Raw genomic sequence first — 88737 nt, 5'->3', positions numbered from 1 at the left:
GTGAGAGTAGGTCATCGTCAAGATTAAATTCCGAAACCCCTATCTGCACATGCAGGTAGGGGTTTTGTCTTTGTGGCTTTGAAAAGTTGCCGGTTTTTGCGGGCAAAAAAAACCACCCATCACGGGTGGTTTGCTGTTCGCTACGTGCGATTTAGTCGCCGTAATACTCGCAGCCGCTGGTGCAGGTTTCATGAATGCGGACCTTGGAAAGCTCCGGCAGCAACGGCTTGACCTGGTCCCAGATCCACTTGGCAATCACCTCGCTGGTAGGATTCTCCAGGCCAGGGATGTCGTTCAGGTAATTGTGATCGAGCTGTTCATAGAGCGGCTTGAAGATCGCCTTGATCTCGGAAAAGTCGCGGATCCAGCCTGTATGAGGATCGAGAGGGCCGGTCAGGTGCAGTGCGACCTTGAACGAGTGGCCATGCAGGCGCCCGCACTTATGCCCGTCGGGTACGTGCGGCAGGCGGTGGGCGGATTCGAACGTGAATTCTTTGAAAATTTCCACGGTGTCTATAACTCTTAGAAGCGATGCTGGTGAGCAGTTTAACAGCAAGGCTAGTGCAGTGGTTGCAGACGCTCATGTAGCTTGCCGGTTTCTACCCATTCAAGAAACTCGTCACCCAGACGTTGGCTTTCAGCCATTGCCTTGTGCCAGTAGCGTTGTCGCGCAGTCGCATCACCGATGAAACGTTTGAAATCGCTGCGATCGGGTAATTTGCCGTATGGCAGGCTGGCCAGGTACTGCGCTGAAGGTGCCACTAACAGCACATTTTTCAGATGCTCGGCATTGCCTCGCCGCCAAGGCAGGGCTTTGTCGAACCAGCCAGGTACAACCTTATCAGTGAAGTGCGGGTACAGGACTATGTCGTCACCGTTGTAGGGTAAGTCGAGGTGGTAGTCGAGTAGGCCACCATCGCGAAAGGTCCCGCGGCCGACACCTGGTATGTCGCGTACACCTTCCATCACCATCGGAATCGAGCCAGAAGCCAGCAGGGCTTGGCGTAGATTGGTGGTACTCAGCGGCAGCAACCGTGACGGAAAGTCGTTCAGTGGCTGTAGAGGGGGAGTAAGGCGGGCATCATGGAGGATGATCCGTTCAAAATGCCGAGCCAAGCGCGAGCGCCCGAGTAGATTGTCGGCAATCACAGCGGATAGCCCTGCGCCCAATCGAGCGCGCTGATCGTGTGCGAGCAAGCCATGGCTCTTGACCAGCATGATATTCAGTCGATAGAGCGGATTGTCGAGGATCTGTGCATCGCGTCCTTCAAGCAGCGCATCAAGCATTCGATGACAACTCAGGCTGACGTCCTCCTGGGTTACACCTTTTGGAAAGTCCAGGGCTGTGTACAGCGCCCCTAGACGGCGTAGCGCTTGCGCAGGCTGGGGGAGGCAGGCACTGGCGAAGCGCCAGGAGCCAATAGAGGCGCCGATCAATGACCGTTCACGCGGGGCTGAAGGTAGCCATTGCCCGAACAATGCCAGATCAAGGCCCTGAATACCGAGTGCTTTTGGGCCACCCGCAGCGCCGGGCACGATGCCCACATCCGCTGCCTGCAAGGGGCGCTGACGTAACCTGGCAAAGGCTTGCGTGCCTGCTTTGAAGGTTAGCGCCGGATACTTGATATGGATCGCACTCATACGGACCTCGCAGTCAGAGGCGCTGATTATAGAGAACGCCAGGCATTAGCGGGGTAGTGCTGCGCTATCATGGGGCCAGCCATTTTCAGTTTGAATTAAGTCCAGTTCGTTATTCTGCTCCCCGTGGACAAGATTAACCTTTATGGAGATGCACTATGAAAACGTTGACTGCCCTGTTCGCCACCGCTGCCCTTGCCCTGACCGCCAACATTGCCATGGCGAAAGACCTGGGGCCGGACCAAGCGATGAAGCTGGTTCAGGAGAACAAGATTCAGTCCTTCGAGAAGCTCAACGCTGCCGCCTTGGCCAAGCACCCAGGTGCAACGGTGACGGACACTGAACTGGAAGACGCCTACGGCCGTTACATCTATAAGGTCGAACTGCGTGATGCCCAGAACGTAGAGTGGGATGTGGATCTGGATGCAACTACCGGTGCAGTCCTCAAGGACCATCAGGACAAGTGATGAAACACGTTTCTCGAACGGGCTTGGCGCTGCTGCTCATACTTTCAGCGTACTGTGCGCAAGTGCTGGCCCGTGACCTTGATCAGGATGAAGCTCTGCATTTACGTCAGCAGGGCGTCATCCTGCCGCTCGAGCAGTTGATGCAACAAGCCCTGGGCCGACATCCCGGGGCGAGGCTGTTGGAGGCCGAGCTGGAGGAGAAACACAACCAGTATGTCTATGAAGTGGAATTGCTGACCACCGAAGGTGTCGTGCGTGAAATCAAACTCGATGCGGCCTCCGGTGCGCTGCTCAAAGATGAGGAAGACGACTGATGCGTTTGCTACTGGTCGAGGACAATGTTCCGCTGGCCGATGAGCTGACTGCGGGTCTACAGCGTCAGGGCTACGCAGTCGATTGGCTAGCTGACGGGCGTGATGCGGTGTATCAAGGCGCGAGCGAGCCCTATGACGCAATCATTCTGGACCTTGGCCTACCCGGGCTGCCTGGGCTTGAGGTTCTGGCGCAGTGGCGTTCTGGCGGGCTGGCTACGCCTGTGCTGATCCTGACGGCCCGCGATTCCTGGGCTGAGCGTATTGAAGGGCTCAAGGCTGGAGCCGATGATTACCTGACCAAGCCTTTTCACCCCGAAGAACTGCAACTGCGCATTCAGTCGTTGTTGCGTCGTGCGCGTGGCCTGGCCAACCAGCCAAAGCTGGAGTCGGCGGGTTTGCACCTGGATGAAGGTCGCCAGTGCGTGACGCGCAATGGTGAAGACGTGCAACTGACGGCGGCTGAGTTTCGGTTGTTACGCTACTTTATGCTGCACCCTCAGCAGATCCTTTCGAAGAGCCACCTGGCTGAGCACCTCTACGATGGTGAAACCGAGCGCGACTCCAATGTTCTGGAGGTTCATGTCAATCACCTGCGTCGCAAGCTCGGTCGCAGTGTGATCGAAACCCGCCGTGGTCAAGGCTACCGCTTCGGTGGAGTGGGGCAGTGAAGTCGATTCAGGCGCGTTTGAGCCTCGGCCTGGTTGGCGTATTGGTCGTCGTGGGGTTGGTGCTGGCTCAGTTGAGTTTGTGGTTGTTCGAGGTCGGGCTGCAACGCTACCTGGAAACCGGGTTGCGCAAAGAGAGTGAGAACCTTCTGGTTGCATTGGGGCGCGGCCAGTCCGGCCTGGAGCTGGATGAGCGACGGGTATCCTCTGCATACAAACGGCCATTTTCCGGCTATTACTTCCGCGTTGATTTCGAGGGCGGCAGTTGGCGGTCCCGGTCCCTGTGGGACATGGACATGCCCATGCCGAAAACCCCAGGCTTGCACGCGGGGCTTCAGCTTGGCCCTGAGGGGCAGCAGCTGCTGGTACTGCGGGCAGACTATCGACGCCTGGGCCAACTGATTTCCATCAGCGTGGCGCAAGACTACACCCCCGTACGCGATGGCTTTCGGCGCATGCAGCAGATTGGCTTGGGAATGGGGCTGATAGCCCTGTTGCTGATCCTGATACTTCAGCGAATAACCGTTACCCGATCCCTGCGGCCTCTGGAGCGTACGCGCGAACAGATTGCCCAGCTCCAGCAGGGCAAGCGCTCTCAGCTCGATACGCAAGTGCCGACAGAGCTGGAGCCTCTGGTTGCGCAGATCAACCACCTTCTGGCCCACACTGAAGACAGCCTCAGGCGTTCACGAAATGCCTTGGGAAACCTTGGGCATGCGCTCAAGACGCCCCTCGCGGTGTTGCTCAGCCTGGCCTCCAGCGAGAAGCTCAACGATCACCCCGAAATCCGTGAACAGTTGCGTGAGCAACTTGAGCAGATTCAGCAACGGTTGGGGCGGGAACTGAACCGTGCGAGGTTGGCGGGTGATGCCTTGCCAGGGGCTCTGTTCGATTGTGATGCCGAAGTGCCGGGGCTGTTTTCTACCTTGAACATGATTCATGGCCAGGCGCTTATCCTCAACCATGTGTCGGCGCCGGGCCTGCTCTTGCCCTGGGACCGTGAAGACTTGTTGGAGCTCCTCGGCAACCTTCTGGATAACGCCTGCAAGTGGGCTTTCGCAGAGGTGTGCGTCACTATTCAGGAGTGTGCCGAGGGTTATGTGCTGTGGGTCGACGACGATGGCCCGGGTATCGCGGAACATTTGCGTGACGAGGTGTTAAACCGCGGTGCTCGGTTGGACGAGCAGGTCGATGGTCATGGCCTGGGGTTGGGCATTGTGCGCGATATCGTCGACGCCTGGGGCGGGCGCATGAGCTTGCAGGACAGTCCAATGGGCGGATTGCGTGTCAGTATTGAGTTGCCGCGCCAAGGCAAGCGGCAGGTCGCCCCGTAGCGGCTGGGCAGCCGCTACGGGGTAGGTTGTCACACCCGGAACTGATCCATCAGGCCTTGCTGCTGGTTGGCCAGGCTGTTGAGTGACTGGCTGACCCGTGCCGACTCATTGGCCTGACCGGCCAAAGATTCGGTAACGTCGCGAATGGTTGCGACGTTGTTGTTGATCTCTTCGGCTACCGCACTTTGCTCCTCGGCCGCGCTGGCAATCTGCAGGTTCATGTCGGTGATGACCGTGACGGCATCACCGATCTGGCGCAGGGCGATGACGGCTTGGCTGACGTGTTCGACGCTGCCCTGGGCCTGGCGGTGGCTGCTGTCCATCGCGCCCACCACGTCGTGCGTACCGGCCTGGAGCTGTTCGATGACCTGACGGGTTTCTTCGACCGACTCCTGAGTACGTCGCGCCAGGTTGCGCACTTCATCAGCGACAACGGCGAAGCCACGACCGGCTTCACCCGCCCGGGCCGCCTCGATGGCCGCGTTCAGGGCCAGCAGGTTGGTCTGCTCGGCGATCGAGCGAATCACTTCCAGCACCGAGCCAATCTTTTCACTGTTTTCGGCCAGGCCTTCGACTTGACGCATGGCGGAGCTCATATCGGCCGCCAGGGTGTCGATGCTGCTGGTTGTCAGGTCGATAACTGCCAGGCCCTGGCGGGTCGCCTGATCCGCCTCGCGGGCCGCTTGAGCGGCTTGTGCTGCGCTGCGAGCGACGTCCTGCGCGGTGGCACTCATCTCGTGGGAGGCGGTAGCCACCTGGTCGACCTGGCGGTACTGCTGTTCCATGCCGGCACTGGTCTGGCTGGCAATCGCCGAAGACTGGTCGGCAGTATTACGGGCTGCCTGAACCGACTGTTTGACCTCAGCAATGGTCGGCTGCAACTTGTCCAGGAAACGGTTGAACCAGCCGGCCAACTCACCCAGCTCATCACGTTTGTCGTAGTTCAGGCGGCGGGTCAGGTCGCCTTCGCCACTGGCAATGTCCTTGAGCATCGCTGCAACACCGAGGATAGGGCGGGTGACGCTGCGGGCCATCAACCAGACGAGTAGCAGGCCCACCAGTGCCGCCAGCAGGCCAAGCCCCAGCTCGATCAAGGTGCCGCTGGTGTTGCGTTGATCCAGCTCCGCTTTAAGTGCTTCGGCCGGGCCTGTCAGTGCGCTTTCAGGCACATCCAGTAATACGCCCCATGACTTGGCGCCTGGGATGGGGGCAAACGATGCCAGTACCTTCAAGCGGTTGTTGTGGTGGATGCTGTGCATGGCGCTGGTATCGGCCAGCAGGCGAACCAGTTCGGCGCCGTTGGCGCTGTCGACCTGTTCAAAGCGCTGGGCCAGTTTGCTCGCGTCAGGGCTGTAGCCTGCCAACAGGCCGACAGGGCTGAGGATCCCGACCTGGGTACGGCCTTCATACAGGCTGCGGCTGGCTTGCTGGCTGAGCCCTTGCAGGCTGTTGAGATTGATGTCGACTGAGAGAGAGGCAACGACCTTGTCGGCCACGATCAGCGGGTAGACGATGCTGGTCATCAGCACCTGTTGACCGTTGATCTCATAAAAGTACGGTTCAACCACGCACGGTTGGCGAGTGCTGCGTGGGCAGGCGAACCAGGTGTTGGCGGGTTCCCCGCTCGGGCCGACGCTGGTGTCGTTGATGTCATGTTCGGGCAATGCCATGGACACCAGATTGCCTGGTGTTGGCTGTGACCAGTACAGCGCAAAACGACCTGTTTCGTTACTGCCCAAGTCCTTCTGGCCAATGAACAGCGCGTCTTTGTTATCCAGTGCATTGGGGTCAAAGACGAGCGACAGGCCCAGCAGTTCGGGGTTTGCCTGCAATGCCGAGCGCACTTGGCGGGTCATGTCTTCACGCAGGTCGAACGCATCCAGGAAGCGCTTTTCGGACTGCTCGCGCAGGAACAGGACCTGGCGGGCGAAACCGGCACCGTACTGGTAGGCGTCCATGAATTGACGACGGATGCTTGAGGCCTGGACTTCGCCCTGAGACTCGATGCGAGCCTGGGCAGCTTCAGTCAGCATCTGCATGCTGCTGGCCTTGACCAGGTCGGAGTTGTGTTCCATGCGGTACAACGAAAGTCCTACCAGCAGGGTGACAATGCTCGCGAGGCAAAGTCCGGCCAGCAGGGTGATTTTCCATTGAATGGAAAGTTGTCTGAGCGACATGGCGAAGTCCTTTGAATCAAAAATGATTGAGGCTATCGACTGTAACGGCCGCCAATACTGTTTCTTTATTTAAACGCTCAATTGAAAAGCGTCATTTTCGGATGTTCAGGCGACCCCGTTCGGGGCCCCTGCTTTGACAAGGCGGGGTGTCTGCTTCAGAGTGTGCGCCCTCCATAAAAATACTAATTCGTTCGGCCGGGCCATCCCGTTGCCGAAGCGCACGCTTTTTGTCTGGTTTTCAAGAGGTCTCTGGAATGAATGCAGTAATTGCCGGGGTCGGCATCATGCTGATATTGAGCCTGTCCCGCGTGCATGTGGTGATTGCGCTGATCATCGGTGCCTTGGCCGGCGGGCTGGCAGGTGGTCTTGGTATCGAGGCCACCTTGAAGGCGTTCAACGGTGGCCTGGGCGGTGGTGCAACGGTAGCACTGTCCTATGCATTGCTCGGGGCCTTTGCCGTGGCCATTGCCAAGTCGGGGTTGGCGCACGCACTGGCAGACCGGGCGTTGGCAATGTTCGATCAACAGCGTGGCAATGAAGGCGGCAAGGTCAAATGGTTGCTGATTTCACTGCTACTGGTGGTGGCCATTTCTTCGCAGAACATTCTGCCGATCCATATCGCGTTCATTCCACTGTTGGTGCCGCCACTGTTGTATGTGCTGACCCGGTTGTCGATTGATCGTCGGTTGGTGGCCTGCGTCATGACCTTTGGCTTGATCACGCCCTACATGTTCCTGCCTGTTGGTTTCGGCAACATTTTCCTTAATGAAATTCTGTTGGCGAATGTCAGCCGCAGCGGTGTGGATGTGAGTGGCGTCAACGTGACCCATGCCATGGCCATTCCGGCGGCGGGCATGCTTTTTGGTCTGTTGCTGGCGGTGTTCTTCAGCTATCGAAAAAAACGCGCCTATGACCTGGAAAAGATCGAGCAGGTCGAGCAGGTCGCAGTACGTTACAACCCGCTGACACTGCTGGTAGCCGGCTGTGCCATCGCTGCTGCGTTCATTATCCAGCTATGGCTGGACTCAATGATCATCGGTGCCATGGCCGGTTTCCTGATTTTCTCGCTGTCGGGCATTGTCCGCTGGAAGGAGACTGACGGCCTGTTTACCGAAGGCATGAAAATGATGGCCATGATTGGTTTCATCATGATTGCGGCGTCGGGTTTTGCCGAGGTAATGAAGGCCACAGGCGAGGTGAAAACACTGGTCGAGGCATCGGCGGTCTGGATCGATCACAGCAAAGGGGTCGGTGCATTACTGATGTTGCTGGTTGGGCTGCTGGTCACCATGGGCATCGGCTCGTCGTTTTCCACCGTACCGATCCTGGCGGCGATCTTCGTACCCTTGTGCGTGCAGTTGGGCTTCGATCCTGTGGCTACCGTGTGCATTGTTGGCACCGCTGGCGCCCTGGGTGATGCCGGTTCGCCGGCGTCGGATTCGACCCTGGGGCCAACCTCCGGGTTGAACGTCGATGGTCAGCATCACCATATTTGGGACACGGTGGTTCCAACCTTTATTCACTACAATTTGCCGCTGCTGGCCTTTGGCTGGGTGGCAGCCATGGTGCTGTAGGTCGAACGCGACGGACCATCATTCTTGCGCGTGATACAGCGGGCAATCAAATGGACGTCTCTTTCAGACAAGACAACGGGGCCTTGGTACCTGCGCACCAAGGCCCCGTTGGTGGCCCGCCTTAGAACTGCTCGGCGGACAGCGTGTAGAGCGTCGTGCTGCCAGCGCGAATGCTGGCGTGCAACGAGAGCACGCGTGGCAGCAGGCGCTCAAAGTAGAACGCTGCGGTGGCGAGCTTGGCTTGATAGAAGGCCGGGTCCTGCGCACGGTTCTCGTGTGCGGTGGCTGCCATTCGCGACCACATGTAGGCGTAGGCCACATAGCCAAACATATGCAGGTATTCAACCGACGCAGCACCCACCGCATTCGGGTCCTTGACGGCCTGCTGGCAAAGCCACTGGCTGGTACTTTCAAGTTGGGCCAGGGCTTGCAGCAATGGCTCGCTGAACGGTGCCGCGGTCTCACAGAAGGTGCGAATTTCCCGGGCGAAGATCGCCAGCGACTGGCCGCCATCGGCAACTACCTTGCGACCGAGCAGGTCCAGTGCCTGGATGCCGTTGGTACCCTCGTAGATTTGTGCGATCCGTACATCACGTACCAGCTGTTCCTGGCCCCACTCGCGGATATAGCCGTGCCCACCAAACACTTGTTGGCCCAGCACGCAGCTTTCCAGGCCAGTGTCGGTGAAGAACGCCTTGGCTACGGGGGTCAGCAGTGCGACCAGGCGCTGTGCAGAATCACACTCGGCTGCGTCTTCACCGTATTTGCTGATGTCCAGTTGCTGGCCGACGTAGGTGGCGAAGGCGCGACCACCTTCGGTCAGTGCGCGCATGGTCAGCAGCATGCGCCGCACATCCGGGTGAACGATGATCGGGTCGGCAATCTTGTCTTTCGCCTGCGGGCCTCCGGCGGCGCGGCTTTGCAGGCGGTCGCGGGCGTAGGTGGCGGCATTCTGGTATGAGGCTTCGGCGCAGCCGATGCCCTGGATACCGATGGACAGACGCTCGTAGTTCATCATGGTGAACATGGCGGCCAGGCCACGGTTTTCTTCACCGACCAGGTAACCAATCGCGCCGTCGAAGTTCATGACGCAGGTCGCGGAGGCCTTGATGCCCATCTTGTGCTCTACCGAGCCACAACTGACGGCGTTGGTTGCACCCAGGCTGCCATCCGCGTTAACCATGCGTTTGGGCACCAGGAACAGTGAGATGCCTTTCGGCCCAGCCGGGGCATCGGGCAACTTGGCCAGTACCAGGTGAACGATATTCTCGGTCAGGTCCTGATCGCCACCGGTGATGAAGATCTTGGTACCGCTGATGGCGTAGCTGCCATCGGCCTGAGGTTCAGCCTTGCTGCGGATGATGCCCAGGTCAGTACCGGCATGAGGCTCGGTCAGGCACATGGTGCCAGCCCATTCGCCGCTGTAGAGCGGCGGCAGGTAGGTGGCTTTCAGTGCGTCGCTGGCGTGAGCGTCAATGGCCAGGCAGCAGCCGGCACTCAAGGCCGAGTAAAGGCTGAAACTGCAGTTGGCGGCATACAGCATTTCCTCAAACTGCACGGCCAGCATCTTCGGCATACCCATGCCGCCATACGCCGGGTTCCCGGCCAGGCCTACCCAGCCGCCGTTGCGGTAGGTCTGCCAGGCTTCCTTGAAGCCTTGCGGTGTGGTCACAGCGCCTGCTTCGAAGCCGACACCCTCTTCATCGCCACTGCGGTTGAGCGGGGCAATCAACTGGCCGGTAATCTTCGCCGCCTCCTCAAGGATCGCGTCGGCAGTCTCTGCATCGACCGCGCCGGCCAGTGCTGGCAGGCGGGCCCAGAGGGCAGGGCCCTGGAAAACCTCATGAAGGACGAAGCGCATGTCGCGCAGTGGTGCATTGAACTCAGGCATCGCGGGTCTCGCAGAAATCGGGTGGATAGGGATCAGAGCGCTTTTGCCCAGTCACGCAGCAAGTACTTTTGAATCTTGCCGGTTGAGGTCTTTGGCAGCTCACTGAAAATCACCGTCTTCGGCAATTTGAAACCGGCCAGGTGCTCGCGGCAGAAGGCGATGATCTCGTCTTCGGTGGTGTCCTGGCAGTGGCCTTTCAGGGTGATGTAGGCGCACGGGGTTTCACCCCATTTTTCATCGGGACGAGCGACCACCGCGGCTTCAAGTACCGAAGGGTGGCGGTACAGGGTGTCTTCAACTTCGATGGTCGAGATGTTCTCGCCGCCCGAGATAATGATGTCTTTCAACCGGTCCTTGATCTCGACATAGCCGTCCGGGTGCCAGACAGCAAGGTCGCCGGTGTGGAACCAGTCGCCACGGAACGCCTCGGCAGTGGCAGTCGGGTTTTTCAGGTAGCCTTTCATGACGGTGTTGCCGCGCATGAAGATCTCGCCGATGGTGTTGCCATCACGCGGTACAGGCTCCAGGGTTTGTGGGTCGGCGACCATCAGGCCTTCAAGCGTGACGTAGCGAACGCCCTGGCGTGACTTGATGCGGGCGCGCTCATACAGTGGCTTTTCGTCCCACTCGCTATGCCAGGCACATACGGTGACCGGGCCATACACTTCAGTCAGGCCGTAGACGTGGGTCACCTTGATGCCCATTTCCTCGACCGCGCCAATTACCTTGGCCGGTGGCGCTGCACCGGCAACCATGGCATTGACGGGGTTGTCAATGGCGGCTTTGGCCGTGTCGGGCATGTTGATCAGTGCGTTGAGCACAATGGGGGCACCGCACAGGTGAGTGACCTGATGCTCGCGAATCATGGTCAGGATTTTCTGTGGGTCTACCCGGCGCAGGAACACATGGGTACCGGCCAGGGCAGTGACGATCCATGGATAGCACCAACCGTTGCAGTGGAACATCGGCAGGGTCCAGAGGTAGACCGGGTGGTTGCCCATTGCCCAGGTGATCTGGTTGCCCAGCGAGTTCAGGTAGGCGCCCCGATGGTGGTAAACCACGCCCTTGGGGTTGCCGGTAGTACCGGATGTGTAGTTGAGCGAGATGGCCTGCCATTCGTCTTCCGGCCAGGTCCAGTCGTAGTCCGGGTCGCCTTCAGCGAGGAAGGCCTCGTAATCCAGCGTACTGACCGCACAGCCTTCGCCATACTCCGGGTCATCAACGTCAATGACCAGGGGTGGGTTCTTCAGCAGGGCCAGTGCTGCGGTGATCACCGAGTGGAACTCGCGGTCGGTGATCAGTACCTTGGCTTCGCCATGCTCAAGCATGAACGCGATGGCCTCGTAATCCAGGCGCACGTTAAGGGTGTTCAGTACGGCGCCGATCATTGGCACGCCGAAGTGTGCCTCCAGCATTGCCGGAATGTTGGGCAGCATGACGGCAACGGTGTCGCCTTTTCCGATGCCACGGCCGGCCAGAGCGCTGGCAAGGCGTCGGCACCGGGCATACGTGTCTTGCCAGTTACGGCGGATCGAGCCGTGGATGACGGCAGGATATTGCCCATAGACAGCGGCCGTGCGCTCGATGAAACTCAGGGGAGTAAGGGCAGTGTGATTGACAGAGGCGGGCGCGAGGCCTTGTTCGTAGATCGACATGACAGTGTCCTGTGCAGGAGGCAGCCGCGCTTGGCGAACTGAAACCCCCGTTGGCTGATTGTTAGCTCTGATCAGGTTTCTACAGCGAGATCGTGGCCCGCTGGGTGTCGCATTTTTTACTCGAAACGCCATAGTATATGGAAGCTAGACTATAGCAATATGGTACTTATACTATAAAAAACGGACCTATTCTTGACGCTATCGACGACTGCCTTGTTTGCCAAGGATCCGCAGCCTACGCTCATACTCGATGCAGCGGCGCGGCTGCTCAGCGCTAATCCGGCGTTTGAGGCGCTGGCCCTGGGGCGCTCCCCGGCGACGGTGCTGCCCTCCAACTACGCCGCCTTGATCCAGGCCTGCCTGTTTCAGGATCGGGCTATTGCCGAGGTAGAAGCGCAGGTTGGCGAGCGTATTCTGCTATGGACGCTGATCCCTTCAGATGATTGCCGTCAGGTGATCGCCCGCTGCCGTGACGCGACCGCCGAGCGCCAGAGTGTGCGCGATGCCAGCCAGGCTCGACGGCTCTATCGGCTGATTACCGAGAACACTACCGACCTGATTTCTCGGCACACGCCCGATGGGTGTTTCCTTGATGCGTCGCCGGCATCCTACCGTTTGCTCGGTTACTGGCCTGAAGAGCTGCGTGGTGTTGCCGTGCAGAGCCTGTTTCATCCTCATGACTGCTTGCAGTCGCTACCCCAGGCTGGCGAGGCACTGGAGCAGGATGGTTATCAGACCATGACCTGTCGTGTCCGCCACCGGGATGGCCATTACCGATGGTTTGAGATTGCCAGCCGGGCGATCCGGGAAACCTACACCGGCGCGGTGGTGGAAGTGATCAGTGTTTCCCGTGAGATTACCCTTCGGGTTGAGGCTCAGGAGAACTTGCGACGACTGGCCGAGGTGGTAGAAGCCAACACGGATCTGGTGTTGTTTACCGACCCGGCGGGGCAACTCACCTACCTTAATCGTTCGGCACGGCGTGCACTGGGGCTGGTTGAACAGCAGGCGGCACCGGGCCTTCGTGATGTGCTCGATGATGAGGCCGTGCAGCGCCTGGATGCTGAAGGTTGGCAACAGGCCGAACGCGAGGGCGTCTGGCAGTGCGAAGCGACCTTCAAGCCTTGCGGCGGCGGCAGCCTGTTTCCGGTGTCGCTGGTACTGTTGGCTCATCGTGCCAACGGCGGTGAGCGCTATTACTCGCTGGTGGCGCGGGACATGACGGAGCGCGAACTGCGCGAAGCTCAGCAGCGTCGACATCAGGACGAACTGGCGCATACTGCGCGCTTGGTCACCCTGGGTGAGCTGGCGTCGGGGATCGCCCATGAGATCAACCAGCCGCTGGCCGCCGTGGTGAATTACGCCAGTGCCAGTCAGCGCTATCTGCAGACACTGGAGCACGACCCCAAGGCTGTGCAGCGTGTAGCCCAGGGCTTGCAGCGGATCAATGAACAGGCCACTCATGCGGCTGAAGTGATCAAGCGCCTGCGTGCCTTTTTGCGCAAGGAGCCGCGCCGCCTGCAAGCCTTGCATATCGCCGAGGTTGCCCGTGAAGCCGTGCGCTTGTGTGCGTGGGAAGCCAATCAAGCACAGGTGACGATCGACCAGCGTATGGCGCACAATCTGCCGCCGGTTTACGCCGACCGCATCCTCCTTGAGCAGGTCTTGCTCAATCTGCTGCGCAATGCGTTCGAGGCTAACCGCGAGCAACAGCCCGGGCGGCCTTCTCGTGTGCTGCTGAGTGCTGTACTAGAGGCAGGGTGGTTGACGATCCGGGTGTGCGACCAGGGGCCGGGTGTGGCTGCGGAGCGGCTCGACGGCATCTTCACCCCGTTCAATACCAGCAAGCCGGAGGGGCTTGGCTTGGGTTTGAGCATGAGCCGCAGTATCGTCGAGGGTTTTGGTGGAACGCTGCAGGCCAGTCCGGGCGATGGCGGCGGATTGATTCTGTGTTGTCGGCTGGCGCCGGCAGCTACTGTCTGAACAAGAGGTCTTGATGCAGGAACCGAAGGTTTACGTGGTCGATGACGATCAGGGCATGCTCGATTCCACGGTCTGGCTGTTGGAGTCGGTGGGCCTTCAGGCATTGCCGTTCACCAGTGGCCAGGCCTTTCTGGATGCCTGTGACGCGTGTCTGCCAGCGTGTGTGCTGCTTGATGTGCGAATGCCAGGTATGGGCGGGCTAAGCGTGCAGGAAGCGTTGCGGGCGCGTGGGCTCGATTTGCCCATCATCTTTCTCAGCGGTCATGCCGATGTGCCGATCGTGGTACGAGCCTTCAAGGCCGGGGCCTGTGATTTCATCGAAAAGCCTTACAACGATCAGCTGTTGCTGGACAGCGTTCAAGATGCTCTGGGGCGTTCTCATCGTGCGCAGGCTGGCAGCAGCCAGCGTGATGCGGTGCAGGCACGCATTGACAGCCTTACCCCGCGTGAACGTGATGTGTTCCTGCCGTTGGTGCAAGGGTTTACCAACCGGGAAATTGCTGAGCAGTTGGCTGTCAGTGTGAAGACGGTCGACTTGTACCGCTCTCGGGTCATGAAGCGCATGCAGGCCGAACACCTGCCGGAGTTGGTGGGCATGGCGATTGCCTGTGCACAGGTCGACCCGCTGCAACTGCGCGGGCCCTGACGGTCGCGCAGTTGTTGCTTGCAGGCGTTAGCCGCGACGTCCCAGCAGCAGGCCGACGATCAGGCCGACCCCGGCCGAAATCGCTACGGTCTGCCAAGGGTGGCCACCGATGTAGGTTTCAGTCGCTTCGACGACCGGTTTCGCACGCTCACCGACAGCGTTCATCGCATGGCGCGCCTGCTTGAGTTTCTGGCCGACCTGGGTTCGCAAGGTCTCGGCCTCTTCGCCAACCAGCGTGGCGCTGTCTCTCAGCAGTTTTTCCGATTCTTCAATCAGCGCCTGCAACTCACTGAAGGCCTGATCCTTGATCTGCTCGGTATCGGCTTGCACAGTGATTTTCCTGGCCATGAACGCTTCCTCTATAGGGGTGAACATTGATCAATCGATGCTGGCGGCGCGTAAAGTTGCAGGGGTTTGGCCGACGCCAGCGGCTACAGTGTAAGATAACGCCCATTTTCAAGCGGTAGGAAGTCCTCATGAGTTTCAATCTGGCCAACAAGAGTTTTGCCGAACGGGCACAGATCGAAGACGAGAAGTCCCGGCTGTTCGAACTCTGGCAGACCAGCCTGGGCAAAGCCAAGGGCGAGGCTGCACGACTGATCGGCGAAAAGCCACGCCGCAAGGGCAAGTGGGCCGAGTGGGTGCGTACGGAGCTGGACGGCATGTCGCCGCCCGAATACGCCAACATGGTGCGCAGTGAAGTCAACAAGCTGATGGCTGCGTCACGCTGACGTTGGCGACAGCCGTATCTACAACCTTGCAAAGCCTGCGGCTACCAGACACTGCTTGTGGGTTCTGGCAGGTTCAGGCGCCCGCGGTTGGTAAAGCGCATGGTACCCTGTGGCCCGCTGGCCAGTTTGCCGCGTAACTCGTACGGCAGGCCATCGAGGCTGCGCGCCTGACCTAATCCATACGCCTGGCGCAGCATGGAAAAGGCGGTGATGCTTACCGGTACCACCAGTATGTCCTCGCTGTACCGAGCAACGCTGCCGCGCTGATTACTGACCCCGGCTGCCAGTGGTTGACCATTGACCTCAAGGTTCAGGGCGATGCCGTTGTAGTTGATAGGCGTTTCGTTGGGGTTCTGGATACGCAGCTTGACGGCCATGCGCAGTTCAAGCTCTTGTCCTGGTAGCGGTTCGATACCGATGACGCTGATGTTTACCGGGTCACGCCCCTGAAACAGCGCGCACGCGCTCAAGGCCAGGATCAGCAGCACGCTCAAGGTTTGACGCAAGGTACGGAACATGGGCAGTCCTCGGTAATAGGGCACAGGCTCAGTGTGGCAAATACACCGGGGTGGTGGTAGTCGATGTGAACAGCAAACCACAGGTTTGTCGCTGAACCTGTAGTGTTCCGAGCTATCCAACGATTGGGCGCAACGCGTTGTGGAGGTGATTCGATGAACACATCATGGCTAGGCGTGCAGGTGCTTGGCTTGAGTCTGTTGCTGGCGGCAACCGCGCAGGCGCAACCGGCTGCTCCGTTGTACCTGGCTGCGCAACCCGATAATCCTTATAACAGCCCGATCCGCAGAGCCAACCCGAACAGCCGACAAGGTAGCGTGCCGGCCACGCCGCCGGTCCCTGCACCGTCTACCCAGCCCAATCCGCGCCCGCCGACCCTGGAAAACCGGGGTATCGGTAATGGCGATAACCTGCGCCGGGAACAGCAGGTGCCGAATCTGGAGCCTTCGCGTCCGCCGCGCGACTCCATTCGTGCACCGTAACTGCACTGAGGGCAGGGGAAGGCTGGCGCTCAGGCACTGCACGGCGGTAGGCTTGGCGTTTTGCCTGAGACGCTCCTGATGTCTGGCTTCAGCGAAGCTTCACCGTTGCAGTTCTACCAACAGGCTGTCGCCTGTAACGGCTTTGTCGCCGATGCAGCCCAACTGCAGGCGGCGACAGCCCTGCAAGCCTGTTTCGACGCTGTAGAACAGGGTGCGTCAGCACGTGGCGTCTACCTGTGGGGGCCGGTGGGGCGTGGCAAAACCTGGCTGATGGACCAGTTTCATCGCAGCCTGAAGCAGCCGGCACGGCGCCAGCATTTTCACCACTTCATGCGTTGGGTGCACCAGCGTCTGTTCCAGCTCAACGGTACGGCTGATCCGCTACGGGCCTTGGCGCGCGCTTTGGCTGACGAGATCCGGGTGCTCTGCTTCGACGAGTTGTTCGTCAACGATATTGGTGATGCGATCATTCTGGGTGGACTGTTCCAGGTGCTGTTCGATGAGGGGGTGGTCATCGTTGCCACCTCTAACCAGCCACCGCAGCAGCTCTACCATGATGGCTTCAACCGTGAGCGCTTTCTGCCGGCCATCGCGGCGATCGAGCAGCATATGCAGGTCGTCGCTGTGGACGGCGGGCAGGATCACCGCCTGCACCCTGGGGTGGCCAAACAGCGCTATTGGGTGCGCCAGCCTGGCGAGAGCAGTGTACTGGGGGCGGTGTTTGCGAGCCTTTGTGGTGATGCCCAATGGTCAGCCGAACCCCTGCGCGTAGAGCACCGTAGCGTGCAGGTAGTGCAGCGCAGCGACCAGGTGCTCTGGTGTCGCTACGCCGACCTGTGCGAGCAGCCGATGGCCGCGCCGGAATTCATGGCCTTGTGCGACCGCTTCCAGGCGATTCTGCTTGGCGAGGTGCCTGCCCTCGGCGCGGCTCAGCGCCCGGCAAAAATTGCCCGGGGTACTGAGGACGGGGTTGAGCAGGTTGCTGCAGGTGACCGCGAGTTGCCACAGTTATCGGTACAGGATGATGGTGTGCGGCGTTTCATTGCATTGGTCGATGAATGTTACGACCGTCGGGTGGCGTTGTACCTGGAGGCGCAGGTACCGCTGGAAGCGCTCTACACTCAAGGGTATCTCGAGTTCCCGTTCCGGCGTACGTTGAGTCGCTTGCGGGAGATGCAACTGCAACGCTTCTGTTGAGGAGCCGATCATGGCCGAGCCACTGTCGCACCACCTGCTGACCATGGCCTACAACAATGCCTGGGCCAATCACCGCTTGTACAAAGCCTGTCAGCAATTGACTCAGGATGATTTCGTCGCGCCACGCTGCGGTTTTTTTCCATCGATCAAGGCAACGCTTGAGCACATTCTGCAGGTCGACACGTTCTACCTTCAGGCCTTGGAGCGTGAGCACCGTGGCGAGCCGCCGGACATCGAGGCAGAAGGGCTCTTCGAACCACTGGAGGCGTTTGAGAGCTGTGACCAATTGCAGCGCGAGCAGGCGCAGGTCGATCATCGGCTGATCGCCTACTGCAGCCAGTTGCACGATCATCAATTGCAGCGTGAAGTCAGTATCGTGCGGCCTGACCGTGTGCAGTGTGAGCAGCGCTTGCGTCTGCTGGCGCACCTGTTTCAGCACCAGATCCACCACCGTGGCCAGGTGCACGCCATGCTTGCCGAAACCGAAGTGCCGCCGCCGCAACTCGATGAGTTTTTCTGTGCGCAGGAGTCTGAGCTAAGGGCTCAGGACTTTGCCGAACTGGGCTGGACAGAGGAGCAGATCTGGGGCTAGTGCGGTGCCAGTATCAACGGTGTATCCAGCCAAGGGTGAGCAGCGCAAGTATCAGGTAGCGACCACCCTTGGCCACACTGACGAGTAACAGGAAGCGCCAGAACGGCTCACGCATTACCCCGGCAATCAGGGTTAGCGGGTCGCCGATCACCGGCATCCAGCTCAGCAACAGCGACCATTGACCGTAACGTTGGTAGCGCTGCTGGGCCTTGTCCAGTTGCTCGGGCTTGAACGGAAACCAGCGTTTGTCGCGTAGCTGTTCGATACCGCGGCCCAGCAACCAGTTGACGATCGAACCCAGCACATTACCGAGTGTGGCAATCAGTAGCAGGCTGAGCACCGCATTGGGCTCGCCAATCAGCAAACCCACCAATACGGCTTCGGACTGCATGGGCAGCAGCGTCGCTGCCGCAAAAGCACTGAGAAACAGCCCCCAGTGGCTGAGCATGAACACGCGATCAGTACGTAGCGACCACTTCGTCAGTGCCGTCCTTGGTCAGGCCGATGACCTGGTAGGCGTCTTTGTGGTCTCCCATTTCCATGCCGGGTGACCCCATTGGCATGCCTGGGACGGCCAGGCCTTTCAGGTCGGAGCGCTTGGCCAGCAGTTTGACCTGTTCGGCGGGTACGTGGCCCTCGACGAACTTGCCGTCGATCACACCGGTGTGGCATGAGGCCAGGCGGGGGGCAACGCCCAGGCGTTCCTTGACCGCGCTCATGTTCGGCTCGACATGGTCATTGACCGTGAAACCGTTGTCACGCAGGTGGCTGATCCATTCCTTGCAGCAACCGCAGTTGGGGTCGCGGTAGACATCAATGGTCTGGCCGGCTTGAGTCAGGGGGCTGAAGGCCAGCAGGCCAAACAGGGCGATTTTCTTGGTCAGCATGGTTAATCTCCAGATCCAGACGCTGGTGTGTCACGTGTGTTCGAGTGCCCAGCGGTTAGCCGGCAGAATAGCGGAATTGGCGTTCAGGTGCAGCGTGGCCTGTTGCCGCTGGCTCATCCCCCGGTGTGGCGAAGCGGGAGACAGCGATCACGCTGAGGGCTCGATTCTAGCCCGTTTGGCCTGTCAGAAAGCTGAGCGTTGGATTACAGGTTTGTAAGGTGTTGTCAGCGGCCTGATCGGGGCGTTAGCCTTAATTAAGCAAAGGTTATTTGGGCAAGGGGTTTTCATGCAGCAAGTCATCGTCATAACCGGCGCAAGCCGTGGCATCGGTGCCGCTACCGCACGTCTTGCGGCGCTTCAGGGCTATCGGGTTTGCATCAACTATCACGCCGACGATGAGGCGGCCGAGCGTGTGTTGGCTGAGGTCCGTGAGTTGGGTGCCGAGGCGATTGCCGTTCGCGCCGATGTCAGTGTCGAAGATGAAGTCATCCAGTTGTTTCATCGGGTCGACAGTGAGTTGGGGCGGGTGACGGCGCTGGTCAACAACGCCGGGACCATCGGGCACACCAGCCGGCTTGAGGACATGTCCGAGTTCCGTCTGCTCAAGCTGATGAAGACCAATGTGGTGGGGCCGATGCTTTGCGCCAAACACGCGCTGCAGCGTATGTCGACCCGCCATGGCGGGCTGGGGGGCAGTATCGTGAACGTATCTTCGGTGGCTGCCCGGCTCGGTTCGCCCAACGAGTATGTCGATTATGCCGCCTCCAAAGGTGCGCTCGACACGTTTACCGTGGGGCTGGCCAAGGAGGTCGCGAGTGAGGGTGTGCGGGTCAACGCCGTGCGTCCTGGCTACATTCACACCGATTTCCACGCGCTCAGTGGCGACCCGGACCGGGTCAGTACGCTGGAGGCCAGCCTCCCCATGGGGCGCGGCGGGCGGGCTGAAGAAGTGGCCGAGGCCATTATCTGGTTGCTGTCGGACAAGGCGTCCTATTCCACCGGCAGTTTTATCGAGTTGGGGGGTGGGCGCTGACGCGCCTGCAGATCAGAACGAGCGGACGATTCGCCCCAGTGTCTCCATGGCCTTTTCCGATTGCTCGGTCCAAGGGCTGCCGTAGTTCAATCGTATGCAGTTACGAAAGCGCTGAGTGGCTGAGAAAATCGGCCCCGGTGCAATGCTGATACCTTGTGCCAAGGCCATCTGAAAGAGCTTCAGAGAGTCCATCTGCTCTGGCAATTCCAGCCACAGGAAGTAGCCTCCATCCGGGTGGCTGACCCGCGTTTGTGCCGGGAAATGCCGGGCAATGGCCGCGAGCATGGCGCTCTGCTGTTCTTCCAGGGCATAGCGCAGTTTGCGCAGGTGGCGGTCATAGCCGCCGTGCTGCAGGTAGTCGGCAATGGCCGCCTGCGCCGGCATTGAGGCGCACAGCGAGGTCATCAGCTTGAGCCGTTCGATCTTCTGGGCGTAGCGTCCGGCGGCCACCCAGCCGATGCGATACCCCGGTGCCAGGCTTTTGGAGAAGGAACCGCAGTGCATCACCAGGCCATCGGTGTCGAACGCCTTGGCCGGTTTCGGTGCCTGTTGGGCATAGTAGAGTTCGGCGTAGACGTCATCCTCAATCAGCGGCACCTGATGCTGACGCAGCAGTTCCACCAACTGTTTCTTCTTCTCCTCCGGCATGCTGGCGCCCACCGGGTTCTGAAAATTGGTCATGCACCAGCAGGCTTTTACCGGATGCCGCTCCAGTGTCTGGGCGAGGACGCCAAGGTCGATGCCTTCGCGTGGGTGAACGGGAATTTCCACGGCCTTGAGTTTCAACCGTTCAAGAATCTGCAGGCAGGCGTAGAACGCCGGCGCCTCGATCGCTACCAGATCGCCGGGTTCGGTGACGGCTTGCAGGCACAGGTTCAGCGCCTCCAGGGCGCCGTTGGTGATCAGCAGCTCCTCCATCGGCAGCATCAAGCCGCCGACCATATAGCGCAGGGCTATCTGCCGCCGCAGTTGCGGGTTGCCTGGCGACAGGTCGGTGACCACCATGCGTGGGTCCATTTCCCGGCTGGCGCTGGCCAGCGAGCGGGCCAGGCGCGGCAGAGGGAACAGGTTCGGGCTGGGGAAGGCCGAGCCGAAGGCGACGGTTTGCGGGTCTTTGATCGAGTCGAGGATGGAGAACACCAGTTCGCTGACGTCAACTTCGGTGGACTCGGTGGCCTGCTCGATGATCTGCGGCTCATTGAACTGGCGTGGCGCGTGGGCATTAACGAAATAGCCGGAACGTGGTCGGGCGCGGATCAGCCCGCGACGCTCCAGCAGGTAGTACGCCTGGAACACCGTGGACGGGCTGACGCCGTGGGCCTGGCTGGCATAGCGCACCGACGGTACTCGCTGGCCAGGGCCGAGCACCCCGGAACGGATCAGTTCGGCAATATCGTCGGCGAATTTCTCGTAGCGTTTCATCATGGCTCGGCAGGTTCTGGGTACACGGAGTGTATGTGATCAGCGGTTCAAAGGCGCAACAAAGCGGCTGCGGGCCACGCTGCGTACGTTGGGTTCATCGCTGTCGACAACCTCGAAACTGATCTCCTGGGCGCTGCTGTCCGGACGGTCGGCGAGCATGGCCACCGAGACCGGCAAGTCGCTGATCTCGCCCGGTGCCAGGTTGAACTCGCTCTGGCCGTGGAGCACGAAGCCTTCGCTGTCGACCAGGCGCAGGCGGTAATGCTGGCGCTGCTGGGTTTTGTTGATGACCTTGAGGGTGTAGATGTTCTCGATCTGCCCCAGGTTGTTTTCCCGGAACAGGCCGCGGTCCTTGCTGACATCGAGCGAGACCATTGGGCGCTGGTTCAAGGCAATCACCAGGGCACCGATCATCACCACCAGTACGGTGCAGTAGCCGAGCAAGCGTGGGCGCAGCCAATGGGTTTTGCCCCCTTGCAGGGTGTGTTCGGACTTGTAGCCGATCAGGCCACGGTCATAGCCCATCTTGTCCATGATCGAGTCGCAGGCGTCGATGCAGGCCGCACAACCGATGCACTCCATTTGCAGGCCATCGCGGATGTCGATACCGGTGGGGCAAACCTGTACGCACATATGGCAGTCGATGCAGTCGCCCAGGCCCTTGGCCTTGTGGTCGACGTCTTTCTTGCGTGGGCCGCGTGATTCGCCGCGACGCGGGTCATAGGTGACGGTCAGGGTGTCTTTGTCGAACATCACGCTCTGGAAGCGTGCGTAGGGGCACATGTGCATGCAGACGGCTTCACGTAGCCAGCCAGCATTGATGTAGGTCGCCCCGGTGAAAAACAGCACCCAGAACAGGCTGACGCCGCCCAGTTGCAAGGTGAAAAGTTCTTCGGCCAATGGCCGAACCGGCGTGAAGTAGCCAACAAAGGTCAGCCCGGTCAGCAGGCTTATGGCCAGCCACAGGGTGTGCTTGGCTGAACGGCGGGCCAGCTTGTTCAGGCTCCAGGGCGCAGCATCCAGTTTGATTCGCTGGTTGCGCTCGCCTTCGGTGATCTTCTCGCACCACATGAAGATCCACGTCCAGGAGCTTTGCGGGCAGGTATAGCCGCACCAGATGCGCCCGGCAAACACGGTAATGGCGAACAGGCCAAAGGCGCAGATGATCAGCAATGCCGAGAGCAGGATGAAATCCTGCGGCCAGAACGTCGCACCGAAAATATGGAACTTGCTTTCAGCCAGGTCCCAGAGCACGGCCTGACGACCGCCCCAGTTCAACCAGACCGTGCCGAAAAACAGCAGGAAAAGAAAGCCGGCACCGCCGATGCGCAGGTTGCGGAACAGGCCGGTGAAGCTGCGGGTGTGGATGTGTCCGTCGCTGCTGGCGGCCTTCTTCTTGACGGGGGAGGGCTCGGCAATCTCAACGATCTGGACGGGGATTCTATCGCTCATGGTTCGTCGCTCATCAGGCCTCGATCAGGCCAGAGCACTATGGCGAGCGTTCTGTTTGCATAACAGGCTCAGGTATTGCGATAAAAACCGTATCAGATTCAGTCGGGTGGGTGCGCAGGCCGCAGATTGCCTGGCTCGGGCCGTTGTGCGCGACGTGCCTGCGACTATCCACCGCACCCGTTGCAGAGGCGTGGATCTGTGGGCGATTTTTGAGGATGCAGGAAGCACTGAGGGGAGCCTAGGCTCCCCTCAAAGATTGTTGCGTGCTCTTTTTATTATTGTGAGGGTGGCCTTTTGTTGTTTTTGTCGGCCACGACCTCTGTGTTGCGGGCGATCCCCATCCGGGATCAAGAGCAAACGTATTTTTTTGAGCGCTGATCTGCTTTCATCATTGCTGATACAACCTGACGGGCGCTACCTTGGGGTAGTTTTATTGTTCTCTGCCTGGTCGTGGGGCACGCCCCCGAAAAGCACATCATCTCCAAAAAAATCTGTTAGCTGCGTCTCTGCCGTGGTTGTTCTTGTTATGCCAGAGTCGTTACGTCTTATTTTTATTGGGTTGTCGCATTTTTTATTGTTGTTGTACCGAACATATAGCAGGTGGCGTGCCAACTTTTTAAAACCCAATAAAATCAATGGTTTAGAGATTTTGTTGAAAAGGTTGGCCGGGAGAATTTGTCGATTTGTTTCTGTGTTACCCGTTTTTTCCCTGAAAAATGTGGGGGCGGTAACACTGGCTGCGAGGCCGGCTGTTACCGCCACGGGATTACTGGGCGTTACGTGCACGCGCAACACGTGAACCGCTGGCGCGGCCCAGAACGTTGCTGATCCGCTGGCCGGCTGCAATCAGTGTGTCCAGGTCGATACCGGTCTTGATGCCCAGGCCCTGAAGCATGTACAGCACATCCTCACTGGCCACGTTACCGCTGGCGCCCTTGGCATAAGGGCAGCCACCCAGCCCTGCGACCGAGCTGTCGAACACGGCAATCCCTTCCAGCAGGCTGGCATAGACGTTGGCCAGTGCCTGGCCATAGGTGTCATGGAAGTGCCCGGCCAGTTGTGCTCGTGGGACCTGCGCACCAACCACCTCGAACATCCGGCGGGTTGCGCCTGGGGTGCCGGTACCGATGGTGTCACCCAGCGAGACTTCATAGCAGCCCATGTCGTAAAGCTCGCGGGCCACCGGGGCCACTTGCTCGGCGCTTACCGCACCTTCATAGGGGCAGCCCAGTACACACGACACATAGCCGCGTACGCGCACGCCGTGCTGTCGTGCGGCTTCCATGATCGGTACGAAGCGTTGCAGGCTCTCGCTGATCGAGCAGTTGATGTTGCGCTGCGAGAAGGCTTCAGAGGCCGCCGCGAATACCGCGACCTCCTTGACTCCGGCGGCCAGTGCGTCCTCGAAACCGCGCAGGTTCGGTGCCAGGGCGGCGTAGGTCACGCCGGCTTTTTGTTTGATGTGCGCGAACACATCGGCGGAACCCGCCATTTGCGGTACCCACTTCGGTGAGACAAAGCTGCCGACTTCAATGTAACCAAGCCCCGCAGCAGTCAGGTCATCGACCAGCTGTACCTTGTCTGCCACGCTGATCGGCTGGGCTTCGTTCTGCAGGCCGTCGCGTGGGCCGACTTCGACCAGGCGGACATTCTCGGGCATTGTCATTGGGAAGGTTCCTGTGAGGCCTCAACGGCGCTTTTCTGATTGTTCAGGGTGGTTGCCAGCGCCTGTATGCAGCGCTCTTCGGCGGTGTCCAGTTCCAGTTGCATCTGTTGGATGTCGAGTAACTGCTGCTCAAGCTGGGCGCGCCGCTCGGCAATCTTTGCCAACATGCTGTTGAGCTGCTTCTGGTTACCGCTGCTGGGGTCGTAGAGCTCGATCAGCTCGCGGCACTCTGCCAGCGAAAAGCCGATTCGCTTGCCACGCAGGATCAGCTTCAGGCTGACTTTGTCGCGGGCCGTATAGATACGCTCCAGGCCCCGGCGTTCGGGGCTGAGCAGTCCTTGCTCCTCATAAAAGCGAATGGCACGGGTGGTAATGTCCAGTTCGCGGGAAAGGTCGGAAATACTGTAGGTCTGGCTACTCATGGCAAGGCTCGACTAGGTGCATGCGCTAAACCTAAAGGCAGCTTTACGTATACGTCAAGCTGGATCGTGATTGTGCACGCGACAGGGTTTGAGTTCAGGCGTGTACGGGCTGCGTTTCTTGCGCAACGACCCGTTGGCACAACTCGATGATCTGCTCGCGCATCCAGCGGTTGGCGGGGTCCTGGTCCGTGCTCTCATGCCAGTACAGGTGGGTTTCCAGCGGCGGAACATCGTTGACCGGCAGTGGTGTGAAATTCAGGTGATGGAGGCGAGCAAAGCGTTCTGGCACGGTCATCACCATGTCGGTCTGCTGCAACACCTGCGAGGCCATCAGGTAATGTTGTGAACGCAGGGCGATCTTGCGTTGCAAGCCCATCTTGCCCAGTGCCAGGTCGACATAGCCCAGGCCGTTGCGGCGGCTGGAAATGTGGATGTGGGTCAGGCCCATGTATTCATCCAGGCTGAGTGTGTCTTTGGCCAGCGGGTGGCCCTCGCGCATAGCGCAGACGTACTGGTCTTGCATCAGTTTTACATGACGCACTTGCGGGTCTGTGTTGAGCGGCGCGTCGACGGCGAAGTCAAGGCGCCCGGCCGCCAGCTCCTTGGTGGTCTCTCGGCGTTTGCAGAGGAAACTTTCGATGGCCACGGCCGGGGCCAGACGCCGCAGGCGTTGGAACAAGGGGGGCAGAATCACCGCTTCGGTCAGGTCCGTCATGCTGATACGGAAGGTCTTGTTCGCCTGCAGGGGGGTGAAGATCCGGCTCTCCTGTACCGACACACGCAGCAACGACAGGGCGTTACGCACCGGGCCGATAATGTTCTGGGCCATGGGGGTAGGCACCATGCCCTGAGCGGTACGCACGAACAAGGGATCATTGAAGGTATCACGCAGCCGTGCCAGGGCGTTGGAGACCGCTGGCTGGGTAATGCCGACGATCTGCCCGGCGCGGGTCAGGTTGGCTTCGGTGTAGATCGCATCGAAGACGATAAACAGATTGAGATCGACCTTGTTCAGGTTCATGGGCGCTGCTCTTGTAGGTGTTATCTGCTGATCATATATCGCTTATGAATGTTTATACACGGCGAGAATAGGCTAGGTGGATTTTGGCCGGTGAACTACAGTCTGCTCAGCCCCCTTTTTTACGCAGAAGGTACTGCCGATGGATTTCGCCTATTCACCCAAGGTCCAGGCATTGCGCGAGCGCGTCACGGCGTTTATGGATGCCTATGTTTACCCGGCCGAAGCGGTCTTCGAGCGTCAGGTCGCCGAGGGTGATCGCTGGCAGCCGACTGCAATCATGGAGGAACTCAAGCGCAGGGCTCAGGCTGAAGGCCTGTGGAACCTGTTCTTGCCTGAGTCGGAACTGGGGGCGGGGCTGACCAACCTGGAATATGCGCCGTTGGCCGAAATCATGGGCCGCTCATTGCTGGGGCCGGAGCCATTCAACTGCTCTGCGCCGGACACCGGCAACATGGAAGTACTGGTGCGCTATGGCAGTGAGGCGCATAAGCAGCAGTGGCTGGCGCCCTTGTTGCGTGGCGAGATTCGTTCTGCGTTCGCCATGACCGAGCCGGACGTGGCATCTTCTGACGCCACTAATATGCAAGCCACGGCGGTGCGCGATGGCGACGAGTGGGTGATCAATGGGCGCAAATGGTGGACCTCCGGCGCCTGTGATCCGCGTTGCAAGGTCATGATCTTCATGGGCTTGAGCAACCCGCAAGGGCCTCGTCATCAACAGCATTCGATGATTTTGGTGCCTACCGATACCCCCGGGGTGAACATTGTCAGGCCGTTGCCGGTGTTCGGTTATGACGATGCGCCCCATGGTCATGCTGAAGTGCTCTTCGAGAATGTCCGCGTACCCTACGACAACGTGTTGCTGGGTGAGGGCCGGGGGTTTGAGATTGCCCAGGGCCGTCTCGGCCCAGGCCGCATTCACCACTGCATGCGTTCGATCGGTATGGCCGAGCGCGCCCTGGAACTGATGTGCAAGCGTTCAGTGGCGCGCAACGCCTTTGGCAAACCGCTGGCGCGGCTGGGCGGTAACATCGACAAGATCGCTGATTCGCGGATGGAGATCGACATGGCCCGACTGTTGACCCTCAAGGCGGCCTACATGATGGACACGGTGGGTAACAAGGTGGCCCGCAGCGAGATCGCCCAGATCAAGGTGGTGGCACCAAACGTTGCGTTGAAGGTGATCGATCGGGCCATTCAGATACATGGCGGGGCTGGTGTTTCCGGTGACTTCCCGCTGGCCTACATGTACGCCATGCAGCGCACGTTACGATTGGCCGATGGCCCGGATGAGGTCCACCGCGCCGCGATCGGCAAGTACGAGATCGGCAAGTACGTACCGCGCGAGCCACTTCGCAGCGAGCCTCAGTAAACCCAGACCTCGACCCGGCGGTTGCGGATTCGGCCTTCGTCCTGGTCGTTCGTCGCCACCGGCAGTTCGGCGCCCAGGCCAAGGATCTCCCGAGCGGTCACGCCTTGCCGGGCCAGCTCGCGGCGCACGGCCATGGCGCGCAACTTGGACAGCAGGGTGGCGCGCGCCGGGTCGCTCTTGGCATCGCCGAACCCCACCAGGCTGATCTTCTGGTCGAGCTTGCCGGTGCGCTTGAGGTACGCGACCACCCGTTGCAGATCGGCTTGCGCCTTGTTGTCCAGCGTGGCGCTGCCTTCGGCGAAACGAAAGTTCACCGAGAGCCGTTGTGCCTGTTCAAGCAGGCCTCGATAAGCCGCAGGCATCTCGGCATTGGCCCTTACCGGCATCGCCTGGATGGTCTGGGCAATGAAGCCGCTGGCGGTGACGATGGCCTGGCCGGGTTCGCTTTGTGCAAAGCGAATCAGCGCCTGGGCCCAGGGGTTGTGCTGGCCGGGTGGCAGGTAGAAATACAGCCGACGGGCCAGCGGATAATCTTCGCTGGCGATCAGCCCGGGTGTCGGCAACATCGCACTCGCCGCACCGTCGGCGATGGCCAGGACTTTGGCGCCATGCACTGAACTCAGGCTGCTGAAACCGATTGCCTGGCGATCACGACGGACTTCGGCGGCCAACTGCTCACCCGATTCAAACCGTGCGGTACCGGTTGCCAGCGTCAGATCATGGGGGTCGAGTACCAGGCTCTTGAACGTTTCGAACGTACCGGAGCGATCGTCGCGAGCGTACAAACGGATCGGCCCGCTGCCCAGACCTAGCGCGTCCCAGGTCGTAATGCGGCCTGCGAAAATTTTTGCCAACTGTTCGGTCGTCAATTGTGGCAAGGGATTGTCCGGGTGGACGATCACCGCCATGCCATCAAGGGCGATCACCTGCTCGGCCTCGGCACTTTTCAGATCGCCAAGCGCTTCTAGGTCGACCAGTTCGCTGTCTTTGATCGGGCGCGAGGCCGCCGCGAGGTCGGCGTCACCGTTTTTAAGCGCGGTAAAACCGGTGCTCGACCCGTGGGCCGCAATATTCACCTGGATCAACTCGCCCTGAGCAGTGTGGCCTTGTACCTGAACTTCGTTGGCAACCGTGCCGGGCAGTGTCTGGATGTCCTGCACGCCTTGCGCTTGCAGCATGCCGCGCACCAAGGCTGGCGCCAGCACACTGCCGATGGTGTTGGAGCCCTGCAGGCGCAGTACCGTTTGCCCGGCGTGCGCTGCGATGGGGAGGGCGGCTAACAGGCTGAGGAGCAGCCGAAAAACAAGGGGGAACATGCCAGTGGGTGCTCGCGGCTAGAGGTCGTGCCGGGAGATTAAGACAATACGATGACCGCAAGATGACGAAGGCTCAGAGGATTTTGGCTGAATGGTACGCCGGCAACATTGGTACTACCCTCTGAGAAACACGCATTTTGCGTGGTTCCCTGTGGCCAAACGCCTGACGTGAGGATCGACCGATGCTGCAACGGCTAAGCGTGACGTTACTGGTGTCTTCCTTTGCACTGCTTGCGGCGTGTGCGACGCACGTCGACAGTACCAGTGAGGCATCATTTTCTGCGTCGATGGTGGCCATGAGTCAGGGCTTGGACCTGGAGCAGAAAGCGGCGTTTGATCGGGCGCTGACAGTGGTCAGGGAAGCATACGGGCTTGACCGGGCGCGAATGGCCAAGGCACTGGATGGCAAGGACGCCGAGGATGTCCTGGACCTTGCTGCGGATATCCGTGAAAAACAGGATGAGGCGGCCCTGGCGCAAGCCGAAAAGGATCAGGCTGCTCATCTTGAGTCATCGAAGGCGAACCTTGCGCAGTACACGGAACACTGTGAAGCGCTTGAAGCCAAGCGCCTCGCCGAGGATCCGGACAGCCGCGGCCCCAGTCGCTTTGAGGCACACGTGTGTGCGTCCGCAGACAACTACGAACGGACGGTCGACAATCTTGAAGAGATGACGGCGCAGCAGTACAAGGACGCCGATAAAGACACGATCAGCCAGCTCAAGCTGGACTGAACATCGGCGTTGTCTGCCACCGGGTGTCGGTGGGGTGCCTTGGCGTTCGCGGTGTTTGCATCGCGGGCAAGCCCGCTCCCACATGTGGGATGCAGGCAAGCCAGGCGCGGGGCTTAGCTCAATTCCAGCCAGATCGGTGCGTGGTCCGAGGGCTTTTCCATGCCGCGCAGTTCGTAGTCGACGCCCGCATCCTTGAGCCGTGGCAGCAGCCCTTGAGAGGTCATGATCAGGTCGATGCGCAGGCCACGCTTGGGTTCATCCTCGAAACCACGGCTGCGGTAGTCAAACCAGCTGAAACGGTCGCAAACGTCAGGGTTCAGGTGGCGGAAGCTGTCGACCAGGCCCCAGTTTTTCAGCCGTGCCATCCACTCGCGCTCTTCCGGCAGGAAGCTGCATTTACCGGTCTTGAGCCAGCGCTTGGCGTTGTCCGGGCCGATACCAATGTCGCAGTCTTCCGGGGAGATGTTCACGTCGCCCATCACCACCAAGGGCTGCTGGTTCTGGAACTGGCTTTCAAGCAGGGTTTGCAGGTCGTTGTAGAAACGCTGTTTGGCCGGAAATTTGGTGGGGTGGTCGCGACTTTCACCCTGGGGGAAGTAGCCGTTCATGATGGTGATCGGTGTGCCATCGACGTCGGCGAAGGTGCCCCAGATGAAACGGCGCTGGGCGTCTTCCTCGTCGGTACTGAAGCCCTTGAACAGGCTCAATGGCGCTTGGCGCGAGAGCAGGGCGACGCCGTAGTGGCCCTTTTGACCATGGAAGTTCACGTGGTAGCCCAGCGCCTGAACTTCAGCCAGTGGGAATTGCTCGTCAGCCACTTTGGTTTCTTGCAGGCCGATCACGTCCGGTTGGTGCTTTTCGATCAACGCGGCCAACTGATGGGGCCGGGCGCGCAGGCCGTTGATGTTGAACGAGACGATCTTCATGGAAGCAACAATCCTGGTAAAAGTCAGGATGCTAGCTGACATCGTCGGCCACGACCAGCGTGGCGGCCCTGTCGATCGCCTGCTAACGTGCTTCACGAGGGCGCGCCAGCGTAGCGAGCACCTCGCTGGCAATGAATGCCCAGGCCTGGAGGTTCACGATGTCCGAATCGACTGCTGTTACGGCTGAAGTCCGCTTGCTCGATGGGGGCTACAGTCATGAAACCCGCTCGTTGCTTTACCATGCCTACCGCCGCGAGCCGACGTTTGCCTACCTTTTCGAAGCGGCGCGCCCTGGTTACGACCACCGCATCCGCGCCACGGTGCGAGAGCTGGTGCAGCAGCACTTCTATCAAGAACTGCCCGCGTTGGGGTTGCTGATCGGGGAGCGTTTGATTGGCGTTGCACTGATTGCACCACCACAACGTCGGCTCAGCGTCACGGAAAGCTGGGCCTGGCGTATGCGCATGTTGCTGAGCACCGGGTTCAACTGCACGCGCCGTTACCTGGATTACCAGGCGGCACTGATGGCCTGCCTACCCACTGACGCGGTTCACATGTTGCCGCTGCTGGGTGTCCATCCGCAGTTTCAGGGCCAGCACTTTGGTGAACAGTTACTGCAGGCGTTGCACGACTGGTGTGCCGAAGATGAGCACTCTCAAGGGATTGTTCTGGACACCGGCAATGAGCATTACCTGGCGTTTTATGCGCGGCAGGGCTATCAGGAGATTGGTGAAATTGCGGTAGGGCCTGTTCGTGAGCACGTTTTTTTTCACCCGAACCCCCAGCATTCCCGGCAAATCGGGGCGTAATCGAGCAATGAGCGATGGCCGCGGTCGCCCGGCTGCCGTAAAGCTCTGGTAGCATCGGTGCTTATGACGTATTTAGCACCTTTTACCTGTGGTTTGATTCTATGCATCGCCAGCTTCGCCGTCTGTGCACAAAGTGAACTGGTCGTTCGGATAAAGCCTGCCAACAGCGAGCTCAAGGACAATATCGAAGGTTACATTGGTAGCCTGGGTGACCGTGACGAAGAGGCTCTGATGCGCTTCAGTCGCGGTGCCATCGAGCAGGCCAGAAAAGCGGCCCAGGCCTTGGGCTACTACCAGCCTCATATCGAAACCGAGGTCAAACCCCCGGCCAAGGCGAACAAGGGACCACGCCTGGTGATGACCGTTGAGCCGGGTGAGCCAATCCGGATTCGCGACATCACGGTACGTATCGAAGGGCCGGCCAGCGAACTGAAAGCCTTTCGGATTCCCAACAGCCGTTACTTGCGCTCGGGCGAAGTGCTCAACCATGGGCATTATGAGGACGCCAAGCGGCTGATTCAGAACCAGGCTTCCCGCTATGGCTTCTTCAGTGGCCGGTTTCTCCGGCAACGTCTGACGGTCGATCCACTGGCTGGGGTCGCTGATATCGAACTGGTCTATGACAGTGGCCCGCGCTACGCCCTGGGTAAGGTCCAGTTTACCGGTGACAGCCCTTTCGATGAGGACCTGCTGCGCAGGATGGTGCCGTTCCAGGAAGGTGCGCCCTATGATTCCGAGCTGATCGCCGAGCTCAACAATGCGCTGCAGTCCAGTGGCTACTTCGAGGGGGTGCGTGTCGATGCGGCACCGACGGCAGCCGTCGGCCAGACAATCCCGGTGGCGGTGCAGTTGCAGACCCGCAAGCCTCGTACCATGGGCTTGGGCCTGGGTTTTTCGACGGACGTCGGGCCTCGTGCCAAGGCTAACTGGACGCGCCATTGGGTTAACCCTGAAGGTCATAGCTACGGTATCGAGACCGAGGTATCGGCCCCACGGCAGAACGTCGGGCTGTGGTACGACGTGCCTCTGGATCCTCCGCTGACCGACAAATTTCGTTTTGCCGGTGGCTACCAGAACGAAGAGATCGCCAATACCGACAGCCTCAGTAAACTGCTGACGGTAGGCCCGGAATGGCACAGCAAGTTGCCCAGTGGTTGGCAGCGGGTGATCTCGCTGAAATGGCAGCGTGAAGAGTATCGCCTGGGTGACGACTCCGGGTTGAGCAACCTGCTGATGCCCGGTGTCAGTTATGCCTACCTGCGCAGCGACAACCGCATTGATCCGCACAATGGCTACCGCCTGCAGTTCGACACGCAGGTCGCGAAGGAAGGCCTGCTCTCGGACACCAACCTGGTGCATGGCAATGTCCTGCTCAAGGGCTTGACCACACTTGGGCAGAACCACCGTTTCCTGGGCCGGGTACAGTTTGGCGGCAGCGCCACCAACGGCTACAAATCAATGCCGCCGTCTTTGCGTTTTTTCGCCGGTGGCGATCAGAGCGTGCGCGGTTACGACTACCAGACGCTGTCGCCGAAGAACTCGGACGGTGACCGTATCGGTGGCCGCTACCTGGTGGCCGGCAGTGTTGAGTACCAATACTCGATTGCCGAGAAGTGGCGCGTGGCGACCTTCGTCGATCAAGGCAACTCATTCAACAGTCTGGAACTGCCCAGCCTCAAGACCGGCGTCGGTCTTGGTGTGCGCTGGGTATCTCCGGTGGGCCCACTGCGCCTGGACCTCGCCCACGCGCTGGATGACGAGGGCGGTATTCGTTTGCACTTTTCCATGGGGCCGGAACTGTGAGTCGTGTGTTTAAAGGGATTGCCATCGGCCTGGTCGGCGTACTGCTGATTGTGGTCTTCGGTGTGGCCGCTGTATTGGGTACGCAGGCGGGCAGCCGTTGGGTACTGAACCGGGTGCCAGGGTTGCAACTGGACGACTTCCAAGGGCGGCTGGCAGGGCAGTGGCAGGCCAAGCGCCTGTTGTGGGAGCAGTCGGGTAACCGGGTCGAGTTGACGCAGCCGTTGCTGGCGTGGTCGCCCGCCTGCCTGTTGCGGATGACGTTATGCGTAACCCAGCTACGCGCCGAGCGGGTGGACCTGGCGTTTGCCCCCGGTGAGCCCTCGACAGACAGCGGCCCGCTGCAGTTGCCGGCCCTGGTATTGCCGCTGAACATCGAACTGGGTGAGCTACAGGTTGGTCGACTGACGTTGGATGGCAATGAACAGTTGAGTGAGTTGCAACTGGCGGCGCGTTGGAGCGTCGAGGGCCTGCGTATTGATCGCCTGCAGGTTCAGCGCGAGGATTTGCACCTGGCGCTGCAGGGGATGCTTAAGCCTGAAGGCGACTGGCCCATGCAGGCCAGCGGCCAACTGCAATTACCTGCAGTGGATGGGCAGCCGTGGCAATTGGCTGTGACGGTGGACGGTGACCTGCAGCAGACGTTGCGGGTGAGCGCGGACAGTACGGGCTATTTGCAGGGACGACTCGATGGGCAGTTGCAGCCGCTGGCGGCGAACCTGCCGGCCAAGGTGCGTATCAGCGCCGACGCCTTCAAGGCGAGCGCCGACCTGCCGGATACCCTGCAGCTCAATCACGTGTTGCTGACCGGTGAAGGCGACCTGAGCGCGGGTTACCGGCTCGCGGGCAATGCCAGCCTGCCGGCCTCGCAGGGCCCGATCGCCCTGGCCCTGCAAGGCCGGGTCGATGCCCGTGGTGCCGAACTGTCAGCGCTCGACCTGAACGCTTCCGCAGAACAGTACCTCAGGCTCAAGGCCACCGCCGACTGGCAACAGAGCATCAAGGCCAGCGCTCAGCTTGAGTGGCTGGACTTCCCCTGGTTGCGCCTTTACCCGCTGGATGACGCGCCGCAGGTCACCCTGCGTCGTTTCAATGGCCAGGTCCGTTACCAGGAAGGGCGTTACGAAGGGGATTTTGCCGGTGACCTGGACGGCCCGGCCGGTGCGTTCAAGATCAGCAGCCCGTTCAAGGGCGATCTCACGGCTATCGACTTGCCGCAGCTTGTTCTGAGTGCGGGGCAGGGTAAGGCCGCCGGTAACCTGCGGGTGCAGTTCGCTCAAGGCATTGCCTGGGATACGGCACTGGAGTTGTCCGCGCTCAATCCTGCGTATTGGCTGGCCGAGTTGCCCGGTACATTGGCTGGGCCGTTGCGCAGCACGGGCGAGTTCAAGGATGGCCACCTGCGGCTGGATGCCGACGTAAATCTCAAGGGCCGCCTGCGTGGCCAGCCGGCGCTGTTTCAGGCCAAGGCTGGCGGTGCAGGGGAACAGTGGACCTTGGGCACCCTGGAAATTCGGCTGGGGGACAACCGTATCAACGGTAGCGGCAGCCTTCAGCAGCGTCTGGCCGGCCAGCTCGACCTCGACATGCCCCGTTTAGGGCAGCTCTGGCCGCAACTGCAGGGGCGTTTGAAAGGGCGCCTGGACGTTGCGGGCACACTCAAGGCCCCACAAGGGCAATTGACCTTGCAAGGGCAGCAGTTGGCACAGGCCCAGAACCATCTGCAACGCCTGGATCTCAGCGCGCAGATGGACCAGGCACAACGTGTACGGATTGAGTTGGAGGCCGGTGCGATCCAGTTGGGTGAAACGGGATTGGGTACGCTTACTGCCAAGGGGCAGGGCGACAGGCGTCAACAGCAATTGCGCCTGGGCCTGAAGGGGCCGCAACTGGTGCTTGACCTCGAACTGGACGGTCAGTTGGACAAAGACAACTGGCGGGGGCGCCTGGCCAGTGGGCGTATCCAGGCCGGAGGCCAGGATTGGCAGTTGCAGGCCCCGGCCCGGCTACAGCGCCTGGCGAATGGCCAGATTGACTTCTTTGCTCATTGCTGGCGTTCGGGTGATGCCAGCCTGTGCGGCGAAGACCAGCGCCTGGCCCCCGAGCCCAAGCTGCGTTATCACCTCAAGCAGTTCCCGTTGCAGAGCCTGGCCCAATGGTTGCCGAAAGACTTTGCCTGGAACGGTCAACTCAATGCCGATATCAACCTTGACCTGCCGGCCAGCGGGCCCAAAGGACGGGTTCAGGTTGATGCCAGTGGTGGCACCCTGAGGCTGCGCGAGAAAGGCCAGTGGCTGGATTTCCCTTACCAGACCCTGCGCCTGGACAGCACCTTGGGCCCACGGCGGGTAGATTCCCGTTTGGCGTTTCGTGCCGAGCGACTGGGTGAGCTGACCTTGGACACGCGTCTTGATCCGCTGGCGAAAAACAAACCTGTCAGTGGTACGTTCAGTTTGAATGGCCTGGACCTTTCCATCGCCCGGCCTTTTGTTCCGATGGTCGAGCGCTTGGCCGGCCAGTTGAATGGCAGCGGCAGGTTGTCCGGCACGTTGCTGGCGCCACAGGTCAACGGTAGCCTGACCCTTTCGCAGGGCGAGGCCAGCGGTGCAGAACTGCCCATCAGCCTGCGTGAGCTGACCTTGCGTGCCGTGATCGCCGGTGAGCAGGTTCAGTTGCAGGGTGACTGGAAAAGTGGCGAGACTGGCCAGGGACAGTTGAGTGGTCAGATCGGCTGGGCGCGCGCGTTGGCGGTCGACCTGCGTGTTCATGGTCAGCGCTTGCCAGTCAACGTCGAGCCCTACGCCGTGCTGGAGGTAGCCCCGGACCTGAACATCGGCCTGCAAGGCGACAAGTTGGCAATCACAGGCAAAGTGCTGGTGCCCAAGGGCAAGATCAGCATCCGCGAGTTGCCGCCATCCACCGTCAAGGTATCCGATGATACGGTGATCGTCGGCCACCAGACCGAAGCGGGTCAGGCCCCCTTGGCGATGGCCATGGACGTCGACGTCGAGGTAGGGCAGGACAAGCTGTCGTTCAGAGGGTTTGGTTTGAGTGCCAACCTGCGGGGTGCCGTGCATATCGGCGACAACCTCGATACCCGTGGTGAGCTGAGCCTGGTTGATGGCCGTTATCGCGCCTATGGCCAGCGCTTGACCATCCGCCGCGCACGATTGCTGTTTGCAGGCCCTATCGATCAGCCGTATCTGGACATCGAGGCCGTACGCAAAACCGATGACGTGATCGCGGGTATTCGCCTCAGTGGCAGTGCTGAACAGCCGACCACCCAGGTGTTTTCCGAGCCGGCCATGAGCCAGGAGCAGGCCTTGTCGTATCTGGTATTGGGGCGGCCATTGGGCAGTACCGGTGAGGACAACAACATGCTTGCACAAGCGGCGCTGGGCTTGGGGCTGGCGGGCAGTTCGGACCTGACCGGTAGCCTGGCGAAAAGCCTCGGTATCGACGACTTCCAGCTCGACACTCAGGGGAGCGGCGCCAGCACCAGCGTGGTCGCCAGCGGCAACCTGACGGAACGCCTGAGCTTGCGTTATGGCGTGGGCGTATTCGAACCGGCCAACACCATTGCCTTGCGCTACCTGTTGAGTAAAAAGCTCTACCTGGAAGCCGCCAGTGGGATCGCCAGTTCGCTTGATCTGTTTTACAAACGCGACTTCTGAGTCAGCGAACGGTTGCAGCGGCGATGAACTCGTTGTCCGCGGATGGCGGTGCAGGATCGGGCTGGCGGCAGGGGGTAATCAGTTGGGTGTACTCTTCGATCAGACGATTCAATGCCTCGGGCGGTTCGCAGGCCTGAAACTGCATGCGAATCTGTACTTCGTCCGGGTCACGATGATCGCCTTGGCGCTTGTTCTGAGCGCCTACGGTGACCATGAACCGCTCGTGCTTGAGTGCGCTGTTTTCCAGTACATGGCTTGCATCGGCCAGTTCGGTGTTCTGGATCTTTACCGAGAGGTCGACTTGCATCCGCTCCAGGGCCAGGCCGCGTGGTGACACCAGCGTGATCAGGGGAATGCTCAAGGTATGTCGGTCATCCATGGCGACATCAACCATCTTGGCTTTCATCGGGGCGCCCAAGGCTTCGGCGTCATAGTCAAAAAACTGGTCAAACAGCTTGATGTACTGTTGTGCGATCAGGTTGTTCGCCGCCGCTGCGGCGTCCTGCAGACCTCGGGTAATGTCAGCCAGGTCGCAGGTGGCAAGGGGCTCTTTGTCGTTAGGACTGCGTTCCAAGAGGCTGGGCTCCTTTGGCGAGGGACGGGGAGGCTCCGCTCATCAGAGCGGAACCTGTTGTCGCGTGTCAGATAGTGGTTTGTTGTACCTGGTCTGGCATTGGCAGTTTGGATTCAGGCAAGGCGTCCTTGTTCTGCGCCTCGGTGTTGGGAAGCATGACCGGCTTGGTGGCGGCATCGGTCAGGAAGTCGATGACGCGCATCAAGGCTTCTGGCGGATCCTGGCGTTTGACGCGGGTGTTGAACGCGTAACGCGCGCGGGTGTCGGTCTTGCGGGTTTGTGTTGACTTGTGGCTGACCTGGCCTTTGACGCTCATCTTGAACGGGCCCCAGCCAATGGAGGCGCCAAACTCAGCGCTGCCACCGGTTTCAGAGCTGCTTTCGGCCTGCTGGCTGATGGTCAGCTCGAACTCGATGTTACCTTCTTCAATGGCGATGTTCGGGTGGGTGATGGCCGCCAGCAGAGGGATCTGCATTTTCTTGGCGACGGTACCCTGATAGACACCCTGTTCGTCCGTGAGGGTTTCTTCATAGTCGAATTGGATGGCGACAGCCTTGCCATCTTGAATACAGACGCCCATGAGGAAGTCTGCGTAGGATTTACTGGCGCTAACCTGCGCCTGAATCATGGCCTGCAGTGGCCCGGAGATCATCCGGTCCAGTGGCAGTGCGTTCATGACCGAGCCGATGAGGCTGTTATCGATAGTTGCCATGTTGAGATTTCCTTATCGTGAAGTGCGCGTGAGTGCGCGGTTACTGTTACGCGGTGTGGCGGGCGTGAGCTTCTTGACGCCGGATATTGCCGATCTGGCGCAGGCTCAGGCCGTATTTGTCGGCCAGCACGCTACGGGACAGGCCGTGCGAGCTTTCCTGTTGAATCTGTTGGTTGCGCAGTTGCCGGTTGAAGTGGTCGGGTTTGGGAATCTCCAGGGCCGTACCGGCATAGCGTTTGATCAAGGCCTCAAGCTGTTCATTGGGCAGTACGTCGGCCAGCGTGGTGCGGCCTGGGTGCTTGGGAATGTACTTGGGCCTGCCGCCGTAGATGCAGGTCAGGCGATACGCGCTTTCCAGCCCGACACACGCGATCAAGGCTTGCAGGGAATGAGGCAGTTGGGTGATGTCGATGCGGTTCAGGTCGCAGAGTTCCATGATCACTTCCTTGTCAATGAGCAAGCCATTTGGGCCTGCGGTAGGTGTTAGCCGTCAGCAATCAGCGTGATCAGCAGTGCCGTACCGGCTGGCTGCGTTGGTCGGCGTCATGGGTTGATTCTCGGGCACTGCGCGACAAAAGATCTAGGTAGCAAGCGGGTCTGTACCAGTAGCTGTTCCTGCTTATGTTCGGTGGGAAAAATGGCGAAGGGGTGTGGGTATTCCGCGGCGTAACAGGCGCAAAGCCCCGGTTTTCGGCCTGCCACCACAACGGCATAGCCGCTGCTTGGCGCTACCAGCGTCAGTCGCAAGGGTGGGTGACCAACAGGCTGACCTGAGCCATCAATGCGGTTTGGCGAGGCAGCGCATTGTCGGGGAAGGAACGCCAATCAACCCATAGGCAGACAGCGGTGAGTGGGGTGCCGCCGCGTGCGCCGACGACCTGAGGTGCGAAGTCGCGTCGGTACAACGCCTGGGTTTTTTTCAACCCTTGAACCCGTTCAGCCGAGGCCAGCGTGGCTTTTACCAGTGACGGTATTTCCTGCATGGGGATGGTGAAGGCTTCGCGTGTTTCCGGGCTACCCAGGTGCCCGGCCTGTCGAGAACGTTGCCACAATTGCTGCCATTGGCTGTTGCCTGCGCTGTTCGCCAGGCTGGTTCCGAGTGCTTTCAGGTGCGAGGGATCGAGGTCTATGGTTTGCAGTGCTTGAGCCTCAATACAGACCAGCAGGCCGACTGTACTGAGCAGGTGGGGTATGCGCATGAGGATGCTCCGCGAGGGACGTTAGTGCTTGAGCGCTCATGTTTGCAAGTTGGTCGGTAGGGCAGAACCGGGAAAATATCCTTGTGAGAGGATTGGACGTTGTATTATTCGCGTTTGATTTTTGTCTTCCACGCGTCAAGGAAACCCACATGACTCAAGGCCAACGCCTTAAATACTCCATCCTGTTGTCCCTGCTGGTGCTGGCAACCATGCTGGGGCTGTCCTACCTGCAGAAAGACGGTGTGATCAGCGAAAAGGTGTTCCAGTACATCGCCATCGGTGTGGCGGTCGTCGTGGTCATCGTCAACGGCATCATGCGCCGCAAGGTCAAACTCTGACTCCAGGTCGGCCAGCGCCAACGCTGGCCGACACCGGCGGTTACAGGGTCAGGTCACGCAGCAGGAGGCCGTACTCCAGGTTGACCTGCTCAGGAATCGGCAGGTAGACGGTATGGCCATCGCCAGGGGCAACCTCGATCGGTTGGCCCTGGCGATTGCGCAACTGATGCAGGTCAAAGTGGTAGTTGCCGCGTGGCGTCATCAGTTCAAGGTGATCGCCAAGGCCAAAGCGGTTTTTTACCTGCACTTCGGCCAGCCCATCGACCCGCTCACCGGTCAGCTCGCCAACGAACTGCTGGCGTTCAGACTGCGAGTTGCCACGTTGGTAGTTCTGGTACTCGTCATGCACATGGCGGCGCAGAAACCCCTCGGTGTAACCCCGTTGCGCCAGTGACTCCAGATTGAGCATCAACGAGCGGTCGAACTCGCGGCCTGCTACGGCGTCATCTATTGCCTGGCGGTAGGCCTGAGTGGTGCGTGCGCAATAGAAGTGCGATTTGGTGCGTCCCTCGATTTTCAGCGAGTGAACGCCCATCTTGGTCAAGCGCCCGACGTGCTGTACCGCCCGCAGGTCCTTGGCGTTCATGATGTAGGTGCCGTGCTCGTCTTCGAATGCCGGCATCTCTTCGCCAGGACGGTTGCTTTCTTCCAGCAGGAAGACTTCATCGGTCGGCGCGCCCAGGCCCAGTGTCGGCTCGACTTCGCGGACGATCTCACCGGTTACATTTTCCGTGGCCGGTGTGGCGCTGTACTTCCAGCGGCAGGCATTGGTGCATGAGCCCTGGTTGGCGTCACGCTTGTTGAGGTAGCCGGACAGCAGGCAGCGCCCGGAATACGCCATGCACAGCGCGCCGTGAACGAACACCTCCAGTTCCATTTCGGGAACCTGCTGGCGAATTTCCTCGATCTCCTCCAGCGACAACTCGCGGGACAGGATGACCCGGGTCAGGCCCAGCCCGCGCCAGAACTCCACGCTGGCCCAGTTCACCGTGTTGGCCTGTACGGAAAGATGAATCGGCATCTCGGGGAAATGCCGACGAACCAGCATGATCAGGCCGGGGTCGGACATGATCAGTGCATCCGGGCCCATGGCGATCACCGGCTCCAGGTCCTTGAGGAAGGTTTTCAGCTTGGCGTTATGCGGTGCGATGTTGACCACCACATAGAACTGCTTGCCCTGGGCCTGGGCTTCCTTTATGCCGATGGCCAGATTCTCATGGTCGAATTCGTTGTTGCGCACCCGCAGGCTATAGCGCGGTTGCCCGGCATAGACCGCGTCGGCGCCATAGGCGAAGGCATAGCGCATGTTCTTGAGGGTGCCGGCAGGGGCAAGTAATTCGGGTTTGGCGAGGCTGGTCATGGGAGATCGGGTCGCAGCTGAAAAAGGCGCAGAGGCTACCTCACTGCGCCGCTGCTTTTATTGATCTACAGCAATGCCCGGGTGCGGGGCCACAGGATCAGGTGGCCCCACTATGGGTAATGGTTCAGCGCAGGCTGTAGGACACGCCAACGTAGGCCCCGAAGCCCTCGCCGGGTGTCGAGCGGGCGATGTCATTGCCGTGGTCGTTGTAGCCCGGTGTCACGGTGGCGGCATACCGCTTGTTGGTCAGGTTGCGCAGGTCCAGCCAGGTTTGCCAGTCGTTTTTCGGCGCGTTGAAGCCAAATGTCGCCCCCAGCAGTGCATAGGCGTCGGCGGGGTAAGAGTTGGCGTAGTCGACCTGTACCTTGGAGGCCATCTGCGTATTGAGCCCGGCGTAGAAGCCCGTCGGATGATCGAAGCGCACTTCGGCCTGGTAGAAATGCATCGGAATGCCGGGCAAGCGGTTGTCACCGAAGGCGTCGTCATCACGGTAGTGGAAATCGCTGAAGGTGTAGGCCTGACGCAACGACACCTTGCCCACGGCAGCACGCTCCCAGAGCAGGCTGTTCAGGCCGGCTTCGATGCCCTGGTGGATCGTAGGGCTGGCGTTGATTTCGGCCCAGGTGTCGGGGCCAGTCTCTACTGTCAGCAACTCATGGCGTACCGCAGCGTAGTACCAGGCCAGATCCCAGCGCCCCAGTGCTGAGTCGCCACGGGCGCCAAGCTCAAGGGTGGTGGCGGTCTGATTCTGCAGTTCGACGGGGGTTTTCTGAAGTGTGGCGGCCGGGCCGCTGGTGAAGCGTTCGTTGGCACTCCAGATCAACGCCCATGGGTGTGGCGGCTCGACCGAGCGGCTGAGGTTGCCGTAGACCTCCAACTGCGGGTTGAAGGCGTAACGCAGACCGACGCGCGGGGCATAGTCCCAGTCGTGCTGGCTGACCTTGCCGCCATCGGCGGGATAGCTGACATCGCTTTCCCGGCGGGTGTAGATCAGCGCCAGGCCGGTGGTCAGCCACAGGTCCGGCACCAGTTCCAGCTCGTTGCTGGCGTGCAATACGTTGTCAGAGCCCTGATAGCTGAAGTCGCGGGTTTTGGTACCGATTGGGGTGTTGAGGTTAGTACCCTGTTGCACCCGTACATACTCGGATGCGCCGCTATTGGGCAGGTGCTTGGTCGACCGCCAGCCGATCGAGGTGTTGCTCTCGCGGTCGAACAGGGTGTCTCGACGGAAGTAGCTCAACGTACCACTGACATCGGTGTAGGCCACTTTCAGGCGGTTCAGGCCTTCACGCAGGTCCATCGGGTAGTCGTGATACACCAACCCGGCCTCCAGGCGTGAATCGTCATCCAGAAAGAAGGTGGTCTTGTTCGCCAGCCAGGTGCTGCCCGGCTGTGGGCGGCTGGCGTCACGGGAGAGGTAGGTCGGGTTGGCAGCCCGTGGATCATGCTTGATCTGTGCTTTGGTCAGGCGCCCGGCCAGGTCGTTCTCGGTTTCCCGATAACGCAGGTAGAAGCGGGTTTCCAGGTTCGGGTTGAAGCGGTAGCCGACGTTGGCGGCGATGCCTTTGCTGCTGCCGCTGCTGTGATCCTGATAACCGTCGTATGCCGAGTCGGTAGCCGCCACGTAGTAATCCAGGTCGCCCAGCACCTGGCCGGAACTGATCTGGCGTTTCATGTAGCCACGGCTGCCGGCTTCATAACGGACTTGCAGGGGCGCTGCGTCATACCCGGTGTGGGTGATGTAGTCTATGGCCCCGCCCAATGCCAGCGCGCCCTTGTCGAAGCCATTGGCCCCGCGCAGCACTTCGGCGCGGCTCAGCCACAGCGGTTCGAACAGTTCGTAAGGGGTACCACCGGGGCCAGTCAGTGGCAGGCCGTCGAACAGGGTGTACACCCCCGAACCGTGGCTGCCCGGTGCGCGGTTGATGCCCGAGCCTCGAATCGACAACTTGACCCCATCATTACCCGCGGACTGCGCAAATACACCGGGCTGGTAGGCCAGCACATCCTGGTTGCTGGCAACCCGGCCTTGCTCGACCTGCTGCATATCCACCAGATTGGTCCCGCCCGGCACCCGCTGCAGGCGCTCTTTGGCCGACGCCAGTTCGCTCTGTTCCTGCTCCTGAATCAGCACCTGACCCAGTTCGACAGCGTCGTCGGCCTGTACCGTGGTGGCGCAGACGAACAGCAGCGCCAGTGGAGAGCGGGGGAGGGTGGATCGCATTATCAAGAATTCCAGGTTATGAGGCGGCTATCTGACGCCGCAACTACAAGACGAAGCACAGTCGTTGCCCGGAAAACAAAACACCCCGCCGAGGCGGGGTGTCTGTTGTTACTGAAGCGATTGTTACCTGGGCGATCAACCGATCAGCTGAAACCCGGCGTGTTGGACCATGTCCAGCAGCGGCTGCGGGTACACGCCCAGCACGAAGGCCAGGATCGCGATGGCCAGCAGCATGACGCCGCCAGTGCGCTGTTCCCAGTTCAGCGGGGCATCGTGACGACGCAGGTTTGGTTCGATCAGGTACAGGGTAACCATGACACGCAGGTAGTAGAACACGCCGATGGCGCTGCCCAGTACCAGGGCGCCGACCAGCCACCACAGCTGCGATTCGACACCGGTCGCAATGATGTAGAACTTGCCGATGAAGCCTGCGGTCAGCGGGATACCTGCAAGCGACAGCATCATCACGGTCAGTACGGCGGTCAGGTACGGACGGCGCCAGAACAGGCCGCGATACTCGTACAGGGCGTCAGCGTCACGGCCGTTGTACGGCGACGACATCAGGGTGATCACACCGAAGGCACCGAGGCTGGTGATCACGTAGGTGACCAGGTACACGCCGATGGCTTCCATCGCCAGGCCCTTGCTGGCCACCAGGGCAATCAGCAGGTAACCGAAGTGGGCGATGGACGAGTAACCGAGCAGACGCTTGAGGTTGCTCTGGGTCAGCGCCAAGAGGTTACCGATCAGGATCGAGGCGACGGCGATTACCGACAGCACGGTGGTCAGTACGCCGCTGCTGGCCGCCGGCGAGATCAGGAACAGGCGTACGACCACGGCGAACACTGCAACCTTGCTGGCGGTGGCCAGGAACGCTGCGACCGGTGCTGGCGCACCTTCGTAAACGTCCGGGGTCCACAGGTGGAACGGTACCAGCGACAGTTTGAATGCCAGGCCAACCAGCATCATGCCCAGGCCCAGTTGAGCCAGCAGGCTTGGCATGCCAGTGGCTGCCAGTGCCTTACCAATACCGGTGAAGGTCAGGCTGCCAGCGTCAGCGTACAGCAGGGCCATACCGAACAGCAGGAAGGCCGAGCCTGCGGCCGACAGCACCATGTACTTGATGCCGCCTTCCAGCGAACGCTTGTTGAAGAACGCGTAAGCCACCAGGCCATAGACCGGTACCGAGAGCAGCTCCAGGCCGATGAACAGGCCGGCCAGGTGCTGTGCACAGACCAGTACCAGGCCGCCGAGGGCTGCCATCAGGATCAGCAGGTACAGTTCTTCACGGTTGCCCGGGTAGCCTTTACCGCTTTTGCCTTCACCCAGGTAGGCGTGGGCGAGGGTAACGCAAGCCAGGGTGGCGACCAGGATCAGCGCCATGTACAGGCAGGCGAAGTTGTCGACGGTCAGCAGCGGGGTAACCGCCAGGGGTGTGACTTTCAGGGTTGGAATAATCGACAGCAGGGCCAGGTTCAGGCCTACGGTCGACAGCAGGAAGGTTTGCGAGTGATTGCGGCGCCAGGCGATGGCCAGCATCACCACAACAATGGTGATACTGGTAATCAGCAGCGGCGCAAGCGCGATAAAGTGTTGAATCGTCAGGTCCATAGCGCTCTTACCGGGCCGAAGCGAGTTGAGTGAAAGCGGTGCCGAGCCACTGCTGCACACCACTCATGGTAGCGGCAGAGGTGTCGAGGAACGGCTGCGGGTAAACGCCCAGCAGGATCAGCAGGCCAGCCAGGCCCAGCACCATGATCATTTCGCGAGTGTCCATACCAGCCAGGACTTCATCGGATTTCGCCGGACCGAAGTAGGCACGGTGGATCATGATCAGCGAGTAGACCGAACCGAAGACCAGGCCGCTGGTAGCGATCACAGTCACCCATGGCGAGCTGACGAAGCTGCCGATCAGGATCAGGAATTCACCAACGAAGTTACCGGTACCTGGCAGGCCCAGCGACGCGGCGGCGAAGAACAGGCTGATGGCTGGCAGGTAAGCGATACGGTGCCACAGGCCGCCCATCTGACGCATGTCACGGGTGTGCAGGCGTTCGTACAGTTGGCCACTCAGGATAAAGAGTGCTGCAGCCGACAGACCGTGTGCGAGCATCTGGATCACAGCACCTTGCAGCGCTTGCTGGCTGCCGGAGTAGATACCGATCAGCACGAAGCCCATGTGCGAGACGCTGGAGAACGCGATCAGGCGCTTGATGTCGGTTTGGGCGAAGGCCAGGAATGCGCCGTAGAAAATCCCGATCAGACCGAGGGTCATGGCGATTGGCGCGAATTCCGCCGAGGCATTCGGGAACAGCGGCAGGGCGAAACGCAGCAGACCGTAGGCAGCGGTTTTCAGCAAAATACCCGCCAGGTCCACGGAACCTGCGGTAGGTGCCTGGGCGTGAGCGTCAGGCAGCCAGGAGTGGAACGGTACAACCGGCAGTTTCACCGCGAAGGCAATGAAGAAGCCCAGCATCAGCAGGTACTCGGTACCGGCTGGCAGTTCGGCCTTGAGCAGTGTGCTGTAGTCGAAGGTCAGTACGCCGGTGGTGTTGTAGTTCACCAGTACCAGGCCCAGGATCGCCACCAACATGATCAGGCCGCTGGCCTGGGTGTAGATGAAGAACTTGGTTGCTGCGTAGATCCGGGTCTTCTTGCCGTCTGCCGAGCTGTGACCCCAGAGCGCGATGAGGAAATACATCGGCACCAGCATCATTTCCCAGAAGAAGAAGAACAGGAACAGGTCCAGGGCCAGGAACACCCCGACCACGCCGCCCAGGATCCACATCAGGTTGAGGTGGAAGAAGCCGACGTGGCGCTGGATCTCTTTCCACGAGCAGAGGACCGAAAGCACACCGAGCAGGCCGGTGAGCAAGATCATCAGCAGCGACAGGCCGTCCAGGCCCAGGTGCAGGCTGATGCCGAAGCGCTCGATCCAGAGCACTTTGTATTCGACAGTCCAGGCAGGCTCGGTACCCGGTGCCGGGGCGAGGGTGTAGTCACCGTGTGCCCACAGCCAGAGGCCGATACCGAGCAACAGGGACATGGTCAGCAGCGCAATCCAGCGTGGCAGGGTGGCGCCGAAGCGCTCACCCAGCCAGCACAGCAGGCCGCCGATGAAGGGGATCAGGATCAGCCAAGGCAAAATCATGACGGGCTCAATTCCTTTCGCAAAGTCGCAAGGTTCATATCAGACCGCAGCCAACAACACAGCGCCGAGAACAATCACGGCACCTGCGGCGATCGAGGCGGTGTACCAGCGCAGCTGACCGGTTTCGGTACGGCTCATGGCAGCGTGGCCACCACGTGCCAGACGCGGCACCAGACCAATGCTGCGGTCAACCGGGTCCTTGCGCAGCACATGGCTGATCAGCAGGTAAGGTTTGACGAACAGCTTGTCGTAGATCCAGTCGAAGCCCCAGGCAGCGAACCACCAGGCCGACAACACGCGACCGATGCCGCTGTTGGCGATGGCCGTTACCAGGCGACGTTTGCCCAGGAACAGCACGGCTGCCAGCAGGATACCGGCGATGGCAATGGCGCCCGAGGCGATTTCCAGGCTGTGCTTGGCTTCGCCGCCGGCATGGCCGGCGCTCTGCGGCAGTACACCGGCCAGTGGTGGATGAATCCACGCACCGACGAAGGTGGACAGTACGATCAGCACGCCCAGCGGCAGCCAGTGGGAAATACCGTGGCCAGCATGGGCTTCGGTCTTGGCTTCGCCGTGGAAGGCGATGAAGATCAGGCGGAAGGTGTACAGCGAGGTCATGAAGGCACCGACCAGGCCGGCGTACAGCAGACCGTTGTTACCACTGGCGAAGGCTTCCCAGAGGATTTCGTCCTTGGAGTAGAAACCGGCGGTCAGCAGCGGCAGGGCAGCCAGGGCGGCACCACCGACGATGAAGCTGGCGTAGGCCAGCGGCAGCTTCTTCCACAGGCCACCCATCTTGAAGATGTTCTGCTCGTGGTGGCAGGCAACGATGACCGCACCGGAGGCAAGGAACAGCAGGGCCTTGAAGAAGGCGTGGGTCATCAGGTGGAAGATCGCGCCTTCCCAGGCGCCAACGCCCAGGGCCAGGAACATGTAGCCGATCTGGCTCATGGTCGAGTAGGCGAGGATACGCTTGATGTCGGTTTGAACCAGCGCGGCGAAGCCAGCCAGTACCAGGGTGACACCGCCGACCACGCCGACCAGGTGCAGCACGTCCGGCGCAAGGGCGAACAGGCCGTGGGTACGGGCGATCAGGTAGACACCGGCGGTCACCATGGTCGCGGCGTGGATCAGTGCCGAAACCGGGGTTGGGCCCGCCATCGCGTCAGCCAGCCAGGTCTGCAGTGGCAGTTGGGCGGATTTACCGACCGCGCCGCCCAGCAGCATCAGGGTGGCCATGACGATCCAGAAGTCACCGGCCTTGAAGTGCTCCGGTGCGCGTACCAGCAGTTCCTGGACGTTCAGGGTACCCAGTTGCTGGAACAGGATGAACAGGCCGATGGCCATGAACACGTCGCCGATACGGGTCACGATGAAGGCTTTGAGTGCGGCATTACCGTTGTTGCGGTTGCTGTAGTAGAAACCGATCAACAGGTAGGAGCACAGGCCCACGCCTTCCCAACCGAAGTAGATGAACAGCAGGTTGTCGCCCAGGATCAGGAACAACATGCTGGCAATGAACAGGTTGGTGTAGGCGAAGAAGCGCGAGTAGCCCGCTTCACCGCGCATGTACCAGGAGGCGAACAGGTGGATCAGGAAGCCGACGCCGACCACCACACCCAGCATGGTGACCGACAGGCCATCCAGGTACAGGGTGAAGTTGGGTGCGAAGCCGTCTACCGACATCCACTGCCACAGCAGCTGGCTGTACGCACCGCCTGCAGGCGGTGCAACGTTGAACTGCCAGATCACGTAGGCCGCGACGATGGCCGAGAGGCCTACCGAGCCAACGCCGATCAGCGCCGAGAGGTTCTCCGAGAACCGTCCGCGCGAGAACGACAGCAGCAGGAAGCCGATCAGGGGAAATACGAAAGTCAGAAAGAGAAGGTTCATCCGCGCATCTCACTGGCTGCATCGATATCGAGAGTGTGGAAGCGGCGATACAGCTGCAACAGGATCGCCAGGCCAATACTGGCCTCGGCCGCTGCCAGGCTGATCACCAGGATGAACATGATCTGTCCATCCGGCTGCGCCCAACGGCTGCCCGCGACAATGAACGCCAGTGCCGAGGCGTTCATCATGATTTCCAGGCTCATCAGCACGAAAAGAATGTTGCGGCGCACCATCAGCCCGACCAGACCGAGGCAGAACAGGATGCCGGCGACGGCCAGGCCATGTTCGAGAGGAATTGCAGGCATGTCGTTACTCCTTCGCCTCGTTGCGGCCGAGGTGGAATGCCGTTACCGCTGCAGCGAGCAGCAGCATCGAGGCCAGTTCCACCACCAGCAGGTAAGGGCCGAACAGGCTGATGCCGACGGCCTTGGCATCGACAGTGGTGTGGCCGATGCCAACACCGCTTTGATTGCCGAACAGCACATAGAGCAGTTCCAGCAGCAGCAGGGCGCCGAGGAACACCGGCCCCGCCCAGATACCGGGCTTGAGCCAGTCGCGCTCCTGGCGAACCGAAGCCGGCCCCAGGTTGAGCATCATCACCACGAAGACGAACAGCACCATGATGGCGCCAGCGTAGGCGATCACTTCCAGTACGCCGGCAAACGGCGCGCCGAGGGCGAAGAAGGTCATCGCCACGGAGATCAGCGAAATGATCAGGTAGAGCAGGGCGTGTACCGGGTTGGTGTTGGTGATCACCCGAAGGGTGGACACCACAGCGACACCGGATGCGAAATAGAAAGCGAATTCCATCTTTCTTCCTTAAGGGAGCAAGCTCTTCACGTTGATCGGCTCGGCTTCGTTCTGCGCAGCGCCTTTCGGCTTGCCGGCAACCGCCATACCTGCAACACGGTAGAAGTTGTAATCAGGGTTCTTGCCGGGGCCGGAGATCAGCAGATCTTCTTTCTCGTACACCAGGTCCTGACGTTTGAACTCGGCCATTTCGAAATCCGGCGTCAGCTGGATCGCGGTGGTCGGGCAGGCTTCCTCGCAGAGGCCGCAGAAAATGCAGCGCGAGAAGTTGATGCGGAAGAACTCGGGGTACCAGCGACCGTCGTCGGTTTCGGCTTTCTGCAGCGAGATGCAACCGACCGGGCAGGCCACGGCACACAGGTTGCACGCTACACAGCGCTCTTCACCATCGGGGTCGCGGGTCAGGACGATGCGACCACGGTAGCGCGGTGGCAGGTAGACCGGCTCTTCCGGGTACTGCAGGGTGTCGCGTTTGCGGAACCCGTGGGAGAACACCATCACCAGGCTGCGCAGCTGGGTGTAGGTGCCTTTGATGATGTCAAAAATGTACTTCATGCTCTATATCCTCACTGAACCGCGCCGGCCGGCGTGTTCAACAACACGAGCGCGGCGGTCACCAGCAGGTTGATCAGGGTCAGCGGCAGGCAGAACTTCCAGCTGAAGTCCATCACCTGGTCATAGCGCGGGCGCGGAATCGAGGCGCGCAGCAGGATGAACAGCATGATGAAGAACGCGGTCTTCAGGGCAAACCAGAGGAACGGCAGTTGCGGCAGGATGCCGAACGGGCCGTGCCAGCCACCGAAGAACAGCGTTACCAGCAGCGCCGAGATCAGGATGATGCCGATGTACTCACCGACGAAGAACATGCCCCATTTCATACCGGCATATTCAATGTGGTAACCGTCGGCCAGTTCCTGTTCCGCTTCCGGCTGGTCGAAGGGGTGACGGTGAGTCACGGCAACGCCGGCGATGAAGAAGGTGCAGAAGCCAAAGAACTGCGGAATGATGAACCACAGGTTCTGCGCCTGGTAGTCGACGATGTCGCGCATGTTGAACGAGCCAACCTGCGCCACGATGCCCATCAGCGCCAGGCCCATGAACACTTCGTACGACACGGTTTGGGCCGAAGCCCGCAGGCTGCCGAGCAGTGCGTACTTGTTGTTCGACGACCAACCGGCGAACAGTACGGCGTAGACCGACAGGCCGGCCATGGCGAAGAAGAACAGCAGGCCGATGTTCAGGTCCGCGACACCCCAGGTCGGGGTGATCGGGATGATCGCGAAGGCAATCAGCAGAGCACTCATGGCCACGACCGGCGCCAGGGTGAAGATCACCTTGTCGACGAAGGGTGGGTTCCAGTCCTCCTTGAAGAACATCTTCAGCATGTCGGCAGCGATCTGGAACATGCCGAATGGGCCGACGCGGTTCGGACCGTAACGGTCCTGCCACCAGCCCAGCAGGCGCCGCTCGACGAAGCTGAGCAGCGCGCCGCAGACCACCACGGCCAGCAAGACCACGATGGCCTTGACGACGGTGATGATCACATCGATCACTTCAGGGGTGAACCAGGTCATTGTGCTGCCTCCTGCAGGCCTTCGACGGTGTGACCGAAGATGGCTGGCGGGATACCGGCCAGGCCTTTCGGCAGGGCAACCAGGCCAGCGCCCAGTTCCTCATTGATACGCAGCGGCAGACGCAGGGTCTGGCCGGCGACGTTCAGGCTGAGCATGGCGCCGTCGTTGACACCCAGGCGGTCGGCTTCGGACTTGGCCAGGGCGACGTAGGCTTGCGGGATACGCTCTTGCACCGGTGCTGCGCGCGAAGAGTTCTCTTCACTGCCGAACAGGTGATAGAACGGCACCGCTTGCCAGGTACCACGAGCCGGTGCGAAGGCGCCAGGAATGTTGGCGAACCAGTTCAGCTTGTCGCCCTGGCTTTCGATCAGGCGGGTGCCCGGATCGCCAGCGCGCAGGTGACCACCGACTTCGTCCTGGAACTTGTTCCAGGCTTGTGGCGAGTTCCAGCCCGGCGACCAGGCAAACGGCACTTGCTGACGCGGTTCAACCGAACCCGAATAACCTTCCATGGAGAAGGCGAATGCGGTGTCCTGGTCTTGTGGAGTACGCGGCTCGTGTACGCTGATGTTGGCGCGCATGGCGGTACGACCGGAGTAGCGCAGCGGCTCGCGGGCCAGTTTCAGGCCTTTGATACGGAATGCCGCCGACGGTGCCGCGTTGACGATGCCCGCCAGTTGCGGGGCCGCTGTTGCGCAGGCGCTGGTGACATGGTCCAGTTGGGTCCAGTCCACCGGCTTGTTCAGCAGGGTCGAGCGCAGGGCGTGCATCCAGCGCCAGCCTTCGTGAACCAGGATCGAAGCGTCCATGTAGGTCGGATCGAACACCTGGAAGAAACGCTGGGCGCGGCCTTCGAGGCTGACCAGGGTACCGTCGCCTTCAGCGAAGGTAGCCGCAGGCAGCACCAGGTGGGCGCGGTCAGTGGTCGGAGTCTTCTGGTGGTCCGCAACGATGACAACCTTGGCGGCCGCCAGCGCAGCATCGACCTTGGCCGCTGGCAGGCGGCTGTACAGGTCGTTTTCCAGTACGACGATGGCGTCGGCTTTGCCGGAAATCACGGCATCCAGCGCGGCATCGGCCGAGTCACCGCCGAGCATGGCAAGCCCGAGGCTGTTGGCTTCAGGGACGACCAGGCTCAGGGAGCCATTCTTCTCGCGCAGCTTCAGCGCCTTGGCGATGTTGGCGGCGGCTTCGATCAGGGCCTTGGAGCCCAGCGAAGTACCGGCAACGACCAGTGGGCGGTTGGCAGCGACCAGGGCATCGGCGATGCGCTTGGCCAGGGCCAGGGCTTCGGTGTCCAGGCCTTCAACGGCAGGGGCGCTTGGGTCGATGGCGTGGGCGACGGCGAAACCGAGGCGAGCCAGGTCATCCGGGGATGCGTGTACGCATTCTTCGGCGACGTCATCGAGCTTGGTTTCGGCCAGGCTGGCGATGAACAGCGGGTACATCGCGTGTTGGCCGATGTTTTTCACCGCAGCGTCGAGCCAAGGCTGAACACGCATGGCCTCGGCCATGGCCTCGGCCTTGCCCTTGACCGACTGGCGCAGGGCCAGGGCAACGCGGGCAGCTGTTTGGGTCAGGTCTTCACCGAGGACGAACACGGCATCGTGGTCTTCCATCTCGCGCAGGGTTGGCACCGGCAGCGGGCTGTCGTTCAGCACCTGCAGAACCAGGCGCACCTGCTCAAGTTCAGCGGCTTCCATACCCGAGTAGAAGTGTTCGGCACCGACCAGTTCGCGCAGGCCGTAGTTGCTTTCCAGGCTGGCGCGTGGCGAGCCGATACCGACGATGTTGCGACCACGCAGCATATCGGCCGCTTGATCGAGGGCGGCGTCCAGGCTCAGTTTCTGGCCATTGGCGAGCAGCGGCTGGCGTGGGCGGTCTTCACGGTTGACGTAGCCATAGCCGAAGCGGCCACGGTCGCACAGGAAGTACTGGTTAACGGAGCCGTTGAAGCGGTTCTCGATACGGCGCAGTTCGCCATAACGCTCACCCGGGCTGATGTTGCAACCGCTGGAGCAGCCATGGCAGATGCTCGGGGCGAACTGCATGTCCCATTTGCGGTTGTAGCGCTCGGAGTGCGTCTTGTCGGTGAACACGCCGGTCGGGCAGACCTCGGTCAGGTTGCCGGAGAATTCGCTCTCCAGGGCACCGTCTTCGACGCGGCCGAAGTAGACGTTGTCGTGGGCACCGAAAACGCCCAGGTCAGTACCGCCTGCGTAGTCCTTGTAGTAACGCACGCAACGGTAGCAGGCGATGCAGCGGTTCATCTCGTGAGCGATGAACGGGCCGAGTTCCTGGTTCTGGTGGGTACGCTTGGTGAAACGGTAGCGGCGCTCGTTGTGGCCGGTCATTACCGTCATGTCTTGCAGGTGGCAGTGACCGCCTTCCTCACAGACCGGGCAGTCGTGTGGGTGGTTGGTCATCAGCCATTCGACGACGCTGGCGCGGAACACCTTGGCTTCTTCGTCGTCAATGGAGATCCAGCTGCCATCGGTGGCGGGGGTCATGCAGGACATGACGATACGACCACGCTTGTCGTTCTCGTCGGTGTACTGCTTGACCGCGCACTGGCGGCAAGCACCGACGCTACCGAGCGCCGGGTGCCAGCAGAAATAAGGAATGTCGAGGCCGAGCGACAGACACGCCTGTAACAGGTTGTCTGCGCCGTTGACTTCGAGCTCTTTGCCGTCTACGTGGATAGTGGCCATGGTTCAAAGTTCTTCGTTGGCCCGCGTCTGCGGGCGTGGCTAATGGAAAACTGTGTGCTTGCAGCCCGCGACAGGCGGACCCGGGCGAGCTGTGCAAGCAGCGGGTGGCACGGACCACCCGCGTTCTATTCGTTATGCGCCGACGACAATCGGCTTCGCCAGGTCCGGGCGCACGCCTGCGTTCGCAGCAATGCCAGCCTCGAATTCCGGGCGGAAATATTTGATCGCGCTGCCCAATGGCTCCACGGCACCCGGTGCGTGCGCACAGAAGGTCTTGCCTGGGCCGAGGAAACCGACCAGACCCAGCAGGGTCTCGATGTCGCCCTGCTGGCCCTGGCCTTTCTCGAGGGCGCGCAGGAGCTTGACGCTCCATGGCAGGCCATCGCGGCACGGGGTGCAGAAACCACAGGATTCACGGGCAAAGAACTCTTCCATGTTGCGCAGCAGCGAGACCATGTTGACGCTGTCGTCCACGGCCATGGCCAGGCCAGTACCCATACGGGTGCCAACCTTGGCGATGCCACCGGCGTACATTTGTGCGTCCAGGTGCTCTGGCAGCAGGAAACCGGTACCGGCACCACCAGGCTGCCAGCACTTGAGCTTGAAGCCGTCGCGCATGCCACCGGCATAGTCTTCGAACAGTTCGCGAGCGCTGACGCCGAATGGCAGTTCCCACAGGCCAGGGTTCTTCACCTTGCCGGAGAAGCCCATCAGCTTGGTGCCGTGGTCTTCGCTGCCTTCGCGGGCCAGCGATTTGTACCAGTCGATGCCGTTGCCGACGATCGCCGGCACGTTGCACAGCGTCTCGACGTTGTTCACGCAGGTCGGCTTGCCCCACACGCCAACGGCGGCAGGGAAGGGCGGCTTGGAGCGCGGGTTGGCGCGGCGACCTTCGAGGGAGTTGATCAGTGCGGTTTCTTCACCGCAGATGTAGCGACCGGCACCGGTGTGGACGAACAGCTCGAAGTCGAAGCCGCTGCCGAGGATGTTCTTGCCCAGCAGGCCGGCGGCCTTGGCTTCTTCGACCGCACGGTTCAGGTGCGCGGCTGCGGTGACGTATTCGCCACGCAGGAAGATGTAGCCACGGTAGGCTTTCAGCGCGCGGGCGCTGATCAGCATGCCTTCGATCAGCAGATGGGGCAGTTGCTCCATCAGCATGCGGTCTTTCCAGGTGTTGGGTTCCATTTCATCCGCGTTGCACAGCAGGTAGCGGATGTTCATGGATTCGTCTTTGGGCATCAGGCCCCATTTGACGCCGGTCGGGAAGCCCGCACCACCACGGCCCTTGAGGCCGGAGTCCTTGACGGTCTGGACGATGTCGTCCTGGGACATTTGCCCCAGCGCCTTGCGGGCGGCAGCGTAGCCGTCCTTGGCCTGGTACTCGTCGAGCCACACCGGCTGGCCGTCATCGCGCAGACGCCAGGTCAGCGGGTGGGTTTCGGCGGTGCGGGCAATGCGGTTGGCAGGCCCGAAGGAGGTAAGGGTCATACGTAGCCCTCCAGCAGTTTGGAGACGCCAGCCGGCTGTACGTCACCGAAGGTGTCGTCGTCGATCATCAGCGCCGGGGCCTTGTCGCAGTTACCCAGGCAGCACACCGGCAGCAGGGTGAAGCGACCGTCCGGGGTGGTCTGGCCGAGGCCAATGCCCAGCTCGCTCTGGATCTGGCTGACCACCGACTCGTGGCCGCCGATGTAGCAGACCATGCTGTCGCAGACGCGGATGATGTGCCGGCCGACAGGCTGACGGAAGATCTGGCTGTAGAAGGTTGCGACGCCTTCGACATCGCTGGCCGGAATGCCCAGGATCTCGCCGATGGCGTAGACCGCACCGTCAGGCACCCAGCCACGTTCTTTCTGAACGATCTTCAGGGCTTCGATGGACGCCGCGCGCGGGTCCTCGTAGTGATGCATCTCGTGCTCGATGGCCGAGCGCTCGGTTTCGCTCAGGGCGAAACGGTCGGTTTGGATAAGCGTGCTATTCATGCTTAGCGGTCCACGTCAGCCATAACGAAGTCGATACTGCCCAGGTACGCAATGAGGTCCGCGACCATGCTGCCGCGAATCACCGAAGGGATCTGCTGCAGGTGCGGGTAGCTCGGGGTACGAATCCGGGTGCGGTAGCTCATGGTGCCGCCATCGCTCGTCAGGTAGTAACTGTTGATACCCTTGGTCGCTTCGATCATCTGGAAGGATTCGTTGGCCGGCATGACCGGGCCCCACGAAACTTGCAGGAAGTGCGTGATCAGGGTTTCGATGTGCTGCAGGGTGCGCTCTTTCGGTGGCGGCGTGGTCAGCGGGTGATCCGCCTTGTACGGGCCTTCCGGCATGTTGCGCATGCACTGGTCGATGATGCGGATACTCTGGCGCATCTCTTCAACGCGGACCATGCAACGGTCGTAGGCATCGCCATTGTGAGCCAGCGGCACTTCGAACTCGAAGTTCTCGTAGCCCGAGTAAGGGCGGGCTTTACGCAGGTCGAAGTCCAGGCCGGTGGAACGCAGGCCAGCACCGGTGACACCCCACTCCAGGGCTTCCTTGGTGTTGTACTGGGCAACGCCGATGGTACGGCCGCGCAGGATACTGTTCTGCAGGGCGGCTTTCTCGTACTCGTCCAGGCGCTTGGGCAGCCATTCGACGAAGTCCTTGACCAGGCGGTCCCAGCCACGTGGCAGGTCGTGGGCGACGCCACCGATGCGGTACCAGGCCGGGTGCAGACGGAAGCCGGTGATCGCTTCGATCACGGTGTAGGCGCGCTGGCGGTCGGTGAAGGTGAAGAACACCGGGGTCATGGCGCCGACGTCCTGGATGTAGGTACCCAGGAACAGCAGGTGGCTGGTGATCCGGAAGAACTCGGCCATCATGATGCGGATGACGTCGACCTTCTGTGGCACCTTGATACCGGCCAGCTTCTCGACGGCCAGTACATACGGCAGGTTGTTCATCACACCGCCGAGGTAGTCGATACGGTCGGTGTAAGGAATGAAACTGTGCCAGGACTGACGCTCGGCCATCTTCTCGGCACCACGGTGGTGGTAACCGATGTCCGGAACGCAGTCGACGATCTCTTCGCCGTCCAGCTGCAGGACGATACGGAAGGCACCGTGAGCCGAAGGGTGGTTCGGCCCCAGGTTGAGGAACATGTAGTCCTCGTTGGCACCGGAACGCTTCATGCCCCAGGCTTCAGGGTTGAAGCGCGCGGCTTCTTCCTCGAGCTGTTGCTTGGCCAGGTTCAGGCTGTACGGATCGAACTCGGTGGCGCGGGCAGGGAAGTCCTTGCGCAGCGGGTGACCTTCCCAGGTCGGCGGCATCATGATGCGGGTCAGGTGCGGGTGGCCGGCAAAGTTGATGCCGAACATATCCCAGACTTCACGCTCGTACCAGTTGGCGTTCGGCCAGATACCGGTGACGGTTGGCAGGCTCAGGTCGCTCTCAGACAGGGCGACCTTGATCATTACGTCACTATTACGTTCGATCGAGAGCAGGTGGTAGAACACACTGAAATCGGCGCCCGGCAAGCCACGGCGCTGGGTGCGCAGACGCTCGTCCACACCGTGCAGGTCATAGAGCATGACATACGGTTTAGGCAGGTTGCGCAGGAACGTCAGTACTTCGATCAGCTTGGCGCGGGTCACCCACAGCACAGGCATGCCGGTGCGGGTTTCCTGGGCGGTGAACGCCTCTGGGCCAAAACGATTGTTCAGTTCGACGACCACATCCTGGTCGTCAGCCTTGTAAGGCGGGATGTAAATAGCGGTGTCCGCTGTCATGGTCTCGGTCGCTTTCGGTCAACGTAGAGAATGAAGCCAGGCCGCCTGTTCCGCAGAGCAGGCAGCAGGTCGCTGGATCAGACTTCGTCGGGGCTGCGCAGGTTGGTGACCTGGATGCGCTGTTCACGACGCTGCTCTTTCTGTGACGGCATCTCGGCGCGGTATACGCCTTGATCACCGACAACCCAGGAAAGAGGGCGACGCTCCTGGCCAATCGACTCCTGCAGCAACATCAGGCCTTGCAGGAATGCTTCAGGGCGAGGCGGGCAGCCAGGCACGTAGACATCCACGGGGAGGAACTTGTCGACCCCCTGAACGACCGAGTAAATGTCGTACATGCCGCCAGAGTTCGCGCACGAACCCATGGAGATGACCCACTTGGGTTCGAGCATCTGCTCGTACAGGCGCTGAATGATCGGCGCCATTTTGATGAAGCAGGTGCCAGCGACGACCATGAAGTCGGCCTGACGCGGTGATGCCCGGATGACTTCGGCGCCGAAGCGGGCGATGTCGTGGGGCGCCGTGAAGGCCGTGGTCATTTCCACGTAGCAGCAGGAGAGGCCGAAGTTATAAGGCCACAGGGAGTTTTTACGCCCCCAGTTCACCGCGCCACTGAGCACATCTTCAAGTTTGCCCATGAAGATGTTCTTGTGGACCTGGTCCTCTAGCAGCGAATCGGAGACGGTTTCCCGTTCTCCGATGGGGTACTGCTCGTTAGGCGCATCCGGATCGATTCTGGTGAGATTGTATTGCATTGCCAAAGCCTCATTGTTTCAGCTTCGCTTGCCGCTTGCGACGACCTACGGGAGCCCAATCGAGCGCCCCTACTCGCCAAAGGTAGACAAGACCTGCCAACAGAATTGCTATGAAAACGAGTGCTTCGACGAATCCGGTCCAGCCGCTTTCGCGAACAGACACAGACCATGCAAAGAGAAAGAGGGCTTCGATATCGAAGATCACGAACAGCATCGCGACCAGATAGAATTTTGCCGAGAGGCGCAGACGTGCGCTGCCGGTAGGCAGCATGCCGGATTCAAAGGGTTCGTTCTTGCTGCGGCCCCAGGCCTTGCTGCCGAGCAGGCTGGACAGACCGAGCATGAAGGCGCACAGGCCGACGACACCCAAAAGGAAAATGGCAAAGCCCCAGTTGTGGGCGATGAGTCCTGTCGAATCGGGCATGCTGAAAATCCTTAACAGAGCGCTTGGGTCTCTGAGCTTGAAAGAAGTAGAGCAGTGACGATATGTCGCAGCGGGATCTATCGGGCTGATTTTATGGGTAAAGCGGGTGCAAGTAAAATTTCTGCAGCAAATTAATTCGTTAGATTAAGAACAAAAATCTTTCGTAACACGCTGCAGGCCGCATAGGCTGGGCATTGCCTCACCTTTTGTTAATTATGTTTCTTGCTTGGTGTAATGAACGACAAGATTGTTAATGATAATTGATATCATTTGGCGCGACTGTTTATTAGCGCCTTCTGTTGCCTGGAAGTTCCTGCTCATAGTGCAGTGTCCCTAATTTTTTGCGTTTACCTATTTAGCAGCTTTTTTCCTGGGTTGTGCCGCCTTGGATCAATGCTTCGGTGCGTTGGTTGGTGGCTCATGAGGCAGTCCACCCTGTAGGAGCAGGGCTTGCCCGCGATGCAGTCACCCCGCACTCATGGGCACTCCGCCGAAGCCATCCCAGGCGAACCTGTGGGGAGCGCTGATGGGTCTAGCTGGCTCTCGCTCATGGCAGGTGTAAAAAAACCCGGAGCCCCATCACAGGCCCCGGGTTTTCAGTGCTACCCGAATATCAGCTACTGATCATTGATCAGTGGAACTGCTCTTCTTCGGTGGAGCCGGTCAGTGCGGTTACCGAAGACGAGCCGCCCTGAATCACGGTGGTCATGTCGTCGAAGTAGCCGGTGCCGACTTCCTGTTGGTGAGCAACGAAGGTGTAGCCTTTGGACGCGTCGGCGAACTCCTGCTCCTGCAGCTTCACGTAGGCAGTCATGTCGTTGCGGGCGTAGTCGTGCGCCAGGTTGAACATGCTGTGCCACATGTTGTGGATACCCGCCAGGGTGATGAACTGGTGCTTGTAACCCATGGCCGACAGTTCGCGCTGGAACTTGGCGATGGTCGCGTCGTCCAGGTTTTTCTTCCAGTTGAAGGAAGGCGAGCAGTTGTAGGACAGGATCTGGTCTGGGTATTCCTTCTTGATCGCTTCGGCGAAGCGACGAGCTTCGTCCAGGTCTGGCTTGGCGGTTTCACACCAGATCAGGTCGGCGTACGGCGCGTAGGCCAGGCCGCGAGCGATGGCTTGATCCAGGCCGGCGCGTACTTTGTAGAAGCCTTCCTGGGTGCGTTCGCCGATCACGAATGGCTGATCGTACGGGTCGCAGTCGCTGGTCAGCAGGTCGGCGGCGTTAGCGTCGGTACGGGCCAGAATGATGGTCGGTACGCCGGCAACGTCGGCAGCCAGACGGGCAGCGGTCAGCTTCTGAACGGCTTCCTGGGTTGGAACCAGTACTTTACCGCCCATGTGGCCGCATTTCTTCACGGAGGCCAGTTGGTCTTCGAAGTGAACGCCAGCAGCGCCTGCTTCGATCATGTTCTTCATCAGTTCGTAGGCGTTCAGTACGCCACCGAAACCGGCTTCGGCGTCCGCTACGATCGGAGCGAAGTAGTCGATGTAGCCGTCATCGCCTGGGTTCTTGCCGGCTTTCCACTGGATCTGGTCGGCACGACGGAACGAGTTGTTGATGCGCTTGACCACAGTTGGAACCGAGTCCACTGGGTACAGCGACTGGTCTGGGTACATGGACTCGGCCGAGTTGTTATCGGCAGCCACTTGCCAGCCGGACAGGTAGATAGCCTGGATGCCGGCCTTGACCTGTTGTACTGCCTGGCCGCCGGTCAGGGCGCCCATGCAGTTGACGAAATCTTTTTCGGGGCGGAAGGATGGGTGGGCACCTTGGGTAACCAGGTTCCACAGCTTCTCGGCACCCATGCGGGCCAGGGTGTGCTCTGGCTGGACCGAGCCACGCAGACGGACAACATCAGCAGCGGTGTAGGTACGGGTCACGCCTTTCCAGCGCGGGTTTTCGGCCCAGTCTTTTTCGAGGGCTGCAATTTGCTGTTCGCGTGTCAGTGCCATGAAAATAAACCTCGTCGCATAGGTCTTGGTAAAAATGTTCGCTCTGTCGGCTGCGCTGTTCATTTACAGGGGCAGCACCGATTGCTCGCAGATCAGAAGCATTGGCGATCAGTCGTGTTTGGCGAAATGTGCGACGGTTGAACGAGTGAGGCTCAAGGGGGAAGTGAGCAGGTAGTTGGCGCTTCTGGTGACTGCAGGTTGGCTCGTGGTTGCCGTGCTGCGATCCCTGATGGGCCGTGTACCGTTTGATGCGCTTCCGTCCCTCGGGACAACTTCGTTCCAGTCGCAATCTCGTCAAACGCCTTGTGGGCTGTACAGACACGAATCGGCTCAGTTGGGTAGGTTTAGAGCGCGACTCGAAGGCCCTTGCCAGGGCCTCTGATTAGCGGGAGCGGGGCCATCATGCCTCTGCGATTTGAGGCCGTCAAATGTTTTGTAGTGCTTTTTTGTGGTTACTACATCTTTGGTCTAATAAGACTCGTCAGTCAGTTCCGAGGCCGTTGGTCGAGGCCTTGATTTCCCTGGGATCAGTCCAATGCATCGACTTTTACCCGCAACGTCATGTTTTCACCGCGTTGAGTCGAGTAAGTGAAGGCCTGAGTGTTGCGTTCCGACTGGCTTTGCTGGTTGTTGCCAGCCAGTGTGATCCATTCCCCTAGTTTTCCTGTGACTTTTGTGTCGGTACTTTGAACGTTCACTACATCGGGGCGTTCCTGGCTCATCCGGTCGTTGTTGGTGCTGATGTTCAGGTGCACGGTCTGGCCGGTGACGCTTGCGGTCACGTAGAAACCTTGCGTGACATTGCGGTACTCCGTCTGGCTTTGCAGGCGGCCATAGGTGTCGGTCTGGGTGGTGGTCAGCGGGACGCTCTGGCCCACCTGAATCAGTGCCGGTACGCCTTCGCTGGCCTGAACTTGTTGCAGGCCGCCTTCGCGGTTGGCTGTGCCGTAGCGAATGACGCGTGCGTTGCCGCGATTGTCCTGAAAGTTGCTGTCGTTGTTGTCAACGCTGATCAGCAGGCGCCGGGGCGCGGTATCGAGCTGTTCAAGGAGGGTGCGAAGCTCGTCGATCTTGTCGGGGGCGGCTTTGACGATGAGTTTGTTTTCAAAGGCGCTGACGCTGCCGTCCTTGCCGAGAAAGGACTGTGCGGCGGGGAGGATTTCGGCGCTGGTCCGGTGGCTCAGTGGCAACACTTCAGTGGCGGCCAGGGTGCTGAGGCTGAAGGACAGCAGTAGTGAGGCGAGAAGGGGGCGTAGCGGCATGTCCATGATCTCCGCGGGTGGAGAGGACATGATGGCAAATTTGCGGCAGATGTGGGAGTTGTGTGGTGGAAAAGCATCTCCGGCAAGGCCGCCGCTCTTGAGGCGTTGGCCCTGCCGGGGATTGGCCGTCAAGCCAGCTCTTTGGACTCGCGCACCATGTCGACGTGCGGGATGCCGGCTTCGAGGAACTCCTCGCTGACCACTTTGAAGCCCAGGCGCTCGTAGAACGGCGTGGCGTGAACCTGGGCACTGAGCATCTGCTGCTTCAGGTCGCGGTTCTGGGCTTCGACGATCACCGCTTGCATCAGGGCATCGCCGACCTTCAGCCCGCGCCAGTCCTTGAGGACCGACACCCGGCCAATATGGCCGCTGGGCAGCAGGCGTGCCGTACCGATGGCAAAATCACCTTCGTAGGCCAGGAAATGCACCGCGCTGGTATCGTCAGTGTCCCATTCCAGCTCAGGCGGTACGGCCTGTTCGGCGATGAACACGGCTTCACGAATGCGACGGATGTCAGCGTTGTCTTTCTGCCAGTCGGCAACCCGTACCGTGATCTTATTCATTGGCAAACCCCAGGCTTCCTTGCTTGATCAGTTCGCAGAGCAGGGTAAGGCCATCTTCATGGCTTAGCCACTCGCCAAGGTTTTCAACATGCAATGCGTCGGCGGCACAGATCAGCTTGAGCATTTCGCGCAGGTCGCCCGGCAGCAGGCGGCTCTGGCCGCTGGCGAACAGCAGCAGGTTGTCGTCGACTTCGGACCAGGCCAGACGGGCGCTTGGATTGCGGATCAGGATGGCGCCTTGTTCGAGGCTGTCGATCAGCTCTTCCTCGCTCAGCGGCTCGCCACTGACCAGCTCGGGGTAGCGTGGCTCGGTCATGAACTGGCCGAACCAGGTCAGCAGCAGGCGCTCGTCGCCCATGTGCTCGGTCAGCAGGTTCTTCAGGCGGTCGAGGGCGTCGTGCTGGATCTGGTGCGGATCGCTGACCGGCTTGGCGTCGGCGTCACTGTAGCGGTCTTCATCAGGCAGGAACTGGCTGAGGAAGTCGGTGAAGTGGGTGAGCACTTCTGCAGCGCTTGGTGCGCGGAAGCCGACCGAGTAGGTCATGCAGTCGTCTTCGGCGATGCCGTAGTGAGCCAGGCGCGGCGGCAGGTAGAGCATGTCGCCGGGTTCCAGGGTCCACTCGTCGCTCTGCTCGAAGTCCGCCAGGATACGCAGGTCGCTGTGCTCGATCAGCGGGCTGTCGCTGTCGCAGACCTGGCCGATTTTCCAGTTGCGCTTGCCTTGGCCTTGCAGCAGGAACACGTCGTAGTTGTCGAAGTGTGGACCAACGCTGCCACCGGGGGCGGCGAAGCTGATCATCACGTCGTCGATACGCCAGCTTGGCAGGAAGCGGAAGTGCTCCAGCAGCTCGCCCACTTCAGGAACGAACTGGTCGACCGCTTGTACCAGCAGGGTCCAGTCACGCGCTGGCAGTTGGCTGAAGGCGTCTTCCTCGAATGGGCCGCGACGCATTTCCCATGGGCGTTCGCCATGTTCGAGGATCAGGCGCGATTCGACTTCCTCTTCCAGGGCGAGGCCGGCCAGTTCGTCGGCGTCGATCGGGCTTTCAAAGTCCGGGAAGGCCTGGCGGACGAGCAGGGGTTTTTTCTGCCAGTAGTCGCGCATGAATTCGCGGGCTGTGAGGCCGCCCAGAAGCTGCAGTGGTGTATCAGGATTCATGTGTAACCTATTGAAAAAAAGTAATTTTCTTTCGGTAATAAAAACGCCCGGCTTGGCCGGGCGTTAACGCGCAAGGCAATAATCAGACGCGTTTGGCTTGAGCTGCAGCGTTACCGATGTAGGACGCTGGAGTCAGCTTCTTCAGTTCTTCGCGCGCTTCGGCAGGCATGTCCAGACCGTCGATGAAGGTCAGGAGTGCTTCCGGGCTGATGCCCTTGCCGCGAGTCAGCTCCTTGAGCTTCTCGTAAGGGTTTTCGATGTTGTAGCGACGCATTACGGTCTGGATTGGCTCGGCCAATACTTCCCAGCAGGCGTCCAGGTCGTCGGCGATGCGCTGGGTGTTGATTTCCAGCTTGCTGATGCCCTTCAGGCTGGCCTCGTAGGCGATCACGCTGTGGGCGAAACCAACGCCCAGGTTGCGCAGCACGGTGGAGTCGGTCAGGTCGCGCTGCCAGCGCGAGATCGGCAACTTGCTGGCCAGGTGCTGGAACAGTGCGTTGGCGATACCGAGGTTGCCTTCGGAGTTTTCGAAGTCGATCGGGTTGACCTTGTGCGGCATGGTCGAAGAACCGATTTCACCCGCGATGGTGCGCTGCTTGAAGTAGCCCAGCGAGATGTAGCCCCAGATATCGCGATCGAAGTCGATCAGGATGGTGTTGAAGCGGGCAATCGCGTCGAACAGCTCGGCAATGTAGTCGTGCGGTTCGATCTGGGTGGTGTACGGGTTGAACACCAGGCCCAGTTCGTCTTCGATGAAGGCGCGGGCATTGGCTTCCCAGTCGATTTGCGGGTAAGCCGACAGGTGGGCGTTGTAGTTGCCCACGGCGCCGTTGATCTTGCCCAGCAGCGGGACAGCGGCAACCTGTGCGATCTGGCGCTCGAGGCGGTAGACGACGTTGGCCAGTTCCTTGCCCAAGGTGGTCGGCGAAGCCGGTTGGCCGTGGGTGCGCGACAGCATTGGTACGTCGGCGAAACGGTGGGCCAGTTCACGGATGGCGTTGGCGATCTGGCGCATCAGTGGCAGCAGCACGTCATCACGGCCAGCGCGCAGCATCAGGCCGTGGGACAGGTTGTTGATGTCCTCGCTGGTGCAGGCGAAGTGAATGAACTCACTGACCTTGGCCAGCTCTGGCAGCTTGGCTGCCTGCTCCTTGAGCAGGTATTCGATGGCTTTTACGTCGTGGTTGGTGGTGCGCTCGATCTCTTTCACGCGCTCGGCGTGCTCGAGGGCGAACTCATCGGCCAGGCCGTTGAGCAGGGCGTTGGCTTCGGCGGAGAAGGCCGGAACTTCGCTGATTTGCGGGTGAGCGGCCAGGCGCTGGAGCCAGCGAACTTCAACCAGGGCGCGGAAACGGATCAGGCCGTATTCGCTGAAAATAGGGCGCAGGGCCTGGGTTTTGCCGGCGTAGCGGCCGTCAACAGGGGAAACCGCAGTGAGCGAGGAGAGCTGCATGGGGTGTTCTCGGACAGTCGGGCAACGAAAAGGGCGCATATCATACATGAAAAATGCACCCGGGTCGGGGGTCTGACAAAAGGTAAAACGCTTGGTGTCTGCAGGAGCCGGCGTTGCCAGCGATGGTGTGGTCGAGCCATCCGCTGTTTCGCGTTGCTTGAATCGCCAGCAAGGCTGGCTCCTGTGCGGTGTTTAGCCGCGCATCATCGGGTAGAGCTCTTTGAGCAGTTTGCGCCGGCTGAACACCAGTTGCCAGCGATGGCCGCCAAGCTGGCGCCAGAGGCGCGCCGCGCGGATGCCGGCGAGCAGCAGGGCGCGGATCTTCGAGGCGTTGTTGGGTTGTTGCAGGTGACGCATGTCACCGTGTACCTGAATGCGTTGGCGCAGGGTGCTCAGGGTGTCCTGATACAGGGCGCCACTGGAGGCTATGACGTTCTCGTGCGCGAGGCCGAAATGATCGGCCTGGGACTGGATTTGTGGCAGGCGGTTGCCGATGACTTCAAGCATGTCGCCACGTTTGGCCAGTTGGCGCTCAAGGCCCAGCATCGACAGCGCGTAGCGCAGTGGTTCACGCTGCAGGCTGGCGGGGTCGCGCTCCAGGGCGCTGACCAGGGCGCGGTAGCCGTCTCGCAGGTTGAGGTCATCGCCGCCGAACACTTCCAGGGTGTCCTTGGGGTCGCGCACCAATAGGCTGCCGAGCATGCAGCTCAGGTTGGCTTCGCTGACCTGGCCGGTACGGGCAATTCGATCGACCAGTACGGCAGCCTGAAAGACGCCGCCCAGTGCAACCAGCTGTTCTTGCGTGGTATTCATCAACGCTGGCTCCAAGGCTCGGCTACTTCGATCACGCCGCCGCCCAAGCAGATCTCACCATCATAGAAGACCACGGACTGGCCGGGCGTTACCGCCCTTTGAGGTTCTTCAAATACTGCCCGATAACCGTCGTTGGTGCGCTCCAGGGTGCAGGCCTGGTCGCTCTGGCGGTAGCGCACTTTCGCGGTCAGGCGGCGTGGGCTGGACAGGTCGATCGGGTTCACCCAGAAGATCTCCGAGGCGAGCAAGGCGCGGGAGAACAGCCATGGGTGTTCATTGCCCTGGCCAACTACCAGCACGTTGCGGGCGAGGTCTTTCTCCAGCACGTACCACGGCTCATCGCCTGCGTCTTTCAGACCGCCGATACCCAGCCCCTGGCGTTGCCCGATGGTGTGGTACATCAGGCCATGGTGGCGGCCGATGACGTCGCCTTCAGTGGTCTGGATTTCGCCAGGCTGGGCGGGCAGGTACTGCTTGAGGAAATCGCTGAAGCGACGTTCACCGATAAAGCAGATGCCGGTGGAGTCTTTTTTCTTTGCGGTAGCCAGGCCATGTTTTTCGGCGATGGCGCGTACTTCCGGTTTTTCCAGTTCACCGACCGGGAACAGGGTGCGGGCAATCTGCTCGCCGCCGACGGCGTGGAGGAAGTAGCTCTGGTCCTTGTTCGGGTCCAGGCCTTTGAGCAGCTCGGTGCGGCCGTCAATGTCGCGGCGGCGCACGTAGTGGCCGGTGGCGATCAGGTCGGCACCGAGCATCAGGGCGTAGTCTAGGAACGCCTTGAACTTGATTTCGCGGTTGCAGAGGATGTCCGGGTTTGGCGTGCGTCCGGCCTTGTATTCCGCCAGGAAGTGCTCAAACACGTTGTCCCAGTATTCGGCGGCGAAGTTGGCGGTGTGCAGTTTGATGCCGATGCGGTCGCACACGGCTTGTGCGTCGGCCAGGTCTTCGCGGGCGGTGCAGTACTCGGTACCGTCGTCCTCTTCCCAGTTCTTCATGAACAGGCCTTCGACCTGATAACCCTGCTCCATCAGCAGAAGGGCGGAAACGGAAGAGTCCACGCCGCCGGACATGCCGACGATCACGCGCGTCTTTTCGGGTTCTTTGAGAGCTGGAGTGGACATAGGAATCGCTGCGTATCCGGGTAAAAGGACAAGATTCTAACAGGCTGTGCGCGGCAAGGCGAAAACCATGCTCAATCGCGGATCACTGCCAGGCTGTGCAGGGGGCCGGCGAGGAAGTCGTCAATGCAACGAGGTACCAGTTCGCTGCGCCAGCGCTCGGGGTCGGCGAGCAGTTCCTCGCGGGTCAGCCACACGGCGCGGACGATGTCGCTGTCCAGTGCGCGGTCGGCATTGTGCCGCAGCGGTTTGGCGGCAAAGCAGACGCGCTGGTAGGTCACGCCGTTGCTGGGGGCGGTGTAGAGGTAGATGCCGACCACGCCGGTCAGTTCTACGTCCCAGGCGGTCTCCTCAAGCGTTTCGCGCAGGGCTGCCTCGGCCAGCGACTCGTTGGCCTCCAAGTGGCCTGCCGGCTGGTTGAATACGTGCTTGCCGGCTTTGAACTCTTCGACCAGCAGGAAACGGCCCTGGTCTTCGACAATGGTGGCGACGGTGATGTGGGGTTGCCAGGTCATGTGCAAGGTCCTGTGTTGTGCAGGTGGATCGCATGGCCGGTGTTCTCGGCGACGCGGGTGCCACGCCTCTGCAGAAAAGCAGAAACCCCGGTGCGTGGCCGGGGTTTCTGGTGTTACATCAAGCGACCGTTACAGTGCAGAAATCGCGCTGTTGAAGGTTTGGCTTGGGCGCATCACTTTGCTGGTCAGCTCGGCATCAGGGTAGTAGTAACCACCGATTTCGGCTGGCTTGCCCTGGACAGCGTTGAGCTCGGCGACGATGGTCGCTTCGTTCTCGGTCAGTGCCTTGGCCAGTGGGGCAAAGCGCGCTTGCAGTGCGGCGTCGTCGTTTTGTGCAGCCAGTGCCTGTGCCCAGAACAGGGTCAGGTAGAAGTGGCTGCCGCGGTTGTCGATGCCACCAACCTTGCGCGCTGGCGACTTGTTGTCGTCCAGGAACTTGCCGGTTGCCTGGTCCAGGGTGTTGGCCAGGACCTTGGCTTTCGGGTTGGCGTAGGCGTTGCTCAGGTGTTCCAGAGAAGCGGCCAGGGCCAGGAATTCACCCAGCGAGTCCCAGCGCAGGAAGTTCTCTTCGACCAGCTGCTGTACGTGCTTCGGTGCCGAACCGCCGGCGCCGGTTTCGAACAGGCCGCCGTTGTTCATCAGCGGAACGATCGACAGCATTTTGGCGCTGGTGCCCAGCTCCATGATCGGGAACAGGTCGGTCAGGTAGTCGCGCAGTACGTTGCCGGTCACCGAGATGGTGTCCTTGCCTGCACGGATACGCTCCAGGGATACCTTCATGGCCTCGACTGGCGACAGGACACGAATGTCCAGGCCGGTGGTGTCGTGGTCTTTCAGGTACTTCTGGACTTTCTCGATCATCACGCCGTCATGGGCGCGTTGTGGGTCGAGCCAGAAAATGGCTGGGGTGTTGCTGGCGCGAGCACGGTTGACGGCCAGTTTGACCCAGTCCTGGATCGGGGCGTCTTTGGCTTGGCACATGCGGAAGATATCGCCAGCTTCGACGTCCTGCTGCAGCACCAGGTTGCCTTTGCTGTCTACAACGCGAACAACGCCGTCGGCAGCGAGCTGGAAGGTCTTGTCGTGAGAGCCATATTCTTCGGCTTTCTGTGCCATCAGGCCAACGTTCGGTACGCTGCCCATGGTCGTTGGGTCGAAGGCGCCGTGTTTCTTGCAGTCTTCGATAACGGCCTGGTAGATGGTGGCGTAGCAACGATCCGGGATGACGGCCTTGGTGTCTTGCAGCTGGCCTTCGGCGTTCCACATCTTGCCCGAGTCACGGATCATGGCCGGCATCGAAGCGTCGACGATCACGTCGCTTGGCACGTGCAGGTTGGTGATGCCCTTGTCGGAGTTGACCATGGCCAGCGCCGGGCGAACGGCGTAGACGGCCTGGATGTCGGCTTCGATCTCGGCTTGCTTGTCAGCAGGCAGGGCCTTGATACGGGCGTACAGGTCGCCGATACCGTTGTTCAGGTTGAAGCCGATCTGTTCCAGTACGTCAGCGTGCTTGTTCAGCGCGTCCTGATAGTACTCGGCAACGATCTGGCCGAACATGATCGGGTCGGAGACCTTCATCATGGTCGCCTTCAGGTGAACCGACAGCAGTACGCCCTTGGCCTTGGCGTCTTCGATTTCAGCGGCGATGAAGCTGCGCAGTGCCTTGCGGCTCATGACCGAGCAGTCGATGATTTCGCCGGCCTTGACCGAGGTTTTCTCTTTCAGAACGGTGGTGTTGCCGTTCTTGTCCAGCAGTTCGATGCGCAGGCTGTCATCGGCTTCGATCAGCGCGGCTTTTTCGCTGCCGTAGAAGTCGCCGTTGCTCATGTGGGCAACGTGGGACTTGGAGTCTGCAGCCCAGGCGCCCATTTTGTGCGGGTGCTTGCGGGCATAGTTCTTGACCGACAGCGGTGCGCGGCGGTCGGAGTTGCCTTCGCGCAGTACCGGGTTTACGGCGCTGCCCTTGATGCGGTCGTAGCGTGCGCGGGTTTCTTTCTCGGCGTCAGTGGCCGGGGTTTCCGGGTAGTCCGGAATGTTGAAACCTTTGGCTTGCAGTTCCTTGATCGCGGCTTTCAGTTGTGGAACCGAGGCGCTGATGTTCGGCAACTTGATGATGTTGGCTTCTGGCGTGGTTGCCAGTTTGCCCAGTTCTGCCAGGTGGTCGGCCACTTGCTTGTCGGCGCCGAGCTGTTCAGGGAAGGCAGAAAGGATGCGGCCGGCGAGAGAGATGTCCCGGGTTTCTACCGCGATGTCGGCGGTAGCAGTGAAGGCTTCGACGATGGGCAGCAGTGAGTAGGTGGCGAGGGCGGGGGCTTCGTCGGTGAAGGTGTAGATGATCTTGGATCGGGTGGGCATATTCGGGTTAACTCTCTGTTTTGCTGAGCGTGCACAGAATCTCGAGGTGCGCAGGGTAATGCGCTTCGCCTGGACACATCCATAAGCAGAAGGTCGAGGGTTCTGGGCGTTGATGGTGATGCATCAGTCGAGTGTCAAACGGCTGGGCTGCGGTAACAGCTCAGTCTTGTCGGGGCGCGGGTCTCATTTCAGGCCGGTTACCCCCAGTGACCCTTTGGTCACCGGCGGAGTATACCAAACCCTTGGTCTTAATCACCAAGACGTAGTGGTCGGTTGGTCACTTATAGACGAAAGATGTAGAGATTTTGGCGCTTTGTGACGGATTGGTGTACGAGGTTTCCGTTATCCGTCAACTGGGTTAGGCTCTGGGTAATGCATGATGACGAACCACACCAAAAAAACGGAGTGCAGCATGGGATACCAGAAAATCAAGGTTCCGGCAGTCGGCGACAAAATCACCGTCAACGCAGACCATTCTCTCAATGTTCCAGACAACCCGATCATCCCGTTCATTGAAGGTGACGGCATTGGCGTCGACGTCAGCCCGGTCATGATCAAGGTTGTCGATGCTGCCGTAGAGAAAGCCTATGGTGGCAAGCGCAAGATCTCCTGGATGGAAGTCTATGCCGGCGAGAAAGCTACCCAGGTGTATGACCAGGATACCTGGCTGCCTCAGGAAACCCTGGATGCGGTCAGGGATTACGTCGTCTCCATCAAGGGCCCGCTGACCACTCCGGTCGGTGGTGGTATCCGTTCCCTGAACGTGGCCCTGCGTCAGCAACTGGACCTGTATGTCTGCCTGCGTCCGGTGGTGTGGTTCGAAGGCGTTCCAAGCCCGGTCAAGAAGCCCGGCGATGTCGATATGGTGATCTTCCGTGAGAACTCCGAAGACATCTATGCCGGTATCGAGTGGAAGGCGGGTTCGCCTGAGGCGAACAAGGTCATCAAGTTCCTGAAGGAAGAAATGGGCGTTACCAAGATCCGTTTCGATCAGGATTGCGGTATTGGTATCAAGCCGGTTTCCAAGCAAGGCACCCAGCGCCTGGTGCGCAAGGCCCTGCAGTACGTCGTGGATAACGACCGCGAGTCGCTGACCCTGGTGCACAAGGGCAACATCATGAAGTTCACCGAAGGTGCCTTCAAGGACTGGGGCTACGAAGTCGCCAAGAACGAGTTTGGCGCCGAACTGCTCGATGGTGGCCCGTGGATGCAGTTCACAAACCCGAAAACCGGCCGCAAGGTCGTGGTCAAGGATGCCATTGCCGACGCCATGCTCCAGCAGATCCTGCTGCGTCCAGCCGAGTACGATGTCATCGCCACCCTTAACCTCAACGGTGACTACCTGTCCGACGCGCTGGCGGCCGAGGTGGGCGGTATCGGTATTGCGCCGGGCGCCAACCTGTCCGACACCGTAGCCATGTTCGAAGCTACCCACGGTACTGCGCCGAAATACGCCGGCAAGAACCAGGTCAACCCGGGTTCGGTGATCCTCTCCGCTGAAATGATGCTCCGTCACCTGGGCTGGACCGAGGCGGCTGACCTGATCATCAAGGGCACCAACGGTGCTATTGCCGCCAAGACGGTGACCTACGACTTCGAGCGCCTGATGGACGGCGCTACGCTGGTGTCGAGTTCCGGTTTCGGTGAAGCACTGATCAAGCACATGTAAGGGCGGTACAAAAAAACCGGCCAGTCCTTGCGGATTGGCCGGTTTTTTATGGGCGATTCAAAAACAAGGTGTGTCAGGCGAGTGTGGTGGTCGAGGCGGAGGTGGGGGCTGCGGTTTCCGTCTTTGCGGCTGCCCTGATTTTCACGGCGTGCAAGCCCTTGGGGCCCTGGATGATGTCGAAGGCAACGGTTTGTCCGGCTTTCAGCGTCTTGTAGCCGTCCATCTCAATGGCCGAGTAGTGGGCGAACAGGTCTTCGGTCTTGCCCTCCTCGTTGATGAAGCCGTAGCCCTTGGCATTGTTGAACCACTTGACTTTACCGCTTGCCATCCTCATATCCCTCTGCAAAGGACTCCATCACTGGAGTATCATCCACTCAATCCGCTGATTAACCTGCGAACTCTGGTTGACTGCGCGGACCTTGTTGACCACGGTGGGTTCTTATTGGTTGTAACACCGTTTTGCTGATAGTCAAGGCGATGCGACGGTCGTCCAGGCGTCGACCCGGCGGTCAACTCACAACCTTAACGTGTCGAAATGATGAAATTCTTTCCATGCATGCACATAGCCAGATTCGACTAACATTCAATCAGGATCACCCGCAATCGCATGAGGACGATGGGTCCGGGCTGGCGGTGCAGGAAGCCAAGCCAGCGCTGCAGGCACCGCCGATGTACAAGGTGGTTTTGTTCAATGATGACTACACCCCGATGGATTTTGTCGTCGAAGTGCTCGAAATGTTCTTTAACCTGAACCGCGAGTTGGCGACCAAGGTCATGCTGGCCGTCCATACAGAAGGACGGGCAGTGTGCGGATTGTTTACCCGTGACATCGCCGAAACCAAGGCCATGCAGGTCAACCAATACGCCAGGGAAAGCCAGCATCCGCTACTCTGTGAAATCGAGAAGGACGGTTAATCGCCGACCACTTGGGTATGAGGTGAAGCTATGTTAAACCGCGAGCTCGAAGTCACCCTCAATCTGGCCTTCAAGGAGGCCCGTTCGAAGCGTCATGAGTTCATGACCGTCGAGCACCTTCTGCTGGCACTATTGGATAATGAGGCAGCCGCCACCGTTCTGCGGGCCTGTGGTGCGAACCTCGATAAACTCAAACACGACCTGCAGGAGTTCATCGACTCCACCACGCCATTGATCCCGGTGCACGATGAGGATCGCGAAACCCAGCCAACCCTGGGCTTCCAGCGCGTGTTGCAGCGTGCAGTATTCCATGTACAGAGCTCGGGCAAGCGTGAAGTGACCGGTGCCAATGTGCTGGTGGCGATCTTTAGCGAGCAGGAAAGCCAGGCGGTGTTTCTGCTGAAGCAGCAAAGTGTGGCCCGTATCGACGTGGTCAACTACATCGCCCATGGCATCTCCAAGGTGCCAGGGCACGGCGAGCATTCCGAAAACGATCAGGACATGCAGGATGAGGAGGGCGGCGAAACCTCTTCCTCGAGCAACCCGCTGGACGCCTATGCCAGCAACCTCAACGAGCAGGCACGCCAGGGTCGTATCGACCCATTGGTAGGGCGTGAGGCCGAGGTTGAGCGTGTGGCACAAATCCTTGCCCGTCGGCGCAAGAACAATCCGCTGCTGGTCGGTGAAGCGGGCGTGGGCAAGACGGCCATTGCCGAAGGCCTGGCCAAGCGTATCGTTGATGGCCAGGTGCCGGATCTGCTGTCGCACAGCGTGGTCTACTCGCTGGACCTGGGTGCGCTGTTGGCCGGTACCAAGTACCGTGGTGATTTCGAGAAGCGCTTCAAGGCGTTGCTCAATGAGCTGCGTAAACGGCCGCAGGCGATTCTGTTCATCGACGAGATTCACACCATTATCGGTGCCGGTGCGGCATCGGGCGGCGTGATGGATGCGTCCAATCTGCTCAAGCCCTTGCTGTCCTCGGGGGATATCCGCTGCATTGGCTCGACCACGTTCCAGGAGTTTCGTGGCATCTTCGAGAAAGACCGTGCCTTGGCGCGGCGCTTCCAGAAGGTCGATGTCAGTGAGCCATCGGTGGAAGACACCGTTGGTATCCTGCGTGGGCTCAAGGGGCGTTTCGAGTCGCATCACAACATCGAGTACAGCGATGAAGCCCTGCGTGCCGCTGCCGAGCTGGCAGCGCGCTACATCAATGACCGGCATATGCCTGACAAGGCCATCGACGTCATTGACGAGGCGGGCGCCTACCAGCGTCTGCAGCCGGTAGAGTCGCGAGTCAAGCGTATCGATGTACCTCAGGTCGAGGATATTGTTGCCAAGATCGCGCGGATCCCACCAAAACACGTCACCAGCTCCGACAAGGAACTGCTGCGTAACCTGGAGCGTGACCTGAAGCTGACCGTGTTCGGTCAGGACGCTGCCATCGATTCGCTGGCCACCGCAATCAAGCTGTCGCGGGCTGGCCTGAAGTCGCCGGACAAGCCGGTTGGCTCGTTCCTCTTTGCCGGGCCTACAGGTGTCGGCAAGACCGAGGCGGCGCGACAGCTGGCCAAGGCGCTGGGTGTCGAACTGGTGCGCTTTGACATGTCCGAGTACATGGAGCGGCATACCGTGTCGCGCCTGATTGGTGCGCCACCCGGTTACGTCGGTTTCGATCAGGGTGGTTTGCTGACCGAGGCAATCACCAAGCAGCCGCACTGCGTGTTGCTGCTTGATGAAATCGAGAAGGCGCATCCGGAAGTCTTCAACCTGCTGCTGCAGGTGATGGACCATGGCACGCTGACCGACAACAACGGGCGCAAGGCGGACTTCCGCAACGTGATTGTCATCATGACCACCAACGCGGGTGCCGAGACGGCTGCGCGCGCCTCGATTGGCTTTACGCAGCAGGATCACTCCTCCGATGCGATGGAAGTCATCAAGAAGAGCTTCACGCCGGAGTTCCGTAACCGCCTGGACACCATCATTCAATTTGGTCGTCTGAGCCACGAAACCATCAAGAGTGTGGTCGACAAGTTCCTCACCGAACTGCAGGCGCAACTCGAAGACAAGCGCGTGCTGTTGGAGGTTTCCGATGCGGCGCGTAGCTGGCTGGCAGCGGGTGGCTATGATGCGCAGATGGGTGCGCGGCCAATGGCGCGGCTGATTCAGGACAAGATCAAACGGCCATTGGCTGAAGAGATCCTGTTTGGTGAGCTGGCTGAGCATGGTGGCGTGGTGCACGTCGACATGCGTGATGGCGAGTTGGTGTTCGAGTTCGAGACGACGGCTGAAATGGCCTGATAGCCGTCATCGGCAGCCCGGCTCCTGCGGGAGTCGGCCTTGCCGGCGATGGTGCGGGTGGGTTCTCCATGGTTTCATTGAGACAAACGAAAACGCCCGGCTCATGCCGGGCGTTTTCGTTGATGACGCTTAACGGGCGCGGTAGGTGATGCGCCCTTTGCTCAGGTCATAAGGCGTCAGTTCGACGCGGACCTTGTCACCAGTCAGAATTCGAATGTAGTTCTTGCGCATTTTTCCGGAGATATGCGCGGTAACGACGTGCCCGTTTTCCAACTCCACGCGGAACATGGTGTTGGGCAGGGTGTCGACGACAGTGCCTTCCATTTCGAAGCTGTCTTCTTTCGACATGCAGTAAAGCCCTCGGTATCCAGTTAATGGCCCGGTGCGGCTGCGCCAGGCAAAAAAAGTGGCGTGCATTGTGCCCGAAAAATGGGGTTCAAGCCAAGGATTTCAATTTAGCGTCACCCAGCGCTGATTGATCAGCAGCTCGATGGGGCGGTACTGGGTCTTGTAATTCATCTTTTTACAGTTCTTGATCCAGTAGCCCAAGTAGACCGCCTCCAGGTTCAGGCGCAGCGCTTCGGTGATCTGCCAGAGGATGGCATAGCGCCCCAGGCTGCGACGCTCCTCATCGGGCTCGTAGAAGGTGTAGACGGCCGACAGGCCGTTGGGCAGTAGGTCGGTGACTGCCACGGCGAGCAGGCGACCGTCCAGGCGAAATTCATAGAAGCGTGAGAATGGCAGGTCGCGGACCAGGAAGGTGGCGAACTGATCGCGGCTTGGTGGGTACATGTCGCCATCGGCATGACGCTGTTCGATATAGCGTCGATACAGGTCGAAGTACTCTTCGTTGAAGGCCGGGCGCGCAGCGGTCACGACCAGGTCGGCGTTGCGCTTGAGGATGCGCTTCTGCTGGCGGTTGGGCAAAAACCGTGCGGCCGGAATGCGTGCCGGTACGCAGGCATTGCAGTTCTGGCAATGCGGCCGGTACAGGTGGTCGCCGCTGCGCCGGAAGCCCATTTCCGACAGATCTGCGTAGACATGCACGTCCATTGGCTGGCTCGGGTCGAGAAACAGCGTCGTGGCTTGCTCGTTTGGCAGGTAACTGCAGGAATGGGGTTGAGTGGCATAAAACTTCAACCGCGCCAGCTCTGTCATGATCAACCCCTCGGGAGTGACGTTTGTTTTAAGTGTAAGCCAGCTGGAAAAACTCGCCTAGCAAACCCATGTCGCCGAGTTGGTTTGATCGAGGTAGCGACGCAGGTAGTCGGCGAACGTGGCGCGGGCAATTGCCCGGGCGCCGAGGCTGTGCAGGTGCTCGGTGGGCATCTGGCAGTCGATCAGGACAAAGCCGGCGTTTTTCAGGTGCTCGACCAGCGTTGCAAAGCCGACTTTGGAGGCGTTGTCGGCCCGGCTGAACATCGACTCGCCGAAGAACAGGCGGCCCATTGCCAGCCCGTACAGGCCGCCGACCAGCTCACCTTGCTCGCGGACTTCCACGGAGTGGGCAAAACCCTGCTGGTGCAGCTTCAGGTACGCCTTCTGCATGCTGTCGGTGATCCAGGTGCCGTCGGCATAGGCGCGTGGCGCCGCGCAGGCACGGATGACACCGGCGAAGTCCTGGTCGAAGCTGACCTGATAGCGCCCTTGGCGCATGACCTTGCGCAACGAACGCGAGACATGCAACTCGTTGGGAAACAACACGGTGCGCGGGTCCGGTGACCACCACAGGATCGGCTGGCCATCCTGATACCAGGGGAAGCAGCCATGCCGATAGGCCTGGACCAGCCGTTCCGCGCTCAGGTCACCGCCAGCGGCGAGCAGGCCGTTGGGGTCGCGCAGCGCCTTTTCCAGAGGGGGGAAGTCAAGAGAATCGCGGCTCAGCCAGGTCAGCATCGTCGTTTCAACGGCAGAAGAGGGGAGGGTGGTCAGGATCGCCTGCCAGGGCGATGCGGGTCAACCGCAACTTGCCGGCTGATTTGTTGTCCCTACTACGCAAAAAGCCCGTATAAGCCTTTGTCACAAAAGAGAATGCGTGCTCAAATTGAACATTATGCAATTAATCCCGTCTGCGACGTATTCTGGCGCACCGCCATGGCGGCATACGGGTAGTAATGTTAAAAGTAATGGTTTGTTGGCTGCCTCCGACAGCCGACCACCTGTTGGACGCGCAAGCAGCGCAGGAATAGACGCGTTTTGAAGAAATCCACCGCTACCCCAAACCCCTTGCCGGTTCCGCTTTGGCGCCAGCAACTGCACTACCGGCTCAAGGAGGGTGCCCTGATTGCCATGGGCGCCCTGTGCCTGTATCTGTGGATGGCTCTGCTTACCTACGACCAGGCAGACCCTGGCTTCAGCCACACCAGCAACGTCGATCAGGTGCAGAACGCGGCGGGCCGCGCCGGCGCCTTCTTTGCGGACGTGTTGTTCATGGTGCTGGGCTATTTCGCCTACATCTTCCCGCTGTTGCTGGCGATCAAGACCTGGCAGATCTTTCGTGAGCGTCACCAGCCCTGGCAGTGGAGCGGCTGGCTGTTTTCCTGGCGCCTGATCGGCTTGGTGTTCCTGGTGCTGTCCGGTGCCGCGCTGGCGCATATCCATTTTCATTCGGCCCCAAGCCTGCCGGCGTCTGCCGGCGGCGCGCTGGGCGAAAGCCTGGGTGACCTGGCCAAGAATGCCTTGAACGTGCAGGGCAGCACCCTGATGTTCATTGCCCTGTTTCTGTTTGGCCTTACCGTGTTCACCGACCTGTCGTGGTTCAAGGTGATGGACCTTACCGGCAAGATCACCCTTGACCTGTTCGAAGTGTTCCAGGGGGCGGCCAGTCGTTGGTGGTCAGCGCGTAACGAACGCAAGCAACTGGTTGCCCAGCTGCGTGCGGTCGACGAGCAGGACCACGAGATCATGGCGCCGGTGGTTGCCGAGCGCCGCGAGCCGGCCAAGGCTCGTGAGCGCGTCGTCGAGCGTGAGCCGGCGCCGAGCAAACCGGTGGTCGAGCGTCCTCAGTCGCCTGCGCCGATCATCATGCCAGCTCCAGCTCCAGCTCCAGCTCCAGCGCAGGTCAAGGCGGCAGAACCGATCAAGCGTGTGCAGGCGGAAAAACCCGCACAGGTGTTCGTCGATAGCGCCGTCGAGGGCACCTTGCCGCCGATCTCTATCCTCGATCCTGCCGAGAAGAAGCAGGTCAACTATTCGCCTGAGTCGCTGGCTGGTGTCGGGCAGTTGCTGGAAATCAAACTCAAGGAGTTCGGTGTCGAAGTGTCGGTGGACTCGATCCACCCCGGCCCGGTGATTACCCGTTACGAAATCCAGCCCGCTGCCGGGGTCAAGGTCAGCCGTATTGCCAACCTGGCCAAGGACCTGGCGCGTTCGCTGGCCGTGACCAGCGTGCGCGTGGTCGAGGTCATCCCCGGCAAGACTACCGTGGGTATCGAGATCCCGAACGAAGACCGGCAGATCGTGCGCTTCTCCGAAGTGCTGTCGTCGCCGCAGTACGATGAAGCCAAGTCGCCGGTTACCCTGGCGCTGGGCCATGACATTGGCGGCAAGCCGGTGATTACCGACCTGGCCAAGATGCCGCACCTGTTGGTGGCCGGTACTACCGGTTCCGGTAAATCGGTGGGCGTCAACGCGATGATCCTGTCGATCCTGTTCAAGTCGAGCCCGGAAGACGCCAAGCTGATCATGATCGACCCGAAAATGCTCGAGCTGTCGATCTATGAGGGCATTCCGCACCTGCTTTGCCCTGTCGTCACCGACATGAAGGACGCGGCCAACGCCCTGCGCTGGAGCGTGGCCGAGATGGAGCGTCGCTACAAGCTGATGGCTGCCATGGGTGTGCGTAACCTGGCCGGCTTCAACCGAAAGATCAAGGATGGCGAGGAAGCCGGCGAGCCGGTTTATGACCCGCTGTTCCGCCGTGAGAGCATGGACGACCAGCCGCCGCTGCTGAAAACCCTGCCGACCATCGTGGTGGTGGTCGACGAATTTGCCGACATGATGATGATCGTTGGCAAGAAGGTCGAAGAGCTGATCGCCCGTATCGCCCAGAAAGCGCGTGCGGCCGGTATCCACTTGATCCTCGCGACTCAGCGGCCCTCGGTGGACGTGATTACCGGCCTGATCAAGGCCAACATTCCAACCCGAATGGCCTTCCAGGTATCGAGCAAGATCGACTCGCGCACCATCATTGACCAAGGTGGTGCCGAGCAGTTGCTCGGCCATGGTGACATGCTCTACATGCCGCCAGGCACCAGCCTGCCGATCCGTGTACACGGTGCGTTCGTTTCCGACGAAGAAGTGCACCGCGTGGTTGAAGCGTGGAAGCAGCGTGGCGCCCCGGACTACAACGACGACATCCTCAACGGTGTCGAAGAGGCCGGCAGTGGCTTCGACGGCGGTAGCGGCGGCGAGGGTGGCGACGACGCTGAGACCGATGCGTTGTACGATGAAGCGGTTCAGTTCGTTCTGGAAAGTCGTCGTGCGTCCATCTCCGCGGTTCAGCGCAAGCTGAAGATCGGCTACAACCGCGCTGCGCGGATGATCGAAGCGATGGAAATGGCGGGTGTGGTCACGGCCATGAACACCAACGGCTCGCGCGAGGTCATTGCGCCTGGGCCAATGCGCGACTGATGATCGATTTTGCCGGGTGCCAATGACGGTGCCCGGCCCATTCACTGTTCTACGAGGATTCTCATGCGCCTGATTCGCATGTTGTTGGTTTCTGCCCTGACGGTGTCCGCCATTCCGGCCTATGCCGGTGAGCAAGACGTGGCGCGTCTGACCCAGTTGCTGGAAAAATCGCAGACAATCACTGCCCGTTTCTCTCAGTTGACCCTTGATGGCAGCGGTACCCAGTTGCAGGAAACCAACGGTGAAATGTCGGTGAAACGCCCTGGCTTGTTCTACTGGCACACCGATGCGCCACAGGAGCAGGTCGTGGTGTCGGACGGGCAGAAAGTCACCCTGTGGGACCCGGACCTGGAACAGGCGACCATCAAGAAGCTCGACGAGCGTCTGACCCAGACGCCAGCACTGCTGCTGTCCGGCGATGTGTCGAAGATCAGCCAGAGCTTCGAGATCTCTTCCAAGGAGCAAGGCGAAGTGGTGGATTTCACCCTCAAGCCGAAGACCAAGGACACCTTGTTCGACTCCCTGCGTCTGTCGTTTCGCCGTGGCCTGATCAATGACATGCAACTGATCGACAGCGTCGGTCAGCGCACCAATATCCTGTTCACCGGGGTCAAGGCCAACGAGGCGATTCCAGCGGGCAGATTCAAGTTCGATATCCCGAAAGGCGCTGACGTCATTCAGGAATAAGAGGTAAGGCAGCCGTTGATGGACCTGTTTCGTAGTGAGCCTGTTGCCCAGCCCTTGGCCGCGCGTCTGCGCCCGGCCAACCTGGACGAGTACGTCGGTCAGGAGCACCTGCTGGCGCGTGGCAAGCCACTGCGTGAAGCACTGGAACAGGGCGCGCTGCACTCGATGATCTTCTGGGGGCCGCCAGGGGTGGGCAAGACCACCCTGGCGCGGCTGCTGGCGCAGTTTTGCGATGCCCACTTCGAAACGGTGTCGGCCGTGCTGGCCGGGGTCAAGGAGATCCGTCACGCGGTAGAAATCGCCAAGCAGCAGGCCGGCCAGTATGGTCGCCGGACCATCCTGTTCGTCGATGAAGTGCACCGTTTCAACAAGTCGCAGCAGGATGCTTTCCTGCCCTACGTCGAAGACGGCACGCTGATCTTCATTGGCGCGACCACCGAGAACCCTTCGTTTGAATTGAACAACGCCTTGCTGTCGCGGGCGCGGGTCTATGTGCTGAAAAGCCTCGACGAAGCGGCGTTGCGCAAGCTGGTGCAGCGTGCGCTGAGCGAAGAACGTGGCCTGGGCAAGCGCCAGCTCAGCCTGGGCGATGAAGGCTTCAAGATGCTTTTGGCGGCGGCGGATGGCGATGGCCGGCGTTTGCTCAACCTGCTGGAAAACGCCTCGGACCTGGCCGAAGACGGCAGTGAGATCGGCGTCGACCTGCTGCAAAGCCTGCTGGGCGATACCCGTCGCCGTTTCGACAAGGGCGGAGAGGCGTTCTACGACCAGATTTCGGCACTGCACAAATCGGTGCGTGGCTCCAACCCCGACGGTGCGCTGTACTGGTTTGCGCGGATGCTCGACGGCGGGTGCGACCCACTCTACATTGCCCGGCGCGTGGTGCGCATGGCCAGTGAAGACATCGGCAACGCCGATCCTCGCGCGTTAAGCCTGTGCCTGGCCGCCTGGGACGTGCAGGAGCGCCTGGGCAGCCCGGAAGGCGAGCTGGCGGTGGCGCAAGCGATTACCTACCTGGCCTGTGCGCCGAAGAGTAACGCGGTGTACATGGGCTTCAAGGCTGCCATGCGCGAAGCCGCCGAGCACGGTTCGCTTGAGGTGCCGCTGCATTTGCGCAACGCGCCGACCAAGCTGATGAAGCAGTTGGGCTACGGGGACGAGTACCGTTATGCCCACGACGAGCCGGATGCCTATGCCGCTGGCGAAGACTACTTCCCCGACAACCTGGAACCGCGCCAGTACTATCAACCGGTACCGCGCGGCCTGGAGCTGAAGATCGGCGAAAAGCTCAAGCACCTGGCCGAGCTGGACCGGCAAAGCCCACGGCAACGGAGAAAACCATGATTGCGGTTGTTGCGGCGGTGAGTGCAGGCGGCATTGCCGGTACCTTGCTGCGCTTTGCCACAGCCAATTGGGTGAACGCGCACTGGCCACGCCACTTCTATCTCGGTACGCTGGCAGTCAATCTGATTGGATGCTTGTTGATCGGGCTGTTGTACGGTTTGTTTTTGCATCGCCCGCTGGTACCGGTCGAGTTGAGGGCCGGCCTGATTGTCGGTTTTCTTGGCGGCTTGACTACCTTTTCATCCTTTTCACTGGATACCGTGCGCCTGCTCGAAAGCGGGCAGGCGCCGCTGGCGTTCGGCTATGCCGCGCTCAGCGTACTTGGCGGCCTGCTCGCAACCTGGGCTGGCCTGTCTTTGACCAAATTCTGAACCAACGAGAGAACGATATGCTCGATTCCAAACTGTTACGCGGCCAACTTCAGGAAGTGGCGGACCGCCTGGCCTCCCGTGGCTTCAGCCTGGATGTCGCGCGCATCGAAGCACTGGAAGAGCGCCGCAAGGTGGTGCAAACCCGCACCGAGCAGCTGCAGGCCGAGCGTAACGCCCGTTCCAAGTCCATCGGCCAGGCCAAGGCCAAGGGCGAAGACATCGCTCCGCTGATGGCTGACGTCGAGCGCATGGCGACCGAACTGGCCAGTGGCAAGGTCGAGCTGGACAGCATCCAGTCCGAGCTGGATGGCATTCTGATGGGCATTCCGAACCTGCCGGACGCTTCCGTGCCGGTCGGTGAAGACGAAGAAGGCAACGTTGAAGTGCGCCGCTGGGGCACCCCGAAGGCCTTTGATTTCCCGGTCCAGGATCACGTCGCCCTGGGCGAGAAGAACGGCTGGCTGGACTTCGAGACCGCAGCCAAGCTGTCGGGCGCACGTTTTGCCCTGCTGCGTGGCCCGATTGCGCGCCTGCACCGTGCCCTGGCCCAGTTCATGATCAACCTGCACATCAACGAGCACGGTTACGAAGAGGCCTACACCCCGTACCTGGTTCAAGCACCTGCGCTGCAAGGCACTGGCCAGCTGCCGAAGTTCGAGGAAGACCTGTTCAAGATCAGCCGTGAAGGCGAAGCCGACTTCTACCTGATCCCGACCGCTGAAGTGTCGCTGACCAACATCGTCGCTGGCGAGATCCTCGATGCCAAGCAACTGCCGATCAAGTTCGTTGCCCACACCCCATGCTTCCGCAGTGAAGCCGGTGCGTCGGGGCGTGATACCCGCGGCATGATCCGTCAGCACCAGTTCGACAAGGTCGAGATGGTTCAGATCGTTGAGCCGAGCAAGTCCATGGAAGCCCTGGAAGGCCTGACGGCGAACGCCGAGCGCGTACTGCAAGCCCTCGAGCTGCCATACCGCGTGCTGGCACTGTGCACCGGCGACATGGGTTTCAGCGCCACCAAGACCTACGACCTGGAAGTCTGGGTGCCGAGCCAGGACAAGTACCGCGAAATTTCCTCGTGCTCCAACTGTGGTGACTTCCAGGCCCGTCGTATGCAGGCCCGCTGGCGTAACCCGGAAACCGGCAAGCCGGAACTGGTGCACACCCTCAACGGTTCTGGCCTGGCGGTCGGCCGTACGCTGGTGGCAGTGCTGGAGAACTACCAGCAAGCCGATGGCTCGATTCGTGTGCCAGAAGTCCTCAAGCCTTACATGGGCGGCCTGGAGGTCATCGGCTAAATGGAATTTCTACCGCTGTTCCACAACCTGCGTGGCAGCCGTGTGCTGGTCGTAGGTGGCGGCGAGATTGCCTTGCGCAAATCTCGCTTGCTGGCAGATGCCGGCGCCGTATTACGTGTGGTTGCGCCCGAGATCGAAGGGCAATTGGCCGAGCTCGCCCGGCACAGCGGTGGTGAACTCCTGTCCCGTGGGTATCAGGAAAGCGATCTGGACGGTTGTCAGTTGATCATCGCGGCTACTGATGACCAGGAACTCAATGCTCAGGTGTCTGCAGATGCCCGCAAGCGTTGTGTGCCGGTCAATGTGGTCGATGCGCCAGCGTTGTGTTCGGTGATTTTTCCGGCCATTGTCGACCGTTCGCCACTGGTTGTTGCGGTGTCCAGCGGCGGCGATGCACCGGTCCTGGCGCGGTTGATCCGGGCCAAGATGGAAACCTGGATCCCTGCGGCTTATGGCGAGCTGGCCGGCCTGGCAGCGCGTTTTCGCCACAAGGTGAAAGCGCTCTACCCAGACGTCAACCAGCGCCGTGGCTTCTGGGAAGATGTCTTTCAGGGGCCGATTGCCGAGCGCCAACTGGCCGGGCAGGGTGCTGAAGCCGAGCGTTTGTTGCAAGCCAAGGTAGACGGCGTACCCGCGCAGACGTCAGGTGAGGTGTACCTGGTTGGCGCTGGTCCTGGCGATCCTGATCTGCTGACGTTCCGCGCCTTGCGCCTGATGCAGCAAGCGGATGTGGTGCTCTATGACCGCCTGGTGGCACCGGCAATCATTGAGCTGTGCCGTCGTGATGCCGAGCGTATTTACGTTGGCAAGCGTCGCGCCGATCACGCCGTGCCTCAGGATCAGATCAATCAGCTTTTGGTTGACCTGGCCAAGCAAGGCAAGCGCGTGCTGCGGCTCAAGGGGGGCGATCCGTTCATCTTTGGGCGTGGCGGCGAGGAAATCGAGGAACTGGCGGAGCAGGGTATTCCATTCCAGGTAGTGCCCGGTATCACGGCGGCCAGTGGTTGCTCGGCGTATGCCGGTATCCCGCTGACCCACCGTGACTATGCCCAGTCAGTGCGCTTCGTGACCGGTCATCTCAAGGATGGCACCAGTAACTTGCCGTGGAACGATCTGGTGGCGCCTGCGCAAACCCTGGTGTTCTACATGGGGCTGGTGGGGTTGCCGACTATCTGTGCCGAGCTGATCCGTCATGGTCGTGCCGCCGATACCCCGGCGGCGCTGGTTCAGCAGGGCACCACGCCTAACCAGCGAGTCTTTACCGGCACGTTGGCTGACCTGCCGACACTGGTGGCGGAGCATGAAGTCCATGCGCCAACGCTGGTCATCGTCGGTGAGGTGGTGCAACTGCGTGACAAGCTCGCCTGGTTCGAAGGCGCCCAGTAAAAGCTGGCCCTTGTTGGCGATTGCAGCGATGGGCGCCGCCAGTGCGGCGCCTTCATTGTCAGGCCTGCCGGGTCATTAACCGAGCGGGCGTGCGTCCCAGTACGCCCGTGCCTTGGCGAACGCGTTTTCACGGTCGTCGCCCAGCCCGCGCAGGGCCAGGGCCATGGTCGAAATCAAAGCCATTTCACCGTAGCTGTCGCGGGCTTCACCGCGCCAGACCGCCAGTAAATGCTCCGGCTCCAGGCTGGCCGGTTTGACATGGCGCTGTGCAGCGAGCGCTGGCCATTCCTCATCCCAATCCTGCCCGCCTACCGTGCCATACAAATGGCTGGCGCTGTCCGGGTTGACCTCTATCTCACCCCCGTCGCCCTTGACCACAATGGCCGTGTCACCGAGCAGTCGGCTGGCTTCGCGATGCACTGCCTGATAGCCGGGGTGGAAGATGCTCTGCAGGCCGCAGCGCGCGCCCAACGGGTTGAGCACGCGGGCCAGGGAATGGATGGGTGAACGCAGGCCCAGGGTGTTGCGCAGGTCGATCATCCGCTGCAACGGGGGCGCCCAGTCCTGCAATGGAGCAAACGCCAGGTGCTGGTTATCCAGCGCCGTGGACACGGCATTCCAGTCGCGGCACAGCGGGATCTGCAGCAGGTCGAGCAGTTGCTCGGTGTACAGGCGCCCCGCGGTATGCGCACCGCCGCCATGCATCAGGATACGCACGCCGTTTGCTGCCAGGCACTTGGCCGCCAGCAGGAACCAGGGCAGGTGACGTTTCTTGCCCGCGTAGCTTGGCCAGTCGAGGTCGACCTGCATTGGCGGCGCTTGCAGGCGCTGGCGCAGCGCTTCGGTGAAGCCTGCCAGTTCCTCGGGGCTCTCTTCCTTGTGCCGCAACAGCATCAGGAACGCACCCAGCTGGGTTTCCTCGACCTTCTCGTCGAGCAGCATGCCCATGGCCTCACGGGCTTCTTCGCGGGTCAGGCCGCGAGCACCGCGCTTGCCTTTGCCAAGGATGCGCACAAATTGGGCGAAAGGGTGCTCAGCCGGGGTTTCGAGGGTCAACGGGCGAGGATCGGTCATATGCAATTGGTTGGCTTCGGCAGGCCCGCCAGCTTGGCGGCGAGTTTGGCAGGGGTGCCCTTGAACAGGCGATTCAGGTGCAGGCTGTTGCCTTTTTCCGGGCCCAGCTTCAAGGCTGTGTATTTGATCAGCGGGCGGGTGGCTGGCGACAGCTGGAACTCCTGGTAGAACTGACGTAGCAGTTCCAGTACTTCCCAGTGCTCGGGGGTCAGTTCCAGTGCTTCACGCTCAGCCAACGCGGCGGCGACTTCGCTGGACCAGTCACTCAGTTCCAGCAGGTAGCCCTCTTTATCCAGCGCGATGTCGCGGGTGCCGACAGTCAGGGTACTCATAACCAGCTGTTGACCTTGTCGTATTGCAGGGACAGGGCCACGAAAGCCGGGTAATCGACGCTGCGGGCCAGGGTGTCTGCCGCAATGGCGCGAGCCTGCAGGTCCTCTTCAAGGGCAAACAGGCGCTCGCCAAGGTTGTGGGCGAGCAGGGTGCTCAGCGGCGCGCTGCCGGGTTGCAGGGCATACACCGCATCGCCGCAGAGCAACAGGCCATCGGCGGGGCCGAGCAGGCGCAGGCAGCTGCTCAGGCGGTCGTCGCCAAAGGGTGAGTGGGAAATGACGTGCAGGGTGCTCATCAGAGGGTTACCACCTGGTCAAAACGGTCAATCAGCGCTGCCAGCGCAGCGTCGTCCAGCACTTCTACCGGCAAGCTCAACTGCTCGGTGCAAAGGCCGCGCTCGAGCAGGCTGGTGCGGGCGGCAAACAATTCTTCTACGCCGAACATGGGCAGCGCCTGCAGGTTGGCTGCAAGGTTCTTCTGCTGCAGCTGTGCGGGTTGCTGGCCGGGTGCGAGCTGGAACACACCGTCATCGAGAAACAGCATGCCCAATGGCAGGTCAAAGGCGCCGCCGGCCAGGGCGATGTCCAGCGCTTCGCGGGCCGACGGGCCTGCCCACGGCGCTTGACGGCTGATGATCAACAGGGACTTGGCCATCTCAATCGCCTCCAAAGCAGACCAGACGGTCGGCGGTTTGTGCGGCCTCATGCAACTGGCCAAGGCCTGACAGCTCCCAAGGCGCCGACAGGTTTGCTGCCTGGCGCTGATAGCGTTGGGCTTCTTCTGCGTTCAGCACACCACGGCGCAAGGCGGCGGCAATGCACACCACGCCATCGAGCTGTTGCTCGCTGACGAAGGTGCGCCACTGGGCTGGAACATCCAGCTCATCCTGGGGCGTGACCACATTGCTTGAAGCGCTGTGAACGCCATCCTGGTAGAAAAACAACCGGACGATCTCGTGCCCGCCTGCCAGTACGGCCTGGGCGAACAGCAGGGCGCGGCGCGAGGAGGGCGCATGGGCCGGGGAAAAAACCGCAATCGCGAACTTCATGGGAGGCTCTGTCAGCAAATCTGTGGGAATAATAAAGCAAAAAGCCCGCAGCGGGCTGCGGGCTTCCTGTTCTATCGGTTGCCAGGCGCGAGGCGCCGCCAATCAGGCCTTGTGCGTGCTGCTTTCTGGCAGGAACCAGTTCAATACCAGCGCACAGATCCCGCCGGTGGCGACGCCCGACTCCAGCACATTGCGCAGTGCCGACGGCATATGGGCGAGGAACTCCGGTACTTGCGCCACACCCAGCCCCAGCGCCAGCGACACCGAGATAATCAGCAGTGCGCGGCGGTCCAGGCTGATGCTGGCGAGGATATTGATACCCGATGCCGCCACGGCCCCGAACATCACCATCGCTGCGCCACCCAATACCGGCTCAGGCACCGCCTGAATCACACCGGCCACTGCCGGGAACAGGCCCAGCAGCACCAGCATTGCGGCGATCCACACACCGATATGGCGGCTGGCGATACCGGTCAACTGAATCACCCCATTGTTCTGGGCGAAGATCGAGCTGGGGAAGGTGTTGAATACGCCGGCCAACAGCGAGTTGGCGCCGTTCACCAGCACGCCGCCCTTGATCCGCTGCATCCACACCGGGCCTTCTACCGGCTGGCGCGACACCTTACTGGTGGCGGTTACGTCACCGATGGCTTCCAGCGAGGTCACCAGGTAGATCACCAGCATCGGGATAAACAGTGCCCAGGAGAAGCTCAGGCCGAAGTGCAGCGGCATCGGCACCTGGAACAGCTCGGCCTGGTGCATGCCGGTAAAGTCCAGGCGGCCCATGTAGCCGGCCAGCGCATAACCCACGGCTAGGGCAATGACGATGGCGCAACTGCGCATCCAGACCACAGGAATACGGTTGAGCACCACGATAATCGCCAGCACCACACCTGACAGCAGCAGGTTCTCACCGTTGGCGAAGGTGCCGTTGGCCATGGCCGCAAAGCCGCCACCCATGCTGATCAGGCCGACCTTGATCAGGGTCAGGCCGATCATCAGCACCACGATACCGGTCACCAGCGGGGTGATCAGGCGCTTGACGAACGGCAGGATCCGGGAAATACCCATCTCCACGAAGGAGCCGGCAATGACCACACCAAAGATGGCTGCCATCACGCCTTCTACCGGCGTGCCTTGCTTGACCATCAACGCACCGCCAGCGATCAGCGGGCCGACAAAGTTGAAGCTTGTGCCCTGCACGATCAGCAATCCGGCGCCAAACGGCCCGAAGCGGCGGCACTGCACAAAGGTGGCAATCCCGGAGATGACCAGCGACATCGACACGATCAGGTTGGTATCGCGGGCTGAAACCCCCAGTGCCTGGCAAATCAGCAGGCCGGGGGTCACGATCGGCACGATGATCGCCAGCAAGTGCTGCAGGGCGGCCAGCAGGCCGATCAGCGGGCGAGGGCGGTCTTCCAGACCCAGGACCAGTTCATTGGCCTGCGCGGGTGCGCCGGGCCGGTGTTCGATTGCGCTCATGGGTAGTGTGCTGCCCCGGGAGAAAAAAGGAGCGCATTCTACGGTGGCACACCCATTTGGCAAAGCCCAAACGCCACCCATGAAAAAGCCCACCGAAGTGGGCTTTCGTACACTACCGGGCTATCAGTCGTCGCGACCCATCAGGCCAAACAGCTGCAGCAGGCTGATGAACAGGTTGTAGATCGATACATACAGGCTGATGGTTGCCATGATGTAGTTGCGCTCACCACCGTGGATGATCGCGCTGGTCTGGAACAGAATGCAGACCGACGAGAACAGCACGAAGCCGGCGCTGATCGCCAGTTGCAGGCCGCTGATCTGGAAGAACAGGCTGGCCAGTACTGCGCCCATCAGCACGAAGAAACCGGCAGTGATGAAGCCACCCAGGAAGCTCATGTCCTTGCGGGTGATCAGCACATAGGCCGACAGGCCGCCGAACACCAGCGCGGTCATGGCGAATGCCGAGCTGACGACTTCAGCGCCGCCCTGCATGCCCAGGTAACGGTTGAGGATAGGGCCGAGGATGAAACCCATGAAACCGGTGAGGGCGAACGTGGAGACCAGGCCCCAGACCGAATCACGCAGCTTGTTGGTGAGGAAGAACAGGCCATAAAAGCCGATCAGCACCACGAACACGTTCGGGTAGCCGACGCGCATCTGCTGGGCCACGTAGGCCATGATGCCGCTGAAAACAAGGGTTAAAGCCAGAAGGCCGTACGTGTTACGCAGGACGCGGCTGACTTCTTGCTGTTCGACCTGCAGGCCGTGATTGACGGCGTAATCCTGTTCGCGCATGGCGACACTCCTGTGGTTTTGAAACGTTCAGATGCAAAGATCATAACAGAGGCATGCAAAGCGGCTACACAGAGAGTTTGACAGCTTGTTTCATTTCGGTATTATGGCGCCCGCAAAGCCGAGGAAGCGTGGCCGAGTGGTTTAAGGCAACGGTCTTGAAAACCGTCGATGGGCAACTATCCTAGAGTTCGAATCTCTACGCTTCCGCCATATTCAAAGCCCTGATTATTCAGGGCTTTTTGCGTTGTGCGCCAGGCATGGCGCGTTGCGCGTTAGCGCAACCCGTTTGGCTGTGGTGGCTGAATGGGTGACTTGGAGGT

The 88737-nt window shown here is 60.5% G+C and carries 82 protein-coding genes, 1 tRNA gene and 1 pseudogene; 28 read left to right on the top strand and 56 right to left on the bottom strand.

What is annotated here, in order from left to right; translation table 11 throughout:
• Positions 1 to 151: 151 nt before the first annotated feature.
• Both queD and CYD26_RS16360 read right to left on the bottom strand, forming a co-directional pair.
• On the bottom strand, positions 152 to 508 hold the full coding sequence (queD, locus tag CYD26_RS16365) for a 6-carboxytetrahydropterin synthase QueD (RefSeq protein WP_083199754.1): 357 nt from the start codon (positions 506 to 508) through the stop codon (positions 152 to 154).
• A 50-nt stretch (positions 509 to 558) separates the two neighbouring features.
• Positions 559 to 1641, bottom strand: a complete 1083-nt coding sequence (locus CYD26_RS16360; protein ID WP_102053082.1) for a hypothetical protein — start codon at positions 1639 to 1641, stop codon at positions 559 to 561.
• A 155-nt stretch (positions 1642 to 1796) separates the two neighbouring features.
• On the opposite strand from CYD26_RS16360, the gene CYD26_RS16355 reads away from it, so the two are divergent.
• The 4 genes from CYD26_RS16355 to CYD26_RS16340 are packed head-to-tail and all read left to right on the top strand — an operon-like array spanning position 1797 to position 4418.
• Positions 1797 to 2105: a PepSY domain-containing protein gene (locus CYD26_RS16355; protein ID WP_065758494.1), complete on the top strand. Its 309-nt coding sequence runs from the start codon at positions 1797 to 1799 to the stop codon at positions 2103 to 2105.
• Entirely contained in the window at positions 2105 to 2419 is a 315-nt protein-coding gene (locus CYD26_RS16350) for a PepSY domain-containing protein (RefSeq protein WP_102053081.1), read from the top strand. Before CYD26_RS16355 ends, CYD26_RS16350 begins: the two co-directional genes overlap by 1 nt.
• Positions 2419 to 3087, top strand: a complete 669-nt coding sequence (locus CYD26_RS16345; RefSeq protein ID WP_065758496.1) for a response regulator transcription factor — start codon at positions 2419 to 2421, stop codon at positions 3085 to 3087. The genes CYD26_RS16350 and CYD26_RS16345 overlap by 1 nt, the downstream gene beginning before the upstream one ends.
• The gene (locus CYD26_RS16340) at positions 3084 to 4418 is read left to right on the top strand and encodes an ATP-binding protein (RefSeq protein WP_102053080.1); all 1335 of its coding nucleotides are present in this window, start codon (positions 3084 to 3086) and stop codon (positions 4416 to 4418) included. Before CYD26_RS16345 ends, CYD26_RS16340 begins: the two co-directional genes overlap by 4 nt.
• A 29-nt stretch (positions 4419 to 4447) precedes the next feature.
• Here the strand turns inward: CYD26_RS16340 and CYD26_RS25965 are convergent, their stop codons facing one another.
• Positions 4448 to 5203 (bottom strand): methyl-accepting chemotaxis protein, encoded by a 756-nt coding sequence (locus CYD26_RS25965; protein ID WP_371917235.1) that lies wholly within the window; start codon positions 5201 to 5203, stop codon positions 4448 to 4450.
• 102 nt (positions 5204 to 5305) lie between these two features.
• Positions 5306 to 6274, bottom strand: a pseudogene (locus CYD26_RS25960) (HAMP domain-containing protein); the annotation flags it as partial.
• 575 nt (positions 6275 to 6849) lie between these two features.
• Here CYD26_RS25960 and CYD26_RS16330 point away from each other — a divergent pair.
• Positions 6850 to 8169 carry a Na+/H+ antiporter family protein gene (locus CYD26_RS16330; protein ID WP_102053079.1) on the top strand — a complete coding sequence of 440 codons (1320 nt, stop codon included), beginning with the start codon at positions 6850 to 6852 and terminating at the stop codon, positions 8167 to 8169.
• A 121-nt stretch (positions 8170 to 8290) separates the two neighbouring features.
• Here the strand turns inward: CYD26_RS16330 and CYD26_RS16325 are convergent, their stop codons facing one another.
• Both CYD26_RS16325 and CYD26_RS16320 read right to left on the bottom strand, forming a co-directional pair.
• The gene (locus CYD26_RS16325) at positions 8291 to 10060 is read right to left on the bottom strand and encodes an acyl-CoA dehydrogenase C-terminal domain-containing protein (protein ID WP_102053078.1); all 1770 of its coding nucleotides are present in this window, start codon (positions 10058 to 10060) and stop codon (positions 8291 to 8293) included.
• A gap of 32 nt (positions 10061 to 10092) precedes the next feature.
• Entirely contained in the window at positions 10093 to 11715 is a 1623-nt protein-coding gene (locus tag CYD26_RS16320; RefSeq protein WP_102053077.1) for an acyl-CoA synthetase, read from the bottom strand.
• Between the two features lie 192 nt (positions 11716 to 11907).
• On the opposite strand from CYD26_RS16320, the gene CYD26_RS16315 reads away from it, so the two are divergent.
• Positions 11908 to 13698 carry a PAS domain S-box protein gene (locus CYD26_RS16315; RefSeq protein WP_099775302.1) on the top strand — a complete coding sequence of 597 codons (1791 nt, stop codon included), beginning with the start codon at positions 11908 to 11910 and terminating at the stop codon, positions 13696 to 13698.
• A 13-nt stretch (positions 13699 to 13711) separates the two neighbouring features.
• Positions 13712 to 14344 (top strand): response regulator transcription factor, encoded by a 633-nt coding sequence (locus CYD26_RS16310; protein ID WP_065758503.1) that lies wholly within the window; start codon positions 13712 to 13714, stop codon positions 14342 to 14344.
• Between the two features lie 27 nt (positions 14345 to 14371).
• Here the strand turns inward: CYD26_RS16310 and CYD26_RS16305 are convergent, their stop codons facing one another.
• The gene (locus CYD26_RS16305; RefSeq protein WP_102053076.1) at positions 14372 to 14692 is read right to left on the bottom strand and encodes a YqjD family protein; all 321 of its coding nucleotides are present in this window, start codon (positions 14690 to 14692) and stop codon (positions 14372 to 14374) included.
• Positions 14693 to 14820: 128 nt separating this feature from the next.
• On the opposite strand from CYD26_RS16305, the gene CYD26_RS16300 reads away from it, so the two are divergent.
• Positions 14821 to 15075, top strand: coding sequence for a hypothetical protein (locus CYD26_RS16300; RefSeq protein WP_065758505.1), 255 nt, complete (start codon positions 14821 to 14823; stop codon positions 15073 to 15075).
• Between the two features lie 41 nt (positions 15076 to 15116).
• Here CYD26_RS16300 and CYD26_RS16295 read toward each other — a convergent pair whose 3' ends face one another.
• Positions 15117 to 15593 carry an LEA type 2 family protein gene (locus CYD26_RS16295; protein ID WP_102053075.1) on the bottom strand — a complete coding sequence of 159 codons (477 nt, stop codon included), beginning with the start codon at positions 15591 to 15593 and terminating at the stop codon, positions 15117 to 15119.
• A 153-nt stretch (positions 15594 to 15746) separates the two neighbouring features.
• Here CYD26_RS16295 and CYD26_RS16290 point away from each other — a divergent pair, with 153 nt between their 5' ends.
• The 3 genes from CYD26_RS16290 to CYD26_RS16280 all read left to right on the top strand — a co-directional run bounded on the left by CYD26_RS16290 (position 15747) and on the right by CYD26_RS16280 (position 17862).
• Positions 15747 to 16073, top strand: a complete 327-nt coding sequence (locus CYD26_RS16290) for a hypothetical protein (RefSeq protein WP_102053074.1) — start codon at positions 15747 to 15749, stop codon at positions 16071 to 16073.
• Positions 16074 to 16151: 78 nt separating this feature from the next.
• Positions 16152 to 17270, top strand: a complete 1119-nt coding sequence (gene zapE / locus CYD26_RS16285) for a cell division protein ZapE (RefSeq protein WP_102053073.1) — start codon at positions 16152 to 16154, stop codon at positions 17268 to 17270.
• Between the two features lie 10 nt (positions 17271 to 17280).
• Entirely contained in the window at positions 17281 to 17862 is a 582-nt protein-coding gene (locus CYD26_RS16280) for a DinB family protein (protein WP_102053072.1), read from the top strand.
• 13 nt (positions 17863 to 17875) lie between these two features.
• Here CYD26_RS16280 and CYD26_RS16275 read toward each other — a convergent pair whose 3' ends face one another.
• Positions 17876 to 18310, bottom strand: a complete 435-nt coding sequence (locus CYD26_RS16275) for a YqaA family protein (RefSeq protein WP_102053085.1) — start codon at positions 18308 to 18310, stop codon at positions 17876 to 17878.
• 10 nt (positions 18311 to 18320) lie between these two features.
• Entirely contained in the window at positions 18321 to 18749 is a 429-nt protein-coding gene (locus tag CYD26_RS16270; protein ID WP_102053071.1) for a DUF411 domain-containing protein, read from the bottom strand.
• Between the two features lie 286 nt (positions 18750 to 19035).
• Between CYD26_RS16270 and CYD26_RS16265 the strand changes: the two genes are divergently transcribed.
• Positions 19036 to 19782, top strand: coding sequence for an SDR family oxidoreductase (locus tag CYD26_RS16265; RefSeq protein ID WP_102053070.1), 747 nt, complete (start codon positions 19036 to 19038; stop codon positions 19780 to 19782).
• 12 nt (positions 19783 to 19794) lie between these two features.
• Here CYD26_RS16265 and mapR read toward each other — a convergent pair whose 3' ends face one another.
• From mapR to CYD26_RS16240, 5 genes are all read right to left on the bottom strand, one after another.
• A complete protein-coding gene (mapR, locus tag CYD26_RS16260) occupies positions 19795 to 21204 on the bottom strand; it encodes a GntR family transcriptional regulator MpaR (RefSeq protein WP_102053084.1) in 1410 nt (469 codons plus the stop codon).
• Positions 21205 to 21243: 39 nt separating this feature from the next.
• Entirely contained in the window at positions 21244 to 22656 is a 1413-nt protein-coding gene (gene ccoG, locus CYD26_RS16255; protein WP_102053069.1) for a cytochrome c oxidase accessory protein CcoG, read from the bottom strand.
• Positions 22657 to 23422: 766 nt separating this feature from the next.
• Entirely contained in the window at positions 23423 to 24322 is a 900-nt protein-coding gene (locus tag CYD26_RS16250; protein WP_102053068.1) for a hydroxymethylglutaryl-CoA lyase, read from the bottom strand.
• A complete protein-coding gene (locus CYD26_RS16245; RefSeq protein ID WP_065758515.1) occupies positions 24319 to 24744 on the bottom strand; it encodes a MerR family DNA-binding transcriptional regulator in 426 nt (141 codons plus the stop codon). Before CYD26_RS16245 ends, CYD26_RS16250 begins: the two co-directional genes overlap by 4 nt.
• 94 nt (positions 24745 to 24838) lie before the next feature.
• A complete protein-coding gene (locus tag CYD26_RS16240; protein ID WP_099775301.1) occupies positions 24839 to 25765 on the bottom strand; it encodes a LysR family transcriptional regulator in 927 nt (308 codons plus the stop codon).
• Between the two features lie 139 nt (positions 25766 to 25904).
• Here CYD26_RS16240 and CYD26_RS16235 point away from each other — a divergent pair, with 139 nt between their 5' ends.
• Positions 25905 to 27137: an acyl-CoA dehydrogenase gene (locus CYD26_RS16235; protein ID WP_102053067.1), complete on the top strand. Its 1233-nt coding sequence runs from the start codon at positions 25905 to 25907 to the stop codon at positions 27135 to 27137.
• On the opposite strand, the gene CYD26_RS16230 is transcribed toward CYD26_RS16235, so the two are convergent.
• Entirely contained in the window at positions 27131 to 28453 is a 1323-nt protein-coding gene (locus CYD26_RS16230; protein WP_102053066.1) for a substrate-binding domain-containing protein, read from the bottom strand. The genes CYD26_RS16235 and CYD26_RS16230 overlap by 7 nt on opposite strands.
• Before the next feature lie 182 nt (positions 28454 to 28635).
• On the opposite strand from CYD26_RS16230, the gene CYD26_RS16225 reads away from it, so the two are divergent.
• The gene (locus tag CYD26_RS16225) at positions 28636 to 29184 is read left to right on the top strand and encodes a hypothetical protein (RefSeq protein WP_102053065.1); all 549 of its coding nucleotides are present in this window, start codon (positions 28636 to 28638) and stop codon (positions 29182 to 29184) included.
• A gap of 113 nt (positions 29185 to 29297) precedes the next feature.
• On the opposite strand, the gene xthA is transcribed toward CYD26_RS16225, so the two are convergent.
• Entirely contained in the window at positions 29298 to 30110 is an 813-nt protein-coding gene (gene xthA / locus CYD26_RS16220) for an exodeoxyribonuclease III (protein WP_102053064.1), read from the bottom strand.
• 158 nt (positions 30111 to 30268) lie between these two features.
• On the opposite strand from xthA, the gene CYD26_RS16215 reads away from it, so the two are divergent.
• The 3 genes from CYD26_RS16215 (at position 30269) to CYD26_RS16205 (ending at position 36393) form a co-directional block, all read left to right on the top strand.
• The gene (locus CYD26_RS16215; RefSeq protein WP_065758556.1) at positions 30269 to 30919 is read left to right on the top strand and encodes an N-acetyltransferase; all 651 of its coding nucleotides are present in this window, start codon (positions 30269 to 30271) and stop codon (positions 30917 to 30919) included.
• A 63-nt stretch (positions 30920 to 30982) separates the two neighbouring features.
• The gene (locus tag CYD26_RS16210; RefSeq protein ID WP_102053063.1) at positions 30983 to 32722 is read left to right on the top strand and encodes an autotransporter assembly complex family protein; all 1740 of its coding nucleotides are present in this window, start codon (positions 30983 to 30985) and stop codon (positions 32720 to 32722) included.
• A complete protein-coding gene (locus CYD26_RS16205) occupies positions 32719 to 36393 on the top strand; it encodes a translocation/assembly module TamB domain-containing protein (RefSeq protein WP_102053062.1) in 3675 nt (1224 codons plus the stop codon). The genes CYD26_RS16210 and CYD26_RS16205 overlap by 4 nt, the downstream gene beginning before the upstream one ends.
• 1 nt (position 36394) lies before the next feature.
• On the opposite strand, the gene CYD26_RS16200 is transcribed toward CYD26_RS16205, so the two are convergent.
• The 4 genes from CYD26_RS16200 to CYD26_RS16185 form a co-directional block, all read right to left on the bottom strand.
• A complete protein-coding gene (locus tag CYD26_RS16200) occupies positions 36395 to 36967 on the bottom strand; it encodes a DUF2589 domain-containing protein (protein WP_065758523.1) in 573 nt (190 codons plus the stop codon).
• 67 nt (positions 36968 to 37034) lie between these two features.
• Positions 37035 to 37679 (bottom strand): DUF2589 domain-containing protein, encoded by a 645-nt coding sequence (locus CYD26_RS16195; RefSeq protein WP_102053061.1) that lies wholly within the window; start codon positions 37677 to 37679, stop codon positions 37035 to 37037.
• A gap of 46 nt (positions 37680 to 37725) precedes the next feature.
• Positions 37726 to 38115: a Mor transcription activator family protein gene (locus CYD26_RS16190; RefSeq protein ID WP_065758525.1), complete on the bottom strand. Its 390-nt coding sequence runs from the start codon at positions 38113 to 38115 to the stop codon at positions 37726 to 37728.
• Between the two features lie 301 nt (positions 38116 to 38416).
• Positions 38417 to 38878 carry a hypothetical protein gene (locus tag CYD26_RS16185; protein WP_102053060.1) on the bottom strand — a complete coding sequence of 154 codons (462 nt, stop codon included), beginning with the start codon at positions 38876 to 38878 and terminating at the stop codon, positions 38417 to 38419.
• A 149-nt stretch (positions 38879 to 39027) separates the two neighbouring features.
• Here CYD26_RS16185 and CYD26_RS16180 point away from each other — a divergent pair, with 149 nt between their 5' ends.
• Positions 39028 to 39216, top strand: a complete 189-nt coding sequence (locus CYD26_RS16180; RefSeq protein WP_065758527.1) for a hypothetical protein — start codon at positions 39028 to 39030, stop codon at positions 39214 to 39216.
• Between the two features lie 40 nt (positions 39217 to 39256).
• On the opposite strand, the gene yegQ is transcribed toward CYD26_RS16180, so the two are convergent.
• The 24 genes from yegQ to CYD26_RS16060 form a co-directional block, all read right to left on the bottom strand.
• Positions 39257 to 40576 carry a tRNA 5-hydroxyuridine modification protein YegQ gene (gene yegQ / locus CYD26_RS16175; RefSeq protein WP_099775296.1) on the bottom strand — a complete coding sequence of 440 codons (1320 nt, stop codon included), beginning with the start codon at positions 40574 to 40576 and terminating at the stop codon, positions 39257 to 39259.
• Positions 40577 to 40700: 124 nt separating this feature from the next.
• Positions 40701 to 42800, bottom strand: coding sequence for a TonB-dependent receptor domain-containing protein (locus tag CYD26_RS16170; RefSeq protein WP_102053059.1), 2100 nt, complete (start codon positions 42798 to 42800; stop codon positions 40701 to 40703).
• Positions 42801 to 42935: 135 nt separating this feature from the next.
• On the bottom strand, positions 42936 to 44411 hold the full coding sequence (gene nuoN, locus CYD26_RS16165) for an NADH-quinone oxidoreductase subunit NuoN (RefSeq protein ID WP_065758530.1): 1476 nt from the start codon (positions 44409 to 44411) through the stop codon (positions 42936 to 42938).
• 7 nt (positions 44412 to 44418) lie between these two features.
• Complete coding sequence (gene nuoM, locus CYD26_RS16160; RefSeq protein WP_065758531.1) at positions 44419 to 45951, bottom strand: NADH-quinone oxidoreductase subunit M; 1533 nt, start codon at positions 45949 to 45951, stop codon at positions 44419 to 44421.
• A 39-nt stretch (positions 45952 to 45990) separates the two neighbouring features.
• Positions 45991 to 47844, bottom strand: coding sequence for an NADH-quinone oxidoreductase subunit L (gene nuoL / locus CYD26_RS16155; RefSeq protein ID WP_065758532.1), 1854 nt, complete (start codon positions 47842 to 47844; stop codon positions 45991 to 45993).
• Positions 47841 to 48149, bottom strand: coding sequence for an NADH-quinone oxidoreductase subunit NuoK (gene nuoK / locus CYD26_RS16150; RefSeq protein ID WP_028944232.1), 309 nt, complete (start codon positions 48147 to 48149; stop codon positions 47841 to 47843). The genes nuoL and nuoK overlap by 4 nt, the downstream gene beginning before the upstream one ends.
• A gap of 4 nt (positions 48150 to 48153) precedes the next feature.
• Entirely contained in the window at positions 48154 to 48654 is a 501-nt protein-coding gene (nuoJ, locus tag CYD26_RS16145; protein WP_065758533.1) for an NADH-quinone oxidoreductase subunit J, read from the bottom strand.
• A gap of 9 nt (positions 48655 to 48663) precedes the next feature.
• Positions 48664 to 49209 carry an NADH-quinone oxidoreductase subunit NuoI gene (nuoI, locus tag CYD26_RS16140; protein WP_065758534.1) on the bottom strand — a complete coding sequence of 182 codons (546 nt, stop codon included), beginning with the start codon at positions 49207 to 49209 and terminating at the stop codon, positions 48664 to 48666.
• Positions 49210 to 49220: 11 nt separating this feature from the next.
• Positions 49221 to 50228 (bottom strand): NADH-quinone oxidoreductase subunit NuoH, encoded by a 1008-nt coding sequence (gene nuoH, locus CYD26_RS16135; protein WP_065758535.1) that lies wholly within the window; start codon positions 50226 to 50228, stop codon positions 49221 to 49223.
• Positions 50225 to 52939, bottom strand: a complete 2715-nt coding sequence (gene nuoG, locus CYD26_RS16130) for an NADH-quinone oxidoreductase subunit NuoG (protein ID WP_102053058.1) — start codon at positions 52937 to 52939, stop codon at positions 50225 to 50227. Before nuoG ends, nuoH begins: the two co-directional genes overlap by 4 nt.
• A gap of 132 nt (positions 52940 to 53071) precedes the next feature.
• The gene (gene nuoF, locus CYD26_RS16125; protein ID WP_065758537.1) at positions 53072 to 54427 is read right to left on the bottom strand and encodes an NADH-quinone oxidoreductase subunit NuoF; all 1356 of its coding nucleotides are present in this window, start codon (positions 54425 to 54427) and stop codon (positions 53072 to 53074) included.
• Complete coding sequence (nuoE, locus tag CYD26_RS16120; protein WP_065758538.1) at positions 54424 to 54921, bottom strand: NADH-quinone oxidoreductase subunit NuoE; 498 nt, start codon at positions 54919 to 54921, stop codon at positions 54424 to 54426. The genes nuoF and nuoE overlap by 4 nt, the downstream gene beginning before the upstream one ends.
• A 2-nt stretch (positions 54922 to 54923) precedes the next feature.
• Entirely contained in the window at positions 54924 to 56705 is a 1782-nt protein-coding gene (gene nuoC, locus CYD26_RS16115; RefSeq protein WP_099775292.1) for an NADH-quinone oxidoreductase subunit C/D, read from the bottom strand.
• Between the two features lie 77 nt (positions 56706 to 56782).
• Entirely contained in the window at positions 56783 to 57460 is a 678-nt protein-coding gene (locus CYD26_RS16110; RefSeq protein ID WP_065758540.1) for an NADH-quinone oxidoreductase subunit B, read from the bottom strand.
• A 10-nt stretch (positions 57461 to 57470) separates the two neighbouring features.
• Entirely contained in the window at positions 57471 to 57884 is a 414-nt protein-coding gene (locus CYD26_RS16105; RefSeq protein WP_065758541.1) for an NADH-quinone oxidoreductase subunit A, read from the bottom strand.
• Between the two features lie 631 nt (positions 57885 to 58515).
• Positions 58516 to 59841 carry an isocitrate lyase gene (gene aceA / locus CYD26_RS16100; RefSeq protein ID WP_065758542.1) on the bottom strand — a complete coding sequence of 442 codons (1326 nt, stop codon included), beginning with the start codon at positions 59839 to 59841 and terminating at the stop codon, positions 58516 to 58518.
• A 527-nt stretch (positions 59842 to 60368) separates the two neighbouring features.
• Positions 60369 to 61103 (bottom strand): secretin N-terminal domain-containing protein, encoded by a 735-nt coding sequence (locus tag CYD26_RS16095; protein ID WP_102053083.1) that lies wholly within the window; start codon positions 61101 to 61103, stop codon positions 60369 to 60371.
• A gap of 128 nt (positions 61104 to 61231) precedes the next feature.
• On the bottom strand, positions 61232 to 61666 hold the full coding sequence (locus tag CYD26_RS16090) for a GNAT family N-acetyltransferase (RefSeq protein ID WP_065758543.1): 435 nt from the start codon (positions 61664 to 61666) through the stop codon (positions 61232 to 61234).
• The gene (locus CYD26_RS16085) at positions 61659 to 62825 is read right to left on the bottom strand and encodes a cupin domain-containing protein (RefSeq protein WP_065758544.1); all 1167 of its coding nucleotides are present in this window, start codon (positions 62823 to 62825) and stop codon (positions 61659 to 61661) included. Before CYD26_RS16085 ends, CYD26_RS16090 begins: the two co-directional genes overlap by 8 nt.
• 82 nt (positions 62826 to 62907) lie before the next feature.
• Entirely contained in the window at positions 62908 to 64278 is a 1371-nt protein-coding gene (gene purB, locus CYD26_RS16080) for an adenylosuccinate lyase (RefSeq protein WP_065758545.1), read from the bottom strand.
• Between the two features lie 192 nt (positions 64279 to 64470).
• Positions 64471 to 65091 carry a high frequency lysogenization protein HflD gene (gene hflD / locus CYD26_RS16075; protein WP_065758546.1) on the bottom strand — a complete coding sequence of 207 codons (621 nt, stop codon included), beginning with the start codon at positions 65089 to 65091 and terminating at the stop codon, positions 64471 to 64473.
• Positions 65091 to 66212 carry a tRNA 2-thiouridine(34) synthase MnmA gene (mnmA, locus tag CYD26_RS16070; RefSeq protein WP_065758547.1) on the bottom strand — a complete coding sequence of 374 codons (1122 nt, stop codon included), beginning with the start codon at positions 66210 to 66212 and terminating at the stop codon, positions 65091 to 65093. The genes hflD and mnmA overlap by 1 nt, the downstream gene beginning before the upstream one ends.
• Before the next feature lie 71 nt (positions 66213 to 66283).
• A complete protein-coding gene (locus CYD26_RS16065; RefSeq protein ID WP_065758548.1) occupies positions 66284 to 66724 on the bottom strand; it encodes an NUDIX hydrolase in 441 nt (146 codons plus the stop codon).
• 129 nt (positions 66725 to 66853) lie between these two features.
• The gene (locus CYD26_RS16060; protein ID WP_065758549.1) at positions 66854 to 69079 is read right to left on the bottom strand and encodes an NADP-dependent isocitrate dehydrogenase; all 2226 of its coding nucleotides are present in this window, start codon (positions 69077 to 69079) and stop codon (positions 66854 to 66856) included.
• Positions 69080 to 69491: 412 nt separating this feature from the next.
• Here CYD26_RS16060 and icd point away from each other — a divergent pair, with 412 nt between their 5' ends.
• Positions 69492 to 70748, top strand: coding sequence for an NADP-dependent isocitrate dehydrogenase (gene icd, locus CYD26_RS16055; RefSeq protein WP_065758550.1), 1257 nt, complete (start codon positions 69492 to 69494; stop codon positions 70746 to 70748).
• 73 nt (positions 70749 to 70821) lie between these two features.
• Here the strand turns inward: icd and cspD are convergent, their stop codons facing one another.
• Positions 70822 to 71076, bottom strand: a complete 255-nt coding sequence (gene cspD / locus CYD26_RS16050) for a cold shock domain-containing protein CspD (protein ID WP_178081716.1) — start codon at positions 71074 to 71076, stop codon at positions 70822 to 70824.
• A 224-nt stretch (positions 71077 to 71300) separates the two neighbouring features.
• Between cspD and clpS the strand changes: the two genes are divergently transcribed.
• A complete protein-coding gene (gene clpS, locus CYD26_RS16045; protein WP_065758552.1) occupies positions 71301 to 71663 on the top strand; it encodes an ATP-dependent Clp protease adapter ClpS in 363 nt (120 codons plus the stop codon).
• Between the two features lie 30 nt (positions 71664 to 71693).
• Positions 71694 to 73964: an ATP-dependent Clp protease ATP-binding subunit ClpA gene (gene clpA, locus CYD26_RS16040; protein WP_065758553.1), complete on the top strand. Its 2271-nt coding sequence runs from the start codon at positions 71694 to 71696 to the stop codon at positions 73962 to 73964.
• A 129-nt stretch (positions 73965 to 74093) separates the two neighbouring features.
• Here clpA and infA read toward each other — a convergent pair whose 3' ends face one another.
• From infA to aat, 3 genes are all read right to left on the bottom strand, one after another.
• Positions 74094 to 74312, bottom strand: coding sequence for a translation initiation factor IF-1 (gene infA, locus CYD26_RS16035; RefSeq protein ID WP_002553999.1), 219 nt, complete (start codon positions 74310 to 74312; stop codon positions 74094 to 74096).
• Between the two features lie 102 nt (positions 74313 to 74414).
• Positions 74415 to 75122 carry an arginyltransferase gene (locus CYD26_RS16030; protein WP_102053056.1) on the bottom strand — a complete coding sequence of 236 codons (708 nt, stop codon included), beginning with the start codon at positions 75120 to 75122 and terminating at the stop codon, positions 74415 to 74417.
• A 57-nt stretch (positions 75123 to 75179) separates the two neighbouring features.
• Positions 75180 to 75860 (bottom strand): leucyl/phenylalanyl-tRNA--protein transferase, encoded by a 681-nt coding sequence (gene aat / locus CYD26_RS16025; protein WP_102053055.1) that lies wholly within the window; start codon positions 75858 to 75860, stop codon positions 75180 to 75182.
• 300 nt (positions 75861 to 76160) lie between these two features.
• Between aat and CYD26_RS16020 the strand changes: the two genes are divergently transcribed.
• From CYD26_RS16020 to cysG, 6 genes are all read left to right on the top strand, one after another.
• A complete protein-coding gene (locus CYD26_RS16020; protein ID WP_102053054.1) occupies positions 76161 to 78596 on the top strand; it encodes a DNA translocase FtsK in 2436 nt (811 codons plus the stop codon).
• A gap of 63 nt (positions 78597 to 78659) precedes the next feature.
• Positions 78660 to 79283, top strand: a complete 624-nt coding sequence (gene lolA, locus CYD26_RS16015; protein WP_065761816.1) for an outer membrane lipoprotein chaperone LolA — start codon at positions 78660 to 78662, stop codon at positions 79281 to 79283.
• Positions 79284 to 79301: 18 nt separating this feature from the next.
• On the top strand, positions 79302 to 80627 hold the full coding sequence (locus CYD26_RS16010) for a replication-associated recombination protein A (RefSeq protein WP_065761815.1): 1326 nt from the start codon (positions 79302 to 79304) through the stop codon (positions 80625 to 80627).
• Positions 80624 to 80998, top strand: a complete 375-nt coding sequence (crcB, locus tag CYD26_RS16005) for a fluoride efflux transporter CrcB (protein ID WP_099775287.1) — start codon at positions 80624 to 80626, stop codon at positions 80996 to 80998. The genes CYD26_RS16010 and crcB overlap by 4 nt, the downstream gene beginning before the upstream one ends.
• 17 nt (positions 80999 to 81015) lie before the next feature.
• Positions 81016 to 82296, top strand: a complete 1281-nt coding sequence (serS, locus tag CYD26_RS16000) for a serine--tRNA ligase (RefSeq protein WP_102053053.1) — start codon at positions 81016 to 81018, stop codon at positions 82294 to 82296.
• On the top strand, positions 82297 to 83682 hold the full coding sequence (cysG, locus tag CYD26_RS15995; RefSeq protein ID WP_065761000.1) for a siroheme synthase CysG: 1386 nt from the start codon (positions 82297 to 82299) through the stop codon (positions 83680 to 83682). It begins immediately after the preceding gene.
• A gap of 75 nt (positions 83683 to 83757) precedes the next feature.
• On the opposite strand, the gene CYD26_RS15990 is transcribed toward cysG, so the two are convergent.
• The 7 genes from CYD26_RS15990 to CYD26_RS15960 form a co-directional block, all read right to left on the bottom strand.
• Entirely contained in the window at positions 83758 to 84756 is a 999-nt protein-coding gene (locus CYD26_RS15990) for a glycosyl transferase family protein (RefSeq protein ID WP_102053052.1), read from the bottom strand.
• Positions 84753 to 85088 (bottom strand): TusE/DsrC/DsvC family sulfur relay protein, encoded by a 336-nt coding sequence (locus CYD26_RS15985; protein ID WP_102053051.1) that lies wholly within the window; start codon positions 85086 to 85088, stop codon positions 84753 to 84755. The genes CYD26_RS15990 and CYD26_RS15985 overlap by 4 nt, the downstream gene beginning before the upstream one ends.
• Positions 85085 to 85384, bottom strand: coding sequence for a sulfurtransferase complex subunit TusB (tusB, locus tag CYD26_RS15980; RefSeq protein WP_065760997.1), 300 nt, complete (start codon positions 85382 to 85384; stop codon positions 85085 to 85087). Before tusB ends, CYD26_RS15985 begins: the two co-directional genes overlap by 4 nt.
• Positions 85384 to 85743, bottom strand: coding sequence for a sulfurtransferase complex subunit TusC (gene tusC / locus CYD26_RS15975; protein WP_102053050.1), 360 nt, complete (start codon positions 85741 to 85743; stop codon positions 85384 to 85386). The genes tusB and tusC overlap by 1 nt, the downstream gene beginning before the upstream one ends.
• A 1-nt stretch (position 85744) precedes the next feature.
• On the bottom strand, positions 85745 to 86137 hold the full coding sequence (gene tusD, locus CYD26_RS15970; protein WP_102053049.1) for a sulfurtransferase complex subunit TusD: 393 nt from the start codon (positions 86135 to 86137) through the stop codon (positions 85745 to 85747).
• A gap of 102 nt (positions 86138 to 86239) precedes the next feature.
• Entirely contained in the window at positions 86240 to 87622 is a 1383-nt protein-coding gene (locus CYD26_RS15965) for a nucleobase:cation symporter-2 family protein (RefSeq protein ID WP_102053048.1), read from the bottom strand.
• Positions 87623 to 87745: 123 nt separating this feature from the next.
• A complete protein-coding gene (locus CYD26_RS15960) occupies positions 87746 to 88417 on the bottom strand; it encodes a Bax inhibitor-1/YccA family protein (protein ID WP_102053047.1) in 672 nt (223 codons plus the stop codon).
• 122 nt (positions 88418 to 88539) lie between these two features.
• Here CYD26_RS15960 and CYD26_RS15955 point away from each other — a divergent pair.
• A tRNA-Ser gene (locus CYD26_RS15955) sits at positions 88540 to 88627 on the top strand.
• Positions 88628 to 88737: the final 110 nt, after the last annotated feature.

Source organism: Pseudomonas sp. FFUP_PS_473 (genome assembly GCF_002858665.1).
GTDB lineage: Bacteria > Pseudomonadota > Gammaproteobacteria > Pseudomonadales > Pseudomonadaceae > Aquipseudomonas > Aquipseudomonas defluvii.
The sequence above is the reverse complement of the archived record's forward strand: the minus strand, read 5'-3'. Positions and strand labels throughout refer to the sequence as shown.

Excerpts from the sequence above, each read along its gene's own strand:
- CYD26_RS16360 (WP_102053082.1), bottom strand. The coding sequence starts at position 1,641 with ATGAGTGCGATCCATATCAAGTATCCGGCGCTAACCTTCAAAGCAGGC.
- CYD26_RS16355 (WP_065758494.1), top strand. The coding sequence starts at position 1,797 with ATGAAAACGTTGACTGCCCTGTTCGCCACCGCTGCCCTTGCCCTGACC.
- CYD26_RS16350 (WP_102053081.1), top strand. The coding sequence starts at position 2,105 with ATGAAACACGTTTCTCGAACGGGCTTGGCGCTGCTGCTCATACTTTCA.
- CYD26_RS16345 (WP_065758496.1), top strand. The coding sequence starts at position 2,419 with ATGCGTTTGCTACTGGTCGAGGACAATGTTCCGCTGGCCGATGAGCTG.
- CYD26_RS25965 (WP_371917235.1), bottom strand. The coding sequence starts at position 5,203 with ATGGAACAGCAGTACCGCCAGGTCGACCAGGTGGCTACCGCCTCCCAC.
- CYD26_RS16330 (WP_102053079.1), top strand. The coding sequence starts at position 6,850 with ATGAATGCAGTAATTGCCGGGGTCGGCATCATGCTGATATTGAGCCTG.
- CYD26_RS16325 (WP_102053078.1), bottom strand. The coding sequence starts at position 10,060 with ATGCCTGAGTTCAATGCACCACTGCGCGACATGCGCTTCGTCCTTCAT.
- CYD26_RS16320 (WP_102053077.1), bottom strand. The coding sequence starts at position 11,715 with ATGTCGATCTACGAACAAGGCCTCGCGCCCGCCTCTGTCAATCACACT.
- CYD26_RS16310 (WP_065758503.1), top strand. The coding sequence starts at position 13,712 with ATGCAGGAACCGAAGGTTTACGTGGTCGATGACGATCAGGGCATGCTC.
- CYD26_RS16305 (WP_102053076.1), bottom strand. The coding sequence starts at position 14,692 with ATGGCCAGGAAAATCACTGTGCAAGCCGATACCGAGCAGATCAAGGAT.
- CYD26_RS16300 (WP_065758505.1), top strand. The coding sequence starts at position 14,821 with ATGAGTTTCAATCTGGCCAACAAGAGTTTTGCCGAACGGGCACAGATC.
- CYD26_RS16295 (WP_102053075.1), bottom strand. The coding sequence starts at position 15,593 with ATGTTCCGTACCTTGCGTCAAACCTTGAGCGTGCTGCTGATCCTGGCC.
- CYD26_RS16290 (WP_102053074.1), top strand. The coding sequence starts at position 15,747 with ATGAACACATCATGGCTAGGCGTGCAGGTGCTTGGCTTGAGTCTGTTG.
- zapE (WP_102053073.1), top strand. The coding sequence starts at position 16,152 with ATGTCTGGCTTCAGCGAAGCTTCACCGTTGCAGTTCTACCAACAGGCT.
- CYD26_RS16280 (WP_102053072.1), top strand. The coding sequence starts at position 17,281 with ATGGCCGAGCCACTGTCGCACCACCTGCTGACCATGGCCTACAACAAT.
- CYD26_RS16275 (WP_102053085.1), bottom strand. The coding sequence starts at position 18,310 with ATGCTCAGCCACTGGGGGCTGTTTCTCAGTGCTTTTGCGGCAGCGACG.
- CYD26_RS16270 (WP_102053071.1), bottom strand. The coding sequence starts at position 18,749 with ATGCTGACCAAGAAAATCGCCCTGTTTGGCCTGCTGGCCTTCAGCCCC.
- CYD26_RS16265 (WP_102053070.1), top strand. The coding sequence starts at position 19,036 with ATGCAGCAAGTCATCGTCATAACCGGCGCAAGCCGTGGCATCGGTGCC.
- mapR (WP_102053084.1), bottom strand. The coding sequence starts at position 21,204 with ATGAAACGCTACGAGAAATTCGCCGACGATATTGCCGAACTGATCCGT.
- ccoG (WP_102053069.1), bottom strand. The coding sequence starts at position 22,656 with ATGAGCGATAGAATCCCCGTCCAGATCGTTGAGATTGCCGAGCCCTCC.
- CYD26_RS16250 (WP_102053068.1), bottom strand. The coding sequence starts at position 24,322 with ATGACAATGCCCGAGAATGTCCGCCTGGTCGAAGTCGGCCCACGCGAC.
- CYD26_RS16245 (WP_065758515.1), bottom strand. The coding sequence starts at position 24,744 with ATGAGTAGCCAGACCTACAGTATTTCCGACCTTTCCCGCGAACTGGAC.
- CYD26_RS16240 (WP_099775301.1), bottom strand. The coding sequence starts at position 25,765 with ATGAACCTGAACAAGGTCGATCTCAATCTGTTTATCGTCTTCGATGCG.
- CYD26_RS16235 (WP_102053067.1), top strand. The coding sequence starts at position 25,905 with ATGGATTTCGCCTATTCACCCAAGGTCCAGGCATTGCGCGAGCGCGTC.
- CYD26_RS16230 (WP_102053066.1), bottom strand. The coding sequence starts at position 28,453 with ATGTTCCCCCTTGTTTTTCGGCTGCTCCTCAGCCTGTTAGCCGCCCTC.
- CYD26_RS16225 (WP_102053065.1), top strand. The coding sequence starts at position 28,636 with ATGCTGCAACGGCTAAGCGTGACGTTACTGGTGTCTTCCTTTGCACTG.
- xthA (WP_102053064.1), bottom strand. The coding sequence starts at position 30,110 with ATGAAGATCGTCTCGTTCAACATCAACGGCCTGCGCGCCCGGCCCCAT.
- CYD26_RS16215 (WP_065758556.1), top strand. The coding sequence starts at position 30,269 with ATGTCCGAATCGACTGCTGTTACGGCTGAAGTCCGCTTGCTCGATGGG.
- CYD26_RS16210 (WP_102053063.1), top strand. The coding sequence starts at position 30,983 with ATGACGTATTTAGCACCTTTTACCTGTGGTTTGATTCTATGCATCGCC.
- CYD26_RS16195 (WP_102053061.1), bottom strand. The coding sequence starts at position 37,679 with ATGGCAACTATCGATAACAGCCTCATCGGCTCGGTCATGAACGCACTG.
- CYD26_RS16190 (WP_065758525.1), bottom strand. The coding sequence starts at position 38,115 with ATGGAACTCTGCGACCTGAACCGCATCGACATCACCCAACTGCCTCAT.
- CYD26_RS16185 (WP_102053060.1), bottom strand. The coding sequence starts at position 38,878 with ATGCGCATACCCCACCTGCTCAGTACAGTCGGCCTGCTGGTCTGTATT.
- CYD26_RS16180 (WP_065758527.1), top strand. The coding sequence starts at position 39,028 with ATGACTCAAGGCCAACGCCTTAAATACTCCATCCTGTTGTCCCTGCTG.
- yegQ (WP_099775296.1), bottom strand. The coding sequence starts at position 40,576 with ATGACCAGCCTCGCCAAACCCGAATTACTTGCCCCTGCCGGCACCCTC.
- CYD26_RS16170 (WP_102053059.1), bottom strand. The coding sequence starts at position 42,800 with ATGCGATCCACCCTCCCCCGCTCTCCACTGGCGCTGCTGTTCGTCTGC.
- nuoN (WP_065758530.1), bottom strand. The coding sequence starts at position 44,411 with ATGGACCTGACGATTCAACACTTTATCGCGCTTGCGCCGCTGCTGATT.
- nuoM (WP_065758531.1), bottom strand. The coding sequence starts at position 45,951 with ATGATTTTGCCTTGGCTGATCCTGATCCCCTTCATCGGCGGCCTGCTG.
- nuoL (WP_065758532.1), bottom strand. The coding sequence starts at position 47,844 with ATGAACCTTCTCTTTCTGACTTTCGTATTTCCCCTGATCGGCTTCCTG.
- nuoK (WP_028944232.1), bottom strand. The coding sequence starts at position 48,149 with ATGCCTGCAATTCCTCTCGAACATGGCCTGGCCGTCGCCGGCATCCTG.
- nuoJ (WP_065758533.1), bottom strand. The coding sequence starts at position 48,654 with ATGGAATTCGCTTTCTATTTCGCATCCGGTGTCGCTGTGGTGTCCACC.
- nuoI (WP_065758534.1), bottom strand. The coding sequence starts at position 49,209 with ATGAAGTACATTTTTGACATCATCAAAGGCACCTACACCCAGCTGCGC.
- nuoH (WP_065758535.1), bottom strand. The coding sequence starts at position 50,228 with ATGACCTGGTTCACCCCTGAAGTGATCGATGTGATCATCACCGTCGTC.
- nuoG (WP_102053058.1), bottom strand. The coding sequence starts at position 52,939 with ATGGCCACTATCCACGTAGACGGCAAAGAGCTCGAAGTCAACGGCGCA.
- nuoF (WP_065758537.1), bottom strand. The coding sequence starts at position 54,427 with ATGACCCTTACCTCCTTCGGGCCTGCCAACCGCATTGCCCGCACCGCC.
- nuoE (WP_065758538.1), bottom strand. The coding sequence starts at position 54,921 with ATGAATAGCACGCTTATCCAAACCGACCGTTTCGCCCTGAGCGAAACC.
- nuoC (WP_099775292.1), bottom strand. The coding sequence starts at position 56,705 with ATGACAGCGGACACCGCTATTTACATCCCGCCTTACAAGGCTGACGAC.
- CYD26_RS16110 (WP_065758540.1), bottom strand. The coding sequence starts at position 57,460 with ATGCAATACAATCTCACCAGAATCGATCCGGATGCGCCTAACGAGCAG.
- CYD26_RS16105 (WP_065758541.1), bottom strand. The coding sequence starts at position 57,884 with ATGCCCGATTCGACAGGACTCATCGCCCACAACTGGGGCTTTGCCATT.
- aceA (WP_065758542.1), bottom strand. The coding sequence starts at position 59,841 with ATGGCACTGACACGCGAACAGCAAATTGCAGCCCTCGAAAAAGACTGG.
- CYD26_RS16095 (WP_102053083.1), bottom strand. The coding sequence starts at position 61,103 with ATGCCGCTACGCCCCCTTCTCGCCTCACTACTGCTGTCCTTCAGCCTC.
- CYD26_RS16090 (WP_065758543.1), bottom strand. The coding sequence starts at position 61,666 with ATGAATAAGATCACGGTACGGGTTGCCGACTGGCAGAAAGACAACGCT.
- CYD26_RS16085 (WP_065758544.1), bottom strand. The coding sequence starts at position 62,825 with ATGAATCCTGATACACCACTGCAGCTTCTGGGCGGCCTCACAGCCCGC.
- purB (WP_065758545.1), bottom strand. The coding sequence starts at position 64,278 with ATGCAGCTCTCCTCGCTCACTGCGGTTTCCCCTGTTGACGGCCGCTAC.
- hflD (WP_065758546.1), bottom strand. The coding sequence starts at position 65,091 with ATGAATACCACGCAAGAACAGCTGGTTGCACTGGGCGGCGTCTTTCAG.
- mnmA (WP_065758547.1), bottom strand. The coding sequence starts at position 66,212 with ATGTCCACTCCAGCTCTCAAAGAACCCGAAAAGACGCGCGTGATCGTC.
- CYD26_RS16065 (WP_065758548.1), bottom strand. The coding sequence starts at position 66,724 with ATGACCTGGCAACCCCACATCACCGTCGCCACCATTGTCGAAGACCAG.
- CYD26_RS16060 (WP_065758549.1), bottom strand. The coding sequence starts at position 69,079 with ATGCCCACCCGATCCAAGATCATCTACACCTTCACCGACGAAGCCCCC.
- icd (WP_065758550.1), top strand. The coding sequence starts at position 69,492 with ATGGGATACCAGAAAATCAAGGTTCCGGCAGTCGGCGACAAAATCACC.
- cspD (WP_178081716.1), bottom strand. The coding sequence starts at position 71,076 with ATGGCAAGCGGTAAAGTCAAGTGGTTCAACAATGCCAAGGGCTACGGC.
- clpS (WP_065758552.1), top strand. The coding sequence starts at position 71,301 with ATGCATGCACATAGCCAGATTCGACTAACATTCAATCAGGATCACCCG.
- clpA (WP_065758553.1), top strand. The coding sequence starts at position 71,694 with ATGTTAAACCGCGAGCTCGAAGTCACCCTCAATCTGGCCTTCAAGGAG.
- infA (WP_002553999.1), bottom strand. The coding sequence starts at position 74,312 with ATGTCGAAAGAAGACAGCTTCGAAATGGAAGGCACTGTCGTCGACACC.
- CYD26_RS16030 (WP_102053056.1), bottom strand. The coding sequence starts at position 75,122 with ATGACAGAGCTGGCGCGGTTGAAGTTTTATGCCACTCAACCCCATTCC.
- aat (WP_102053055.1), bottom strand. The coding sequence starts at position 75,860 with ATGCTGACCTGGCTGAGCCGCGATTCTCTTGACTTCCCCCCTCTGGAA.
- lolA (WP_065761816.1), top strand. The coding sequence starts at position 78,660 with ATGCGCCTGATTCGCATGTTGTTGGTTTCTGCCCTGACGGTGTCCGCC.
- CYD26_RS16010 (WP_065761815.1), top strand. The coding sequence starts at position 79,302 with ATGGACCTGTTTCGTAGTGAGCCTGTTGCCCAGCCCTTGGCCGCGCGT.
- crcB (WP_099775287.1), top strand. The coding sequence starts at position 80,624 with ATGATTGCGGTTGTTGCGGCGGTGAGTGCAGGCGGCATTGCCGGTACC.
- serS (WP_102053053.1), top strand. The coding sequence starts at position 81,016 with ATGCTCGATTCCAAACTGTTACGCGGCCAACTTCAGGAAGTGGCGGAC.
- cysG (WP_065761000.1), top strand. The coding sequence starts at position 82,297 with ATGGAATTTCTACCGCTGTTCCACAACCTGCGTGGCAGCCGTGTGCTG.
- CYD26_RS15990 (WP_102053052.1), bottom strand. The coding sequence starts at position 84,756 with ATGACCGATCCTCGCCCGTTGACCCTCGAAACCCCGGCTGAGCACCCT.
- CYD26_RS15985 (WP_102053051.1), bottom strand. The coding sequence starts at position 85,088 with ATGAGTACCCTGACTGTCGGCACCCGCGACATCGCGCTGGATAAAGAG.
- tusB (WP_065760997.1), bottom strand. The coding sequence starts at position 85,384 with ATGAGCACCCTGCACGTCATTTCCCACTCACCCTTTGGCGACGACCGC.
- tusC (WP_102053050.1), bottom strand. The coding sequence starts at position 85,743 with ATGGCCAAGTCCCTGTTGATCATCAGCCGTCAAGCGCCGTGGGCAGGC.
- tusD (WP_102053049.1), bottom strand. The coding sequence starts at position 86,137 with ATGAAGTTCGCGATTGCGGTTTTTTCCCCGGCCCATGCGCCCTCCTCG.
- CYD26_RS15965 (WP_102053048.1), bottom strand. The coding sequence starts at position 87,622 with ATGAGCGCAATCGAACACCGGCCCGGCGCACCCGCGCAGGCCAATGAA.
- CYD26_RS15960 (WP_102053047.1), bottom strand. The coding sequence starts at position 88,417 with ATGCGCGAACAGGATTACGCCGTCAATCACGGCCTGCAGGTCGAACAG.